The sequence below is a fragment of the uncultured Albimonas sp. genome (assembly GCF_963977235.1).
Taxonomy (GTDB): domain Bacteria; phylum Pseudomonadota; class Alphaproteobacteria; order Rhodobacterales; family Rhodobacteraceae; genus Albimonas.
Window position 1 is genome coordinate 1 of the sequence record NZ_CAXBOD010000013.1, and the last position, 95,591, is coordinate 95,591.

The 95,591-nt window shown below is 71.6% G+C and carries 84 protein-coding genes; 47 read left to right on the forward strand and 37 right to left on the reverse strand.

What is annotated here, in order from left to right:
* Positions 1 to 218 precede the first annotated feature (218 nt).
* The 7 genes from AAC134_RS08905 to AAC134_RS08935 all read left to right on the forward strand — a co-directional run bounded on the left by AAC134_RS08905 (position 219) and on the right by AAC134_RS08935 (position 8,273).
* Positions 219 to 1,649: a circularly permuted type 2 ATP-grasp protein gene (locus tag AAC134_RS08905; protein ID WP_339948729.1), complete on the forward strand. Its 1,431-nt coding sequence runs from the start codon at positions 219 to 221 to the stop codon at positions 1,647 to 1,649.
* 40 nt (positions 1,650 to 1,689) lie between these two features.
* Positions 1,690 to 2,625, forward strand: a complete 936-nt coding sequence (locus AAC134_RS08910) for an alpha-E domain-containing protein (protein WP_339948730.1) — start codon at positions 1,690 to 1,692, stop codon at positions 2,623 to 2,625.
* Between the two features lie 13 nt (positions 2,626 to 2,638).
* Positions 2,639 to 3,487 (forward strand): transglutaminase family protein, encoded by an 849-nt coding sequence (locus tag AAC134_RS08915; protein ID WP_339948731.1) that lies wholly within the window; start codon positions 2,639 to 2,641, stop codon positions 3,485 to 3,487.
* A gap of 305 nt (positions 3,488 to 3,792) precedes the next feature.
* Complete coding sequence (locus tag AAC134_RS08920; protein WP_339948732.1) at positions 3,793 to 5,289, forward strand: TadG family pilus assembly protein; 1,497 nt, start codon at positions 3,793 to 3,795, stop codon at positions 5,287 to 5,289.
* 88 nt (positions 5,290 to 5,377) lie between these two features.
* A complete protein-coding gene (locus tag AAC134_RS08925) occupies positions 5,378 to 6,115 on the forward strand; it encodes a peptidase (protein ID WP_339948733.1) in 738 nt (245 codons plus the stop codon).
* Between the two features lie 320 nt (positions 6,116 to 6,435).
* Positions 6,436 to 6,843 carry a TadE family protein gene (locus AAC134_RS08930; protein WP_339948734.1) on the forward strand — a complete coding sequence of 136 codons (408 nt, stop codon included), beginning with the start codon at positions 6,436 to 6,438 and terminating at the stop codon, positions 6,841 to 6,843.
* 11 nt (positions 6,844 to 6,854) lie between these two features.
* Positions 6,855 to 8,273 (forward strand): pilus assembly protein TadG-related protein, encoded by a 1,419-nt coding sequence (locus AAC134_RS08935; protein ID WP_339948735.1) that lies wholly within the window; start codon positions 6,855 to 6,857, stop codon positions 8,271 to 8,273.
* A gap of 216 nt (positions 8,274 to 8,489) precedes the next feature.
* Here AAC134_RS08935 and AAC134_RS08940 read toward each other — a convergent pair whose 3' ends face one another.
* The 6 genes from AAC134_RS08940 to AAC134_RS08965 form a co-directional block, all read right to left on the reverse strand.
* On the reverse strand, positions 8,490 to 10,409 hold the full coding sequence (locus AAC134_RS08940; protein ID WP_339948736.1) for a transglycosylase SLT domain-containing protein: 1,920 nt from the start codon (positions 10,407 to 10,409) through the stop codon (positions 8,490 to 8,492).
* Between the two features lie 238 nt (positions 10,410 to 10,647).
* A complete protein-coding gene (locus AAC134_RS08945) occupies positions 10,648 to 11,418 on the reverse strand; it encodes an SDR family oxidoreductase (RefSeq protein WP_339948737.1) in 771 nt (256 codons plus the stop codon).
* Between the two features lie 134 nt (positions 11,419 to 11,552).
* A complete protein-coding gene (locus AAC134_RS08950; RefSeq protein WP_339948738.1) occupies positions 11,553 to 12,392 on the reverse strand; it encodes a purine-nucleoside phosphorylase in 840 nt (279 codons plus the stop codon).
* Positions 12,389 to 13,684, reverse strand: coding sequence for an amidohydrolase (locus tag AAC134_RS08955; protein ID WP_339948739.1), 1,296 nt, complete (start codon positions 13,682 to 13,684; stop codon positions 12,389 to 12,391). Before AAC134_RS08955 ends, AAC134_RS08950 begins: the two co-directional genes overlap by 4 nt.
* 199 nt (positions 13,685 to 13,883) lie before the next feature.
* The gene (locus AAC134_RS08960; RefSeq protein ID WP_339948740.1) at positions 13,884 to 14,261 is read right to left on the reverse strand and encodes a hypothetical protein; all 378 of its coding nucleotides are present in this window, start codon (positions 14,259 to 14,261) and stop codon (positions 13,884 to 13,886) included.
* A gap of 205 nt (positions 14,262 to 14,466) precedes the next feature.
* Positions 14,467 to 15,039 (reverse strand): helix-turn-helix domain-containing protein, encoded by a 573-nt coding sequence (locus AAC134_RS08965; protein WP_339948741.1) that lies wholly within the window; start codon positions 15,037 to 15,039, stop codon positions 14,467 to 14,469.
* 70 nt (positions 15,040 to 15,109) lie between these two features.
* Here AAC134_RS08965 and AAC134_RS08970 point away from each other — a divergent pair, with 70 nt between their 5' ends.
* On the forward strand, positions 15,110 to 16,141 hold the full coding sequence (locus AAC134_RS08970; RefSeq protein WP_339948742.1) for an NAD-dependent epimerase/dehydratase family protein: 1,032 nt from the start codon (positions 15,110 to 15,112) through the stop codon (positions 16,139 to 16,141).
* 40 nt (positions 16,142 to 16,181) lie between these two features.
* Here AAC134_RS08970 and miaB read toward each other — a convergent pair whose 3' ends face one another.
* The 7 genes from miaB to speB all read right to left on the reverse strand — a co-directional run bounded on the left by miaB (position 16,182) and on the right by speB (position 22,044).
* Positions 16,182 to 17,486, reverse strand: a complete 1,305-nt coding sequence (gene miaB / locus AAC134_RS08975; protein WP_339948743.1) for a tRNA (N6-isopentenyl adenosine(37)-C2)-methylthiotransferase MiaB — start codon at positions 17,484 to 17,486, stop codon at positions 16,182 to 16,184.
* Between the two features lie 257 nt (positions 17,487 to 17,743).
* The gene (locus tag AAC134_RS08980) at positions 17,744 to 18,160 is read right to left on the reverse strand and encodes a MucR family transcriptional regulator (RefSeq protein WP_339948744.1); all 417 of its coding nucleotides are present in this window, start codon (positions 18,158 to 18,160) and stop codon (positions 17,744 to 17,746) included.
* Between the two features lie 203 nt (positions 18,161 to 18,363).
* Positions 18,364 to 18,900 (reverse strand): GNAT family N-acetyltransferase, encoded by a 537-nt coding sequence (locus AAC134_RS08985; RefSeq protein WP_339948745.1) that lies wholly within the window; start codon positions 18,898 to 18,900, stop codon positions 18,364 to 18,366.
* On the reverse strand, positions 18,897 to 19,625 hold the full coding sequence (tsaB, locus tag AAC134_RS08990) for a tRNA (adenosine(37)-N6)-threonylcarbamoyltransferase complex dimerization subunit type 1 TsaB (RefSeq protein WP_339948746.1): 729 nt from the start codon (positions 19,623 to 19,625) through the stop codon (positions 18,897 to 18,899). The genes AAC134_RS08985 and tsaB overlap by 4 nt, the downstream gene beginning before the upstream one ends.
* 10 nt (positions 19,626 to 19,635) lie before the next feature.
* Positions 19,636 to 20,208 carry a NifU family protein gene (locus tag AAC134_RS08995; protein ID WP_339948747.1) on the reverse strand — a complete coding sequence of 191 codons (573 nt, stop codon included), beginning with the start codon at positions 20,206 to 20,208 and terminating at the stop codon, positions 19,636 to 19,638.
* A 297-nt stretch (positions 20,209 to 20,505) separates the two neighbouring features.
* Positions 20,506 to 20,961 (reverse strand): universal stress protein, encoded by a 456-nt coding sequence (locus AAC134_RS09000; protein ID WP_339948748.1) that lies wholly within the window; start codon positions 20,959 to 20,961, stop codon positions 20,506 to 20,508.
* Positions 20,962 to 21,069: 108 nt separating this feature from the next.
* Positions 21,070 to 22,044, reverse strand: coding sequence for an agmatinase (speB, locus tag AAC134_RS09005; protein ID WP_339948749.1), 975 nt, complete (start codon positions 22,042 to 22,044; stop codon positions 21,070 to 21,072).
* 50 nt (positions 22,045 to 22,094) lie between these two features.
* Here speB and AAC134_RS09010 point away from each other — a divergent pair, with 50 nt between their 5' ends.
* Together AAC134_RS09010 and AAC134_RS09015 are read left to right on the forward strand one after the other, a co-directional pair.
* Complete coding sequence (locus AAC134_RS09010) at positions 22,095 to 22,829, forward strand: GntR family transcriptional regulator (protein WP_339948750.1); 735 nt, start codon at positions 22,095 to 22,097, stop codon at positions 22,827 to 22,829.
* 57 nt (positions 22,830 to 22,886) lie between these two features.
* A complete protein-coding gene (locus AAC134_RS09015; protein ID WP_339948751.1) occupies positions 22,887 to 24,284 on the forward strand; it encodes an aspartate aminotransferase family protein in 1,398 nt (465 codons plus the stop codon).
* 194 nt (positions 24,285 to 24,478) lie between these two features.
* Here the strand turns inward: AAC134_RS09015 and AAC134_RS09020 are convergent, their stop codons facing one another.
* The 6 genes from AAC134_RS09020 to AAC134_RS09045 form a co-directional block, all read right to left on the reverse strand.
* A complete protein-coding gene (locus AAC134_RS09020; protein ID WP_339948752.1) occupies positions 24,479 to 25,429 on the reverse strand; it encodes a LysR family transcriptional regulator in 951 nt (316 codons plus the stop codon).
* Positions 25,426 to 26,400, reverse strand: coding sequence for an ABC transporter ATP-binding protein (locus AAC134_RS09025; RefSeq protein WP_339948753.1), 975 nt, complete (start codon positions 26,398 to 26,400; stop codon positions 25,426 to 25,428). The genes AAC134_RS09020 and AAC134_RS09025 overlap by 4 nt, the downstream gene beginning before the upstream one ends.
* Complete coding sequence (locus AAC134_RS09030; RefSeq protein WP_339948754.1) at positions 26,400 to 27,416, reverse strand: ABC transporter ATP-binding protein; 1,017 nt, start codon at positions 27,414 to 27,416, stop codon at positions 26,400 to 26,402. Before AAC134_RS09030 ends, AAC134_RS09025 begins: the two co-directional genes overlap by 1 nt.
* 5 nt (positions 27,417 to 27,421) lie before the next feature.
* The gene (locus AAC134_RS09035; protein ID WP_339948755.1) at positions 27,422 to 28,324 is read right to left on the reverse strand and encodes an ABC transporter permease; all 903 of its coding nucleotides are present in this window, start codon (positions 28,322 to 28,324) and stop codon (positions 27,422 to 27,424) included.
* Positions 28,325 to 28,334: 10 nt separating this feature from the next.
* Positions 28,335 to 29,345: an ABC transporter permease gene (locus AAC134_RS09040; RefSeq protein ID WP_339948756.1), complete on the reverse strand. Its 1,011-nt coding sequence runs from the start codon at positions 29,343 to 29,345 to the stop codon at positions 28,335 to 28,337.
* Positions 29,346 to 29,606: 261 nt separating this feature from the next.
* The gene (locus tag AAC134_RS09045; RefSeq protein ID WP_339948757.1) at positions 29,607 to 31,205 is read right to left on the reverse strand and encodes an ABC transporter substrate-binding protein; all 1,599 of its coding nucleotides are present in this window, start codon (positions 31,203 to 31,205) and stop codon (positions 29,607 to 29,609) included.
* Positions 31,206 to 31,702: 497 nt separating this feature from the next.
* Between AAC134_RS09045 and AAC134_RS09050 the strand changes: the two genes are divergently transcribed.
* Genes AAC134_RS09050 through AAC134_RS09060 form a run of 3 tightly spaced genes read left to right on the forward strand, consistent with a single transcriptional unit; the run spans position 31,703 to position 35,152 of the window.
* Positions 31,703 to 32,824 carry a DUF917 domain-containing protein gene (locus AAC134_RS09050; protein ID WP_339948758.1) on the forward strand — a complete coding sequence of 374 codons (1,122 nt, stop codon included), beginning with the start codon at positions 31,703 to 31,705 and terminating at the stop codon, positions 32,822 to 32,824.
* Complete coding sequence (locus tag AAC134_RS09055; protein WP_339948759.1) at positions 32,821 to 34,389, forward strand: hydantoinase/oxoprolinase family protein; 1,569 nt, start codon at positions 32,821 to 32,823, stop codon at positions 34,387 to 34,389. The genes AAC134_RS09050 and AAC134_RS09055 overlap by 4 nt, the downstream gene beginning before the upstream one ends.
* Positions 34,390 to 34,441: 52 nt before the next feature.
* Positions 34,442 to 35,152, forward strand: coding sequence for an AroM family protein (locus AAC134_RS09060; protein WP_339948760.1), 711 nt, complete (start codon positions 34,442 to 34,444; stop codon positions 35,150 to 35,152).
* Between the two features lie 171 nt (positions 35,153 to 35,323).
* On the opposite strand, the gene AAC134_RS09065 is transcribed toward AAC134_RS09060, so the two are convergent.
* Together AAC134_RS09065 and AAC134_RS09070 are read right to left on the reverse strand one after the other, a co-directional pair.
* Complete coding sequence (locus AAC134_RS09065) at positions 35,324 to 36,076, reverse strand: SDR family oxidoreductase (RefSeq protein ID WP_339948761.1); 753 nt, start codon at positions 36,074 to 36,076, stop codon at positions 35,324 to 35,326.
* A 79-nt stretch (positions 36,077 to 36,155) separates the two neighbouring features.
* Positions 36,156 to 36,758, reverse strand: coding sequence for a DsbA family protein (locus AAC134_RS09070; RefSeq protein ID WP_339948762.1), 603 nt, complete (start codon positions 36,756 to 36,758; stop codon positions 36,156 to 36,158).
* Between the two features lie 285 nt (positions 36,759 to 37,043).
* Between AAC134_RS09070 and AAC134_RS09075 the strand changes: the two genes are divergently transcribed.
* The 7 genes from AAC134_RS09075 to AAC134_RS09105 all read left to right on the forward strand — a co-directional run bounded on the left by AAC134_RS09075 (position 37,044) and on the right by AAC134_RS09105 (position 44,755).
* Positions 37,044 to 38,789: an NAD(P)/FAD-dependent oxidoreductase gene (locus tag AAC134_RS09075; protein WP_339948763.1), complete on the forward strand. Its 1,746-nt coding sequence runs from the start codon at positions 37,044 to 37,046 to the stop codon at positions 38,787 to 38,789.
* A 253-nt stretch (positions 38,790 to 39,042) separates the two neighbouring features.
* The gene (locus AAC134_RS09080; RefSeq protein ID WP_339948764.1) at positions 39,043 to 40,338 is read left to right on the forward strand and encodes an ABC transporter substrate-binding protein; all 1,296 of its coding nucleotides are present in this window, start codon (positions 39,043 to 39,045) and stop codon (positions 40,336 to 40,338) included.
* 200 nt (positions 40,339 to 40,538) lie between these two features.
* Positions 40,539 to 41,438 carry a branched-chain amino acid ABC transporter permease gene (locus AAC134_RS09085; protein WP_339948765.1) on the forward strand — a complete coding sequence of 300 codons (900 nt, stop codon included), beginning with the start codon at positions 40,539 to 40,541 and terminating at the stop codon, positions 41,436 to 41,438.
* Between the two features lie 2 nt (positions 41,439 to 41,440).
* Positions 41,441 to 42,436, forward strand: a complete 996-nt coding sequence (locus tag AAC134_RS09090; RefSeq protein WP_339948809.1) for a branched-chain amino acid ABC transporter permease — start codon at positions 41,441 to 41,443, stop codon at positions 42,434 to 42,436.
* On the forward strand, positions 42,433 to 43,230 hold the full coding sequence (locus AAC134_RS09095) for an SDR family oxidoreductase (RefSeq protein WP_339948766.1): 798 nt from the start codon (positions 42,433 to 42,435) through the stop codon (positions 43,228 to 43,230). The genes AAC134_RS09090 and AAC134_RS09095 overlap by 4 nt, the downstream gene beginning before the upstream one ends.
* A complete protein-coding gene (locus AAC134_RS09100) occupies positions 43,227 to 44,003 on the forward strand; it encodes an ABC transporter ATP-binding protein (protein WP_339948767.1) in 777 nt (258 codons plus the stop codon). The genes AAC134_RS09095 and AAC134_RS09100 overlap by 4 nt, the downstream gene beginning before the upstream one ends.
* On the forward strand, positions 44,003 to 44,755 hold the full coding sequence (locus tag AAC134_RS09105; protein WP_339948768.1) for an ABC transporter ATP-binding protein: 753 nt from the start codon (positions 44,003 to 44,005) through the stop codon (positions 44,753 to 44,755). Before AAC134_RS09100 ends, AAC134_RS09105 begins: the two co-directional genes overlap by 1 nt.
* Here the strand turns inward: AAC134_RS09105 and AAC134_RS09110 are convergent.
* Positions 44,740 to 45,564, reverse strand: coding sequence for a DeoR/GlpR family DNA-binding transcription regulator (locus AAC134_RS09110; protein ID WP_339948810.1), 825 nt, complete (start codon positions 45,562 to 45,564; stop codon positions 44,740 to 44,742). The genes AAC134_RS09105 and AAC134_RS09110 overlap by 16 nt on opposite strands.
* Positions 45,565 to 45,944: 380 nt before the next feature.
* Between AAC134_RS09110 and AAC134_RS09115 the strand changes: the two genes are divergently transcribed.
* The 11 genes from AAC134_RS09115 to AAC134_RS09165 all read left to right on the forward strand — a co-directional run bounded on the left by AAC134_RS09115 (position 45,945) and on the right by AAC134_RS09165 (position 58,507).
* Entirely contained in the window at positions 45,945 to 47,033 is a 1,089-nt protein-coding gene (locus AAC134_RS09115) for an ABC transporter ATP-binding protein (RefSeq protein ID WP_339948769.1), read from the forward strand.
* 13 nt (positions 47,034 to 47,046) lie between these two features.
* Positions 47,047 to 48,150 carry an ABC transporter ATP-binding protein gene (locus AAC134_RS09120; RefSeq protein WP_339948770.1) on the forward strand — a complete coding sequence of 368 codons (1,104 nt, stop codon included), beginning with the start codon at positions 47,047 to 47,049 and terminating at the stop codon, positions 48,148 to 48,150.
* A complete protein-coding gene (locus AAC134_RS09125) occupies positions 48,150 to 49,025 on the forward strand; it encodes a sugar ABC transporter permease (RefSeq protein ID WP_339948771.1) in 876 nt (291 codons plus the stop codon). The genes AAC134_RS09120 and AAC134_RS09125 overlap by 1 nt, the downstream gene beginning before the upstream one ends.
* On the forward strand, positions 49,022 to 49,831 hold the full coding sequence (locus AAC134_RS09130; protein WP_339948772.1) for a carbohydrate ABC transporter permease: 810 nt from the start codon (positions 49,022 to 49,024) through the stop codon (positions 49,829 to 49,831). Before AAC134_RS09125 ends, AAC134_RS09130 begins: the two co-directional genes overlap by 4 nt.
* A 13-nt stretch (positions 49,832 to 49,844) precedes the next feature.
* Positions 49,845 to 50,117 (forward strand): DUF2160 domain-containing protein, encoded by a 273-nt coding sequence (locus AAC134_RS09135; RefSeq protein WP_339948773.1) that lies wholly within the window; start codon positions 49,845 to 49,847, stop codon positions 50,115 to 50,117.
* An 88-nt stretch (positions 50,118 to 50,205) separates the two neighbouring features.
* Positions 50,206 to 51,924 (forward strand): ABC transporter substrate-binding protein, encoded by a 1,719-nt coding sequence (locus AAC134_RS09140; RefSeq protein WP_339948811.1) that lies wholly within the window; start codon positions 50,206 to 50,208, stop codon positions 51,922 to 51,924.
* 119 nt (positions 51,925 to 52,043) lie between these two features.
* Positions 52,044 to 53,180, forward strand: a complete 1,137-nt coding sequence (locus tag AAC134_RS09145) for an iron-containing alcohol dehydrogenase (protein WP_339948812.1) — start codon at positions 52,044 to 52,046, stop codon at positions 53,178 to 53,180.
* 244 nt (positions 53,181 to 53,424) lie between these two features.
* Positions 53,425 to 54,651, forward strand: coding sequence for a carboxylate--amine ligase (locus AAC134_RS09150; protein ID WP_339948774.1), 1,227 nt, complete (start codon positions 53,425 to 53,427; stop codon positions 54,649 to 54,651).
* 40 nt (positions 54,652 to 54,691) lie between these two features.
* On the forward strand, positions 54,692 to 56,743 hold the full coding sequence (locus AAC134_RS09155; RefSeq protein ID WP_339948775.1) for a hypothetical protein: 2,052 nt from the start codon (positions 54,692 to 54,694) through the stop codon (positions 56,741 to 56,743).
* 382 nt (positions 56,744 to 57,125) lie between these two features.
* On the forward strand, positions 57,126 to 57,890 hold the full coding sequence (locus AAC134_RS09160; RefSeq protein WP_339948776.1) for a hemolysin III family protein: 765 nt from the start codon (positions 57,126 to 57,128) through the stop codon (positions 57,888 to 57,890).
* 107 nt (positions 57,891 to 57,997) lie between these two features.
* A complete protein-coding gene (locus AAC134_RS09165; RefSeq protein ID WP_339948777.1) occupies positions 57,998 to 58,507 on the forward strand; it encodes a CreA family protein in 510 nt (169 codons plus the stop codon).
* A gap of 158 nt (positions 58,508 to 58,665) precedes the next feature.
* Here AAC134_RS09165 and AAC134_RS09170 read toward each other — a convergent pair whose 3' ends face one another.
* Both AAC134_RS09170 and AAC134_RS09175 read right to left on the reverse strand, forming a co-directional pair.
* Complete coding sequence (locus AAC134_RS09170; RefSeq protein WP_339948778.1) at positions 58,666 to 59,481, reverse strand: metallophosphoesterase; 816 nt, start codon at positions 59,479 to 59,481, stop codon at positions 58,666 to 58,668.
* Positions 59,478 to 60,392 (reverse strand): DMT family transporter, encoded by a 915-nt coding sequence (locus tag AAC134_RS09175; protein ID WP_339948779.1) that lies wholly within the window; start codon positions 60,390 to 60,392, stop codon positions 59,478 to 59,480. The genes AAC134_RS09170 and AAC134_RS09175 overlap by 4 nt, the downstream gene beginning before the upstream one ends.
* Before the next feature lie 187 nt (positions 60,393 to 60,579).
* On the opposite strand from AAC134_RS09175, the gene recG reads away from it, so the two are divergent.
* Together recG and AAC134_RS09185 are read left to right on the forward strand one after the other, a co-directional pair.
* Entirely contained in the window at positions 60,580 to 62,670 is a 2,091-nt protein-coding gene (gene recG / locus AAC134_RS09180) for an ATP-dependent DNA helicase RecG (RefSeq protein WP_339948780.1), read from the forward strand.
* A 419-nt stretch (positions 62,671 to 63,089) separates the two neighbouring features.
* Complete coding sequence (locus AAC134_RS09185; RefSeq protein ID WP_339948781.1) at positions 63,090 to 63,236, forward strand: hypothetical protein; 147 nt, start codon at positions 63,090 to 63,092, stop codon at positions 63,234 to 63,236.
* A 224-nt stretch (positions 63,237 to 63,460) separates the two neighbouring features.
* Here the strand turns inward: AAC134_RS09185 and AAC134_RS09190 are convergent, their stop codons facing one another.
* Complete coding sequence (locus AAC134_RS09190) at positions 63,461 to 63,931, reverse strand: iron-sulfur cluster assembly scaffold protein (protein ID WP_339948782.1); 471 nt, start codon at positions 63,929 to 63,931, stop codon at positions 63,461 to 63,463.
* Positions 63,932 to 64,033: 102 nt separating this feature from the next.
* Between AAC134_RS09190 and hisI the strand changes: the two genes are divergently transcribed.
* Both hisI and AAC134_RS09200 read left to right on the forward strand, forming a co-directional pair.
* The gene (gene hisI, locus AAC134_RS09195; protein WP_339948783.1) at positions 64,034 to 64,441 is read left to right on the forward strand and encodes a phosphoribosyl-AMP cyclohydrolase; all 408 of its coding nucleotides are present in this window, start codon (positions 64,034 to 64,036) and stop codon (positions 64,439 to 64,441) included.
* A complete protein-coding gene (locus AAC134_RS09200) occupies positions 64,438 to 65,562 on the forward strand; it encodes an AbrB family transcriptional regulator (protein WP_339948784.1) in 1,125 nt (374 codons plus the stop codon). The genes hisI and AAC134_RS09200 overlap by 4 nt, the downstream gene beginning before the upstream one ends.
* On the opposite strand, the gene gluQRS is transcribed toward AAC134_RS09200, so the two are convergent.
* Entirely contained in the window at positions 65,522 to 66,379 is an 858-nt protein-coding gene (gluQRS, locus tag AAC134_RS09205; protein ID WP_339948785.1) for a tRNA glutamyl-Q(34) synthetase GluQRS, read from the reverse strand. The genes AAC134_RS09200 and gluQRS overlap by 41 nt on opposite strands.
* 383 nt (positions 66,380 to 66,762) lie before the next feature.
* On the opposite strand from gluQRS, the gene AAC134_RS09210 reads away from it, so the two are divergent.
* The 3 genes from AAC134_RS09210 (at position 66,763) to AAC134_RS09220 (ending at position 68,874) form a co-directional block, all read left to right on the forward strand.
* Entirely contained in the window at positions 66,763 to 67,395 is a 633-nt protein-coding gene (locus AAC134_RS09210) for a DNA-3-methyladenine glycosylase 2 family protein (protein ID WP_339948786.1), read from the forward strand.
* On the forward strand, positions 67,395 to 68,051 hold the full coding sequence (locus AAC134_RS09215; protein WP_339948787.1) for a dienelactone hydrolase family protein: 657 nt from the start codon (positions 67,395 to 67,397) through the stop codon (positions 68,049 to 68,051). Before AAC134_RS09210 ends, AAC134_RS09215 begins: the two co-directional genes overlap by 1 nt.
* A 235-nt stretch (positions 68,052 to 68,286) precedes the next feature.
* Positions 68,287 to 68,874: an HNH endonuclease gene (locus AAC134_RS09220; protein ID WP_339948788.1), complete on the forward strand. Its 588-nt coding sequence runs from the start codon at positions 68,287 to 68,289 to the stop codon at positions 68,872 to 68,874.
* A 10-nt stretch (positions 68,875 to 68,884) separates the two neighbouring features.
* Here AAC134_RS09220 and AAC134_RS09225 read toward each other — a convergent pair whose 3' ends face one another.
* The 4 genes from AAC134_RS09225 to AAC134_RS09240 all read right to left on the reverse strand — a co-directional run bounded on the left by AAC134_RS09225 (position 68,885) and on the right by AAC134_RS09240 (position 72,325).
* Positions 68,885 to 69,385: a disulfide bond formation protein B gene (locus AAC134_RS09225; protein WP_339948789.1), complete on the reverse strand. Its 501-nt coding sequence runs from the start codon at positions 69,383 to 69,385 to the stop codon at positions 68,885 to 68,887.
* Positions 69,382 to 69,963 (reverse strand): YqaA family protein, encoded by a 582-nt coding sequence (locus tag AAC134_RS09230; RefSeq protein WP_339948790.1) that lies wholly within the window; start codon positions 69,961 to 69,963, stop codon positions 69,382 to 69,384. The genes AAC134_RS09225 and AAC134_RS09230 overlap by 4 nt, the downstream gene beginning before the upstream one ends.
* A 444-nt stretch (positions 69,964 to 70,407) precedes the next feature.
* On the reverse strand, positions 70,408 to 71,184 hold the full coding sequence (locus AAC134_RS09235) for an RlmE family RNA methyltransferase (RefSeq protein ID WP_339948791.1): 777 nt from the start codon (positions 71,182 to 71,184) through the stop codon (positions 70,408 to 70,410).
* 16 nt (positions 71,185 to 71,200) lie between these two features.
* Positions 71,201 to 72,325 carry a Ppx/GppA phosphatase family protein gene (locus AAC134_RS09240; RefSeq protein WP_339948792.1) on the reverse strand — a complete coding sequence of 375 codons (1,125 nt, stop codon included), beginning with the start codon at positions 72,323 to 72,325 and terminating at the stop codon, positions 71,201 to 71,203.
* A gap of 80 nt (positions 72,326 to 72,405) precedes the next feature.
* Between AAC134_RS09240 and AAC134_RS09245 the strand changes: the two genes are divergently transcribed.
* From AAC134_RS09245 to AAC134_RS09255, 3 genes are all read left to right on the forward strand, one after another.
* Positions 72,406 to 74,277 carry a peptidase M14 gene (locus tag AAC134_RS09245; protein ID WP_339948793.1) on the forward strand — a complete coding sequence of 624 codons (1,872 nt, stop codon included), beginning with the start codon at positions 72,406 to 72,408 and terminating at the stop codon, positions 74,275 to 74,277.
* A gap of 226 nt (positions 74,278 to 74,503) precedes the next feature.
* Positions 74,504 to 76,006 (forward strand): DegQ family serine endoprotease, encoded by a 1,503-nt coding sequence (locus tag AAC134_RS09250; RefSeq protein WP_339948794.1) that lies wholly within the window; start codon positions 74,504 to 74,506, stop codon positions 76,004 to 76,006.
* Between the two features lie 245 nt (positions 76,007 to 76,251).
* Positions 76,252 to 76,740, forward strand: a complete 489-nt coding sequence (locus tag AAC134_RS09255; protein WP_339948795.1) for a DUF6884 domain-containing protein — start codon at positions 76,252 to 76,254, stop codon at positions 76,738 to 76,740.
* 114 nt (positions 76,741 to 76,854) lie between these two features.
* On the opposite strand, the gene AAC134_RS09260 is transcribed toward AAC134_RS09255, so the two are convergent.
* The gene (locus AAC134_RS09260; protein WP_339948796.1) at positions 76,855 to 77,283 is read right to left on the reverse strand and encodes a hypothetical protein; all 429 of its coding nucleotides are present in this window, start codon (positions 77,281 to 77,283) and stop codon (positions 76,855 to 76,857) included.
* Between the two features lie 86 nt (positions 77,284 to 77,369).
* Positions 77,370 to 77,792, reverse strand: a complete 423-nt coding sequence (locus AAC134_RS09265; protein ID WP_339948797.1) for a hypothetical protein — start codon at positions 77,790 to 77,792, stop codon at positions 77,370 to 77,372.
* Between the two features lie 122 nt (positions 77,793 to 77,914).
* Here AAC134_RS09265 and AAC134_RS09270 point away from each other — a divergent pair, with 122 nt between their 5' ends.
* The gene (locus AAC134_RS09270; protein ID WP_339948798.1) at positions 77,915 to 79,024 is read left to right on the forward strand and encodes a hypothetical protein; all 1,110 of its coding nucleotides are present in this window, start codon (positions 77,915 to 77,917) and stop codon (positions 79,022 to 79,024) included.
* Between the two features lie 13 nt (positions 79,025 to 79,037).
* On the opposite strand, the gene accC is transcribed toward AAC134_RS09270, so the two are convergent.
* From accC to AAC134_RS09290, 4 genes are all read right to left on the reverse strand, one after another.
* Positions 79,038 to 80,384, reverse strand: a complete 1,347-nt coding sequence (accC, locus tag AAC134_RS09275) for an acetyl-CoA carboxylase biotin carboxylase subunit (protein ID WP_339948799.1) — start codon at positions 80,382 to 80,384, stop codon at positions 79,038 to 79,040.
* Positions 80,385 to 80,439: 55 nt separating this feature from the next.
* Positions 80,440 to 80,922, reverse strand: coding sequence for an acetyl-CoA carboxylase biotin carboxyl carrier protein (gene accB, locus AAC134_RS09280; protein ID WP_339948800.1), 483 nt, complete (start codon positions 80,920 to 80,922; stop codon positions 80,440 to 80,442).
* A gap of 276 nt (positions 80,923 to 81,198) precedes the next feature.
* On the reverse strand, positions 81,199 to 82,008 hold the full coding sequence (locus AAC134_RS09285) for a DsbA family protein (protein ID WP_339948801.1): 810 nt from the start codon (positions 82,006 to 82,008) through the stop codon (positions 81,199 to 81,201).
* A gap of 102 nt (positions 82,009 to 82,110) precedes the next feature.
* A complete protein-coding gene (locus AAC134_RS09290; RefSeq protein WP_339948802.1) occupies positions 82,111 to 83,514 on the reverse strand; it encodes a M48 family metalloprotease in 1,404 nt (467 codons plus the stop codon).
* Between the two features lie 192 nt (positions 83,515 to 83,706).
* Between AAC134_RS09290 and AAC134_RS09295 the strand changes: the two genes are divergently transcribed.
* On the forward strand, positions 83,707 to 84,846 hold the full coding sequence (locus tag AAC134_RS09295; RefSeq protein WP_339948803.1) for an aminotransferase class I/II-fold pyridoxal phosphate-dependent enzyme: 1,140 nt from the start codon (positions 83,707 to 83,709) through the stop codon (positions 84,844 to 84,846).
* Positions 84,847 to 85,025: 179 nt separating this feature from the next.
* Positions 85,026 to 85,718 (forward strand): VPLPA-CTERM sorting domain-containing protein, encoded by a 693-nt coding sequence (locus AAC134_RS09300; RefSeq protein WP_339948804.1) that lies wholly within the window; start codon positions 85,026 to 85,028, stop codon positions 85,716 to 85,718.
* 464 nt (positions 85,719 to 86,182) lie between these two features.
* Here AAC134_RS09300 and AAC134_RS09305 read toward each other — a convergent pair whose 3' ends face one another.
* Positions 86,183 to 89,548, reverse strand: a complete 3,366-nt coding sequence (locus AAC134_RS09305) for an Rne/Rng family ribonuclease (protein WP_339948805.1) — start codon at positions 89,546 to 89,548, stop codon at positions 86,183 to 86,185.
* A 635-nt stretch (positions 89,549 to 90,183) separates the two neighbouring features.
* Here AAC134_RS09305 and AAC134_RS09310 point away from each other — a divergent pair.
* The 3 genes from AAC134_RS09310 (at position 90,184) to prfB (ending at position 95,421) form a co-directional block, all read left to right on the forward strand.
* Positions 90,184 to 91,386, forward strand: coding sequence for an N-acetylmuramoyl-L-alanine amidase (locus AAC134_RS09310; RefSeq protein ID WP_339948806.1), 1,203 nt, complete (start codon positions 90,184 to 90,186; stop codon positions 91,384 to 91,386).
* Positions 91,387 to 91,537: 151 nt separating this feature from the next.
* Positions 91,538 to 94,150, forward strand: coding sequence for a penicillin-binding protein 1A (locus AAC134_RS09315; RefSeq protein WP_339948807.1), 2,613 nt, complete (start codon positions 91,538 to 91,540; stop codon positions 94,148 to 94,150).
* A gap of 143 nt (positions 94,151 to 94,293) precedes the next feature.
* The gene (prfB, locus tag AAC134_RS09320) at positions 94,294 to 95,421 is read left to right on the forward strand and encodes a peptide chain release factor 2 (protein ID WP_339948808.1); all 1,128 of its coding nucleotides are present in this window, start codon (positions 94,294 to 94,296) and stop codon (positions 95,419 to 95,421) included.
* Positions 95,422 to 95,591: the final 170 nt, after the last annotated feature.

The window sequence follows — 95,591 nt, forward strand, 5'->3', positions numbered from 1 at the left end:
ACGAATGTCGCCGGGGTGGCTGGGCGAAATCGACGCATACCGGCCGGCGGCAGGCGAACTCGCCCGGCAGACGTCGCCCGGACCCAAGCAAGAATCGCGCCGCGCGCAGGACGCGGCCCGCCCCGCTTGCGGCGGCGCGCCGCGTCCTGCGCGCAGCGCGAGGCCCGCCCTTGACCTCGCCGGCGTCCCCGTCTCTGATCGCAATGCACTAACGCCGAATGCAACGAGGCAGGGGACGGACCGTGTTCAACGAGATGTCCGGATCGGACGGCAAACTTCGCGACTCCTACGAGGAGGTGGCGAAATGGCTCGAGGCCACGGGCGTCGAGCTTCTTCATCGCCGCTCGGAAGAGGCCGAGGCGATCTTCCGACGCATCGGCATCACCTTTGCGGTCTATGGCGAGGGCGGCGACCCGGAGCGCCTGATCCCCTTCGACCTGATCCCCCGCGTCTTCGCGGCCGCCGAGTGGCGCCGGCTCGACCGCGGCATCCGCCAGCGGGCCCGGGCGCTGAACGCGTTCCTCTATGACGTCTACCACCGCGGCGAGATCCTGCGCGCCGGCGTGGTCCCCGCGCAGCTGGTCTATCGCAACTCGGCCTTCCTGCCCGAGATGATGGGCGTCGAGCCGCCGGGGAAGGTGTATTCGCACATCGTGGGCATCGACATCGTGCGCACCGGGCCGAAGTCGTTCCAGGTGCTCGAGGACAACTGCCGCACGCCGTCCGGCGTCTCCTACATGCTGGAGAACCGGGAGATCATGATGCGCATGTTCCCCGAGCTGTTCGACGGCGGCCTGGTCGAGCCGGTGGACGACTATCCCGACCAGCTGCGCAAGACGCTCGAGGAGGTCGCGCCGCCGGCCTGCACGGGCGATCCCAACGTGGTGGTGCTGACGCCGGGGCCGCTGAATTCGGCCTATTACGAGCATTCCTTCCTCGCCGACCTGATGGGCGTCGAGCTGGTCGAGCCCCAGGACCTGTTCGTCGACGAGGGCAAGGTGTGGATGCGCACCACCCGCGGCCCGACAAGGGTCGACGTGATCTACCGGCGCATCGACGACGACTATCTCGATCCGCTCAGCTTCCGGCACGACAGCCTGCTGGGCGTGCCGGGGATCTTCGACGCCTATCGCTCGGGCGGGGTGACGCTGTGCTCGGCGCCGGGCGCGGGCGTGGCCGACGACAAGGCGGTCTACACCTTCGTCCCCGACATGATCCGCTTCTACCTCGGCGAGACCCCGATCCTGGAGAACGTGCCCACCTGGCGCTGCGCCGAGCCCGACAGCTGCAAATACGTGCTCGAGCATCTCGACGAGCTGGTGGTCAAGGAGGTGCACGGCTCGGGCGGCTACGGGATGCTGATCGGGCCGATGTCCACCAGGGAGGAGCGCGAGGCCTACGCCAGGCGGATCGAGGGCGATCCTTCCGACTTCATCGCCCAACCGACGCTGGACCTCAGCGCCACGCCGACGCTGGCGCCGGGCGGCGTCTCGCCCCGGCATGTCGACTTCCGCCCCTACTGCCTTGTCGGGCAGCAGATGCGTCTGGTGCCCGGCGGTCTGACCCGGGTGGCCCTGCGCGAGGGCTCCCTGGTGGTCAACTCCTCCCAGGGCGGGGGCGTGAAGGACACCTGGGTGCTGAGCGAATGACGCGCCGGGACCGCCGCGAAACGGGCGAGGAATTGCACGCATGCTGAGCCGGACGGCCGAGAACCTCTACTGGATGTCGCGCTACATCGAGCGCGCCGAATCCGTCGCCCGCCTGATGGAGATGGGCCAGCGCATGGCCATGCTCCCCGGCGCGGGGGAGCGGGACGAGTGGCGCTCGGTCGTCGCCTCCTGCGGGTGCGGGGACCTGTTCGGACCGGGCGAGCGGATCTCGGAGGTGCAGGCGGCGCGCGCGCTGGTGCTCGACCCCGAGAACCCGAACTCGATCCGCTCCTGCCTCGCTCAGGCGCGGGCCAACGCCAAGGCCGTGCGCACCGCGCTGACCCGCGAGATGTGGGAGTCGCTCAACGACGGCTGGCGGCGGCTGGAGTCGGTGGACGACAACGCGGGCTCCCTGCGCCGGGAGCTGCCCGAGCTGCTCGACTGGACCAAGCGGCGCGCGAACCTGCTGCGCGGGGCCGCCCAGACCTCGATGCTGCGCAACGAGGGCTGGGACTTCATGCGCATCGGCGGCTGCGTCGAGCGGGCGGACATGACCCTGCGGCTGCTCGACGTGAAATACTTCGTGCTGCTGCCCGAAACCGACGTGGTGGGCGGCGGACGCGATCATCACCAGTGGACCTCGGTGCTGCACGCGACCTCGGCGACGCGGGCCTTCCACCATGTCTACAAGGGCGACTACGCCCCCTGGCAGATCACCGACTTCCTGTTGCTGAACCGCAAGTTCCCGCGCTCGCTCAGCTACTGCTACCGTCAGATCCTCTCGGGGCTGAACAGCCTCGACCGGGAGTACGAGGCCCGCCACGGCTGCCACGAGACCGCCGCGGCCATGGTCGCGCGGCTCGAGGCGGCGCGCATGGGCGAGGTGTTCCAGCAGGGGCTGCACGAGTTCGTCAGCGACGCGCTGAACGTCAACGCCCGCCTGTCGGGCGAGATCAGCGCCGCCTACCATTTCTGAAGGGAGAGGGCGCATGCGCCTGAGCATCCGTCACAAGACGGTCTACGCCTTCGAGCCCGCGGCCCTGAAGCTGGCGCTTCGCCTGCGGCTGTGGCCCTCCGAGCACGAGGGGCAGAAGACGCTCGCCTGGAAGGTCAGCGTCAACGGCGCGCCGGTGACCCCGCTTCTGACCGACGACTTCGGCGACGCCTGCGGGCAGTGGCACTCGAAGGGCGAGGTGGACGGCGTCGAGATCCTGGCCGAGGGCATGGTCGAGACCGCCGAGACCGCGGGCGTGGTCCGCAATCTCGGTCGCCAGCGCTCCACCGGCGTGTTCCTGCGAGAGACGGCTCTGACCGAACCCGACGACGCGATCTGCGAGCTGGCCGCCGAGGCCGCCGCCTCCTCGGGCGACGACGGCACGCTGGCCGCGCTGCATGCGCTGAGCGCGGCGGTGGGCGGAGCGGTCGAATACCGGCCGGGCGTGACCGGCTCGGACACCACCGCGGCCCGCGCCCTGGCGCTGGGGGCGGGGGTCTGCCAGGACCATGCGCACGTGTTCATCGCCGCCGCCCGCAGCCTGGGCGTGCCGGCGCGTTACGTCTCGGGCTACCTGCTGGCCAACGAAGACTTCGCGGGCGCCGACGAGCGGGGCGAGCTGCACGAGACCCACGCCTGGGCAGAGGCCTTCGTCGAGGGGTTCGGCTGGGTCGGCTTCGACGCCGCCAACCAGGTCTGCCCGACCGAGCGCTACGTGCGCCTGGTCGGCGGGCTGGATTCGCGCGACGCCGCGCCGCTGCGCGGCTCGATCACCGGCCATGTCGAGGAGACGCTGGAGGCCGAGGTGCGAATCACCTCCGCCGAGCAGGCCCAGCAGCAGTGACGCCCGCCCCATCCGGGCCGCAGACCGCGTCCTGAAAGCCTTCGGCAGGGGCCGCCGCCGTCCGCGCGCGCCGATCCGGGCGCGGACGGCGCCAATGACGCCGCGGCGTCGGCCGCCCAATCGGATTGATTTGAAATGAATGTGACGTTAACGTCGACTCAAGCGTAATTTTCGGAAGTCCGGGACGAGGGGTCCCGCAGGGCACGCGGCGTCACAGGAGCGGACCTGACCGTTGGGGAACGGACGGGGCCGACGACGCCGGGCCAGGCGGTCTTCGGGACGGGCGTCCTCTTGGGGTGACGGTCATGCGTGTCACAGGCGTCGTCCGCATTGCGGGCGCAGGTCTCGGCGTATTCGGGACGGGTCGGGGCGGCGACGGGCGGGGATCGCCCTGCGCGACGTGCGGCTGCGGGCGGCTGGCCCGCCAGATCCGCAGGCTGGCGCGCGATCAGCGCGGCGCCGCGAGCGTCTGGGCCCTGTTCTGGACGATGATGATGATGATCGTCTCGGGCTTCACCCTCGATGTGGCCAACGCCTACCGGATCCGCACCCTGCTGCAGGCCACCGCCGACGCCTCGGCGCTGGCCGCGGCGCGACAGCTTCCCGACGGCGACGCGGCGCGCCAGGCCGCGCGAGACCTTTCGCGCATCAACATGCCGGTCGCCGACCATGGCGAGGTCTCGCCGCTGGCGATGATCGAGATCGGCGGCTGGGACGCCGACTCCCAGTCCTTCGTCAGCGGCGATCCGGCCTCGAACGCGGTGCGCGTCACCGCTGCGCGGGGCGCGGGGGCCGGCCTGCCGGTGCCCACGTTCCTCGTCGGACTGGTCGGGCGCGAAGAATGGCACGTGGCCGCCTCCTCGACCGCGCGGGCGCGTTCGGGGGGCTCGGGGCAGCTGACCAACCTCTGTCCCGGGGCTCTGATCCTGAGCGCCGACACCCTGCAGGCGGGCGGCTCGAACGAGCTCAAGGACGGCGTCTGCCTGCACGGGCAGAACGGGGTGCATTTCGGCGGCGGCGACTGGTTCGACCCCGACAGCCGCGTCTCGGCCTTTGACGAGGACACGATCTACATCGGCAGCGTGCGCCACAACTCCGCCACGCGGGCCGAGGTGATCGCGGAAAGCGACCTCGCCCCGGTGATCGTGCCGGAGCTGCCCGCGATGTTCGACACGCTGTGGAGCACGCTGTTCAACAGCTCGATCTCGGCCTACGGCGGGTCCCTGCTGCCCGACTTCATCAAGGATCCCGCCACCGGCATGGCGCGGATCGTGCGGGTGAACCAGTGGTGGTGGACCGTGCAGCCCGGCGACCTGGAGCCCTACACCATCTACATGGTCAACCATGGCATGCAGCTGGCGGGCGGGGTCGACGCGCAGAACGTGGCGATCATCGCCAACGGCCAGATCGGCGTCGGAGGCGGTCCGTCGCTCCTGTTCGACAAGGTCTTCATCTTCGGCGCCGACACGCTGAACTTCTCGGGCGACATCGGCTACGGCAGCCCCGAGACCTGGTGCGAGGCCGGGGTCTACGACGCCTACCTGTTCTCCAAGACCGCGATCTCGCTGGGCGGCTGGGGGTCGTCGTCCTGGGTCTACGGGCTGATGGCGGCCGCCCCCTCCTTCGCGCCGGGCGGCGCGATGAAGAGCGCGGGGGGCCTCTATATCGAGGCGAACCAGACCATCCAGCTGGGCGGCAACATCGACATCACCGGCTGCGGCGCGCCGCTGACCGGCCACTACGACACGGTCACGGTCGAGGAGGGCGCCCCCTCGATCATCGGCGGCACGCTGGTGCAGTAGCGCGCGGCGCCCTGCGACTTCGCGTGACATCGCCCTCTCCGTCGTCTATCGACCGCGCGCGGGCCGGGGACGGCAAGGAGGGCGCGAGATGACCTATTGCGTGGGGCTGCGGCTGGACGCGGGGCTGGTGATGCTGTCCGACACCCGGACCAACGCCGGGCTCGACAACATTTCCCGCTTTGGAAAGATGTTCACCTGGGAGCGGCCGGGCGAGCGGGCCCTGTGCCTGATGACCGCGGGCAACCTCTCGATCACCCAGGGCGTGGTGACCGCGTTGAACGAGGCCTGCGCCCGGGACGAGGCCGGCGAAGAGGTCGAGACGGTCCTCAATTGCGCCAGCATGTTCCGCGCCGCGCAAATGGTCGGCGAGGCGATGGCCGACCAGCAGAAGCGCTATCGCGAGCAGCTCGAGGAATCCGGTGCGCGCTCGGGCGCAACGCTGATCCTGGGGGGGCAGCGTCGGGGCGGCCGGCCGCGTCTGTTCCTGATCTATGACGCGGGCAACTTCATCGAGGCGACCGAGGACACCCCGTTCTTCCAGATCGGCGAGCACAAGTACGGCAAGCCGATCCTCGACCGGGTGATCACGCCCGACACGCCGATCCCCGCGGCGCTGAAGGCGGCGTTCGTGTCGATGGATTCGACCCTGCGCTCGAACCTCTCTGTGGGGATGCCGCTGGATCTGGCGGTGCTGCCCGCCGGGGAGCTGCGATTCTCGGCCCGTCGACGGATGGAGCAGGATGACGTCGAGTTCCAGAAGGTCTCGGGCGCCTGGTCTGATTCCCTGAAGGCCGCGTTCACCAGCGTGCCTGAAATCTCGCTCTGATCCTGCAGTAAGAATGAACGTTGCTTTAACGGCAACTGAACAGGCGGGGCGCGAACGGACATGTGGATACGATAGCCTCGCGACTGTTTCCGAAACGGGTCTGCGCGACGGGTGCGTCAACGATTAACCACGCGAACACTTGCTGACGCCGGGAAATGGCCTAATATGAATGTCGGTAGGTGGCTCAGCTCGGCTTCATGGTGTGTTTCATGAACAGGCGGTGTCCACCGAATCGGTTCGAGGGGGCCGGTCAGTCAGTGCCGTGTCGGCCGTCATCTCCCTCGCCCGAGTAAAGCGTATGCGTTGTCCGGGAGGACATCATGAGTGTGTTCAGGCGTATCCGCGCCCTGTCGCGGAATAACGAGGGGTCGACCACGGTCGAATTCGCCCTCTGGCTGCCGATCTTCTTCATGATCTTCGGCGTCGCCACCGACGCGGCCCTCCTGATGCACAAGCAGACCCAGCTCATCGACATGGCGCGAACCGCTTCGCGGCAGGTTTCGCTCGGCATCGCCACCGAGGCGCAGGCCGAGGCCTTCGTCACCAGCCATTTCGCGCCTGACTCCGCCGGCGCCGCCTCGGTCTCGATCAACGGCGGCTACGTCAACGCCTCGGTCTCGATGCCGTTCAGCGAAGTCGTGATCTTCAGCTTCTTCCTCACAGGCGACAGCTCGCTCTCGGCCTCGATCACCATGGTGGACGAAGCCGCGGCGAGCGCGAGCAGCTGAGGGCCGGCGTCATGATCCCGGCCGCGCTCCCCCTCCTGGCGCGACGCGCCGGACGTCTTGTCGTCTCCGAAGACGGGTCGGCCTCGATCTGGTCGATCTTCTGGATGACGATGATGATGATCGTCTCGGGGTTCACGCTCGACGTCTCCAACGCCTACCGGGTGCGCGCGCTGCTCCAGGCCACCGCCGACGCCTCGGCGCTGGCCGCCGTGCGCGCGCTGCCCGACGCCGAGGCGGCGCGGACGGTGGCGATGGACCTCGCGCAGGTGAACATGCCCGTTTCGGGCAACGGCACGGTGGTGCTGCCGAGCATGGTGCAGATCGGCGCCTGGGACCGCGAGACCAACACGTTCGAGGCGGGCGCGACGCCCTACGACGCGGTCAAGGTGGTCGCGGCGCGCGGCAACGGCGCGGGGCTGGACGTGCCCACCTTCCTGGTCGGGCTGCTGGGCAAGCAGAGCTGGCAGATCGCGGCCTCGTCGACGGCGCGGGTGCGCTCGGGCGTGGGCAGCGGCTCGCAGAGCCTGTGCCCGGGGGCGATCCTGATCTCGACCCAGGACTTCCAGATGGGCGGCAACAACACGCTGACCGACGGGGTCTGCGTGCATGGCGAGGTCTCGGTGCACTTCGGCGGGTCGTCCTACTTCACCGAGGACGTGCGGATTTCCTCCTTCTACCCCGACAACATCACCATCGGCGACGTCGACGGGGACAGCCCCGCGGGCGAGGACGAGGTGGCGGTGAAGGAGCCGGTGCACATCGAGCCGGTGGTGCTGCCGATCCTGAACACGATGTTCGACGACCTGTGGGCGGCGCTCTACACCTCCGGGGTCTCGACCTATTCCGGCGACCTGCTGCCCGAGTTCCTCAAGGACCCGGCGACGGGGACGGCGAATGTGGTGCAGGTGAACCAGTGGTGGTGGACCGTGCAGCCTGGCGACTTCGAGCCCTACACGATCTACATGGTCAACCACGGCATGCAGATGGCCGGCAAGGTCGACGGGCAGAACATCGCGGTGATCGCCAAGGGCCAGATCGGCATGGGCGGCGGGCCGCGCCTGCACTTCAACGACGTGTTCTTCTTCGGCGAGGGACAGCTGAACTTCTCGGGCTCGGCCTCCTACGGGGAGCCGGACCACTACTGCGACGACGGGCAGTTCGACGTCTACATGTTCTCCAAGGACCGGATCTCGCTGGGCGGGTCGAGCCCGCAGGACTGGACCTACGGCTTCCTGGGTGCGGCGCCGCAGTTCCATCCGGGCGGATCGTTCAAGTCGGCGGGCGGGATCTATGTCGAGGCTTCCTCGACCGTGCATATCGGCGGCAACGCGCAGATCGCGGGCTGCGGGACCGAGCTCGAGGCCTATATCCCGATCGTGCACATCAACGACGACCAGACCGTGGTGCTGGGCGGCGCGCTGGTGCAGTGAGACCGGGGCCGTGACGCCGGGGCCATGACGTCGGGGGCGTGAGCCTTGCGGGTCATGCGCCTGGACGGCCGGGCGGCCCTCGCGTCCGCTGCGCGTCCGCATCGCCCCGCCCTGCCGTCCCCTCAACGACATCTGCGTCCCGCGCGTATCGCGCTTTCGATCGCAGACGGCGCCGCGCCGTCCCGAGGGGAGGCGCGGCGCAGGTTCGAGGGCGGCTCAGCGCTTGAGGAGGACCGTCAGCTCCGGCGCCTGGGCGCGGCCGGTGAGGCGGGCCTCGTAGACATGCACCCCTTCCATCACCCGCTGCACGTAGTTGCGGGTCTCGTCGAAGGGGATCGTCTCGATCCAGTCGACCATGTCCATGCGCCCGCCGCGGGGATCGCCGTAGCGCGCGATCCACTGGCGCACCCGGTTCGGCCCGGCGTTGTAGCCGGCTGCGGCCAGCGGCCAGGAGCCGAAGTCGTCGATCAGCCCGGCCAGGTAGTCGGTCCCCAGCCGCGCATTGTAGCGCCAGTCCGAGGTCAGCGAGCCGAGGTCGTAGCCGATGCCCAGCTTGCGCGCGACCTGCTGGGCGGTGCCCGGCATCAGCTGCATCAGACCGCGGGCGCCGGCGTGGGAGACCGCCTCGGGGTTCATCTCGCTTTCCTGGCGCGCGATGGCCAGGGCCAGCGCCGGGGGCACGCGGCCCGAGGCGTCGGCGAGATCGACCACGGGGTAGTAGGGCGTGGGCAGCACGATGCCGCCGTTCGCCGCCATCTTGGCCGCGCGCACGGCGACCTCGGGGCGTTCGAGCTCCAGCGCCAGGTGGGCGATGGCGGCCTTGTCGCGGGGATTGCGCGCCTCGGCCGCCGCGTTGGTCAGCAGCAGGTGGCTGCGGCCCCGCTCGCCCGCCCAGTGCAGCAGCACGCCGGCGCGGACCTGGGTCGACTCGATCGCCGCGGCGTTGCGCCAGTCGGTGGGCGCCTCGACCCCGGCCAGCGAGCGGTCGGCATCGGCGCCGACCCGCTCGGCCGCGAGCTGCCCGTAGAAGCTGGTCTGCCAGCGCGCGCCCTCGAGATAGGCCTTGCGGGAGCCTGAGCTGTCGCCGCGGGCCTCGCGCGCGCGGCCCAGCCAGTACCAGCCCCGGCCGAGGCTGATGGGGGTGTCCACGGTTTCGAGGAAGCGGGCGAAATGCGCCTCGGCGGCGCTGGCGTCGTTCAGACGGCGCAGGGCGATCCAGCCGGCCAGCCACTCGAGCTCATTGTAGTCGTAGCCCACCGAGGGATCGAGGAAGTGCTGGGCCGCCAGCAGATAGGCCTCGCGGTAGCGGCCGTTGCGCTCGTCCTCGCGGACCATGTCGATGCGCTCGTCGGCCCAGGCCTCGGGGCGGCCGAGCGCGGCGGCCGAGGTCGAGCGCTGGCGCATCATCTCCTCGGCGGCTTCGCCCATGCCGTGCTTCTCGCGCCAGCGGAACCGCTCGTAGGCGAGGCCCGCGTCGCCGGCCAGCGCCGAGGGCACCCGCGCGACCAGCGTGTCGACGCCCGGGTCGCCCCGGCGCAGCGAGATGCGCGCGCGGGCCAGCGCCTGGTGGGCGGCGTCGACGCGGGAGAGCATCCGTTCGGCCTCGCCGGTCAGGCCGCGCCACAGCAGCATGTCCAGCCGCTCGACGTGGTAGGGGGCTAGCACGCCGCTCCAGCTTGCCAGCAGGCGGGATTCCTCGTCCGGGGTCAGCGACATCTCTCGCCAGGCGCGCGTGGCGGTGTCGCGCGCCGCCTGGGTCTGCCCGTCCGCGAGCAGGGCCGCGGCCAGCGCTACCGCGCCCGAGCCGGTCAGCGGGTTGTGGCCCGCAAAGAAGGCCGTGACCTCCGAGGCGCGCAGGCCGGGGGGCATCTTCCGCTCGGCCTCGCGGCGGATCATGCCGGCCTGGGGCCAGTCGCCGTTGCGGGCGAGGAAGTCGCGCGCGTCCGAGAAGCCGCCCTCGCCCGCCGACAGCCAGCGCCAGCGGACATAGTCCATGGCGGCGGGGTCGCGGGTCGCCTCGGCATACTGGAAGGCGGCCGCCCACCGGTCGGCGCGCACCGCCTCGGCCACGGGCGTGAAGCGCGCGCCCTCGGACCGGTCGGGGAAGGCCGCCGCGGGAAGCGCGGTGGAGCTCAAGAGCAGCGCCGTCGCCAGGGCAAGCCTGGCAAGTCGGCGGGAACGCCGAAGGGGGATCATTGCAACGCCTTTCGCCTCGGGCCGCCGGTCTGCGCCGGCTGGCCGGTTTCAGACCCGACCATAGCACGCCGCGCGGCCGCCGCGAACGGGGACTTGGCCCCCGTGAGGGCCGCCCGGCGCCTGGCCGGTCACGAATTCGCTGGGTGGGACGGCGTTTTCGCCGATGGAGGCGCGCCGCCTACCAGGCCGGCCCGACCGAGACCCCGCCGTCGACCGTCAGCACCGTGCCGGTCACGAAGCGCGCGGCCGGCGAGAGGAGGAACAGCGCCGCGTCGGCCACCTCCTCGGGCGCGCCCGGTCGCCCGAGCGGCGCGGCGGCGTTCCAGCGCTCGAGCCCCTCGGGCCACTGCTCGGCAAGGCCGGGGCGGTCGATCAGCCCCGGGGCCAGCGCGTTGACCCGGATCGGCGCGAGTTCCAGCGCCGCGGCCTTGACCAGCATTTCGAGCCCCGCCTTCGAGGTCGCGTATGCGGCATGCCCGTGCGCCGTGCGCGTCCCCTCGATCGAGGAGACCAGCAGCGCCGCGCGCCCGGGCCCGGCCCCCTGCTGGCCGGCGAAAGCCGAGAGCAGGGCGCGCGAGGCCGAAAGGTTGATCGCCATCACCCCCTCCCACGCCGCGGCGTCGGAGAGGGGGGCGAGGTCCTGCCGCGCGGCCGCGTGGACCAGCAGGTCGAGCGGCCCGGCCCCGCCGACCAGCGTCGGGATCCGGTCGAGGTCGGCGAGATCGGCGCGCACCGACCGCGCGACATGGCCGGCCTCGCGCAGGCGGGCGGCCAGCGCCTCGGCGGCCGAGGCGTTGGCGTGGGCCTGCAGGATCACCTCGGCCCCGGCCTCGGCCAGTCTCGCGGCGAGCGCCGCGCCCAGCCCCCCCGAGGCGCCGGTGACCAGCGCGCGGCGGCCGCTCAGGTCCAGCAGCCTGGCGACGGGCGGTGCGGAAGGGCGATCGGTCATGGCGGCCTCCTGTCTCGACGGCGAGGGGCGGCGTCCGGGGCCTCGCCGGGACGCGGTTAGGCGGTCCCTGCGACCCCGAGGCGGGGCAGGACCCGGGGCCGGGCGCTCGGAGAGGCGACCCCCGGGACCGGGCCTCAGGGCAGGTCGGGGGCCAGCGCCTCGACCAGGCGGGCGATGCGGGCGCCGGCGTGGGCGGCGTTCTCGAGCACCTCCTCGATCGTGTCGGGCTGCTGCTCGGGCCCGCCGTCGGCGGCGTTGGTGATCGCGCAGAGGCCCAGCGCCTTCATGCCGGCGTGGTTGGCCGCGATCACCTCAAGCACAGTCGACATGCCCACCGCGTCTCCGCCCGAGGCGCGCAGCCAGCGCCGCTCGGCCGAGGTCTCGAGCGAGGGGCCGGTGATGCCGGCATAGACGCCCGCGGGCAGCTCCTCGCCGATCCGCATCGCCACGTCGCGGGCAAGTTCGCGCAGCTCGGGCGCGTAGGCGCGCGACATGTCGGGGAAACGGGGGCCGAGCGCGTCGTCGTTGGACCCGATCAGCGGATTGGCGCCGGTCAGGTTCAGGTGATCCTCGATCAGCATCGGTACGCCGGGCTTCAGCGCCGGGTTCAGCGCGCCGGCGGCGTTGGTCACCACCAGCGACCTCGCCCCCATCGCCGCCATCAGCCAGGCGGGCAGGGCCACGTCCTGCGCGCTCCACCCCTCATAGAGGTGCACGCGCCCCTGCATCAGCACCGCGCGCCGCCCGAACAGGCGCCCGATCACGAAGCGCCCGGCATGGCTGGGCGCGGTCGAGACGGGGAAGCCGGGGATCTCGGCATAGGGGATGAAGCTCGGGTCCTCGACCGCGTCCGCGAGCTGGCCGAGGCCGGAGCCGAGGATCATGGCGATCTCGGGCGCCTCGCCCACGCGGGGGGCGACGGCCGCGAGCGCGGCGGCGAGACGGGGGGCGAGAGCGGGAACCGAAGGGGTCATGCGATCGAGGCCTTGATGGCGGGAACCAGGGCGCGGACCGCGTCGAGGGTGTCGGCCATGTCGAAGACCACCAGCTCGCGGTCGCGCACCCGCCACTCGCCGTCGACGAAGACATGGTGCACGTCGGCGCGCCCGGCGGAGTAGACGGCGTGGGTCATCGGGTCGAACATCGGCACGGCGTGGGGGCGCGAGACGTCGAGCACCTGGAAATCCGCCGCCTTGCCGACCTCGAGCGAGCCGGTCAGCCCGCCGATCCCCAGCGCCCGGGCGCCGTTGATCGTGGCCATCTCCAGCGCCTGGCGGGTGGTCACCGCGTCCGCCCGCCCCGAGGCCGCCTTGTGCAGGGTCGCGGCCAGCCGCAGCGCCAGCCACATGTCGATGTCGTTGCCCGAGATCGCCCCGTCGGTGCCCAGCGTCACGTGGATCCCGCGCTCGAGCATCTCGGGGATGCGCGCGAAGCCCGAGGCGAGCTTGAGGTTCGAGACCGGGTTGTGGGCCACCACCGCCCCGGTGCGCGCGAGGATATCCAGCTCCTCGTCGTCGCAATGCACGCAATGGGCCAGCACGGTGCGCGGATCGAGGATCCCCAGCGCCTCCATGTGGCGGAGGACCGAGGTTCCGTAGCTGTCCCGGATCGTGGCCTGCTCGACCGTCGTCTCGGCCGCGTGGACCGAGAACAGGGCGCCGTGCTCGTCGGCCATGGCCTTGGCGAGCTTCAGGTTTTCCGGCCCTACGGTGTAGGCGCCATGCGGGAATGTCCCGGGCAGCAGGCGGTCGGTCCGGGGGTGCGCCTCGAAGAAGGCGGCGGCGTCGCGGGGGCGGTCCTCTGCGGTCTTGCCGTCCATGCCGGGGAAGTCGAAGAACAGGCCCCCGGTCGAGACGCGCAGCCCCAGTTCGGCGCCCGCGGCGGCCGAGCTTTCGGGATGCCAGAACATGTCCATCACCGAGGTGCAGCCCGAGAGCAGCAGCTCGGCATAGCCCAGGCGCGCCCCGAGGCGGCAGGTCTCGGCGTTGAGGATGGCGCCCTCGGCCTTCCACACGGTCTGCAGCCAGGGCTCGAGGGGCAGGTTCTCGACCAGGCCGCGGAACAGGCAGTCGGCGGCGTGGCAGTGGGTGTTGATCAGGCCCGGCATCACCAGGCCGCCGCGGGCGTCGACCACTTCCTGCGCGCGGTCGGGGACCTCGCCTATCGCCTCGATCCGGCCGCCCGAGACGGCGATGCCGCCCTCGACCACGGTTCCCGCGGGGTCCGCGGTCAGGATCACGGCGTTGCGGACGACAAGGTCGGTCATGGGCCCTCCGGCGGCTTCGGCGGGCGGAGGGTAGGGGGAAACCCCGGCGATGGGAAGGCGGCGGGGGCGGAGAAAGCGGGGCCGGCCGTCCCCTCGCCGCGGGACAGGATCCGCGAGGGGACGGACGGGCCCAGTTGCGGCCGGCCGAGGCGGAGGTGCGGTCGGGGAGGGGGAGGAGCGGGGGGAAAGGGCGCCGCGCTCAGGCGGCCGAGGCGGCGACGGTCGGCAGCGCCGGCGCGGGGCGCGGGGCGGTGGGGAAGGCCGCCAGCTTGCCGTCGGCGGTCAGCAGCGCATGCAGGCCCGGGTCGAGGTCCACCGCCAGGCCGCGCCGGTCGCGGGCGATGGCCACGTGCAGGTCGATGCGGGTCAGCGACCACTCCAGCTCGGCGGCCTGATCCTCGGTCAGGCGGCGGGCGTCCGGGCTCAGGCCGTCGTCGGTCAGGCGCCGCTCGGCGGCGGCGAGGCGCCCGCGCAGGCGGGTCGAGACCGCCAGCGCCAGCCGCTCCAGCGTCTCGGCCGGCAGCGAGGGCAGGGCGTCGGTGCGGGAGGCGTCGAGGGCGGGCTGGATGGCGGTCATGGTTGGCTCCGGTGCGCGAGGGGTGGGTCGCATTCGCTGCACAGTTGATGCCACCTTTACGCATCGGATCCGAGCGCGCGGCCGGTCAGCCCGGACGTTCGAAAGCATCGGCCGGCTATCCGAACGGATAGGAGCGCGGGGCGCGCCGGGGTTCGCTCCGCGACACTCGCGGCGCGGCGGCGCGGGGCAGGGAGGGCGCGGGAAGTCAGTCCTCCTCGCCCTCCGGCTCGCGCAGCAGGCGCTCGGCCACGAAGGCGACCCTGGAGCCGAGGCTCGCGAAATCGCCCGCCGCCATCAGTCCGTCGCAGCAGGCGATCAGCAGGCGGGCGCGGCCCTCGGGCTCGGGCCGGCCGGCGGCGCGCAGGGTCTCGGCGATGCGCGCGATCAGCCAGGCCTCGAGCGCCCGGAAGCTCTCGCCCGAGCGGACCAGCCGGTCCGAGGTCAGCGCCTCGGCGTGGGGGGAGCCCGCCAGCATGGCGTTGGCGACGGCGTATTTGGCGGCCAGCGCCTCGGCGACGCGGGTCTCGGGCGGGCCGGGGCGGGCCAGGGCCGCGTCGACCGCGGTCTTCATCCGCTCGACCAGCGCGGCGATCACGGCGAGGAACATCGCCTCCTTGTCGGGGAAATAGGCGTAGAGCGTGGGCTTGGCGACGCCGGCGCGGCGGGCGATCGCCTCCATCGTGGCGCCGCGCAGCCCGGTTTCCAGGAACAGCGCCTGCGCCGCCTCCAGCATCCGCGCCTCACGCGCGGGGGATCTTTTCATCGGCGCCCGGGGCATGACCTTGCGTCCTTCGAGGCAAACGTTATTTACGATATGCGTTCGTTTCGTTCAATCAACGGAGGGCCTGATGTCCGACACCGTGCTTCTGACCGGGATCACCGGGTTTCTGGGCGGCCACGTGGCGCTCGCGCTGCTTGAAGCGGGATACACGGTGCGCGGCAGCCTGCGCAATCCGGGTCCGAACGGCGAGCGGGCGGCGGCCCTGCGCCGCACGCTGGAGGCGGCGGGCGGGGACGTGTCGCGGCTGCAGACCGTGGAGCTGGACCTCACGCGCGACGCGGGCTGGACCGAGGCCGCGGCCGGCGCGCGCTTCGTCATGCACACCGCCTCGCCCTTCGTGACCTCGATGCCACGGGACCCGCAGGAGCTGATCGGTCCGGCCGTGGCGGGGACCGAGCGGGCGCTGGCCGCTGCAAGGTCGGCCGGCGCCGAGCGCGTGGCGCTGACCTCCTCGACCGTCGCGATCACGGCGGGCCGGGGCGAGGGGCGTCCCGACCGGCTGGGGGCCGAGGAATGGTCGCGCCCCGAGGACGGGCGGCTGAACGCCTACGGCGCCTCGAAGGTCATGGCCGAGCGGCGGGCCTGGGAGATCGCGCAGGCGCCGGGCGCCCCGGCGCTGGCGGTGATCAACCCCGGCTTCATCCTCGGCCCGCTGCTGGATGCGGACCCTGGAACCTCGGGCGCGGTGCTGGCGCGGCTGTTGCGCGGCGACCTGCCGATGGTTCCGCGGCTGATCCTGCACACGGTCGACGTGCGCGACCTGGCGCGCATCCATGTCGCCGCGCTGAGCGACCCGCAGGCGTCCGGCGCCCGTCACCCGGCCGCGTTCTCCCGCCTGTCGCTCGTCGATCTCTGCCGGGCGATGGCCCGGGCCGCCCCCGAGCGCGCCCGCAGGATCCCGAAGCGCGAGGCGCCCGACTGGCTGGTGCGCGCGCTGGCGCTGTTTGACGGGGACATCCGCGCCAACGTCAACGAACTGGGATACGGGCCCGAGCTCGACGCCGCCGCCGGCCGGCGGCTGCTGGGGCGGGCCCCGATCCCGGGCGAGACCTCGGCCGGCGACATGGCCCGCAGCCTGCTTAAGCGCGGGGCGGTCTGAGACGCCGGCCCGCGGGCGCGCGGGCGCGCCGGGTTTGGTTTCAGGCCGCGAGGCGCCCGGAGAGGGAGTTGGGCCCGCTCTCGATCACGTCGACCTCGACCACCTGGCCGGCGGTCGCGGGGTCTGCGAGGAAATGGACGGCGTGCAGCCAGGGGCTCTTGCCAACCATCTGGCCTTCCATCCGGCCGGGCTTCTCGACCAGCACCGGCAGGCGCCGGCCGACCATAGAGCGCTGGAACGCCTTCTGATCGCGCCAGATCACTGCGTTGAGGCGGGCGAGACGCTCATCCTTGACGTCCTCGGGGACCTGCGCGCCGGCGCCGGCCGCCGGCGTGCCGGGACGCGAGGAATACTTGAAGGTGAAGGCCGAGCCGTAGCCCACCGCTTCGGCGAGCGCGAGGGTCTGGACGAAGTCCGCCTCGGTCTCGCCGGGGAAGCCGACGATGAAGTCGCCCGAGAGCGCGATGTCGGGCCGCGCCGCGCGGATCCGCTCGATCAGCGCGAGGTACTCGTCCGCCCGGTGGCGCCGGTTCATCGCCTTGAGCACGCGGTCCGAGCCCGACTGCACCGGCAGATGCAGGTAGGGCATCAGCTTGTCGAGCTCGCCATGGGCCGCGATCAGGTCCTCGCCCATGTCGTTGGGATGCGAGGTCGTGTAGCGCAGCCGCGCGATCCCCTCGATCTCGCAGAGCGCGCGCAGCAGGCGGGCCAGAGTCCAGTCGCGCCCGTCAGGCCCCTCGCCATGGTAGGCGTTGACGTTCTGGCCGAGCAGCGTGATCTCGCGCACGCCCTGGTCGGCGAGCGCCTTCGCCTCGGCCAGCAGGCGGGCGGCGGGGCGGCTGACCTCGGCCCCGCGGGTGTAGGGAACCACGCAGAAGGCGCAGAACTTGTCGCAGCCCTCCTGCACGGTCAGGAACGCGGCGGGGGCGCGCCGGCGGGGGGCGGCCGGCATGTGCAGGAACTTGTCCTCCACCGGGAATTCGGTGTCGACGCCGCCGTTGGCGACCAGCGCGGGCAGGCGGTGATAGGCCTGCGGACCGACGGCGAAATCGACGGCGGGCTGGCGGCGCAGGATCTCCTGACCCTCGGCCTGGGCGACGCAGCCGGCGACGCCGATCTTCAGGTCGGGGCGGGCGTCCTTGAGGGGCTTCAGGCGGCCCAGCTCGGAATAGACCTTCTCGGCCGCCTTCTCGCGGATGTGGCAGGTGTTGAGAAGGATCAGGTCGGCGTCCTCGGCCCGGTCGGTCGCCTCGTAGCCCTCGGCCGCCATGACGCCGTGCATCCGCTCGGAGTCGTAGACGTTCATCTGGCAGCCGTAGGTCTTCACGAACAGCTTCTTGGCCATGGGGGCCTCCGGGCCGGGGTCTGCACGAGGGTCGACCGCGGGCGCGGTCGGCGCCGCCTCCGGCCCGGCGCAGGGTGCGGAAACGGCTCGCGGCGCGCGAGGGACTGCCCTCGCGCGCCGCGACTGCCTTAGCGCCCCCGCCGCGCCCGTGCAACCGGGCGCGGGGCCCGGTCAGCGCCTCCGGGCGCGGGGCCCAGTCAGCGCCTCCGGGCGCAAGGCCCGGCTAGCGCCTTTGGACGCGGGATCGGCTCAGCGCTTCACTTCGCCTTGGGCTTGCGGCCGAGGCCGATCTGCTTGGCCAGCTCCTGGCGCTTGCGCGCATAGGCGGGCGCGACCATCGGGTAGTCGGCCGACAGGCCCCACTTCGCCCGATACTCCTCGGGCGTCATGTCGTAGGCGGTCTTCAGATGCCGCTTGAGCATCTTGAGCTTCTTCCCGTCCTCGAGGCAGACGATGAACTCATCGGTGACCGACTTCTTCACCGGAACCGCAGGAATCAGCTCTTCCTGCGGCTCGGGCTTGTCCTCGGCCAGTTCCGTCAGCTTGGCGAAGACGGACTCGATCACGCTGGTCAGGTCCTGGGGCGAAACCGGATTGTTCGAAACGTGCGACGACACGATATCCGCGGTCAGCGCGAGCAGTTCCGATTTTGCGATGAGCGTGGTGTCCGACATGATACCTCTCATTATGACAGCGACGTGAACCCGAGCGGGTCCCTATTCGTGGCTGTTCCGGCGGCAGGCGAACCGCCCCGAACCAGATAAGAACGTGATCGGGTCTTAAGACTTCACTACTGCCGCGTCAATTCATATCGGGCTGACAAAATCGCGAAACCCGCGCCAATCGCGCGCAGTTCGTCTGACGCGAGTTCCCGCGATTACGAGGTGCGGTCCCCCGATGCCTGGACCTCGTGGCGCCCTGGTCGGAGACGCATCGCCACCGCGTCGATCCGGTTTCCATTGACGTCGCGGTAATAATCGCGCCGACGCCCCACCGCGACCCAACCCAGCGCGGAATAGAGGGCGCGGGCGGGCGCGTTGGTCTGCGCGACTTCGAGGAAGGCCTCCTGCACGCCCGCGGCGGCGACGAGCTCGGCGAAGCGGGCCGTCAGCGCCCGGCCGAGGCCCCGTCGGCGCGCCTCGGGACGGGTCGCCAGCGTCACCAGCTCGGCCTCCGGGCCCGCCACCCGACCCAGCAGCAGCGCATCGGCGTCGAGCAGGGCGAGCGCGCCGGGCACGGCGGCGAATCCGGCGATCTCGGCGGCCGACCAGGCGCGGCCGGGCACCTCGCCGTTGAAGGCCGCGGCATGGATCGCGGACGCCTGCGCGGCGAGCGCGGGGTCGCAGGCCAGTCGTGCGGCGATGTCGGGAAGGGGCGGGGGCGCGGCGCCCTCGGCCGCGACCGGGGCGCTCACCCAGGCGCGCCGTCCAGCAGCGGCGGAGGCGCCTCCGAGGGCGGATCGGCTTCGGGCGGACGGGGGTAGATCGGGGCGGGGCGCTCGGGTCGCGCGCCCGGGGGCAGGGCGGCCAGGATCCGGGCCGCGATGCGGGCCACGTCGACGGGATCGGGCAGGTCGCCCTCGTCGAGCGCGATGACGTCCAGCGCGGTGGCGAGCTCGCCCGCGCCCGGGCCGCGCACGCAGGCGACGGGCGCCTCGGCGAACAGGTCGGGCAGGGCCGCGAGCGAGGCCTGCACCGCCTCGCCCAGCGCCTCGGCCACGGGCTCGCCGGTCTCGTCGACGAGGATCTCGAACAGCTGGGCGTGGCGTTCGTCCCGCCGGGCGGCGGCAAGCGCCAGGACCGGGCCCTCGGCCCCCGCGCGGCCGGCGGCCTGGGCCAGCGCCTGCAGGCGCGGCACGCCGACCGAGGGGCGCCCGATTGCCAGCGCCAGCCCGCGGGCCGCGGACACGCCGATGCGCACGCCGGTGAAGTTGCCCGGGCCCGTGCAGACGCCGATGCCCGACAGCGCGCGGGGCGCCACGCCGGCCTCGGCCAGCACCTCCTGGATCAGGGGGGCGAGCCGTTCGGCCTGGCCCTTGCCCATCGGCTCGGACCGCGAGGCCAGCACGCGCCCGTCGGACACGACCGCGGCCGCGCATTGCGCGGCCGAGGCGTCGAGTCCCAGAATCGGTCCCGTCACGGGGCCGGCGTCAGAACTGGAGGCCGACAGGGCGCACCTCGGTCACCTCGGGGATGTAGTGGCGCAGCAGGTTCTCGATGCCCATCTTCAGCGTCATCGTCGACGAGGGGCAGCCCGCGCAGGCGCCCTGCATGTGCAGGTAAACCACGCCTCGCTCGAACCCGTGGAAGGTGATGTCGCCGCCGTCCTGGGCGACCGCTGGGCGCACCCGGGTGTCGAGCAGCTCCTTGATCTGCACCACGATCTCGCCGTCGGGACCGGTGTGCTCGGCGTGGCCGGTCTGCTGGTCGCCGGCCTCGGCGGTCAGCACCGGGGCGCCGGACTGGAAATGCTCGAGGATCGCGCCGAGGACGCCGGGCTTCAGGTGCGCCCAGTCGCGGCCCTCGGCCTTGGTGACGGTGATGAAGTCGGGGCCCAGGAACACGCCCTCGATCCCCTCGACCGTGAAGATGCGCTCGGCCAGCGGCGAGGCGCCGGCGGCCTCCTTCGCGGGAAAGTCCGCAGAGCCGGCCTGCATCACGGTCTGGCCGGGCAGGAACTTCAGCGTTGCGGGGTTCGGCGTGGATTCGGTCTGGATGAACATGGCGGCCTCCTCATCCCGCCCGATATGGACCCATCGGGCGCGGAAAACAAGAATCGTTCCAAACTTCGGCGGGGCGAAGCGTCGGGCGCCGGGCCTGGCGGCGCGCCGTCGGAGGGCTGTCTCCGCGGCGCGGCTCGGACGCCGCCGTCGCGGCTCTCATACGCCAGCCGCGCGACCGGCGGAAGCCCGCGCGCCCCCGCAACGGGCGCGACGCAGCCAAGCCCGCCCGCAGGGCGCCTGTAGTCCGCTTGTTGAAAGACGCGCGCCGCCTGCCGCCGCGCGATCGCCGGGCGACGCTCAGCAGAGGGCGATCACCTGCTCGCGCGAGAGGGCGCCGGGGACCACCGTCACCGGCACCGACATCGAGCCCGCCATCTTGCCCACCAGGTAGCTGACCAGCGGACCGGGGCCGTTGTCGACGCCCGCGCCCAGGACCAGGACGCCGACCTCGGGGTCCTCCTTGATCTGGGCGAGGACCTGCTCGACCGCCTCGCCCTCGCGGATCACGAACTCGGGGACGATGCCGACATTCTCCTGCACCGGGCCCGCGACCTCGTGAAAGCGCTGCTCGGCCGCCTCGCGGGCTTCGTGGCGCATCAGGTCGCCGACGCCCAGCCAGTGCTGGAACTCCTCGGGGCGGATCACGAACAGCATCTGCAGCCCGCCGCCGGTCTTGTGGGCGCGGCGGGCGGCGAAGCGGATGGCGTTCATGCACTCGGGCGTCTCGTCGACGACCACCAGGAATTTCCGCAAGGGGCAGGCTCCGCAGGGCCGCGGCGGACCGCGGCGGGAGGGCGCAGTCTCGCGCCGATGCCGCCGCGGTTCAAGCGCGGGTTGCGAGGGAGGGCGGGGCCGGCCCCGTCAGGCGGCGGGCCCGCCCGGCCGCTGGGCGTGCAGGCACAGCAGCTGCAGCGCGATGGTGGCGCCGGCGAGCGCGGTGATCTCGCCCACGTCATAGGCGGGCGACACCTCGACCACGTCCATCCCGCGCACGTCCAGCCCCGCCAGCCCGCGCAGCATCGCCAGCGCCTGCCACGAGGCGAGCCCCCCGCAGACCGGCGTGCCGGTGCCCGGCGCGAAGGCGGGGTCGAGGCAGTCGATGTCGAAGGTCAGGTAGACCGGCGCGTCGCCGACCCGGGCGCGGATCGCCGCGACGGTCGCCGCGACCCCCTGCTCATGGCACTTGATCGCGTCCCAGATCTCGATCCCCATCGGGTCGTCGTTGGTGGTGCGGATGCCGACCTGGATCGACTTCGAGGCGTCGATCACCCCCTCGCTGACGCCGCGGGCGAACATGGTGCCGTGGTCGATCCAGTCGGCCGGCGCCTCCCAGGTGTCGGTATGGGCGTCGAACTGCACCATCGCCAGCGGCTGACCCAGCCTGGCGGCCAGCGCCTTCATCGCGGGATAGGTGGTGAAGTGGTCGCCTCCGATCGCCAGAGGCGTGACCCCGGCGGCGAGGATATGGGCCATCGCGGCCTCGATCGCCCCCGGCGCCTCCGTGGGGTGGCCGTGGGGGATAAGCACGTCGCCCCAGTCGATCACGTCGAGCGCCTCGAACGGATCGAAGGACGAGGGCCAGGCCCGGCTCCAGCCCAGTTGCGAGGACGCCGCCCGCACCGCCCGCGGCCCGAAGCGCGTGCCGGGGCGGTTGGTCACCGACTGGTCGTAGGGCACGCCCACCACCGCCACGTCGGCGCCCGCGAGATCGCGCCCGTAGCGCCGCCGGCAGAAGCTCAGCGCGCCCGACCACATCGGCTCGTCATGGGTGACGGCCTTCGCGTCGGGGGCGAGGAACGCGTAGTCGCGGCGATGCGGATCGGGGGTGTCGGTCATCGGGAAGCGCCTCGATTGACAGGGTGTCGATTTGTGATCACATTACCCACATGACCCTCGCAGACGCAACCCGCGGCCAGCGCGCGGAGGCCCCGCCCGAGGCCCAGGACGCCGCCGTCTCCCGCCGTGTGATCACGGACGAGGGCGGCGCCACGGCCCATGAGCGGGTCTACAAGCACCTCCGCCGCCGCATCCTCCACGGAGAGATGGCGCCCGGCGATCACCTGACCCTGCGGGGCGTCGCCGGAGAGCTCGGCGTCTCGATGACCCCGGCGCGCGAGGCGGTGCGCCGGCTTGCGGCCGAGGGGGCGCTTGCGATCTCGGCCTCGGGCCGCGTCTCGGCCCCGGTGCTGACGCCGCAGCGCATTGAAGAACTCGCCTCCATCCGCGCGCTGCTGGAACCCGAGCTCGCCGCCCGCGCCCTGCCGCGCGCCCATTTCAGCCTGATCGAGCGCCTCAAGCGCATGAACGACGAGATCGACCGGCATCTCGCCTCGGGCGACGCGGCAGCCTACGTGCGCGGCAACCTGGAGTTCCACCGCACCCTCTACCTTCGCGCCCATGCGCCCGCGATGCTGGCGCTGGCCGAGACGGTGTGGCTGCAGACCGGCCCCTCGATGCGCGCGCTTTATGCGCGGATCGGCATGGGGCGGGTCGCCGACTATCACGCCAAGGCCATCGCGGCGCTGGCGGCGGGGGACGAGGCGGGCCTGCGCCTCGCGATCCGCGCCGACGTGCGCCAGGGCCTGACCATGCTTTCGAACGAGGGGCTCGACGCGGCCTGAGGCGCGCTCCCTTCGGGGGCGGCAGGCCGGGCGAGGCCCGTGACAGGAACCGGACCGATGAACCAGCAGATCAACCTCCGCTCGACCGCCGACTACCAGGCGATGGACGCCGCCCACCACTGGCACCCGTTCTCCGACATGGCGGACCTGAACCGGAAGGGATCGCGGGTGATCTCGTCCGCGCAGGGGGTGTGGCTGACCGACACCGACGGCAACCGCTTCATCGACGGCATGTCCGGCCTGTGGTGCGTGAACGTCGGCTACGGGCGCGAGGAGATTGTCGAGGCGGTGACCCGCCAGCTGCGCGATCTGCCCTACTACAACACCTTCTTCCAGAGCACCCACCCCGCCGCGGCCGAGTTCGCCGAGGCGCTGGCCCAGGTGGCGCCGCCGCAGATGAACCGGGTGTTCTTCACCAACTCCGGCTCGGAATCGAACGACACCGTGTTCCGGCTGGCGCGGGTCTACTGGGACTGCCTCGGCAAGCCCTCGAAGAAGGTCTTCATCGGGCGGCACAACGGCTACCACGGCTCCACCGCCACGGCGACGTCGATGGGCGGCATGGGGGCGATGCACGGCCAGTCGGGCCTGCCCTTCAACGGGTTTGCCCACATCGACCAGCCCTACTGGTACGGCGAGGGCCGCCCCGAGGGTCTCTCGCCCGAGGAATTCGGCAAGCTCCGCGCCCGCCAGCTGGAACAGAAGATCGACGAACTGGGCGAAGACAACGTCTGCGCCTTCATCGCCGAGCCCATTCAGGGCGCCGGCGGCGTGATCATCCCGCCCGAGACCTACTGGCCCGAGATCGCCCGCATCTGCGCCGAGCGCGAGATCCTGCTGATCACCGACGAGGTGATCTGCGGCTTCGGCCGCACCGGAAGCTGGTGGGGCGCCGAGACCTACGGCGTGACCCCCGACCTGATGCCGATCGCCAAGGGCATGACCTCGGGCTACCAGCCGATGGGCGGGGTCTTCATCTCCGACCGCGTGGCGGGCCCGGTGATGGAGAAGGCCGGCGAGTTCTACCACGGCTACACCTACTCCGGTCATCCCGCCGCCTGCGCCGCGGGGCTGGCCAGCCTGCGCATCCTGCAGGAGGAGAAGCTGGTCGAGCGGGTGCGCGACGTGCTCGCCCCGCAGATGGCGAAGCTCTGGGCCGGCCTCGCCGATCACCCGCTGGTGGGCGAGACCCGCACCAGGGGGTTCCTCGGCGCCATCGAGCTGGTGAAGAACAAGCAGACGGGCGAGCGCTTCGCGGGCGACCTTGGCGTCGGGGGCATGGCGCGCGACCTCTGCGTGGGCAAGCACGGGCTGGTGATGCGCGCGGTGGGCGACACGATGATCGCCTCGCCCCCCTATGTGATGACCGAGGAGGAGCTCGACGAGATGGCCGCCCGCGCGCGCCGCATGCTCGACGACCTCGCCGACAAGCTGACCCGCGAGGGGCATCTCTGAGCGCGCCCGCGGTTCTGGAATAGGAGCGGCCCCGGCGTTTCGCCGGGGCCGTTCGCGTTTGCAGGGCGCGCCCTTGGCCTCCTGCCGGGCGAGAGCGTCAGAGCGCGCGAAGCCCTTGCGCTGCTCGTCCGGTGGCGGGGGGAGGGAGGAGGCCCCGGGCTTGACCCGGGGCCTCGCGCGACCTGGCCGAGAGCTCAGACCTGGGAGCGGGGGCGCGGCGCGGCGGCGAGGCCGGCCTCTTCGAGATGCGCGATCAGCGCGGTCTCGACCGGGGTCATGTGGCGTTCCAGGTCGACCAGCGAAAAGACCTCGACCTGCGGCGCGGGCGCCGCCACAGGGATCCGCCACAGACGAGGACCGTAGCGGGCGGCGTGGCCCTCCGACAGGCAGCCGAGCGCCGCGCCATGCTCGATCAGCTCCACCAGGTCGACGATGCCCGAGGCCGCGGCGATCATCCGCCCCCCGATCCCGTAGCGCACCCGGTAGCGGGTGAGGGCGGAAAGGGCGCCGGCCATGGCGTCCTCCTCGAAGCCCACCACGTCGGAGGCGGCCAGAACCTCCGGGTCGACCTCGTGGCGACGATAGAGGGGGTGGGCCGGCCCGCAGAATATGCCGAAGCGCTGGGGCTCCAGCGGCTGGGCGCGCAAGCGCTGCACCGGGTCGACGCGGGTGCAGAAGCCCACAGAGGCGATGCGCTGCAACAGCCCCTGCGCCACGTCATGGCAGGGCGTCGAGCGGATCGAGAGGGTCACGCCGGGATGCAGGGCGCGGAACGCCTCCAGCACCGGCATGGCGAAATCCATGTCGAGATGGGAGGAGCGGAAGACCACCACCGCCCCCGACAGCGCCCGGCCGCCTTCCTCGCCCACGTCGTTGAGGCGCACCACACCGCCGTAGATCTCCAGCGCCTCGCGGTAGACGGCCTCGCCCGCGCGGGTGACCACGAAGGTCTGGCCGGCGCCGCGCTCCACGAGGCGCAGCTCCAGCCGTTCCTCCAGCCTCCGCAGGGCCGACGAGACCGAGGGTTGCGAGATGTTCAGCCGCTGCGCCGCCCCGGTGATCGAGCGTTCCTGCACGATCACCATGAAGGTGCGCAGCAGGTTCCAGTCGAGCTGAACCGCGAGCCGGTCGAGCGGGAAGCTCATGCGGCCTCCAGATCCTTCGCGAAGTGGCAGGCCGCCACGTGGCGCGGCCCGACGTCCAGCGCCACGGGCCGCTCCACGTCGCAGATCCCCTTGCGGGCCACGGGGCAGCGGGTGTGGAAGGCGCAGCCGGGCGGGGTGTTCACGGGCGAGGGGATGTCGCCGGTCAGCTCCACGTAGTCCACCCGCGGGCCCTTGGCGCGCGGGTTCGCCTCGGGCGCCGGCGCCGCGGCCAGCAGGGCGCGGGTATAGGGATGGCGCGGGTTCTCGAAGACCTCGTCCACGGGCCCCTCCTCGACGATCCGGCCCAGATACATCACCGCGACCCGCTGGCAAAGGAAGCGCACCACCGCGAGGTTGTGGGAGATGAACAGCGAGGTCATCGACGGCCGCGCCGCCTGAAGCTCCTTCAGGAAGGTCAGGATCTGCGCCTGGACCGAGACGTCGAGGGCCGAGGTCGGCTCGTCCAGCACCAGCACCTCGGGGTCCAGCGCCAGCGCGCGGGCGATGCAGGCGCGCTGCTTCTGGCCGCCGGAAAGCTCGTGGGGGAAGCGGTTGAGGAACTGCTCCTGCAGGCCCACGCGGGCCAGCAGCTCGGCGACCCGCTCGCGCAGGGCGCGGCCTCGCAGGGGTGTGTTGAGGATCAGTCCCTCGGCCACCGAGCGCGAAATGGTCATCCGCGGGTTCAGCGAGGCATGCGGGTCCTGGAAGATGATCTGCGCGCGCGAGCGCAGGCGGCGCAGCGTGGCGGCGGAGGCGCCGACGACGTCCTCGTCGCCCACCCGGATCGCGCCCGAGGTCGCCGGGATCAGCCCCAGCGCGGCCTTGCCGATGGTGGATTTTCCGGATCCGCTCTCGCCCACCAGCCCCACCGTCTCGCCGGCCGCGAGCTTCAGGGTGACGCCGTCCACGGCCTTCACGATCTCGCCCGAGGCGAGGGGGAAGTGGATGCGCAGGTCGTCGAGCTCGAGCATCAGGCGGTCTCCGCAAGGGCTTCGGCGCGGCCGGTCCCGCCCGGCAGGTGCAGGCGGCAGGCGGCGCGGTGGCCGGGGGCGAGCTCGGCGAAGGGAACCGGGCCCGCGGTGCAGGCCGGACCCGCATGGGGGCAGCGCGCGGCGAAGCGGCAGCCGGTCGGCGGGTGCAGCAGGTCGGGCAGCGAGCCGGGGATCGAGGCCAGCGCCTCGGCCGGTTTGAAGGGATGCGGCAGCGCCTTCAGCAGGCCTTGGGTGTAGGGGTGCGAGGGCGCCTCGAAGATGCGCTCCACCGGCGCGTCCTCGACGATCTGGCCGGCATACATGACGGCGACGCGCGAGCAGACCTGCGCCACGACGCCCAGGTCGTGGGAGATCATGATCATCGTCAGGCCCATGTCCTCCACCAGCTCGCCCATCAGGCGCAGGATCTGGGCCTGGATGGTGACGTCGAGGGCGGTGGTGGGCTCGTCGGCGATCAGCAGCCGGGGCTTGGCCGCCAGCGCCATGGCGATCAGCACGCGCTGGCGCATGCCGCCCGAAAGCTCGTGGGGATAGGCGCGGAACTGCCGCTCGGGGTTGGGCAGGTGCACCTTCTCCAGCATCGCCAGGGCCACGTCCTTCGCCTCGGCCTTGCGGATCTTGCCCTTGGACTGGGCGCGGATCGCGTCCACCAGCTGCGTGCCCACCCGGAACACCGGGTTGAGGTAGGTCATCGGGTCCTGGAAGATCATCGCGACCTCGGAGCCGCGGAGGCCACGCAGCGCGCGCTCGGGCAGGCCCACCAGCTCCCGGCCCCCAAGCTTGACCGAGCCGGCGGTGATCCGCGCGGGCGGCGAGGGCAGCAGGCCGAAGGCGGCGCGGGTCAGCACGGACTTGCCGCAGCCGGTCTCGCCGACGAGGCCCAGCGCCTCGCCCGGGCGCAGGTCGAGGGTCACGCCGCCGATGGCGTGGTAGGGGCCGTCGAACGTGTCGAAGGCGAGCTCCAGGCCGCGGATCGAAAGAAGCGGGTCGGTCATCGTCTTCACCTCTGCCGCGGGTCGAGCACGTCGCGCAAGCCGTCGCCCATCAGGTTGAACCCCAGCACCGTGAGGTAGATGGCGAGACCGGGGAAAAAGGCGCACCACCACCAGTCGGGCAGATAGGACCTCCCCTGCGCGATCATCGCCCCCCACTCCGGGAACGGCGGCTGCGCGCCCAGCCCGAGGAAGCCCAGCGAGGCCGCCCCCAGGATCGCCATGCCCATGTCCATCGAGGCCTTCACCACGATCGGCGAGAGGCAGTTCGGGAGCACATGCACGAAGAGGATGCGCATTGGCCCCGCGCCCAGCGCGCGGGCGGCGTCGACATAGACCTCGTTGCGCAGCGACAGGGTCTTGGCCTGCACCAGGCGCACATAGCCGGGCCACCACACGAGGCTGAGCGCCACCATCGCGTTCAGGATCCCCGGCCCCAGCGCGCCGACAATGGCGATGGCGAGGATCAGACCGGGGATCGCCAGGAACACGTCGGTGACCCGCATGATCGCCTCGGCCACCCAGCCGCCGGTCATGCCCGCGATCAGGCCCAGCGGCACGCCGATCAGGATGGCGATGCCGGTGACGGTCAGGCCGATCTGCAGCGTGGTGCGGGCGCCGAACAGCACGCGCGAGAAGATGTCGTTGCCCACCTGGTCGGTGCCGAACCAGTGCTCGGCCGAGGGGGGCAGCAGCTTCGCCTCGAAGTTCACCGCGCCGACCGCGTCCTGCGGGAACGGCGCGACCGAGGGGCCGAAGGCGGCGGTGGCCAGGAACAGCGCGACCAGCGCCAGGCCCAGCATGGCGGAGATCGAGCGGGAGTAGGTCGCCGCCATCCTCCGCGTCTCGCGGAAACGCATCGGGCGGCGGGCCGGGGCGACCTGGGCGGGGGAGAGTGCGGCGTCGGACATCCGGGCGACCTCAGATCTGGGCCCGCACGCGCGGATCGAGCGCGGCGTAGAGCAGGTCGATGACCAGGTTGGTCAGCATGAAGGCGGCGCCGAGCGCGAGCGTCACGGCCATGATCGGCTCGAAGTCGGAGGACACCGCCGCCTTGGCGGCGTAGAGGCCGACGCCGGGGAAATCGAACACGCCCTCGACCAGCACCGTGCCGCCCAGCATCCAGCCAAAGCGCAGGCCGATCATCGCGAGCGTCGGCAGGATCGCGTTCTTGAGCGCATAGGCGCCCACGATCCGCCCCGGTCCGATGCCCTGGGCGCGGGCGTTTACGACATAGTCGCGCCCCAGCACCTCGAGCATCTCGGCCCGGTTCACGCGGATGATCGCCGCGAGCGCGGGCAGCGACAGCGCCAGCGCCGGCAGCAGCATGTGCGAGAGCGCCTCGGCGAAGGTGTCGAGGCGCCCGGCCAGCAGCGCGTCCACGGTGTACATCCCCGTGACCGTCGGCGGCACGTCCGCGAACACGCCGAGCCGCCCGCCGAGCGGGAACAGGTCCAGTTCCAGCGCCAGGTACCATTGCAGCATCAGGCCCAGCCAGAACATCGGCAGCGCCACGCCCGAGACCGCGATCAGCCGGATCAGGTGGTCGGAGGCCTTGTTCTGGCGCACCGCCGCCGCGACGCCGAGCGGGATCCCGAAGATCACCGCCAGCGTGATGGCGAACAGCACCAGCTCGACCGTCGCGGGCAGGAACTTGGCCATGTCCTCGGCCACCGGGCGGCCGGTGTAGACCGAGGTGCCCAGATCGCCCGTCAGCAGGTCGGCCACATAGTAGCCAAAGCGCAGCGGCAGCGCCTGGTTGAGGCCGCGCTCCTCGCGGATCCGCTCGACCATCGCCTGGGTGGCGTCGGGGCCGGCGGCGAGGCGCGCGGGGTCGCCGGGCGCGATATTGGCCACGGTGAAGGTCACCACGGCCAGTCCCAGCAGCATCAGCGCCGTCAGCGCCAGGCGCTTGAGGATCAGTCGGCTCATCGGGGCTGGGCTCCGGGACGATCGGGACAGGGGGGCGGCGGGGCCAGGGAGGGGACCCCGCCGCCGGGGGGGAGCGGAGCGGCGCAGGTCCGGGGGGACCGCCGCTCCGCCGCTCGGGCGCGTCTGCCGGGGCGCCATTGCAGGCGCGGCCCGACAGGGCGCCCACTCAGGCGCCGGAGATCAGGGCGCCTGGTCAGGCGCCGGGGATCAGGGCGCCTGGTCAGGCGCCGGGGATCAGGGCGCCTGGACAGGCGCCGGGGATCAGGGCGCCTGGATGTGCAGCGGGTAGAGGTCCACCTCGCCGGTCATGCGGATCGGGCTGTCGGTGTAGCCCTTCACCCAGTCGCGATGCGCGAACGAACGGTTGCGCATCATCCCGAAGACCTCGGGCTGCAGCTCGACGATCCTGGCCTGGATCTGCGCGTAGATCGGCTCGCGCTCGGACCACTCCGACAGCGCGCGGGCTTCCTCGATCATCGCGATCAGCTCCTCGTCCTCGAGGAAGTGCGAGCCGTAGTACTTGCCGTGCGAGGACGGGTGATACTGGATCGCCACCGCATCGGGATCGGTCGAGACCGGGGTCGCGAAGATGCACATCAGGTCGGGCGACTGCGCGGGGTCCGCGGCGCGGGCCACCATGTTGGGCCAGGTGAGCGGCACCATCTCCAGCTCGATGTTCAGCGCCTTGAGGCTGTCGAGCAGGGCGAGACCCATCTGGCGCTGCTGCTCCAGACCCTGGACGTAGACGAACTCCAGCGTGATGCCGCCGTCCGGCCACTGCGATTTCGCCAGGTGTTCCTTGGCCTTCTCGAGGTCCTGGCGCGGGATGCCCTCGACGTCGACATGGCCGCGGATGGCGTCGGTGAAGGGGCTGTCCTGGAGCTTGGCCTGGCCGTTGTAGATCTTGATCAGGCTGTCGTAGTCGAAGGCGTAGGCCACCGCCTTGCGCAGGTTGACGTCCGACATGTGCTCGCCTTGCGTGTTCATCTTGAACCCGAAGGAGGTCAGCGCGGGGGTCGAGGTGATCTCGATCTCGTCGCGCGCGCCGACGGCCTCGAGCTCCTCGGGCGTCAGGTCGGTCACCAGATCCGCCTCGCCCTTCAGAAGGGAGGCCCGCTGGGAGGAGCTCTCGCGGATCAGGCGGTAGATGATCCCGCCCATCGCGTCGTCCTCGTAGGGGAAGCCCTTCCAGTAGTCCGCGTTGCGCTTGAGCCAGTAGGACGTGCCCTGGTCGAACCGCTCGAGCGTGTAGGGGCCGGAGCCCGCCTCGTTCGACGCCAGCCAGGCCTTGCCGAAGTCGCCGTCCACCACGTTGGGCTCGACCTGGGCGGGGTTGACCACGAACCACCAGGGCAGGAACGACAGGAACGGCGCATAGGGCCGGTCCAGCGTGAACTCGACCGTGTGGGCGTCCAGCGCCTTGATGTTCTCAGCCGACAGCACGTCCGAGAGCATCCAGGCGACGCCCTCGTTCATCTCCAGCACGCGCTGGTAGGAATAGACCACCGCCTCGGCGGTCACGGGGTCGCCGTTGTGGAAGGCGGCGTTCTGGGCGAGGTGGAAGGTCCAGGTCAGGCCGTCCTCCGAGGTCTCCCAGCTTTCGGCGAGCCAGGGCTTCACCTGCGGGGGATCGCCCTCGTATTTCACCAGCCCGTCGTAGAGGGCCTGGGTCATCATCCGGATGGCGTAGTCGTAGGACTGGCCGGGATCGACGTGGCTGACCGCCTGCCGGCCCCCGATCACCATCCAGAACTTGCCGTCGACCTTCTCGACCGCCTGCGCGGGCGACACGGCGGCGACGGCGGCGGCGATCGCCAGCGCGGCGGCGGCGGCGCGTCCGCCTCTCAGGGCCTTCCACATAACGGTTCGCATCCTTCCTGTCGGGGGCCCCGGATCCGCGAGCGGGCCTGTGGGCCCCTTGTCCGCGTCCCGGCGCCTCTTGCTGGCGCCCGCTCCGCCCGGGTCGGGGGTCGGAACGCCGGAGAGCTTCGGCGGCCTCATTCAAGGCAGATGCGTGACAGCAGGAAAACTAGCCATTGCTGATGCGCGGTATTCGCCTCGCCTATGAAACAGCGGCTTTGGCGCCCGGATTTCGGGCGCACGGGGGGCGGCGCGCCTGCCGAACAGGCGGACTCGCCGCGCGGCCCCCGGCTGCGCCCCCCGGTTCCGCCCAAATCATAGGCTGAACGCATGACCTGCATCCGCCATCGCTATTTGCGCGGACGGGGGACCGCGGGTCTTTTCGAGGGGCGACGCGCCCCCTTCGCCCCCAGTCCGGCGGCGGCGCCTTGCCGACACCCCGTCGCGGCCGGACGCCGCGCCGACCTCTCGCCGTCGACCCCGGAGGACCCCGCCCGATGAGCACGCTTGCGCGACGCAGCCCCAGCCAGACCCACAGGGCGCTGACGGCCGACGACATGGAGGCGCTGGCCATCGGCGCCTGGATCCTGGGCACCGGCGGCGGCGGCGATCCGTATCACAAGCTGCTCAACATGCGGCAGCTCTATGCCGAGGGCCGCTCGGTCGACCTGATCGACCCGATGGCGCTGCCCGACGACGCGGTGGTCGCGGTGCTCTCGAACATGGGCGCGCCCCTCGTGGGGCAGGAGCGTCTGGCCGACCCCGACTTCGCCGTGAAGCCCCTGCGCATGATGGAGGAGCACCTGGGCCGCAAGTTCGACGCGGTGATGGCGCTCGAGATCGGCGGCGGCAACGGCGTGCATCCGATGATGGTGGCCGCGATGACCGGCTACCCGGTGGTCGACGCCGACACCATGGGCCGCGCCTATCCCGAAGCGCAGATGACCTCGGTCGCCGTGGCGGGCCTGCGCTGCTACCCGCTGACCATGGCCGACATCCGCGACAACGAGATCATCTTTCCGCGCGCCGCCTCCTGGCGGTGGATGGAGCGGATCTCGCGCAAGGCCTGCACGGAAATCGGCTCGGTCGCCTCCACCTGCAAGGCGCCCCGCACCGGCGCCGAGGTCAAGCAGCACGGCATCCTCTACTCGGTCTCCAAGGCCATCGACCTCGGCCGCAAGGTCGCGCAGGCCCGCCGCGCCCACACCGACCCGATCGAGGCGGTGCTGGAAGCGGGCCACGGCAAGCTGCTGTTCACCGGCAAGATCACCGACGTCGAGCGTCGCGCGACCGAGGGGTTTCTGCGCGGCAAGGCCAAGCTCGAGGGGCTGGGTCCCGACGCGGGCTCGGACATGGTCGTGCACTTCCAGAACGAGTTCTCGGTCGCCTTCAAGGGCGACACGCCGGTGGTGATGACCCCCGACCTGATCTGCCTGCTCGACACCGTGTCGGGCGAGGGCATCGGCACCGACGTGATCCGCTTCGGGCAGCGTGTCTCGGTGCTGGCCCTGCCGGCGCCGGAGGTGTTCCTCTCGGAGGCCGGCCTTTCGGCCGTCGGCCCGCGCGCCTTCGGCTTCGACATCGAGTTCAAGTCCGTCTTCGAAGGAGCCTCGGCGTGAGCACCCCCATGAAGCGCATCGGCATCGATGTCGGCGGCACCAACACCGACGCGGCCCTCCTCGAGGGGAACAAGGTGCTGGCGGCGGTGAAGACCTTCACCACCGCCGACGTCACCTCCGGCGTGCGCGCCGCCCTCAAGGAGCTGGTCGCCAAGGCCGGTCCCGCGGCGCAGGGCGTCACGGCGGTGATGATCGGCACCACCCACTACACCAACGCGGTGGTCGAGCGTCGCAACCTCGGGCGCGCCGCCGCGATCCGGGTGTCGCTGCCCGCCTCGGCCTCGCTGAAGCCCTTCTGCGACTGGCCGGCGGATCTCGCGGCCCAGGTGGTCGGCGGCGTGCATCTGGTCCACGGCGGCCACGAATACGACGGCCGCGAGCTGGTGCCGATGGACGAGGCCGAGGTCGCCGCCGCCGCCCGCGCCATCCGCGCCGAGGGCGTGAACGCGGTCGCCATCTCCGCCACCTTCTCCCCCCTCACCGCGGCCTGCGAAGAACGCGCCGCCGAGATCGTGCGGCAGGAGCATCCCGACTGCCACGTCACCCTCTCGTCCGCTTTGGGCCGCATCGGCCTGCTGGAGCGGGAGAACGTGGCGCTGATGAACGCCTCGCTGATCGAGCTGGCGCGCGAGACCACGCAGGCCTTCGTCGACGCGGTGGCGGCCTCGGGGCTGAACGCGCGGCTCTACATCACCCAGAACGACGGCACCGTGGCGCTGGCCGAGGCGGCGCGCGAATACCCGGTGTTCTCCTTCGCCTCGGGCCCGACCAATTCCATGCGCGGCGCGGCCCTGCTGGCGGGGATCGAGAACGCCATGGTCTGCGACGTGGGCGGCACCACCGCCGACATCGGCTGCCTGGTCAACGGCTTCCCGCGCGAGGCCAACAACGTGGTCGAGATCGGGGGGGTCCGGACCCTGTTCCGGATGCCCGACCTGCTGTCGATCGCGGTCGGCGGCGGCACCATCGTCGGCCGGGACCCGATCACGGTCGGCCCCCGCTCGGTCGGCTACCGGCTGGGGCAGGAGGCGATGGTCTTCGGCGGCTCGACCGTCACCGCGACCGACATCGCCGTCGCCTCGGGCCTGCTGGATCTGGGCGACAGGTCGAGGGTGGCGGGGCTCGACCGCGGCTTCGTGAGGGCGGCGCTCGCGAAGATCCACGAGAGCGTGGCCGAGAATGTCGACCGCATGAAGACCGACGCGACCGAGGTCCCGCTGCTGGCGGTGGGCGGCGGCGCGATGCTGATCCCCGACCGCATCCCCGGCATCTCCGAGGTGGTCCACGTCGAGCATTCCAACGTCGCCAACGCGGTGGGCGCGGCCATCGCCCAGATCTCGGGCGAGACCGACCGCATCTACCGCGACGTGGAGCGGGACGAGGCCATCGCGCTCGCCCGCGCCGAGGCGGTCGAGAGCGCGGCCCGCGCCGGCGCCGACCCCGCCACGATCAAGGTGATCGATGTGGAGGACCTGCCGCTCAGCTACCTTCCCGGCAAGGCGATCCGCACCCGCGTGCGCGTGGTCGGCGAGGCCGCCGCCCTCGCGCCGGAGGCCGCGGAATGACGTGTCGCGCCGGAGGCCGCGGAATGACCCCTCTCGCCCCTGAGGCCGCGGCATGACGCCGGCGGCGGACGCCGCCCTCGCCGGCCGCGCTTCGGCGCCGCTGGTCGGCCTGCTGGTGGTGGGCAAGGCGCCGCGCCCGGCGCTGCTGGCCGAGATCGCCCGGGTGACGGGGGAGGCCGAGCTGCGGATGCTCGGCGCCCTCGATCACCTGTCGGACGACGAGGTCCGCGCCCGCCCGCCGCGGGACGACGCCGACACGCTGTTCACCACGCTGCCCGACGGGTCGACCACGCTGGTCTCGAAGGCGGTGGTGACCGAGGGGATGGCGGCGCGGCTCGCCGATCTCTCGGCCATGGGCGCCTCGGCGGCGGTGGTCTGCTGCACCGGCCGGTTCGCGGGGCTGGCGGCGCCGGGGGTGCACTTCGCCTCGGACCTGCTGGCCGGCGCCGTCACCGCCTGCCTGCCCCGGGGCGGCCGGCTGGGCGTGTTCATCCCCTCGCCCGCGCAGGCCGCCAACGCCGTCGCCCGCTGGGCCGCGAGCGGGCTCGAGGCGGTGGCGCTGCCCCTCTCGCCGGACGCGGACGCCGACGCCATCGAGGCCGCCGCCCGCGCCATGCAGGGCGAGGCGCCCGACCTCGTGGCGATGGACTGCATCAGCTACACCCAGGCCGCCCGCGCCCGCGCCGCCGCCATCCACGGCGCCCCGGCGCTGCTGGCGGCCTCGGTCGCCGGGCGCTTCGCCGCCGAGCTCGCCGGCGTCTGAGCCGGCCTGTCTTGCCTCGCCCGCGTCCGAGCCGGCCTGTCTTGCGGCCTCGCGCAAGCGGCGGGCCCAATGCGCCCGGGTCGCCGCCAGGGGCGCGCCCCGGGCTTGACCCGGGGCCTCGGCCGAGCCGCCGCCACCCAGGCCGAGGGGCGGCGGCTCGGGCCGCGGCGCTTACGCCTCGTAGATCATCTTGCGCGTCATTCCCCCGTCGACCGTCAGCACCTGGCCGGTGACGAAACCCGCGTTCGCGAGGTAGAGCACCGCCTCGGCGATGTCCTCGGGCCGGCCGACGCGGCCGGCGGGGTGCTGCTCGCGGTCGGCCTGCGAATGCTCGGGGAAGGGCGCGGTCCCCTCGCCCTGCAGGTGGCCCGTCTCGATCCAGCCCGGCGCCACCGCGTTCACCCGGATCTGTGGCCCCAGGCTGACCGCCAGCGCATGGGTCAGCGCCACGATCCCGCCCTTGGCCGCGGCATAGGGCTCGGTGTCCGCCTCCGACTGGAAGGCCCGCGTCGAGGCCATCGAGACCACCGAGCCGCCGCTCCGCCGCAGCGCCGGGATCGCCGCGCGCACGCACAGGAACACGCTGGTCAGCCCTGCGTCGAGCTGGCGGCGCCATTCCTCGAGGCTCAGCTCCGCCACCGGGATCCGCGGGGCGGAGGCGATGGCGGCGTTGTTGAGCAGCAGGTCCAGCCCGCCGGGCGCCCAGTCGTCGATGCGCGCGAAGGCCGCGCGCACCGCGTCCTCCTGCGCCACGTCGGTCTCGAGCGCCAGAGCCGCGTCGCCGGGGTGACGGGCGGCCATCGCGGCGACCATGGCCGCGTCCTTCTCCAGCGCGGCCACGCGCCAGCCCTCGGCCAGCAGACGCTCGGCGCAGGCGCGGCCGATGCCGCGGCCGGCGCCGGTGATCACGGCGGTTCGGGTCATGGGAGGCTCCTTGCGGCGGGGGTCCTCCCGGAGAAAGGGCGGGGCGGGGGGCGGGTCAAGGGGGGCGGGCCAAGAGGGGTCAGGCCTGCGCCGCCCGCGCCCGCAGCCGGTCTTCGAGCATCCACAGCCGGTCGCCGCCCCAGAACAGCTCCCCCTCGTAGAGGAAACTGGGGACGCCGAACACGCCCAGCTCCTCGGCCTCGGTCACGATGCGGGCCTGTTCGGCGCGGCCGGGACCCTCGGCATAGGTGCGGAAGGCGTCGACGTCGCCGCCAACCGCCGCGATCTCGGCGCAGATGTCGTCCGGGGAATCCACGTCCAGGGCGTGGCGCCAGAACTTCTCGAACACCGCGGCGTGGTAGCCCTCGAAGATCCCGTGGGCCTGCGCGAACAGCATTCCCGCGTTCGACCAGTAGCCGTCGTAGATCCGCCTCGGGCCCTTCAGCGTCAGCCCCTGCAGGTTCGCGTGCCGCCGCGCGTCCATGTAGGCGTAGCGCACCTTGCGCCAGTCATGCGGGCTGCGGTCCTCGACCGAGCCCAGATACTCGGCGATGCGCAGGGTGTAGGGCCGCCACTCCAGCTCCAGGTCCCAGCGGGCCGCCAGCGCCTGCGTGGGGGCCAGCGCGACATAGGCGTAGGGGCTCTTGTAGTCGGTGTAGCAGCGCACGAGGGGGCGGCTCATCGGGCGGCCTCCGCTCGGGCGGGACGCGCGCGTGGTCCGGTCATGTGGTCCTCCCCGGCCCGGCCTCGAGGCGCCCGGGCTCTCGCTGTTGATTGGACGGGAGTCTGACGGCCGCCCGCGGCCATGGCAACGACTTCGTGGCGGCGCGCGACCGCCATCGTAAGCGGGCCTTGCAATCCATGCCCGCCTCAACGGAAACTCCTCCGCGAAAGCCGGCTCCCGGCGCGCCGGGACGCGCGGGGCCGGAACACGTCGCCGAAAAGGCGCGCACCGGAGGAGAACCCAATGACCACACAGACCGGAGGACGCCCCCAATCCCTTGACGCCGTCATCGTCGGCGCGGGATTCGCAGGCCTCTACCAGCTGCATCTGCTGCGCGACCGGCTGGGGCTGAAGGCCCGCGTGCTAGAGACCGGAGACGGCGTCGGCGGCACCTGGTACTGGAACCGCTATCCCGGCGCGCGCTGCGACTCGGAGAGCCACTCCTACCGCTATTTCTTCTCGCGCGAGCTGCACGAGAGCTGGGACTACTCCGAGCGCTATCCGGGCCAGGAGGAGATCCGCGCCTATCTCAACCACGTCGCCGACACGCTGGCGCTGCGCCCCGACATCCAGCTTTCCACCCGCGTGACCGCCGCCGCCTGGGACGAGGCCGCCCGCCGCTGGACCGTGACCACGGAGGCCGGCGAGCGCTTCTCCTGCCGCTGGCTGATCACCGCGGTGGGCTGTCTCAGCTCGGCCAACGTGCCCGCGATTCCGGGGCTCGAGGATTTCAGGGGCGAATGGCATCACACCGGCCGCTGGCCGCATGAGGGCGTGGATTTCGCCGGCAAGCGGGTGGGGCAGGTGGGCACCGGCTCGACCGGGATCCAGGCCGTGCCGGTGATCGCCGAGACGGCGCAGACTCTGACGGTCTTCCAGCGCACCGCCAACTATTCGGTGCCGGCGCGCAACGGCCCGCTGAACGAACAGCGCAAGCAGGAGTGGCGCGACAACTTCGAGGAGGTGCGCAAGCTGGTCCGCTCGACCCCCAACGCGCATCCGTTCCGGATCTCGACCGACAAGGCGATGGATCAGGACGCGGAGACCCGTCGCGCGCGCTATGAAAAGGCCTGGGAGGTCGGCGGCCTGCGCTTCCGCGCGGTGTTCCACGACCTGCTGCTGAGCAAGGCGGCCAACGACACCGCCGCCGAGTTCCTCAAGGGCAAGATCCGCGAGATCGTCAAGGATCCCGAGACGGCCGCGGTCCTCTCGGACATCGATCACCCCTACGCGGCCAAGCGCCCGCCCATCGACACCAACTATTTCGACACGTTCAACAAGGACCATGTCGACGTGGTCGACGTGCGGGCCGATCCCATCAGGCGAATCGTGCCCGAGGGGATCGAGCTCGAATCGGGCAAGGTCCATGAGCTGGACGTGATCGTCTTCGCCACCGGCTTCGACGCGATGACCGGGCCGCTCTTGTCCATCGACTTCCAGGGCGCCGACGGACGCCGTCTGAAGGACGACTGGGCCGCGGGCCCCAAGACCTGGGTTGGCGTGGCGATCCCGGGCTATCCGAACCTGTTCACCGTCACCGGGCCCGGCAGCCCTTCGGTGCTTGCCAACATGATCGTGCCCATCGAGCAGCACGTGGAATGGATCGCCGACTGCATCGAGACGATGGAGCGCGAGGGCGTCGACCGGATCGAGGCGACCCCCGCCGCGGCCGAGGCCTGGATGAGCCACGTCAACGATGCGGCCAACGCCACGCTGCTGCCGCAGGCCGGGCACAGCTGGTATCTGGGCGCCAACGTGCCGGGCAAGCCGCGGGTGTTCATGCCCTACGCGGGCGGCATGGTGCGCTTCCGCCAGATCTGCGACGCGGTCGCCGCGCGGGGCTACGAGGGCTTCGCGATGGGCGCGCCCGCCGATCCCGCCGCGCCTCCGCCCCCGGTGCTGGCCGAGCTGACCGGCCCGGACGCGCCGCCGCTGCCGGGCGCCCCGGCGGGGGCCAAGACCTCGCTGATCGAGGCGCCGGGGGTCTGAGCCCCGCGGACCGGGGGCGCCTGCGCCCGGTCCGGCCTCGCTGCCGCGGTTTCGTCGCCGCGCCGGGAAAAGCCCCGGCGCGGCCGGCTGCGTTGCGCGGGCCGGGGTGCGGCAGGCCGCCGCATGAATCCTTGACGTTCTGTCCGGCGGTTGGTCAGGATGGCGAACGGTTGACCCGCGGACCCGTGTCCGGGGGACGGCCGGCCAGGGCGCGCGCCAACGACGCGCCCGGCGCATGGGAGGAAAACCAGACATGACCCGAACCAACGCCCCGAGTCCGTCACGAGGTCCGTCGCTGCGTCCGTCGCGTCGCCAGGTGCTGGCCGCGGTCGGCGCGGCGACCGCCGTCTCGGCGCTGGGCGCGCCCTTCGTGGCCCGCGGCCAGGGCGCCAAGATCCGCGTCGGCATGCCCACCATCCTGTCGGGCCGCGTGGCGATCCTGGGCACCTCGAGCCGCGACGCCGCGATCCTGGCGGTGAACCAGGCCAACGCCGCCGGCGGCTTCGGCGGCCGCGAGGTCGAGCTGGTGGTCCGCGATTCCCGCGGCCAGCCCGACGAGGCCGCCCGCGTCACCCGCGACCTGGTCAACACCGAGGGCTGCGAGATCATCATCGACGCCGAGGCCTCCTCGGGCGCCTTTGCGGTCCATGAGGTGGTGGGCGAGCTGGGCGTGCTGTGCCTGCACACCTGCTCTGAGACCTCGGCGCTGACCGCCGATCCCAAGCTGCACAAGCCCACCGCCTTCCGCGCCGCCCGCCAGGGCATCCACGACGCGGTCGCGGGGGGCAAGTACGCCGCCGAGATCGCCAAGCGCGACAACCTGATGAAGTGGATGACCTGCTCGCCCGACTACGCCTACGGCCGGGACAACACCTCGCAGTTCGTCGAGTATCTCAAGATCTTCGCCCCCGAGATCGAGGTGGTGAACGAAGCCTGGCCCAAGCTGTTCGAGCCGGATTACACCGCCTATGTCACCCGGGTCCTGCAGGTGCAGCCCGACGCGATCTACTCGGCGCTGTGGGGCGGCGACCTGGTCTCGTTTCTCGAGCAGGCGAACCTTTACCAGATCTTCGCGGGCGGGCTGCAGTGGTTCTCGGGCGGGCTCGCCGATCCGCCGATCGTCAATGCGCTCAAGCAGCTGCCCTCGGGCCTGCATTCGGTGTTCCGCTACGATCCCGACTATCCCGACAGCGAGGCCAACAAGGCCTTCCACCAGGGCTTCACCGAGATCTCGGAGACCGAGCCCACCAACTGGGCCTGGCAGACCTACACCGCCGTGCAGTTCATCGACCAGGCGCTGACGGCCACGGGCGGCAAAACCGACGGCCAGGCGCTGGCCGACGCGGTGAAGGGCGCTTCGGTCGAGAGCCCGTTCACCGAGACGGGCGAGATCACCATGCGCGCGGACGATCACACGATCATCGGCTACCCCGTCGCCTGGGGCCAGTCGCGCCCCGATCCCAAGGGCTTCCAGAACTGGGAGCGCGGCGACTGGGACGAGATCCTGACCCTCGAGCAGGAGTGGAAGAAGCGCCAGGGCTACGCCTGAGCGCCCGCCGCGCGGGCGCGGCGCGCGCGCAACTGCGCAGGCGCGGCGCTTGTGACCCGCGCCCCGGCGCGATGGCCCGGGATCGCGCGCTTGCGCGGCGGTTCGGGGTCCTCGCGCCCGAGGCGGCCCTCTCTTCCGCGCCCGTCCCGGCCGTCCGGCCGGGGCGGGTCCGCTCCTAAGCCCCTCATCGGGAGACGTTCATGGACCTCACGGCGCTGTTCGGCTGCCTCTCCGTGCCCGCCTGCGCGGTCACCCAGGTCTCGACCGGGCTGATCATCGGGATGCTTCTGTTCCTGGTCGCCTCGGGCCTGTCGCTGATCTTCGGGGTGCTGGGGGTGATCAACTTCGCCCACGGCGCCTTCTACATGCTGGGCGCGTATTTCGCGCTGGCCGGCTATCAGCTGACCGGCAACTTCGTGGTGGCGATGGCCGCCGGCGCGGGAGGCATGGCGCTGTTCGGCGCGATCTTCGAGCGGCTGTTCATCTCGCGCATCTACGGGCGCGACGTGCTGATGCAGCTGCTGTTGTGCTACGCCTTCGTGCTGATCCTGGACGACATGGTGAAGATCATCTGGGGCGCCGAGTACCAGATGATGGGCATGCCGCAGAGCTTCGCGCTGCCGCCGATGTTCATCGCCGGCGGGCCGGTGCCGCCCTACTACCTGTTCATGATCTGCGCCTCGGTCACGGTGGGCGCGATCCTGTGGATCGGCATCGCCAAGACCCGCTTCGGCAAGCTGGTGCGCGCGGCCGCCCACAACCCGCAGATGGTCGGCGCGCTGGGGGTGAACACCTCCGTGCTCTACGCCTCGGTCTTCGGCATCGGCTCGCTGCTGGCGGGGCTGGCGGGCGCTTTGGCGGCGCCGGTGCGCACGCTGACGCCGGGCATGGGCCTGTCGATCCTGATCGAGAGCTTCATCGTCACGGTGATCGGAGGCATGGGCTCGATCGTGGGGGCGTTCGTGGCCTCGCTTCTGATCGGGCTGACGCGGTCCTTCGGCTCGATCGGCTTTCCGCTGTTCGTGGACGGAGCGATGTTCGTGATGATGGGCCTCGTGCTGATCCTGCGCCCCTCGGGCCTGTTCGGACGGCAGGTGTGAGCATGGGACCGGGCCTGATCCGCGACCTGGGCGTCGGCCTCGTCGCCCTGGTCGCGCTGCTGCTGATCCCCGGGCTGACCGGATCGGCGGCGCTGAGCGACTTCCTGATCTATGTCGCCGCCTATGGGCTGCTGGCGATGTCGCTGAACCTGCTGACCGGCTACACCGGCCTCGTCAGCTTCGGGCACGCGGCCTATTTCGCCTCCGGCGCCTACTCCTTCGGGCTGCTGATGCAGTCGGGGACGGTCTCGATCCCCGTGGCCTTCGTGCTGGCGGTGGGGTTCTCGGCGCTGACGGCCTTGATCGTCGGCGCGATCTGCGTGCGGCTGAAGGAGATCTACTTCGCCTTCCTCACGCTCGCCTTCCAGATGATGTTCCACTCGATCATCCTGACCTGGGTGTCGCTGACCGGCGGCGACCAGGGGCTGATGGGCGGCATCCCGCGGCCGGCGTTCTGGGGGATCGACCTGACCTCCCCGCGGGCGTTCTACACGTTCTGCATGATCGTCTTCGTGATCTGCATCCTGCTGCTGCGCCAGATCGTCCAGAGCCCCTTCGGCCACACCCTGCGCATGATCCGCGACAACCCCGACCGCGCGGTGTTCCTGGGCGTGAACGCCTACCGGGCCAAGCTGCTGAGCTTCGTTCTGGCGGGCTCGGTCGCCTCGGTCGGGGGGGTGCTGCTGGCGCTGTTCGCGTCCGGCGCCTACCCCGAGTTCGCCTACTGGACCATGTCGGGCCAGGCGATCTTCATGATCATGCTGGGCGGCAGCCGGGTGTTCCTGGGCCCGCTGCTCGGCGCGGTGCTGCTGCAGGGGCTGAACCACTACGTCACCGGCGTGACCGAGCATCACGGTCTGGTGCTGGGCATCGTCATCGTGGTGGCGGTGCTGGGCCTGCGCCGGGGGCTGGCGGACTTCGCCCTCGACTGGCGCGAGGCGCGGCGCGAGCGGGCCGCCGCCGCCCGCCCCGCCGCCCCATCGGGAGGAAACGCATGATGGACATGACCGGCCGCGTCGCGGTCGTCACCGGCGGCGCCAGCGGCATCGGCGCCGCCTGCTGCCAGGCGCTGGCCGAGGCCGGCGCCCGCGTCGCCGTGCTCGACGTGAACCTCGCCGGCGCCGAGATCGTCGCGGCGGGCCTCTCCGGCGAGGGCCACGTCCCCGCCTTCCTCGACGTGCGCGACGCGGACGCCGTGGAGGCGCTGGCGGCCAAGCTCGACGCGGACATGGGCCCCGCCTCGGCCCTGGTGACCTCGGCGGGCGTGCTGCAACTGCCGCAGTCGCCCGAGGATCTGCCGATGTCCGAGTGGGACCGCGTTGTCGCCGTCGACCAGCGCGGCGTCTGGGTCAGCTGCGTCGCCTGGGGGCGGCGCATGGCCCTGCGCGGCACCGGGGCGATCGTCAACATAGCTTCCATCGCCGGGATGCGCGCCCTGCCGCTGCACGCCTATGCGCCGGCCAAGGCCGCAGTGATCTCGATGACCGAGTGCCTGGCGACCGAGTGGGGACGTTCGGGCGTGCGGGTCAACGCGGTCTCGCCGGGCTTCACCCTGACCCCCGCGCTCGCCGAGCGCTTTGAGAACGGCGAGCGCGACCCCGGCCCGATGCAGGGCATGACCCCGATGGGCCGACTGGTGCGGCCCGAGGAGATCGCCTCGGCCGTGACCTTCCTGTGCTCGGACGCGTCCTCGGCGATCAGCGGGGTGACGCTGCCGGTGGACGGCGGCTGGCTCTCGGGCCCGGCCTGGACCACCTACGCGCCGTTTCCGCCGGCGAGGGGGAACGCATGACCCAACCGATGCTCCAGATCCGCGATCTCGCGAAATCCTTCGGCGGGGTCGAGGCGATGCGCGGGGTGACGCTCGACTTTCCCGCAGGCTCTCTGACCGCCATCATCGGGCCGAACGGGGCGGGCAAGACCACCTTCTTCAACCTGATCTCCGGCCACATCCGCCCCGACCGGGGCGAGGTGAAGCTGGACGGCGAGGAGCTTGTCGGCCTGTCGGCCCTCGAGGTCGTGCGCCGGGGCATGACCCGGGCCTTCCAGGTGGCCAGCATCTTCCCCGACATGACCATGGAGCAGAGCCTGGTCGCCGCCGTCACCGCGCAGCGGGGCGAGCTGTTCTCGATGCTGCGCCGCGCCCCCCTGCCGGCGGCGCGGGAGCGGGCGGGCGAGATCATGGACCTGCTGGGCCTGACGCCCCGCGCCGGGGCCGTGTCGCGCAACCTCTCGCACGGCGAGCAGAAGCTGCTCGACATCGGCCTCGCGCTGGCGCTGGAGCCCAAGGTGCTGCTGCTCGACGAACCCACCGCCGGCATGGGCGCCGAGGAACGCTGGCGGATGATCGAGAAGGTCCACGCGCTGTGGGAGGGCTCGGACCTCACGGTGATCTTCATCGAGCATGACATGGACATCGTCTTCCAGATCGCCCAGTCGATCGACGTGCTCAGCTACGGCCAGGTTCTGGCGCAGGGGACGCCCGAGGAGATCAAGCGCAACCAGGCCGTGATCGACGCCTACCTCGGCCAGGATCACCACCACGCCGTGACGGAGGGCGCCTGATGGCCGACGCGGACACCCTGGCCGAGCACGCCCCCGCAACCGCCGCGCCGCTGCTGGAGGTCGAGGGGCTCGACGTCTACTACGGCGCCAGCCAGATCCTGTTCGGACTGGGGCTCGCGGTCGGCGAGGGGCACACGGTCGCCCTGCTGGGGCGCAACGGGGCGGGCAAGTCCACCACCTTCAAGGCGATCGCGGGCATCGCGCCGCCGCGGCGCGGCTCGGTCCGCCTGCGCGGCGCCGAGATGGCCGGCGCCGCGCCCCACCGCATCGCGCGGGCCGGCATCGGCTATGTCCCCGAGGACCGGCAGGTGTTCCCCGAGCATTCGGTCGAGGACAACCTCCTGATCGGCGAGAAGAAGGGCCCCGCCGGCAAGACCGACTGGACGCTGGAGCGGATCTGGGAGGTGTTCCCCCTGCTTGCGGGCATGAAGGGGCGCATGGCCGGCCGCCTTTCGGGCGGCGAGCAGCAGATGCTGACCATCGCCCGCACCCTGATGGGCAACCCCGACCTGGTGCTGCTCGACGAGCCGTCCGAGGGGCTGGCCCCGATCATCGTGGCCGAGATCGGCAAGCTGATCGCCACCCTGCGCGGCATGGGCGTAACCATCCTGATGGCCGAGCAGAACATGCACTTCTGCCTCGCCGTCGCCACCCACGCCGCGGTGATCGACAAGGGCGTGGTGGTCTATCGCGACACCATCGCCGGCCTGCGCGCCAACCGGGAGATCACCGACCGCTACCTCTCGATCTGAGGCGCGAGGGGCGGGCCCCCGTCCTCGGCCGCGGCGGCGGGGGGCGGGCCGTCGGGCCAGGCGACCTCGAGCGGGGTGGACCACTCGCGGCAGCGCTGCGCCAGCGGGCCGGGAAAGGGCAGGTCGGTGAACACCCCCGCCAGGTCGCGCAGCGAGGCGATGCGCACCGGCGCGCTGCGCTGCAGCTTGGTGTGGTCGGCCACCAGCACCGAGCGTCGGGCGAGGCTCACGATCCGCCGGCTGACGCCGACCTCCTGGGGGTCGTAGTCGAGGATGTCGCCGTCCTCGTCCAGCGCCGAGCAGCCGATCACCGCAAGGTCGACCTTGAAGCGCTCGATCGCCTGCAGGGTCATCTCGCCCACCAGCCCGCCGTCGCTGCGCCGCAGGGCGCCGCCGGTCAGCACGATCTCGCAGCTGGGATTGGCGGTCAGGATGTTGGCCACGTTGATGTTGTTGGTCACCACCAGCAGGTTGCGGTGGGCGAGCAGGGCGCGGGCCACCGCCTCGGCGCTGGTGCCGATGCTCAGGAACAGCGAGGCGTCCTCGGGGATCGCGCGGGCGCAGAGCGCGGCGATCGCGCCCTTGGCCTCGCCGTTCAGGGCGCGGCGCTGCTCATAGCCGATGTTGCGCACGCTCGAGGGCAGGATCGCGCCGCCGTGCACCCGGTCGAGGCGGCCGTCGTCGGCGAGTTCGCCCAGGTCGCGCCGGATGGTCTGCACGCTGACGCCCAGCCGCGCGGCCAGGTCCTCGACCAGCACGCGGCCCTCGCGGCGGGCGATCTCGAGAATCTCGTGGCGGCGGATCGACAGGGCGGCCTCCCCGGCAGCGGCGCGCGGCGCTTTCGCAAGGTTTCGTATGGGGCCGAAGCCGCGCTCGATGCAAGCGCAATGCGCGGTTTGAGCGTGAAACGAGCAATGACGCGCTGCAGCATCGGGCGGTTCGGCGCAAAAGCGCGCGTTTGCGAAGAGATGCTTTGACTCCCTTTGGCGCGAGATGCTTTCGTCGGCTCTACCGCGGGACAAGGTCCGGGGCGGGCGCGGAGGGAGGTCCGCGCCCCCCGGCCCCGCGCGCCACGGCGCCTGACAAGGCGCCGCCAACAATGGCGCTCGACAAGGCGCTGCGAACGAAGGCGCCCGGCGCGGCGCCGCGAAAGACCCGGCCCCAGGCCGGGACGGGGAGGGAAGACCGAATGGCGCTGACGCTCGAGGGCGTTTCGAAATCCGTCGCCGGGCGGGTGCATGTCCACCCCACCGACCTGACGCTGGCCCGCGGCACCATGAACGTGCTGCTGGGCCCGACGCTGGCGGGCAAGACCACGCTGATGCGGCTGATGGCCGGGCTCGACGTTCCCACCGAGGGCCGCGTGCTGTGGGAGGGCGAGGACGTCACCGGACGCCGGGTGCAGGACCGGGGCGTGGCCATGGTCTACCAGCAGTTCATCAATTACCCCGCGATGAGCGTGTTCGAGAACATCGCCTCGCCCCTGCGCCTGCAGCGCCGCCCGAAGGACGAGATCGCCCGGCGGGTGGGCGAGGTGGCCGAGATGATGAAGCTGACCCCGATGCTCGGCCGCCGCCCGCTGGAGCTGTCGGGCGGCCAGCAGCAGCGCTGCGCGCTGGCCCGCGCGCTGGTCAAGGACGCGGGCCTGGTGCTGCTGGACGAGCCGCTGGCCAACCTCGACTACAAGCTGCGCGAGGAGCTGCGGATCGAGATCCCGCGGATCTTCGAGGCCTCGGGCGCGATCTTCGTCTACGCCACCACCGAGCCGGAGGAGGCGCTGCTGCTCGGCGGCTCGACCGCCACCCTGTGGGAGGGGCGCGTCACCCAGTTCGGCCCCACGCCCGAGGTCTATCGCCGCCCGCAGGACGCCACCACCGCGCGGGTCTTCTCGGACCCGCCGATGAACTTCCTGCCGGTGGAGAAATCCGGCGACCGGCTGAACTTCGGCGACGGCCAGGCCGCGCCCGCCGCCGGCGCGCTGGCGCGGCTTCCCGACGGGCGCTACCTGGCGGGCTTCCGGCCCAACCACCTCGAGCTGGAGCGGCACGCGGCGGACTCGATGGCCTTCACCACGCATCTGGCGGTGGCCGAGATCACCGGCTCGGAGACCTTCGTCCACCTCGATCACCACGGAGAGCGCTGGGTCGGCCTGGTCCACGGCGTGCGGGAGCTGGAGATCGGCGCTCCGCTGCAGGTCCATCTCGACCCCGCCCATGTCTATGTCTTCGGCGAGGACGGGGCGCTGGTCGCGCCCGCGCCCTACGCGCTGGCGGCCTGAGGGGGAGGGGAGCATGGCCCGCATCACGCTCGACGATCTGGCGCATTCCTACCTGCCCTCGCCCGCCTCCGAGGCCGACTACGCGCTGCGCCCGCTGAACCTCGAGTGGGCGGACGGCGAGGCCTATGCGCTGCTCGGCCCCTCGGGCTGCGGGAAGTCGACGCTGCTCAACATCATCTCCGGCCTGCTGACGCCCTCGCGCGGGCGGATCCTGTTTGGCGACAAGGACGTCACCCACGCCCCCACGGCCGAGCGCAACATCGCCCAGGTGTTCCAGTTCCCCGTGGTCTACGACACCATGACCGTGCGCGAGAACCTGGCCTTTCCGCTGAAGAACCGCGGCATGGACCGCGCCTATGTCGCCCAGCGGGTGCAGACGGTGGCCGGCATGATCGGCATGGAGGCCGAGCTCGACCGCCGCGCCCAGGGGCTGACCGCCGACGCCAAGCAGAAGATCAGCCTCGGCCGGGGAATGGTGCGCGAGGACGTCAACGCGCTGCTGTTCGACGAGCCGCTGACCGTCATCGACCCGCACATGAAGTGGCGCCTGCGCACGCAGCTGAAATCGCTGCACCACGAGTTCCGCCACACGATGATCTACGTCACCCACGACCAGACCGAGGCGCTGACCTTCGCCGACAAGGTGGTGGTGATGCATGAGGGGCAGGTGGTCCAGATCGGCACGCCGCAGGAGCTGTTCGAGCGGCCCGCCCACACCTTCGTGGGCTATTTCATCGGCTCGCCCGGCATGAACCTGGTCCCTGCCAGGGTCGAGGGGGCGGTGGCCCATCTCGACCCGGCTGAGGGCGGCGCGCAGGTGCCGCTGGGCCGCGGCTACGGCGCCCCCGAGGGCCGGGTCGCGATCGGCGTGCGGCCGGAATTCGCCCGCCTGTCCGCCACCGAGGGCCTGCCCGTGAGCATCGAGCGGGTCGAGGACGTGGGCCGGCACCGCATCGTGCGCGCCACCCTGTCCGGGACCCCGATCAGCATCGTCGCGCCCGAGGGCCAGCCGCTGGGCGCCGACATGACCCGGGTGGTCTTCGACCCCGCCCAGATCAACGTCTATCGCGACGACTGGCGCCTCGAGGGCGAGCGCATCGCGGGGGAGGCCGCCTGATGGACAAGACCGTCAACCAACGCGCCTGGTTCCTGGTGCTGCCGGTGCTGGCGCTGGTCGCCTTCTCGGCGGTGATCCCGCTGATGACCGTGGTCAACTACTCGGTCCAGGACACGTTCGGTCAGAACGAGTTCTTCTGGGCGGGGCTGGAGTGGTTCGAGGAGCTGCTCGACAGCGACCGCATGTGGGAGGCGCTGCGGCGCCAGGCGATGTTCTCGGCCATCGTGCTGGCGATCGAGGTGCCGCTGGGCGTGATCGTGGCGCTGAACATGCCCAAGAAGGGGGTGTGGTCCTCGGTCTGCCTGGTGCTGATGAGCCTGCCGCTGCTGATCCCGTGGAACGTGGTCGGCACCATCTGGCAGATTTTTGGAAGGGTCGACATCGGGCTCCTTGGAGCCACGATGGAGAGCCTCGGGATCGACTACAACTACACCCAGGACGTCACTTCGGCCTGGGCCACGGTCATCGTGATGGACGTGTGGCACTGGACCTCGCTGGTGGCGCTGCTGGCCTATGCCGGCCTGCGCTCGATCCCCGACGCCTACTACCAGGCCGCGCGCATCGACCAGGCGAGCCGCTGGAAGGTGTTCCGCTACATCGAGCTGCCCAAGATGCGCGGCGTGCTGATGATCGCGATCCTGCTGCGCTTCATGGACAGCTTCATGATCTACACCGAGCCCTTCGTCGTCACCGGCGGCGGTCCGGGCAACGCCACCACGTTCCTGTCGATCGACCTGGTGAAGATGGCGCTGGGGCAGTTCGACCTCGGGCCCGCGGCGGCGTTCTCGCTGATGTATTTCCTGGTGATCCTGCTGATCTCCTGGGTGTTCTACACCGTGATGACCAACCTCGACAAAGCGGAGGGCCCGAAATGAGGTTCCTGCCCTCCCGCTCCGCCGTCGTGATGATCCTGTATCTGCTGTTCCTGCTGCTGCCGATCTACTGGCTCTTCAACATGAGCCTGAAGACCAACACCGAGATCCTCAACACCCTGTCGCTCTGGCCGCAGTCGCCGACGCTGAGGAACTACGAGGTGATCCTGACGGATCCCTCGTGGTACATGGGCTACGTCAACTCGTTGATCTACGTGGTGATGAATACGGCGATCTCGGTGGCCGTGGCGCTGCCGGCGGCCTACGCCTTCTCCCGCTACAGCTTCATGGGCGACAAGCACCTGTTCTTCTGGCTGCTGACCAACCGCATGGCGCCGCCGGCGGTGTTCGCGCTGCCGTTCTTCCAGCTCTATTCCTCGGTGGGCCTCTTCGACACCCATATCGCGGTGGCGCTGGCCCACTGCCTGTTCAACGTGCCGCTGGCGGTCTGGATCCTCGAGGGTTTCATGCGCGGCGTGCCGCGCGAGATCGACGAGACCGCCTATATCGACGGCTACTCGTTCCCCCGCTTCTTCGTGCGCATCTTCATGCCCCTGATCGCCTCGGGCATCGGGGTCGCGGCCTTCTTCTGCTTCATGTTCTCCTGGGTCGAGCTGCTGCTCTCGCGCACGCTGACCTCGGTCGACGCCAAGCCCATCGCGGCGACGATGACGCGCACGGTTTCCGCCTCGGGGATGGACTGGGGGGTGCTGGCCGCGGCCGGCATCCTGACCATCGTGCCGGGCGCGCTCGTGATCTGGTTCGTGCGCAACTACATCGCCAAGGGCTTCGCCCTCGGCCGGGTTTGAGGGAGGGGTTTCAATGGCCTGGATGGCATGGACCTGGCCCACGGCGGCCTTCTTCGCGGTGATCGCGCTGCTGCTGGTCGTCTTCACGATCCTCGCGCTGCGCTACCCCGAGACGCCGCGCATGGGGGTCCTGCGCATCGAGACGACCCGCGGGGACCGGCTGTTCATCACGCTGCTGGGCTCGGCCTTCGTCAACCTGGCCTGGCTGGGGCTGGCCGACGCCTCGCAATGGTGGGGGCTGGGGCTGAGCCTCGTGTGGGCCGCCGCCGTGTTTCGCTGGGTCTGACAGGGACCCGGCCCGCCACGCGCCGGGGCCCCGCGGGGCCCCGCGCCAACCCATCAAAAAGCTCACCAGGGAGGACAACATGAGCTTGATGCTTAGAACCACCACGGCGCTGGCGCTCGCGCTCGCGCTCGGCGCGGGAGGGCCGGCCTTCGCCGACATGGACGCCGCGAAAGCCTTCCTCGACGCCGAGATCGGCGAGATGTCCACCCTCTCCCGCGAGGAGCAGGAAGCGGAGATGCAGTGGTACGTCGACGCCGCCCAGCCCTTCCAGGGGATGGAGATCAAGGTGGTCTCGGAGACGATCACCACCCACGAGTACGAGTCCAAGGTCCTCGCCCCCGCCTTCAGCCGCATCACCGGCATCCAGGTCACCCATGACCTGATCGGCGAGGGCGACGTGGTCGAGAAGCTGCAGACCCAGATGCAGTCGGGCGAGAACATCTACGACGCCTATGTCAACGACTCCGACCTCATCGGCACCCACTGGCGCTACCAGCAGGCCCGCAGCCTGACCGACTGGATGAAGAACGCGGGCGCGGACGTGACCTCGCCCACGCTCGACCTCGAGGACTTCATCGGCGTCCAGTTCACCACCGCCCCGGACGGAGAGCTCTACCAGCTTCCCGACCAGCAGTTCGCGAACCTCTACTGGTTCCGGTATGACTGGTTCAACGACGAGAAGAACCAGGCCGACTTCAAGGAGAAATACGGCTACGACCTCGGCGTTCCGGTGAACTGGACGGCCTACGAGGACATCGCCGAGTTCTTCACCGGCCGGGACCTCAGCCACCTGGGCGTCGACGGCGAAGTCTTCGGCAACATGGACTACGGCAAGAAGGACCCCAGCCTGGGCTGGCGCTACACCGACGCGTGGCTGTCGATGGCCGGCGTGGGGTCTAAGGGCGAGCCCAACGGCCTGCCGGTGGACGAATGGGGCATCCGGGTGGACGAGAATTCGCGTCCCGTCGGCTCCTGCGTCGCGCGCGGCGGCGCCACCAACGGCCCGGCCGCCGTCTACGCCGTGACCAAGGCGATCGAGTGGCTGCAGAAGTACTCGCCCCCCGCGGCCGCCGGCATGACCTTCTCCGAGGCCGGCCCGATCCCCGCGCAGGGCAACGTCGCCCAGCAGATGTTCTGGTACACCGCCTTCACCGCCGACACCGTGAAGCCGGACCTGCCCGTGATGAACGAGGACGGCACGCCCAAGTGGCGGATGGCCCCCTCGCCCCACGGCGTCTACTGGGAGGAGGGGACCAAGATCGGCTATCAGGACGTGGGCTCCTGGACGCTGATGAAGTCGACCCCCGACGACCGCGCCAAGGCGGCCTGGCTCTACGCCCAGTTCGTCACCTCCAAGACCGTGGACGTGAAGAAGTCCGACGTGGGCCTGACCTTCATCCGCGAGTCGACCATCCAGTCCGACCACTTCTCTGAGCGCGCCGACAAGCTGGGCGGGCTGGTGGAGTTCTACCGCTCCCCCGCCCGGGTCGCCTGGTCGCCGACGGGCACCAACGTTCCCGACTACCCCAAGCTGGCGCAGCTGTGGTGGCAGAACATCGGCGACGCGATGTCCGGCGCGAAGTCGGCGCAGGAGGCGCTGGATGCGCTGTGCGAGGCGCAGGAGAAGGTGATGGCCCGGCTCGAGCGCGCCGGCGTGCAGGGCGACATCGGCCCCAAGCTCAACGAGGAGAAGGACCCTCAGGAGTGGCTGTCGATGGACGGCTCGCCCAAGGCCAAGCTCGAGAACGAGGACGAGGAGCCCAAGACCGTCTCCTACGATGAGCTGATCAAGTCCTGGTCCAACTGAGCGCCGCCGGACGGGGCCGGGGGTTCCCTCTGGCCCCGATCGGATGCGATCCTTCGCGCGGCGCGCCCCCCAGGGGTGCGCCGCGTTCCGTTTCCCCCTCCGGAGCCCCTGCCATGACCCTGCCGCCCTTCGGGTTCGCCGGCCCCGCCGAGATCGTCTTCGGCCGGGGCCGCGCCGCCGCCGAGGCCGCCCCCCGCATCGCCGCGCTGGGCGCCCGCGTGCTGCTGGTCCGCGGCCGCTCGCCCGCCCGCGCCGCCTGGCTGCGCGAGGCGCTGGAGGGGCAGGGCTGCGCGGTCGAGGAAATCGCCGGCGAGGGCGAGCCCGAGCTTGCCGCCGTGACCGCGGCCGCAGAGGCCGCCCGCCGCGCCGAGGTGGTGGTCTCGCTGGGCGGCGGGGCGGTCATCGACCTCGGCAAGGCCGCCGCCGCGCTGGCGACCGCCGACGGCCCGCCGCTGCGCTATCTTGAGGTGGTGGGCGAGGGCCGTCCCCTGCCGGCCGCGCCGCTCCCGTTCGTCGCGATCCCCACCACCGCCGGCGCCGGGGCCGAGGCCACCCGCAACGCCGTCATCGGCGTGCCCGAGCATCGCCGCAAGGTTTCGCTTCGCGACGCGCGGATGCTGCCCCGAATGGCGCTGGTCGACCCCGCGCTGGCGGACGGCTGCCCGTGGGAGGTGACGCTGGCCTCCGGCCTCGACGCCGTGACGCAGGTGATCGAGCCCTGGATCTGCACGCGCGCCACCCCCTTCACCGATGCGCTCTGCGCGCCGGCGATTCCGCGCGGCCTCGCCGCCCTGATGCGCCTGTCGCAGGGCGAGGACCCGGGCGCGCGCGACGAGATCGCCTGGGTGGCGCTCTGCGGCGGCCTGGCGCTGGCGAATTCCGGCCTGGGCGTTGTCCATGGGCTCGCGGGGGTGCTGGGCGGCATGACCGGCGCGGCGCATGGCGCGATCTGCGGGCGGCTCCTGCCCCACGGGCTCGCGCTGAACGCCTCCCGCGCGCAGGGGGAGCCCGCCCGCCGCATCGCCCGCGTCCAGGCCTGGATCGGCGAGGCGCTGGACGCGCCGCCCGAAGCCGCCTGCGCGGAGCTCGACCGCTGGAGCCGCGCGCAGGGCCTGCCGGGGCTGGACGGCATGGGCCTGCGCGCGCAGGACCGCCGCCCCGCGGCGGAGGCCGCGGCCGCCTCCTCCTCGATGAAGGCGAACCCGGTCGCGCTGGACGCCGCGGAACTGGAGGGGATGCTCGCCGCGGCCGCCTGAGCCCGGGTCCAATCGCCCGGTCCGGGCGCCCCGATCCGGGCCTGTGCCGACAGGGGCGGCGTCCTCATATTTTGATCTTTGGCGGGACGCACTACGTCTGCGTCACGATCTGAACCGCACGCCAGCCGCGCCGGGAACAGCCTCCACCGCATCGCCGGGGCGTCCCGACCCTCCACGACGGCCCTCGCGCCGCCCTGGGGGGCGCATCGGCGTGCCGCATGAACGACGACGACGGGAGGGTCCCATGGCCGACTACGACCCCGCGAAGGGTTACATCGCCCTTCTGGGCTGGAGCCTGAATGCGATCGACGCGGTCGATCGCTTCGATCGCCGCTATGTTGTGGTGGCGCCGCCCTGGGCGGAGCCCTACTGCACCGCCAACGACATCCCCTACATCTCCTGGGATTTCGCGCGCCTCAACGAACGCTCCTGGGAGCTGGCGCAGCGTCTGAAGGAGGAGGGCGTCGACGTCGCCATTCCCCTCTTCGAGGAGACGGTGGAATGGGCCGGCGCGATCAACGCCGTGCTGCTGGGCAACCCGCGCCTGCTGGGCCAGGCGATGCTGTTCCGCGACAAGTCGCTGATGAAGCGCCGCGCGCAGCTCGGCGGCATCCGGGTGGGCGTGTTCGAGGAGGCCGATGACCGCGCCGACGTGATCCGCTTCCTCAAGCGCGTGAACCAGACGCTGCTGAAGCTGGACGGCGACCCCAACGACCCGATCCACTTCAAGGCCTTCGACAAGTCCGGCACCGCCGGCCACCGGGTGATCCGCACCCCCGAGGATGTGGACAACATCCCCGACGACGAGTTTCCCGCCCTGCTCGAGAGCCATCTCGACGGCTGGGAGTTCGCGGTCGAGGCCTGGATCAAGGATCGCAAGATCCAGTTCCTCAACATCTCCGAGTATGTGACGCTGGGCTATTCCGTCTTCGTGCCCGCCACGCCGGAGCTGGAGGCCCACCGCGCCCGCATCACCGAGGAGATCGAGAAGCTGATCGAGGCCTTCGACATCGACTTCGGCTTCATCCACCCCGAATACTTCCTGACCGCGGACAACAAGCTCTACTTCGGCGAGGTCGCCTACCGCCCCCCGGGCTTCAACGCGCTGGAGCTGATCGAGCGCGCTTACGGGTTCAGCGGCTACCAGGGCATGGTGGTGATGTTCGATCCCAAGTCCACGCAGGAGGAGATCGACGCCTTCTTCCCCAAGGAGGTGGTCGACGCCAAGGGCCACGCCGGCTGCTTTGGCGTCTATCCCCGCCGCCGCGTGGTCAGCCGGCTGGAGATCCCGCCCGAGACCGCCAACCATCCCTATTTCGAGTATCACCAGCTCGCCGAGCCGATGGAGCAGAAAGTCACCAAGCGCACCGCCTTCGGCACGCACTGGGGGCTGGCCTACTTCTTCGGAGAGGACCCGCACCAGCTGCGCGATCTGCTGAAGGCGCAGGAAGACCTGGACTTTTACGTCTGAGCCGATTGTCGGCGGGCCTCGAAGCAGGCAAGAGGAAGCCATGAACAGTCAGACGCCCAAGGCGGAGGGGTCCTTCGCCCCTGCCGCCGGCTCAGCATCCGCGCCGGACGTGCAGCGGATGGCGGCGACGCTGGACGCGGCCCTGGAGCGGCTGGAGCAGGCCCGCCCCTTCGCCCGGCATCGTCACCGGCCCCCGGTGCTCGCCGTCGTCGGCCGCATGATCGCGGTTCCCGGCGGGCTCGAGGCCCTGCATGAGCGCGCCCCGCGGATGGATTCCGCGGGGCTGTTCCATGGCTCGGACTGGGACAACCCCGGCGCCCTGCTGCCGCAGCTGATCGGCCAGACCCTGGCCGCCGGCGACCCCGCGCTTGTCGCGCTCGAGGTGGCGAGCCTGATGCGCCTGCTGGCCGTGGCCCGCGGCGAGGCCGCCCATCCCGCCGTGCACGCCGACTTTGCGCGCCACTTCCTGACCCAGGCGCTGGCCCTGAACCTGCGCCACTTCTTCGCGGCCCCCTCCGAGGCCGACCGCGAGCTTGCCGGCGCCGACCCCCGCCGGGACGTGTTCCGCTACATCGCCGAGCGCGTGGGTCTCGAGGACGTGCTGGGCCTGCTGGTGGACGAGATCTGGCGGATCCTCGACCAGCGCCCGGTGCAGGTCGGCCCGGTCAAGGAGATGATCACCCAGATCGCGGTGGCCATGACCCGCGAGGACGTGACCTCGGGCGGCGCGCGCACCGGGGCCGAGCGGCTGGTCGCCGCCCTCTTCGGCCCCACCACGCAGTGCCGCGACGATCCCGGCCTGACCGCCTATTTCGAGCGTCTGGGCCATCTCGACGAGGCCGGCCTGATGCACGAGGCCTCGGGCTTCGCGCGGGCGATGCACGACACGGGGCTGGTCTCGGACTACCACGCGGCGTTCCTGCGCTGGATCGTCTGCGACACCGATCTCGATCTGGTGGACGAGACGCTGGGCCTCGGCCCCACGGGGAAGGAGTGCCGGCGCCGCTGGCGCACGCTGGTCAACGAGCTGGTGGCCGCCGCGATCTCCGAGCGCACGCCCCAGGCGGTCCACGGCCTTGCCCTGATGCTCGAGCGGGGGCTGCTGCACATCCCGCCGATGGTGCCCGCCCTGCGCCGTCAGATGACCGCCCGCCTCGCGCCCGCCCCGGCCGAGCGGCTGCGCCTGGCCTATGGCGAGGCGCCCTCGCCCGAGACCCGGGTGCTGGCCGGCGTGCTCGAGGTGCTGGGCCAGCCGTTGGGCGTGGGGCAGGGGGCCAACCCCACCTGCCAGTCGGCACGCGCCATCGCCATGTGGTCGATGAACGACCCCGACTACCTGCTGCACGTGGTCTGCCAGGCCGCAGAGTCCGACACGGTGATGATGCATTTCGAGGGGCGGCCGATCCGCTCGGCCGACCTGCCGGCGGGGCTGGCGGCGAGCGCGCCGCTCGACGCGGACCCGGTCTCGGTGCTGCTGGTCCCCCATCTCGACCGGATCTATGCCGAGATGGGGCGCCTGTGCGCCGACCGCGGCGGCGACCCGCACCAGTGGATCAACCCCGAGTTCCATGGCTGGTGGGTGCCGCGGGAGTGCCTGGTCGCGGTCGACGTGGCCACGGGCCTGTTGTCGGAGTTCGACCGGTTCCTGACCCGGTTCCTGCAGGCCTACGACCCGCGGTTCAACGGCGGGCGTCCGGTGATCCATCCCCAGCCGGCCGGGGTTGCGGCCACCGACAGCGCCGCGCGCTTCGTGGGCTGGCACGCCATCGCCATCCAGCGGGTGTCGGAGGATCAGCACGGCGAGATGCGGGTGTATTTCTACAACCCCAACAACGACAGCGGCCAGGACTGGGGCGGCGGCGTGGTGGTCTCGACCGCCGGCTGCGGCGAGCGCCACGGCGAGGGCTCGCTGCCCGTCGAGCAGTTCGCGGCCCGGCTCTACCTGTTCCACGACGACCCGGTGCCTCCGCCCGGCATCGCCGCTCCGCCGCCTGCCGAGATCCTCGCCCGCATCCGCGCCATGGCTGCCGAGACCTGGGCCGCCGACCGCCAGCCCCCCGACTCCGCTTCCCTCCTCGCGGGCGAAGCCTAGAGCGGAGGCTGCCCCGGCCTTCGGCCCGCCGGCCCTTCCGACCCGGCGGCGCCGGTCGGCCCCGCGCCAGGCTGCGGGGCGGCCCTTGGAGCGGCGGGGCCTGCGTGACGGGACGGCGATATCGCTGGCGGGCGCCGTCCTCGACGACGTCCTCGGCCATCGCCGTCTCAGCCGGACCGTGGATCCCGCGAGGCCCTGCCAGCGGCGTCTCGACGCCCCCCACGCGCATCGCGCGCCATGGCGGCGCCCCCTGCGTCCGTCGGGGCGCCCCGATCTGGGGCGTCGATCCGGCCGAACGCGTGGCGCTCGCCCGGATCGGCGGCGCAGCGACGTTGCGATTTCGCGTTCCGCACCCCATTCTCCGCCCATGACCGGGCCGAGCATGAATCCACCGACTGAGCCGCAGGCGAACCCCTCCCCTGTCGCCGTCTCGGGGGCCGAGCAGGTCCCTGGCGGGACCGCCGTGACGCCCGCGCCGTCCACGCCCGCCTACAGCCGGGCCGAGCAGGTGGCCGACGCCGCCGTGCATTGCGTGGGGGTGGCGCTGGGGCTGATGGCGGTTCCGGTGATGATCGTGCTGGCCGCGCTGCTGGACGGCACCGGGCCGGTGATCGCGGGCGTCTCGGTCTATGCGGCGGGGCTGTTGCTGATGCTGGGCTGCTCGGCGGCCTATCACCTGCTGACGCCGGTCAGGCCCGCCTGGCGGGAGCTGCTGCGCCGCTTCGACCATGCCGCCATCTACCTCAAGATCGCCGCCACGCAGACGCCCTTCGCCGTGCTGATCGGAGGCGCGGGGGCGGCCTGGCTGCTGGGCTCGGTCTGGGTCGCGGCGCTGGGCGGGGCGGCGCTGCGGATCTTCTGGCCGCACGGCTTCCGGCGGCTGGCGGTGCCGTTCTATCTTGCGCTCGGCTGGGCGGGGATGGCGCTGTTCTGGCCCGGCGCGGGGGATGCGGCGCTGGGGCTCGCGACCGTGATCCTGGTGATCGTGGGCGGCCTGCTCTACACGCTCGGCGTGGGTTTCCTGCTGGCCGAGAAGCTGCGCTTCCACAATGCCATCTGGCACGGGTTCGTGCTGGTCGCGACCTTCGTCTTCTACGCCGCCGTTCTGTCCGAGATGGGCCTGCGCGCGGTCGCCGCACCGGTCTGAGGCCGCGCCCGGCCGCGCCGCGCGCCCTTGATGTTGCGCTCCGCGGCACGATCTTGAGGGGGCGCGCCCGTCCGGGCGCCCCGATCGCAGACCGTCACGGAGACCCCATGCCCCGCACCCGCTTCGCCTATGGCGCGACGCTCGCCTGCCTGCTGGCCGCCGCGCTGTCCGCGCCCGCCGCGGCGGAGGAGATCGGCGAGGTCGACACCGCCTTCAAGCTGCTGGGCGCCAACCACAAGATCGTGGTTGAGGCCTTCGACGATCCCAAGGTCGAGGGGGTTTCGTGCTTCCTCAGCCGGGCCAAGACCGGGGGCATCTCCGGCAGCCTGGGCCTGGCCGAGGACACCTCCGACGCCTCGATCGCCTGCCGGCAGGTGGGGCCGATCCGCTTCCTCGAGCCGCTGGACGCGGGCGAGGAGGTGTTCCAGCGCCGCACCTCGATCGTGTTCAAGTCGATCCAGGTGGTGCGCTTCTGGGATCCCGCGCGCTCGACGCTGGTCTACCTGACCTACTCGGACAAGATGATCGACGGCTCGCCCAAGAACGCGATCTCGGCCGTTGCGGTGGGGCCGTGGGGCGAAACCCCCGCCCCCGAGGCGCCCGTCTACGACGACTGACGCCCGCGCGTCCTCCCCCGCCCGCGCCGGGAGATGTCCCCGCCAAGCCCGCCCGCAGGGCGCCTGCAACCCGCCCCTTCAACAAGCGGTCTGCAGGCGCCCTGCGGGCGGGCTTGGCTGCGGGGCGCCGGGGGCGGGCGGGGCGATCGGCGGGCGGGTCAGCCCGCGTGAGGCGTGCCGGAGAAGTCGGCGTTCGGGTCGGCCTCGAACGGGTGCAAGGGGCCGGGCTCGACCGGGATCGTCTTCACGCTCAGGCCCAGCGCGGGCGACCAGTCGTGCAGGCGGATCGCCGGCGCCTCGAGCGCGAAGCCGGGCCAGGCGCCGTCCTGCACCGGAGGTATCTGCACCCCGGTGGCGGGACAGGCCGCGACGAGCGTTCCCGCCCAGTGCCGCTCGGCCGCCGCGTGCACATGGCCGGTGGCGATGCGCAGGACGCCGCGGCCCTGGAAGGTCTCTGCCGCCAGGTCCGCGCCGCGGAACGCGAAGCGATCCATGAACGGCAGACCCATCGGACAGGGCGGGTGATGGGCGAAGACCAGCGCCGGGCGCCCGCGCGACAGCCGCTCTCGCGCCCAGGCCGCGCGCTCGGGGCACAGGCGGCCGGCGGTCTCGCCCTCCTCGATCGTGTCGAGGCCCAGGATGGTCAGGCCGCCCGCCTCCTCGGCGAAATTCAGGAATGGGCCGGCGGGCAGATCGACGCGGGCGCCGAAGGCCGCGCGCATCCGCTCGCGGATATCGTGGTTGCCCGGCAGCAGGCGCAGCGGCGGGCGCAGGTCCGAGAGGATCTCGGCGGCCACCGCGTATTGCGCCTCGCCGCCGCCGTCGACGATGTCGCCGGTGTGCACCACGAGGTCCGGCGCGATCTCGTTGAGCCGCGCCACCGCGCGGGCCAGCCCCTGCGCCATGTCCACGCGGTCCTTCCACAGCGTGCCCGCCGCGGTGATGTGGCTGTCGGTGATCTGGGCGATCCTCATCGCGCGCTCCCTTCGCGCCCGAGGCCCGCGCCGACCCGGCGCTCCCGCCAGAAGGCGTAGAGGCCGGCGGCCACGATCATCGCGGCGCCGATCATGGTCCGGGCGTCGGGGATCTCGCCGAAGACGGCGAAACCCAGGACCAGCGCCCACAGGATGACGGTGTAGCGGAAGGGGGCGGTGAAACCGATCTCCCCCGTGCGCATCGCCACCACGCCCGCGTGGTAGCACACGAAGATCGCCACCGAAGAGGCGAGAATCGCGGTGAGGTGCCACGCCTCCATCGGCGACCAGGGCGAGACCAGCGAGCCGACGGCCCCCGTGGCGCCCACCGTCATCAGGGTGATGAAGGTGATCAGCAGGTGCGGCGTGGCGGGGTCGGTGCGCCGGGTGACGACCTCGCGCACCCCGAAGCACAGCATCCCGCCCACGGCGTAGAGCGCGTCGGGGTCGAAGGCCTGCCCGCCCGGGCGCACGATCAGCATCACCCCGAAGAAGCCCGTCAGGATCGCCAGCCAGCGCCGCCAGCCCACCCGCTCGCCCAGCACCACGCCCGCCAGCGTCAGCAGCAGCGGCAGCACCTGATTGATCGCCGCGACCTCGGCCAGGCGCAGGCGGGTGATGGCCTCGAGGTAGAGGATCGTCGCCCCGATCTCGGCGACCGAGCGCAGGGCGAGCCAGGGCAGGTCCTGCCGGGGCGGGGGGCGCAGGGCTCCGCGGCGGGCGAGCGCCAGCGCCACCGCGGCCGCGGCCAGGACCGAGCGCAGCAGGATCGCCTGGAACATGCCGATGTCGGGCAGCACCAGCTTCATCAGCGCGTCGTTGCAGGCGACGCCCAGCATGGCCAGCGCCATCCACCCCGCCCCCCGCAGGTTGCGGGCGAGACGGTCGTCGGGGGCGAGGGCGAGCGCCATGAGGTCTCCGGTCGGGGCGAGGTTTTCAGCCTCCCTTATCTCCGGGTCCGCCGCCGCGCGGTCAAGCGGCTTGCAAGGCGCCGCGGGGCAGGGAGGCCGCGCCCGGCCGCGAGGTCATGCCCTCCGGGGCGCCCGGCGGGCGCGCGTTCGGCTTTCCTCGGCCCGCGCGGCGCGCCATGTTGCGGCCATGACCCGCGGGCGCCCCGAGATTCTGTTTCCGCTCTTCGCCGAGCTGACCACCCTGGACAAGGTCGGGGAGAAGTCGGCGAAGCTGTTCGAGAAGCTGCACGTCACCCGTCCGCGGGACCTGCTGCTGCACCCGCCCTCGCGGCTGGTGGACCGGCGGATGCGGCCCGACCTGAACGGCGTGCCCGACGGCGAGGTGGCCACGGTGAAGATCACCGTCGCCGAGCACCGCCCCGGCCGCACCCGCGCCGCCCCCCACCGGGTCGTGGTGGAGGACGCCGCCCAGGGGTTCGCCCTGGTCTTCTTCCGTCTCCCCGCCGCGCGGGTCGAGGCGATGCTGCCGCTGGGCGAGACGCGGGTCGTCTCGGGCAAGGTCGAGACCTGGAACCACCTGCGCCAGATGGTGCAGCCCGACCACGTGATGACCGAGGCCGAGGCCGCCGACCTGCCGGAATTCGAGCCGATCTACCCCACCACCGAGGGGCTGACCCAGCACACCCTCTCGAAAGCCGCGCTCTCGGCGCTGGCGCGGGCGCCGGAGCTGCCCGAGTGGATCGAGCCGGGCCTGTTTGCCGCCAAGCTCTGGCCCGGCTGGCGCAACGCGATGGAGGCGCTGCACCGGCCCGTCTCGGACGACGCCCTGCGCCCGCGCAGCCCCGCGCGCGAGCGCATCGCCTACGACGAGCTGCTGGCCCACCAGATGGCGCTGGCCCTGGCGCGCGAGACCCAGCGCAAGGGCAAGGGGCGCCCGACGGTGGGCGACGGCTCGCGGTTGCGGCGGGCGCTGGCCTCGCTGCCGTTCAAGCCGACGGGCGCGCAGGCGCGGGCGATGAAGGAGATCGCGGCCGACATGGCGGCCGAGGCGCGGATGAACCGGCTGCTGCAGGGCGACGTCGGCTCGGGCAAGACGCTGGTGGCGCTGGCCGCGTTGCTGAGCGCGGTCGAGGCCGGCGGGCAGGGGGCGATGATGGCCCCCACCGAGATCCTCGCCCGCCAGCACATGGAGGGGCTCGCCCCCCTGTTCGAGGCCGCGGGCGTCGCCCCGGTGCTGCTGACCGGGCGCGACAAGGGCCCGACGCGGCGCGAGAAGCTGGCCGCCGTCGCCTCGGGCGAGGCCGGGGTGGTGATGGGCACGCATTCGCTGTTCTCGGCCGACGTGGAGTTCGCGGACCTGCGCCTCGCGGTGATCGACGAGCAGCACCGCTTCGGCGTGCGCCAGCGGCTGGAGATCAGCCAGAAGGGCTGGCGGCCCGACATGCTGGTGATGACCGCGACGCCGATCCCGCGCAGCCTGGCGCTGGCGAGTTACGGGGACATGGACGTCTCGGTGCTCGACGAGAAGCCGCCGGGGAGAAAGCCGGTCGAGACGGTGCTGGTCTCCGCAGGCCGGCTGGAGGAGGTGGTGGCGCACCTGAGCCGGGCGGTGGAGGCGGGACGGCAGGCCTACTGGGTCTGTCCGATGGTCGAGGAGAGCCTGACCACCGACCTCACCGCCGCCGAAGCCCGCCACCGCGAGCTGCAGGCCGTGTTCGGCGAGCGGGTGACGCTCGTCCACGGTCAGATGCCCCCTGCCGAGAAGGACGCCGCCATGGCCGACTTCACCCAAGGCCGCGCGCGGGTGCTGGTGGCGACGACGGTGATCGAGGTGGGGGTGAACGTGCCCAACGCTTCGATCATGGTGGTCGAGCATGCCGACCGGTTCGGCCTCGCGCAGCTGCACCAGCTGCGCGGCCGGGTGGGGCGGGGGGAGGCGGCCTCGACCTGCCTGCTGATGTACGAGCCGCCGCTGGGCGAGTCCGCCCAGGCGCGCCTGAAGATCCTGCGCGAGACCGAGGACGGATTCCGCATCGCCGAGGAGGATCTGCGCCTGCGCGGCGCCGGCGACGTGCTGGGCACCCGCCAGTCGGGATTGCCCGATTTCCGGGTCGCCGACCTCGAGATGCACGCCGACCTGATGGCCGCGGCCCAGGACGACGCGCGACTGCTGCTGGCCCGGGACCCCTCGCTGGAGGGGGAGCGGGGCCGGGCGATGCGCACGCTGCTGTGGCTGATGGAGGCCGACGAGGCGCTGCGGCTGCTGAAGGTCGGTTGAGCGCCGCTCCGCCGGTGTGGCCCTGACGCCATGCTCGGGGGGGGGCTTCGCGCGGGGCGGAGGCGGGACATTCCGGGGCGGGCTCGGCGCTTTGCGTCGGGGCCGCCGGGGGGCGCGGCGGGACCGTCTCGCGATGGGGCCGACCGGGCGGCGCCAGTGTTTTTTCTGGATATTCAGCGGTCTGGGGAGAGGCGCGCCGGCGCCCCCGCCCGGTCGGCGTCCCCCACCCGCCCACCCGGACGCCGCCCGGACGGAGGCGCCGGCGCGCGCGGGAGACATTCTGAGGGCGACAAAAACTGTCCGATATCTCCCGATGATCTCTTAATGTTCCGTTATCGTTCTTGACCCGACTCGGGAATCGGAGGAACGTTCAGGCAACACGGAACGGACATGAAACGCCTCGGGATCGGAGCCTCGCCATGAAGACCCTCGCACGTATCGCCGCCTCCGCCGCCCATCGCGCCACGGAGGGGGAGACCTCCGACACCGCGCTCGAGGATGCGCTGGGGCTCGCCGCGCTGAGCCTGATGGTGGCGGCGGGCTTCGCGATCACCGCGCTGGCCTGAGCCGCGCCCTGGAACACCGGCCGGCGCCCGCGCGCCGCGCCTCCATTCGCCTGCGGTCGCGCGCGAAGGTCCCATACGGTCACTGTCGGTCCCCTCGTCCGGCTCCTCCGGCTCTCTGCCTGCCCTGCGCCGGAGGCCGACCTTCGCAAAGCCGCACACCTGCCGCCGCGAGCCTCTCGCGGCGGCTTTTTCCTTTGAACGGGGGACGGCGAGACGCGGCGGGCTCAGCCCCGGGCGGCGTCGGACTCGCCTGCGGCCTGGTCCATCGCCTCCAGCGTCGCCTCCATCGCCAGCAGGATCGAGGCGTGGCGGTGCTTGTAGTCGCGGGCGGGCAGCAGGGCCTCGTAGCCCTCGAAGGGGGCGTCGGGGACCTCGCCGTCGGACTTGAGCATGGCGCGCAGCTGCTCGCGGGCCGTGGCGATCTCCTCGCGGGTGCGCCCCACGGCCTGGGCGCCGAGCACCGCGGCCGAGGCCTGGCCCAGCGCGCAGGCCTTCACGTCCTGGGCGAAGCGGGCGATCCTGCCGTCCTCGAGGTCCAGGTCCACCGTCACCGTCGAGCCGCAGACCGGGGAGCGGCGCTTGACGCTCGCCTGCGGGTCGCTCAGCCGCCCGGCGTGGGGAATCTCGGAGGCCAGCGCCAGGATGCGCCTGGAATAGAGGCCGATCAGGTCCTGCTCTGCACTCGCGTCGGTCATGGCGGTCCTTTCCGGCGCGCGGGGTCTGCGCCTCTGCCCCTAGATAGCGGCCTCGGTCGGAGTGTAAAAGACGCGGGCCCGCACGATAAGGAGACCCTGGTCTTGCCCCTGCCGCTTCCCGAGCCTGTCGACCCCGCCGCCCCCGCGCCGGCCTTCGACCCCGCAACGCTGCGCTGGGACGACAAGGGGCTGATCCCCGCCATCGCCCAGGACGCCGGCGACGGGACGGTGCTGATGGTCGCCTGGATGAACCGAGAGGCGCTGGCCGAGACGCTGGCCACGGGCCAGGTGACCTACTGGTCGCGCTCGCGCGCGCAGTTGTGGCGCAAGGGCGAGACCTCGGGCCACCGTCAGCGGCTGGTCGAGCTGCGGGTGGACTGCGACCGCGATGTGCTGCTGGCGCTGGTCGAGCAGACCGGCCCTGCCTGCCACACCAACCGCCGCTCGTGCTTCTACACCGCCGTGCGGGAGGGCGCCGAGGTCGAGATCCTGGCCCCCGTAGAGGCTTGAGCGCCCCCTGGGACGCCGAGGGCCGCGCCGTCTGGGCCGAGCGGCTGAGCGGGCCGAACCTCAGGCGCCTGGCGCTGGGCCTGGGGATCGGGGCGACGGGCGGGTTCCTGTTTCACCTTGCCGGCGTGCCGCTGGCCTGGATGCTGGGGGCGCTGTTCTTCAACATGTTCGCGACTGTCGCGGGCGCGCCGGCCGACGTGCCGATCTGGCTGCGGATGATCTTCCTCTCGGTCGTGGGTCTGTTCCTGGGCGAGAGCTTCTCGGCCGCCGACGCCGAAAGCCTGTCGAAATGGCCCGCCACGCTGGCGATGGCGGTGCTCTACGTGCCGGTGGGCTGCGCGGTCTGCTATGTGATGTTCCGCTGGCTGTCGCGGCTGGACCGGGCGACCTCGCTGCTGATCTCGATGCCCGGCGGGCTGACCGCGATCGCGATGTTCGCCGGCGAGGCGGGCTCGGACGAGCGACGGGTGGCGCTGTATCACTCGCTGCGGGTGGCGCTGGTGGTGGTGGCCGCGCCGATCGTGGCCTTCGGCTGGCTGGGGCTGAGCGCCCCCGAGCAGGCGCCCGAGCCCCATGGCGGGTTGCTGGAATGGGCGGATCTCGGCGCGCTGGCGGCGCTGGCGCTGCCGCTGATCTGGCTGTTCCGGCGGGTGAAGTTCCCGGTGCCCTACCTGATGGGGCCGCTGATCGCCTCGGCCGCGCTGCGCTTTCCCGGGGTGATCGACGGCGGGCTGCCGGGCTGGATGGTCGAGGCGGCGCTGGTGGTCACCGGCTCGTCGATCGGCACGCGCTTCCGGGGCGTGCCGCTGCGCTTCTTCGCCGAGACGGCGCTGTGGACGCTGCTGGGCACGGTGCTGCTGATGATCGTCTCGGTCGGGTTCGCGGGGTTTGCGGCCTGGGCGCTGAGGATCGACCTGATCGCGGCGCTGCTGGCCTTCGCGCCGGGCGGGGTGGCCGAGATGTCGCTGATCGCGATCTCGATCGACGCGGACCCGGCCTTCGTGGCCACCCATCACCTGACGCGGATCTTCGCGGTGCTGTTCTCGCTGCCGCTGCTCTCGGGCCTGATCCGGCGGCTGATCATGGAAGACCGACGCGCGCGCGGATTTCCAAAGGAGTGAGGCCGGCTTCGCGCAGTTCGTGAATGCCGGCGTCGCGGTCGCGTTTGGCCAGGCGCCGGCCGGCGGCGTCGCGGATCAGCCGGTGGTGGCGGTAGAGCGGCGTGGGCAGGTCCAGAAGCGCCTGCAGCAGGCGGTGGATCGGCGTGGCGGGGAACAGGTCGCGCCCGCGGGTGACATGGGTGACGCCCTGGAAGGCGTCGTCCACGACCACCGCCAGGTGATAGGCCGCGGCGCCGTCCTTGCGGGCCAGGACCACGTCGCCGCAACTGGTCTCAAGCCAGTCTGCGCGGAGGGGCTGCGCCCCGCGCTCGCCCTGCGGGCCTTCCTCGAGCTCGGTGAAGGCGAGCCGCGGGAGCGCCTGCGCGCCGCCCAGCGCCTCGATGGCGGCGGCCATGTCGAGGCGCAGCGCGTGGGGCGCGGCGGGATCCGGCGGATGGCGGCGGCAGGTGCCGGGGTAGACGGGACCGTCGGGCCCGCCCTCCTGCGGGGCGTCGAGCGCGGCGAGGATGTCCTTGCGGGTGCAGGCGCAGGGGTAGAGCAGGCCTCGGGATCGAAGGGTGGCGAGGGCCGCGGCGTAGGTGTCCGCGCGCTCGGACTGGCGCAGGATCGGGGACGGCCAGGCGAGGCCGAGCCAGGCGAGATCGTCCCCGATCGCCTGCTCGAACTCGGGACGGGCGCGGGCACGGTCGAGGTCCTCGATCCGCAGCAGGAAGCGGCCGCGCGCGGCGCGGGCGGCGTCATGGGACAGCATCGCCGAGAAGGCGTGGCCCAGGTGCAGGCGGCCGTTGGGGGAGGGGGCGAAACGCTCTGTGTGCATCGGGCGGGAGGGAAGCCTGTGCGGGCGGGGCGGTCAAGGTGGGACGGAGGCGCCCTGCGGGCGGGCCTGGCCTGTGGCTGGCGGGGCGCCGGGAGGACGGGGCGGCGGAGCCTCCGGCGGAGCTCCTGACTCACCCGGGAACAGGGCCGCGCCTGTCCCCCGAAGCCGTCCGTCGCTTCTGATGCCTGAGCGACTCGCCCGCAGCGGTCAAGGACAAGCCCCCTGCGGGGGTCGCTGCGCGATCCTTGACCGCTGCGGACGAGTCGCTCTTTTCGGCATCAGCGACGGACGGCTCCGGGGAACAGGCGCTTCGCGAGGGGATCCTGGCGGGAGCGCAGGTTGCGGGTTGACGAGAGGCGCGAGGGGAAGGTCCTGTCGGCGGCATGAGCGTGGGACGGATCATCGAAACCGAGGCGTGCGTGGCCGAGGGGGCGGCGTGGCTGGCCGCCCGCGAGCCGCGGTTCGCGCGGGCGCTCGAGATTTGCGGGCCGCCGCCGCTGCGGCGAAGGGGCGACGGGTTCGAGGCGCTGTTGTCGGCCATCGTCTCGCAGCAGGTCTCGGTCGCCTCGGCGGCGGGGATCTGGGCGCGGGTGCAGGCGGCGGGGGCGACCTCAGCCGAGGCGGTGCGCGCGCTCGACGACGAGGGGCTGCGGGCGCTGGGGCTGTCGCGGCCCAAGGTGCGCTATGCCCGCGCGCTGGCGGAGTCGGGGTTCGACTTCGAGGCGCTGAGGGGGATGCCGGACGAGGACGCCATCGCGGCGCTGGACGCGTTGCCGGGAATCGGGCGCTGGACGGCGGAGGTGTATCTTCTGACCTCTCTGGGGCGGGCGGACGTGTTCGCCCCCGGCGACCTGGCGCTTCAGGAGGCCGCGCGCCTGTTGTTCGAGCTGGACAAGCGCCCGGCCGAGAAGGACTTCGCGGTCATGGCGCGCGACTGGTCGCCCTGGCGCGGGGTGGCGGCGCGGGTGCTTTGGGCCTACTACAGGGCGGCCAAGAACAGGGAAGGGATGATCTGATGGCGGCTCTTACGGGACCCTCGCTGCCGGCGAAATCGGGCGAGGCGAAATCGGCGGCGGTGTTCCTGCACGGCTATGGCGCGGACGGGCCGGACCTGCTGGGGCTGGGCGACGTCCTGGCCGACCACCTGCCCGACACCGCCTTCTACGCCCCCAACGCGCCCGAGCGCAGCACGATGAACCCGATGGGCTACCAGTGGTTCCCGATCCCGCGCATGGACGGCTCGACCGAGGCGCAACGGGCGGCCTCGATGGCGGTCTCGATCGGGCTGGTGAACGACTATCTCGACGCGATCCTGGCCGAGACCGGGCTGCCGGCCGACAAGCTGGCGCTGATCGGCTTCAGCCAGGGCACGATGATGTCCCTGCACGTGGCCCCGCGGCGCAAGGAGCAGCTGGGCTGCGTGGTCGGCTTCTCGGGCATGCTGCTCTCGCCCGAGACGCTGGCCTCAGAGATCGTTACGAAGCCCCCGGTGCTGCTCGCCCATGGCGAGGCCGACCCGATGGTGCCCTTCGAGAACATGGAGCTGGCCGCGCGCGGCCTCGCCGAGGCGGGGATCGATGTGCGGGTCCTGCCGTGCCCCAATGTGCAGCATTCGATCTCGCCCGAGGGGCTGGGCGCGGCGCTGCAGATGCTCAAGACCCATATCGCCTGACCCCGGATGCCGCGGGGCGAGGGCGCCAAGCCCTTGTTCCCGCGGACCGATCCGCGACCCCGCCGACGTCGTCAAGTCGTCGCATTGCGCTGGTAGACCTCTGTGTGCGGCGGATGGGCTCCCAGCATCTGGAGTGTTGCGCGACGTCATCCGCCAGATATAGTCCTGTTACCTACCGGGACGGGACGCGTCCCGTCCCGGCGGAACTGGAACGTCGGGACGGGAGACCTGTCGGGTGCGCAACGACCCCTACACCACCCAGTTCGTGCGAAGTCCGGCGCGGCTGAAGGAGCATCCCGCGCTGGTGCTCAACGCCGACTATCGGCCGCTGAGCTACTTCCCGCTGTCGCTCTGGCCCTGGCAGGAGGCGGTGAAGGCCGCCTTCCTCGATCGGGTGACCATCGTGGCCGAATACGACGAGGTGGCGCGCTCGCCCAGCCTCGAGATCCGGCTGCCCTCGGTGGTGGTGCTGCGCGACTACGTGAAGCCGGCGCGGCTCGCGGCCTTCACCCGCTTCAACCTGTTCCTGCGCGACGAGTTCCGCTGCCAGTATTGCGGCGCCAAGGGGGACCTGACCTTCGACCACGTGATCCCGCGCGCCGCGGGCGGGCGGACCACCTGGGAGAACGTCGTCGCCGCCTGCGGGCCGTGCAACCTGCGCAAGGGCTCGCGGTCGCTGCGCGAGGCGGGGATGCGGCTGTTCAAGCCCGCCGGCCGCCCCACCGCCGGCCAGTTGCAGAACGTGGGGCGCAAGTTCCCGCCCAACCACCTGCACGAGACCTGGCTCGATTACCTCTACTGGGACGCCGAGCTGGAGCCCTGAATGCGTCCGATCACGCGCTCCGCCTGAGGGAGGCGATCCACAGGCCGGCGAGGATCAGCGACAGGATCCCGTTCCACGAGGCCATCGACAGGCCCATCAGGCTCCAGGCGACGTCGTCGCAGCGCACCAGCGGGGCGTTGTGGATCGCGGCCAGCAGGTCGTCGGTCGACATGCCCGCGCCGACGGAGGACGAGCACTCGGTCGGGCCCTCCCACCAGCCGCGCTCGACGCCTGTGTGCATAAGGGCGACGCCCGCGCCGAGCAGCATCGCCAGCGCGCCCGCGGCGCGGATCGCGCGCAGCCCGCGCAGCACGGGGACCAGCAGCAGCGCCCCCAGAACGATCGCCAGCGCATGGGGCCAGCGCTGCCAGATGCACATCTCGCACGGCGGCAGGCCGCCGACATGCTGGAACAGGAAGGCGCCCGCCAGCAGACCCGCGGAGCCGGCGGCGGCGAGGCCCGCAAGGTAGGTCTGGACGGTCTCGGGCAGGGGGGCGGCGCGGGCGCTCAAATGGCGTACTTCACGATGGCGAAGCCTCCGATCAGCAGGACGACCGAGACGGTCGCAACCAGCCCCAGCCGCCGGTCGATGAAGTCGCGGATCGGCTCGCCGAAGCGGTAGAGAAGCGCGGCGATGATGAAGAACCGCAGGCCGCGCGCGAGGATCGAGGTCGCCATGAACAGGGCGAAGTTCAAACCCGTGACGCCTGAAAAGATCGTGATGACCTTGTAGGGGAAGGGCGTGACGCCCGCGATCAGCACCGCCCAGAAGCCCTGGTCGTTGTAGGAGCCGGCCAGCGCGTCGAAGGCGCCGTCCTTGTGGTAGAATTCCAGCACCGGGCGGCCGACGCTGTCGAACAGCTCGTGGCCGATATAGTAGCCCAGCGCCCCGCCCATCACCGAGGAGGCCGTGCAGACCGCCGCGATCAGCCAGGCGCGATGGGGGGCGGCGATGATCATCGGGATCATCAGCACGTCCGGCGGGATCGGGAACATCGAGCTCTCGATGAAGCTGACCACGGCCAGCGTCCAGAGCGCATAGGGCGTTTCCGCCTGGCGCAGCACCCAGTTGTAGAGCGGTCTGATCATGGACGGGAGCGTTAGCCATCCCGGCGGGGGCTGTCCACGCGGCGAAGGGGGGTGCGGCGATGGGCGCCGAGAGGAACCGAGAGGAAGAGAGAGGCCGCTTCGGGACTCACCAGGAAACAGGGCCGCGCCTGTTCCCCGGAGCCGTCCGTCGCTTCTGATGCCTGAGCGACTCGCCCCCTCCGGTCAAGGACAAGCCCCCTGCGGGGGTCGCCTGCGGCGATCCCTGACCGGAGGGGACGAGTCGCTCTGATCGGCATCAGCGACGGACGGCTCCGGGAAACAGGCGCTTCGCGAGGGGGTCGGAGGGGAGCCGCCGAGGCCGGGCGTCGGAGGGGCGCCAGCGGGGAATCGGGCGCCTCAGGGACGGCGGGTGCGCCCCGGGCTTGACCCGGGGCCTCGCGGGCGACGCGCGGGGGAAGCGGATGTCGGGAGAGGGGCCTGGCGTCAGCCCAGCGGGCCGGCCTCGGGGTCGTCTTCCTCAGATGCGGTGCGGGGGGCGCCGCGGAAGCCGGTGGCGAGCACATACATCTCGGCCGAATCCTTGCGGCTCGAGGGCGGCTTGATGTGGCGCACCGTCTCGAAGTTCGACTTCAGCATCCCCAGCAGATCCGCCTCGGAGCCGCCCTGCAGGGTCTTGGCCAGGAACGCGCCGCCGGGCTTGAGCACGTCGGTGGCGAACCAGGCCGCGGCCTCGCACAGCGCCATGATCCGCAGGTGATCGGTCGCCCGGTGACCCGAGGCGGAGGCCGCCATGTCCGAGAGGACCGCGTCCGCCGGTCCGCCGAGCGCGGCCTTCACCGCCGCCTCGGCGCCCTCCTCGAGGAAATCCATCTGCAGCAGGTCGCAGCCGGGCAGGGCGTCGACTTCCTGGATGTCCACGCCCAGAACCTGGCCGCGCGGGCGGTTGGGCCGCGCGCCGTCGGCGTTGGTCTTCTTGACCGCCACCTGCAGCCAGCCGCCGGGGGCGCAGCCGAGGTCGACGATGCAGCCGCCGGTCTTGAGGAACGGGTGCTTCTCCTCGATCTCGAGCAGCTTGAAGGCGGCGCGGCCGCGATAGCCCTCGCGCTTGGCGCGCTGCACGTAGGGGTCGTTGAGCTGCCGCTCCAGCCAGCGGGTCGAGGAGAGGCGCCGGCCCTTGGCGGTCTTCACCCGCGTCTTCAGTTCCCGCGCGCCGCGCCCGGAGGGTCCGCCCCCGCCGCCGTCGCTCTTGCCGCCGCTCATGGCCTGGTCCGTCTTATCAGTGCTGCCGGGCCCGCTCGGCCCACATCAGGGAATACAGCATCCCCTCGCGAAGGCCACGGTCCGCGACGCGGATGCGGGGCGCGGGCCATAGCCGCAGGATGGTCTGCAGGATCGCGGCGCCCGCGATCACCAGCTCGGCCCGGTCGGGGCCCACGCCCGGATGCAGGCGCCGGCCCTCGGGGCCCAGATCGATCAGGTGGCGCGCGATGCGCGAGGAGGCCGAGCGCTCGAGCCACATGCCGTCGACCTTGGCCCGGTCGTACTTGGTCAGCCCAAGCCGCAGGGCGCCGATGGTGGTCACCGTCCCCGAGGCGCCGATGATCTGCAGGCCCGGCAGCTTGGCCGCCGCGGCCTCGTCCTCGTAGGGGAGGAAGCCCGCGATATGATCCTCGAAATGGCAGGCCATCAGGGCATAGCGGTCGGCGTCGGATTCCACGTCCGAATAGCGGTCGTGGAGGGTCGCGACGCCGACGGGCGCCGAGATCCAGTCCACGATCCGCTCGCGCGCCGCCCGGCGCAGCTCGGAGCGGTCGGGGCCGCCGCGGCCCGGCGCCAGCGCCAGGATCAGGTCCTGGCGCTCCGCCGGCGCGCAGCCCGCGAGGTCCAGCCAGATCAGCTCGGTCGACCCGCCCCCGATGTCGAAGACCATCAGGCTCTCGGCCTTCTCGTCGAGCAGGGGCGCGCAGCCGGCCAGCGCCAGGCGGGCCTCCTGCTCGGGCGTGATGACCTCCATCTCGAGGCCCGTCTCGCGCCGGACGCGGCGCAGGAAGCCCCGCGCGTTGGTGGCGCGCCGGCAAGCCTCGGTCGCCACGATCCGGCACCGCGAGACGTCGTGGCGGCGGATCTTGGAAGCACAGATGCGCAGGGCGTCGATGGTGCGGGACATCGCGGCGCGCGACAGCTCGCCATGGGTCTCGACCCCCTCGCCCAGGCGCACGTTGCGGCTGAAGGCGTCGATGACCCGGAAGCCGGAGGGATCGGGCTCGGCGATCAGCAGGCGGCAGTTGTTGGTGCCCAGGTCCAGCGCAGCATAACGGGCCGGCGCCTTGCTGCGGGCCCGGGCCGGAACGGTGCTGGCAGGCTCCTGCGCCCGCGACTGCGCGCCCTGCGGCGTCGTCATATCGAAAACCTCCGCGGCGTGTCGCCGCGCTTGTCTACAATGGGTAGCGAAAGAGTCTTCCGACAACAAGGGGATGGCGGATGAGGAGCACGAGAAGCCCGGTCGGTGCAATCCCGAGGGGGCCCGCGGGACCGGCCTCGCAGGGGGGCGGGAGCGTCGAGACGCTGCTGGCGCGCGACTTCGGCCCGGCGATTCCGCTCGATCGGGCGCCCTTCGCGGGGCTCGCCCCCGGCGACCGGATCGAGGCGTGGAGCTTCGCGCCCCCCGCCCTGCGCCGGCAGGCCGAGGCGCGGCTCGCCGCCCGCGGGATCGAGGCGCAGGTGCGCAGCGCCTGGAAGACCGTCGTGCATGCGCTGCTGGAAGGCGAGGGGCCGCGCGAGGGGGAAACCCTCGACCTCCTCTACCCCGTTCTCCCCGACGCCGACCCCGAGCGGTTCCTGCGCGAGCTGCATCCCGCGGCCGAACTCTGGCCCGGGCAGGCGACGCTGCGCCCCGACCCGCTCCCCACGCCGCCGGGCGAGGCGCCGGCGTGCCGCCTGCTGCGGGGCGCGGACGGCCGGGAGACGCGGCTGACGATCCCCGTGCGGGTCCGCGCCGCGCCCCACGGCGGCCGGGCGCTGGCCGCCTGCGGCTGGCTGCGGATCGTGCCGGCGGGCGCCGCGGCCCCCGCTCTCGACGCGCCCTGGGAGGACCCTGTCGAGCGGGCGCTGTTCGCCGCCTTCGACACGCTGGCCGAGACCATCGAGCACCACGGCTGGCGCGGCCCCGGCCCGCATTTCGACCGGCTGGTCCTGCGCCTCGAGGCGCCGCTGCAGGATCTGCCGCTGCCCACGGGCGCCGAATGCCTGAGCCTCGCCGAGGCGCTGCACGAGGAGCTTTATTTCGGCGCGCTGGACCTGCTGCGCGCAGCGGCGGGGCTGCCGGCGGGCGACCGCTCGCTGACGCCGGGCGAGGTGGTCCCCCGGATCGTGCCGGTCGCGGACGACGGGCCGGTGCGGCTCGAGATCACCGTCTCGCCGCCGCCCACGGGCGCCGCGGCCCGGCGGGCCCCCGCAACCGCCCCTGCGCCGGAACTGGAGACGCTCGATCGGCCGATGACGGCCGGCGAGATCGCCGCGGCGCTGGAGGGGTTCGGGGGCGAGGCGCTTGTCGTCCGCTCCCGCCGAGGTCGGCCGGTGCAGGCGCGGGTGCGGGCCGGGCGGGGCCCCGGCGTCGTGGTCACCGGCGGCCAGCACGCCAACGAGCCTACCGGCATCCCCGGCGCCCTGCTGACCGCCCGCGCGCTGGCGGCCGAGGGCATCCCCGTCGCCCTCTGTCCGCTGGAAAACCCCGACGGCCACGCCCTGCACATGCGGCTGCGCGAAACGGCGCCCCGCCACATGCACCATGCGGCCCGCTACACGGCGCTGGGCGCGGACCTCGCCTTCGTGGCGGGCGGCGAGGGCGCGCTGCGCCCGAGGCTGCGCGACGCCGTCGGCGCCGACCTGCACCTGAGCCTGCACGGCTACCCCTCGCACGAGTGGCTGCACCCCTTCACCGGCTACCTCCCCCACGGGTTCGAGAGCTGGTCGCTGCCCCGCGGCTGCTTCCTGATCCTGCGCCGGGACGAGGCCTGGGCCGATCCCGCCCGCGCGGCGCTGGAGGCCGCCGCCGCGGCGCTGGAGGCCGATCCCGAGATCGCAGCCCTGAACCGTCGCCAGCTTGCGACGCTGGAGCGCTACGCGCCCTCGGCCCGGCCGGCGCGGATCGGCTGCGTGCCGGTGGTCGAGGGGCCGCCCTTGCCCTCGCCCCACGGCGCGCCCTTCCCGGTCACCCTGATCGTGGAGACCCCGGACGAGACCGTCGAGGGTCCCCTGTTCCGCCTGCTGACCCGCGCCCAGACGCTGGCCGCGACCGCCGCTGCGCGGGCCTTCCGCGCGGCGCTTGAGCGCGGCGCCTGCCCCGGGGCCTGAGCGGGCCTGCCGCGCGACGGGGCGGACGGGCGCGCCGCCCGCCCCTCTCGGCGCATCGCGCGGATGTGACGGACGGCGCGCCCGAAACGGTTGCGACGTGGCGAATACACCACATCTACGTGCCGATCGAATAATCAGCCCGCGGCCTTGGCCTTCCCTCCGCTAGTCTCGCGCAGGGGCCGGAAGGGCGACCGCCCGCGGCAACCGGTAGCTGGAGGTAGCAGACGTGCCCATCTCATCCCTCTCCGTCCGCGGCCGCCCGATGGCGTCCTCGCTGGCGCTGGCCGCGGCGCTCGCCGCAGCCCTGGTCGCGGCGGGACCCCTGCCGCAGGCGATGGCCCAGCAGGCGGGACCGCAGCCGGCCGGCGCGCCCGCGACCTTCGCCGACCTGGCCGAGACGCTGAGCCCGGCGGTGGTCAACATCGCCACCACCTCCGCGGTCGCCATGCCCGAGCGGCCCGGCGGACCGCAGCTGCCCGAGAACTCGCCCTTCCGCGAGCTGTTCCCCGAGCTGTTCGGCGAGCGCGGCGGCGGCGGCGAGCGGCAGATGCGCCCGCGCCAGTCCCTGGGCTCCGGCTTCGTGATCTCGGCCGACGGCTACGTGGTGACCAACAACCACGTCATCGACGGCGCCGACGAAATCAAGGTGAACTTCACCGACGGCTCCTCGCTGACCGCCGAGCTGGTGGGCACCGATCCCAAGACCGACGTGGCGCTGCTGAAGGTCGACCCCGACCGCGAGCTGCCGCACGTGCCCTTCGCCGACTCGGACGTGACCCGGGTGGGCGACTGGGTGATGGCCATCGGCAACCCGTTCGGTCTCGGCGGCTCGGTCTCGGCGGGCATCATCTCGGCGCGCAACCGCGACATCAACGCCGGGCCCTACGACGACTTCCTGCAGACCGACGCCGCGATCAACCGCGGCAACTCGGGCGGGCCGCTGTTCGACATGTCGGGCGCGGTGGTGGGCATGAACACCGCGATCATCTCGCCGACGGGCGGGTCGATCGGCATCGGCTTCGCGGTGCCGGCCAACATCGTCAAGAACGTCATCGACCAGCTCCAGGAATACGGCTCCACCCGCCGCGGCTGGCTGGGCGTCTCGATCCAGGAGGTGACGCCCGACATCGCCGAGAGCCTCGGGCTCGACAAGGCCGCGGGCGCGCTGGTCGCGCAGGTGGTCGCGGACGGGCCCGCCGAATCCGGCGGCCTGCAGAACGGCGACGTGATCCTGAACTTCGACGGTAAGCCGGTCGACACGATGCGCGACCTGCCCCGCATGGTCGCCGAGACCCAGGCCCACAAGACCGTCGAGGTCGAGGTCTGGCGCAAGGGCGAGGTCGCGACCGTCGAGGTCGAGCTCGGTCTGCTCGAAGAGGACGCGCCGGTGATGAACGCCTCGGCCGACGTCACCCCGCAGGACCAGGCGCCGGGCGCCGAGGCCCTGGGCATGACGCTGGGCGAGATCACCCCCAAGGCGCGGCAGGACTTCGGCCTGGCCGACGACGTCGAGGGCGTGCTGGTCGAGGAGGTCGACGGCGCCTCGAACGCCGCCGAGAAGGGCCTGCGCCCGGGCGACGTGATCGTCGAGGTGGCCCAGGAATCGGTGGCGACTCCTCAGGACGTCGAGGCGCGCGTGCAGTCCGCCCGCGACCAGGGCCGCAAGTCGGTCCTGCTGCTGGTCAGCTCCCGCGGGGACCTGCGATTTGTGGCGGTCACGGTCGACTGAGGCGTCGCGTCGGGCGTCCGAGCCCGAACCCCGAGGAAAATCAACGCGCCGCTCCCGCACGGGGGCGGCGTTTTGCGTTCGGGCTGTGTGCGGGCTGCGTCCGAGCAGGGTCGGCGCCAGGCGGCGCCACACGGCATCTCGCGAAATTGAAATAATCGGTCGCATCGCCGCGGGGGTTGTTCACACTTCGTAAACGTCGAGCTGGCGACCCTTGCGGCAAACCAACCATAATCGGAGGAAACGTGATGATCACGATGGAAGGGCGCCGTGTCGACGTCCTGTATCTGATCTCCGGCGGCGCGCGTCAGCAGCCGCGGCCGGAGCCTGCGGCCGAGCTCTACGACGGGCTGTGGTTCCGCAGCGCCCGCGGGCGGGCGGAGCGGGACGGCGACGCCTGGTTCATCCTCTCGGCGCGCCACGGCCTCCTGCACCCCGAGACCCGCGTCCAGCCCTATGCCGACCGGCTCGAGGGCTGTTCGGCCGTCGCCCGGCGCGCCTGGATCGCGCTGGCGACCGAGCGGATGGAGCGGATGCTGCCCGAGGCCGGGCGCGTGGTGGCGCTGTGCGACCGCGGGCCGCCGCCCGAGCTGCTGCGCTGGCTGCGCGTGCGCTACCCGGAGGTCGAGACGCCGCTTGCCGGCCTCAACATCGCCGCCCAGGTCCTGCACATGGCCCGCGACGCAGACCGTTTCGCGCGGGTCGCGCCCAGGCGCCGGTTCGCGGGCCTCGCCTGACCGCGGCGCGTCTCCCTCCAGTGCTGGAGCATGAAAGAGGGACGCGCCGCCAACGGGCGCAGCAAGGTGGCGTCTGCCTGAGAGGTTGCGCGCCCGGAACCGGTGCGCGGGGACTCAGGCGGATTGGAACGGAGCGAACGGCGGGGCTCCGCCGCCAGCGGCGACGATGCGGTAGCGGCAGTTGAAACGGTGGCGGTCCACCGTCTCGATCCGACCGTCGCGGTGACGGAGCAGAGCGTCTCCTGGCGGGATGCGCTGTGGCGAGCCGCCCTCGGGATCCGCAAGAACCGTCTCCCCGGCCGAGCACAAAGCCTGGATCGGCAGGAATTTCGGCTTCAGGATCGCCTCGCCCAGCAAGCGGAAATGGCTGTCGGCATAGTCCTGCGTCGGCGCTTCGAATGTCTCGCCGTTCTGGCGCTGCAGGCGCAAGCGCTCGTTGCCTTCGTCAAGGACCACCAGCATCGCGGCGTCCTGGACCCAGATCGCCTCGCGATCCCAGTTAATCTCGGCCGCGTCCCGCGGCGGCGGTTCAGTCGTGGTCATGCTCTGTCCTCCATGCAGGACGGAGGGTGACTCGCTATGGTTGATGATTGGTTAACGCATGCACGTAAAGGTTAAGCTTTCTGAGCTCAGGGCGTCAGAGCGTGGAAGGTCAGCAGCAGTGCAAGCTTGTTGCGCGACGTCTCCAGTTGCCGCGACGCCACGAACCGCCGCTCGATGGCAAGGTAATAGTCCAGGATCCGTTCCACTCGCGCCAGCGCCTCGCGTGTCGCCGGGTCCCCCGCTGGACCCAAGTCGCGCAGAGCCATCCGAGATCGACGCTGCGCGCCCAGCGCTCTTAACGCATGGGCCAAGGCCGCCCCCGCCTGCCGCTCCGAGGCCGAGCCTGGCAGAAGGTCCGTCACCTGCACCTCCTCGCCAACCGGCAGTTCGATCCGGATCCAGAACCTCGGGTCGGCCGGGGTCGAGAACTGGGCGGAGAATTCGTCGTCTCGCCGCGAGAGCGCCATCCCTTCGAGGGGGGCGAAGCTAGGGTCGTCGGGCTGCTCCATGCGAGACTCCGTTCATACTGCAGTCATTTAGGTTAATGCTTCAATCTGGGGCACATTCTATCTTGTGACGCGATTCGTCCCAGCCTCTGCCCGCCATCCCGGCGATATTGTTGGAGAGAGCATTGCCCGACCTGAGCCCGCCGGAAATCCGCATCTTCGTCATCGGCCCGATGGGTCCGGAGCCTGACGACCAGGGGCTGCCGCTTGCCCGGCACATCCCCAACATCGTCACCGCCGCGCGCCAGACGATCGCCGCGATCCCGGACCTGCCGCGCTGCAACCTTCTGTGGCCGACGGAGATGCCCGGCGCCGACGTGCCGCGGGACGTTTTCTCGAACATCGCGCATTGCGACCTGGCCATCGCCGACATCTCCAACGCCTCGGCCAACGTGTTCTACGAACTGGCGATCCTTCACGCGATGGGCGTGCCGACGATGCCAGTGACCCGGGGGGGGCGGAACAAGTTCTACCTGGCGCACTCGCTGATCCAGGATGTCGCGGATTTCAGGGTCGAGACGTTGAAGGACGCCTTCGCCGCGCCGGGACAGGATGGCTTGGGGGCGCTGGAGCGGATGATACGTCGTCGCCGAGACACCGCCAGCAACCCAATCAGCACCCATTTCAACGGCATCCACCTGGTCAACGTGGCCGCCGCCACAGGGCTCGCGACAGGGCAGTTCTTCAATTTCCTGCAATACGTGCTGGACCCGGGGAAGGCGTTCCGTCAGCACGCGGGGCGGTTTGAGAAAATCATCGTGGTGCGTCCGGAGCGGGTCGGCACGGTCGAAAGCGAGATCGGCGTGCTGGAGGCGGTGTTCAGAGAGCCGGTCATCGACAAGGAGACCAAGCTGCCGAAGTTGAAGAAGGACGGCAGTCCCGAATTGGCTCTGCCGTCCTTCTGGCAAGACGACAGCCACCATCCGCGGGACGGCTATTTCGTGCGCCACATCGCGGACGTGTTTCTGGATTTCGCGACACCCATCGCCTCGCTGCGGGTATCGAAGCAGTATCTGGAGATGGTCGACTACGTGAAGCGCAGCGCCCTGGATCTGGGGCCCGAGCAGGTCGACCGCGACCTCTACGCCTTCGAGCAGAAGCTGATCGACATCTATTTCCATACCTTGGATGCACTGGCTGCAAGTGAAGCGAATCGGTGCGATCCGACGCGGCTGCTGGTGCTGACCGCGTCGGAGATCATCCGCCGCTATGGGCCGACGGCGCCGGAAAGCTGACGTGGCAGGCGGGTCAGTCGCGGCCGCCGCTCAGCCAGCTTTCCAGCCAGTGGATGTCGTAGGCGCCGGCCTGGACCTCGGGGTCGGCGGCCAGCGCGTCGAACAGCGGCGCGGTGGTGTCGATGCCATCCACGATCATCTCGGCCAGCGCCCGGCGCAGGCGCGCCAGCGCCGCGGGGCGATCCTCGGCGTGCACGATCAGCTTGCCGATCAGGCTGTCGTAATAGGGCGGGATCCGGTAGCCGCGGTAGATGGCGCTGTCCATCCGCACGCCCAGCCCGCCGGGCGCGTGGAAGGCCGTGATCGTGCCCGGCGAGGGCGCGAAGTCGGGCAGGCGCTCGGCGTTCAGGCGGCACTCGATGGCGTGGCCCTCGGGGCGCAGGGTCGCCTGGTCGAAGGTCATCGGGTGGCCGGCCGCGACGCGCAGCTGCTCCTTGACGAGATCCACGCGCCAGACGGCCTCGGTCACCGGGTGCTCGACCTGCAGGCGGGTGTTCATTTCGATGAAATAGAACTCGCCGTTCTCCCACAGGAACTCGATGGTGCCGGCCCCGCGATAGCCCATGCGCGCGATCGCGTCCGCGCAGGTCTCGCCGATGCGCTTGCGGTCGGCGGCGCTCAGCACCGGGGAGGGGCACTCCTCGAACACCTTCTGGTGGCGGCGCTGGAGGGAGCAGTCCCGCTCGCCCAGATGCACCGCGCGGCCCTCGCCGTCGCCGAAGACCTGGATCTCGATGTGCCGCGGCGTGCCGAGGTATTTCTCGAGATAGACCGCATCGTCGCCGAAGGCGGCCCGCGCCTCGGAGCGGGCCGAGGACCAGGCGTTGGGCAGCTCGGAGGCGTCGCGCGCCACCTTCATGCCGCGCCCGCCGCCCCCCGCGCTGGCCTTCACCAGCACCGGGTAGCCGATGTCCCTGGCGACGGCCAGGGCCTCCTCCACGGAGGTCACGGCGCCGTCGGAGCCGGGCACGCAGGGCACGCCCAGCGCCTTCATCGTGTCCTTGGCGGCGATCTTGTCGCCCATCACCCGGATGTGCGCCGCCGACGGGCCGATGAAGGTCAGCCCGTGATCCTCGACGATCTGCACGAAGTTGGCGTTCTCGGACAGGAAGCCGTAGCCGGGGTGGATCGCCTCGGCCCCGGTGATCTCGCAGGCCGAGATGATCGAGGGGATGTTGAGATAGCTCTGCGCGGCGGCCGGGGGGCCGATGCACACGCTCTCGTCGGCGAGGCGCACATGCATGGCGTCTGCGTCGGCGGTGGAATGCACCGCCACCGTCTTGACGCCCATCTCGCGGCAGGCGCGATGGATGCGCAGGGCGATCTCGCCCCGGTTGGCGATCAGGACCTTGTCGAACATCGAAGCGCTCCCGAATAAGGACGAGGAACCGGCGGGGTCTGCCCGCGGTCCGGCGTCACTCGATGATCATCAGGGGGGCGCCGAACTCGACCGGCGTGCCGTCGGAAACCAGGATCCGTTTCACCGTGCCCGCGCGCGGGGAGGGGATCTGGTTCATGGTCTTCATCGCCTCGACGATCAGCAGCGTCTGACCCTCGGAGACCTGGTCCCCCACGCGCACGAAGCTGGGCGCGCCGGGTTCGGCCTGGAGGTAGACGGTGCCCACCATCGGCGAGGCGACGGCGCCCGGGTGGCGGGCGAGGTCGTCGGCGGCGTCCCCCGTCGCCTCTGCCGGCGCGGAGGCCGGGGCAGGCGCGGCGGCGGCCGGGACGGCGACCTGAACAGGGGGGGCGGCCTGAAGCTGGCGGCTGACGCGCACGCTGAGGTGATCGTCCTCGCCATACTCCCGGTCGACCTCGATCTCGGTCAACTCGGTCTCCCGAAGCAGCTCGGCGAGCTGACGGATGAAGGCGATGTCGGCTTCGTGGTGCTTGCTCATGCAGGGTTCGCGCTGTTGCGAGGCCTGACGGAGCGACGCCATTGGTCAGGCGACGCGGGCCCCCGGAGTCGTCGCTGCGGCGTTTACACGTTGATAAGGGTCTTTGCCAAGGGCCGCGTCGTTCGCGGTCCGGGCGGGCGCGGGCGCCCGGGCCTGATGTCGGACCCGCGAGCGCCCCCGCCGGGCGCCCCCCGCCAGCCGGCCCCGCGTGGCGCGGAGGGGCGTGGGGGGGCGTTCGCGAACGATCGGAGGGCGCTGGGCGGCCCGGGCGGGCGCTCAGCCCTGCTTTTCGCGGGCCGCGGCCACCACGTCGCGCATGTGGTCGAGGGGGGCGTAGCCGCGCACCAGCTCGTCGCCGATCACGAAAGTGGGGGTGCCCTGGATCTCGAGCTTCTTGGCCAGGTCGTAGGTCCGCTCGATCTGGTCCTTGATCGCGGGCGACTCGGCCTCGGCCTTCAGAGCCTCGACGTCGAGGCCCACCTCGCCTGCGATCGACCAGACTTGCGCGTCGGTCAGCGCCCCGCGGTGGTCCATCAGCGCATCGTTGAAGGCCATGTAGAGCCGCCCGTCCTGCTGCGAGCGGGACGCCAGCGCCGCCTTGGCCGCGGTCACCGAGGACGGGCCGAGGATCGGGAACTCCTTGACCACATAGCGCAGGCCGGCGTCGGTCTCGACCAGCTTGCGCACGTCGGCGTGGGCCTTCTTGCAGTAGCCGCAGTTGTAGTCGATGAACTCGACCACGGTGACGTCCCCGTCGGGGTTGCCGGCGACATGGGAATAGCCGTCGTCGCGGATCTCGTCGCGGTTCTCCGAGACCATGTCGCGGGCCTGGTCGGCCTCGGCCGCCTCGCGCCGGTCCTCGAGGACCTTCACCGCCTCCATGATCACTTCGGGATGCTCGAGCAGGTAGCGCCGGATCTCGGCGCGCAGCACCGCGCGCCCCTCGGGGTCGAGCTCCATGGCCTCGGACAGGGCGCTCTGCGCCGCGAGGGGGGTCGGGAGGGCGGCAAGCCCCCCCAGGACAAGCGCGGCGGCGGCAAGCAGCCCGGCGGGGCGAGGAAAGGGCTTGGGGGCGGTCGGCGTCATGGTCCTGTCACTCCGTCGAAGGGGCGATCCGGGGGGCCGCGCCGGGCGCGGAGGCGAAGGGGCGCCCATCGAGGGCGGGGGCGGCGTAGCACGGCAGGAGCGTCATTGCTGCATCGCCTTCGTCGCAACGACGATGTCGTCGGCCTGCAGCCAGGGGGGCGAGCCCGCGGGCAGCAGGCCCTTGGCGCGCTCGGCCATGCGGTGGGCGTCGATGGGCTGGTTGATCAGCATCATCCGCTCGGCCGTGGCCAGCGCGGCGCGCCCCTCCTGGCCCGTGCGGGCGTAGGCGTAGGCGAGATCGCGCAGCAGACCGGGGTCGCCGCCCTCGGACTGCTCGGCCCCGTGCTCGAGCGCGGCCAGCGCCTCGCGGTCCGCGGCGGGCGAGCCGACCGAAAGCAGCGCGCGCCCGAGGTAGCCCAGGATCAGCGGCTCGTCGGGGGCCAGCGCCACGGCGCGGCGATAGGGGGCGACCGCCTCGACCCCGCGGCCGCTCTCGAGCAGGATCTGGCCCTTGAGCTCATGGTAATAGGGGTCGTCGGGGCGGAACCCGATCAGCCTCTCGGCCTCGGCCACTGCGGCGTCCGGGTCGGGGGCGCGGTGCAGGGCGACGGCGCGGCGCAGGGTGGCGAACTCCGAATGATCATCGGGGTCGAGCCGGCGCAGCACGGCGGCGGGATTCTCGAGGAACCCCTCCAGCTTCGCCTCCATCCTGTCGACCCAGTAGACAAGCTCGGGATCGGGCGCCCGGCCGCGGGCGGGGGACTCGCCGGCGCGGCGGCGGATGGCCGAGAGGCGCTCGGTCGAGACCGGATGGGTCAGCGCGTAGGGGTCGACGTGGCGGGAGGAGAACACCTCCTGCCCGCGGAACTTCTCCAGCACCGTCTCCATGCCCATCGGGTCGACGCCGGCGCGCTCGAGATAGGTGATGCCGGCCTGGTCGGCGGCCGATTCCTCGCCCCGGCTGAACGACAGCAGCGCCCGCTGGATCGCGGTCTGGGAGCCTGCGCCCAGGCCCACGCCCGCCGCAGCGCCTCCCGCGCCCCCCGCGAGCCCCGCCGCGGCGGCCGCGGCGATGCCCAGCAGCACGCCCGCCATCGCCGGGCCGCGCAGGTTGTTCATGGCGATCTGCCGGCGGGCCAGGTGGCCGCCGGTGATGTGCCCGATCTCGTGGGCGATCACGCCCTGCAGCTGCGCGGGCTCGGCGAAGTCGCGCAACAGGCCGGTCGAGACCACCAGGTTGCGGCCGCCATACACGAAGGCGTTGGGCAGCCGGTCGTCGAAGATCCGGATCTCGATCGAGTCGGGCGCCACGCCGGCCGCCCGGAACAGCGGGTCCGACAGGCGCTTTAGCGTCGCCTCCGTCTCCGCGTCGCGCACGAAGCCTGCGGCGGCGGCGGGCTGGACGAATGCGGCGAGCGTGGCCGCGGCGAAGGCCAGCGCGCGGGCCGCCCGTCCCAGCCGGGACGGCGCGGGCGCGCGGGTGGGGCGGGAGAGGGTCTGGGGCACGTCCGCGGCTCGCCTTCGGTCTCGGCCGCGCATCGGCGGCGCGGCCCGTGATCCTGCGCGGAGCGGGTCGCCCCTCTCCGCCTGCTTGCGCCGCGCCGGTCGGCCGCGCCCGGGGGGACCGGTCGAGGTTGACCGCCTCGGCGGCCGGACCCCACGCTGAAGGCGCGCGCAGGTCATCAGGAGCCGAAAAAGATGAAGAGTTCAAGGAGGAGCGCCGTGGCTCCCTTCATGGTGATGGATATCATGGAGCGCGTGCGCGAAATGGAAGCCGGCGGGCGCGACGTGATCCACATGGAGGTCGGCCAGCCCTCGACCCCTGCGCCCCGCGCCGCGCGCGAGGCGGTGGCCCACGCGATGTCGGGCGAGCCGCTGGGCTACACCGTCGCCCTGGGCCTCCCCGAGCTGCGCGAGGCGATCGCCGACCTCTATCGCCGTCGTCACGGGATCGCGCTGGATCCCTCCCGCGTGATCGTCACCGCCGGCAGCTCTGGCGCCTTCACGCTGGCGTTCCTGTCGCTGTTCGAGGCGGGCGCCCGCGTGGCGCTCGGGGACCCGGGATATCCCAGCTACCGCAACATTCTCTCGGCTCTGGGGATCGAACCGGTGCGAATCGAGACCGGTCCCGAATCGAGATGGCAGCCCCGGCCCGAGGATCTCGGCGAGGCCGACGGGCTGCTGGTGGCGAGCCCGGCGAATCCCTCCGGCACGATGCTCGATCGCGAGGCGCTGGCGGCGCTGGCGCGGGCCTGCTCGGCCCGTGGGGCCGGCTTCATCTCGGACGAGATCTATCACGGGTTGACCTATGCCGGGCCGGCGGTGAGCGCGCTCGAGGTCACCGATGATGTTTTCGTGATCAATTCGTTCTCGAAGTACTGGTCGATGACCGGCTGGCGGATCGGCTGGATGGTCGTGCCTCCGGGGATGGTCCGCACGGTCGAGCGGCTGGCCCAGAATTTCTTCATCTGCGCGCCTCACGTCAGCCAGATCGCCGCGCTCGCCGCGCTGCAAGCTGAAGATGAATGCGAAGCGAACAGAGGGGTTTATGAGGTGAACAGGTCCCTTCTGATGAATGAATTGCCCGGGGCCGGGTTCACCGAGTTCGCCCCCGCCGACGGCGCCTTCTACCTGTACGCCGACGTCACGAACATGACTGACGACAGCCGCGCCTTCTGCGAGCGGATGCTCTGCGAGGCCGGAGTCGCGGCCACGCCCGGCCACGATTTCGATCCAATCCGCGGAAACTCCTTCGTGCGTTTCAGTTTCGCGCGAAGCGAAGCCCATATCGCCGAGGGCGCCCGCCGGTTGAAAACCTGGCTGAAGGGCCGGTCCTGAACCGCATCTGCGCGTTAATGAACAAGATTGCCGGAATGTGAACATCGCTGTTCCCATGCAGGATGAATCGAGGTATGAATGAACTAGAGAGAGATAGGCGGGGTGCCCTGAAAGGGGTGGTCGGGATTTCCGGCAGCCTCCCGGGTCTCGATGGGGAAGCGAGAGCTAGGAGCTACACGATGCGGAGCTTTATTCTTGGGGCAATCGGTGCAGTGGCCCTCGCGGCAGCTGCGCATGCGGCGCCGATTTCATACACGACCGGTGTGGATGCCGGAGCCGAAGGGTTTACAGGCGCCACTCTGAACTTCGGAACGAGCGATGGGTTCACCGTGACCCTGCCGCAGTGGGATCCGACCCTGTTTCCGGGCATGTCGTTGATCAGCGCGACGATCGACTGGGAAGCGACGTTGAACGCGCTCGGCAGCTATGAGGCTGTGACGAACGGTTCCCTTCGTCGCTGGCTCGTCGATGGGTTCATGACCGGCACCGGCCCTTCGTCGCTCTACGTCGAGCTTGATCCGGCGGGCGACCTCAATCCGCCGCCGCCGACTGTGCTTTCGCTGACTGCTGGCGACAGCGGTTCGCTGGCGCCGATCGAAGTGACTGACGATATCCAGCAGATCTTCACGACTGGTCTCGGCGTGTTCACCGGCAACTCGCTGCTGACTTGGGAGTTCGACGGGACGATCTTCAGCTCGCCGAACACCTCCGGCACCATTACCACGACCCCGACGGGTTCGGGCTCGGTTTCGGCGGTCATCACCTATGTCTACGAGCCGACGGCCACGGCCGTCCCGCTGCCTGCAGCTCTGCCGCTGATGGGCGCAAGCCTGGCCGGTCTGGCCTTGGTGGCGCGTCGCCGCAAGTCCTGACGCCTACGTTACGCTCTGCTGAAAGCGCCGCCTCGGTTTGAGGCGGCGCTTTTCGTTTGTGACGACAGCGTATAGGCAACGACCGTCGCGTGCAGGACCGACGTTGCTTCATCGGCGCCCGGCGCAAGAGGGTCCTGCAGACCTCCCGCGCCAATCCTGGCGAAGACAAAAATCCCGAGAGCTGGCGCGTCGGCAGCCTGGCGCAGGCTCCGCCGACGACACTCCCATGACCCGACTGAATCGCGTGCTGTGCTGGATCGCCATGGTTTGACAGCGGTCCAGGTCAGCGGCCGGTCGCTTCCGTGGCACCCGTGACGGCTCACCTCGCCGGTGCATATCCTGCCGCAGGCTGGGGCGCCGCATGGCGCTGGCAGGCCGCTCCGACGCCAGAGGGTCGCCAACAGAAAAGAGGCGCCCGGGAAGGCGCCCCCTCTGGAACCAGTCGACCCCAGCCCCGGGAAGAGTCAGCGCTTGAGCGCCCACCATCCCCGTCTCTTGGGCTGGGTCGCCGCCTCGGATGTCTCCTTGGCCGTCTCTTTGGCGGGCGTCTGCGCGACTGGCTCGGCCTCGGTTGCGACGGGCGCCGAAGCGGGCTCATCGACAACAGCGTTCGGCTCTTTGGCTTCCGCCTCGAGGGAGGCCTCGACCTCGGGCGCCACCTCCGCGCTCCCGACGTCCGGCTGCGAAGCTTTCGCGTCCTGCGGCGGCTCGTTGGCAGGGGCTGCGTGCGTCGCCGCCTCCTCGCTCGAGGCTTCGGGCTCTGCGGCCGTCGCCTCGGGCGCCTCGGACTTCTTCGGCTTGCGGCGGCGGCGGGTGCGCTTGGGCTCGGGGATCTCGATCGGCGCATCCGACTCCGTCAGGGTCGCCGGCGAGACCGGGGCCGAGACGGCGGCGTCCTCCTGCGGGGCGTCCTTGTCCGGGGACGCCTCCTTCTCGGCCGAGGCGGGCGCGTCGTCGGACCCGGGCTCGCCGTCCTCGCCGCGCTTCCGGCGGCGACCGCCGCGGCGGCCGCGGCGACGGCGGGAGCCGTCCTCGTCGGACTTGTCGTCGCTCGCCTCGGGACGGGCCTCCTCGGCCTGCGCCTCGGCCCGGGCGACGGGCGCGGGGACCTCCTCCTCGACCGGGGTCTCGACGACCTCGGCCTCCTCGACCTCCTCCAGGTCCGGCGCGTCCATCATCGAGACGGGCAGGGGGGCCTGAAGGGGCAGGCGGCTGGCGGTCTTGATCCGCTCGACGTGGAACTCGGGCGAGAACAGCGACGGGTCGCCCTCGATCCGGATCACCACGCCGTGGCGGGCTTCGATGCCCGAGAGGTGGTCGCGCTTGTCGTTGAGCAGGTAGCTCGCCGTGCCCATGGGCGCGCGCACCGAAAGCTCCGGCGCGCGGCCGCGGGCGGCCTCGCCCTCAAGCTGGCGCAGGATGGTGAGCGACAGCGAGCTGTCGGCCCGCACCACGCCGGTCCCGTGGCAGTGAGCGCAGGGAGCCGTCGTCGCCTCGAGCACGCCGGGGCGCAGGCGCTGGCGCGACATCTCCATCAGGCCGAAAGCCGAGATCCGGCCGACCTGGATGCGCGCCCGGTCGATCTTCAGCTTGTCCTTCATCCGCTTCTCGACGGACCGGTTGTTGCGCGGGTCCTCCATGTCGATGAAGTCGATGACGATCAGGCCGGCGAGGTCGCGCAGGCGCAGCTGGCGGGCGATCTCGTCGGCCGCCTCCAGGTTGGTCTTCAGGGCGGTGTCCTCGATGGACCCCTCCTTGGTCGACTTGCCGGAGTTGATATCGATGGCCACCAGCGCCTCGGTCACGCCGATGACGATGTAGCCGCCCGACTTCAGCTGCACGGTGGGGTTGAACATCGAGTTCAACTCCTGCTCCACCCCGTGCTTGGCGAACAGCGGCTGCGAGTCCGTGTTGCGGACCACGTTGCGCGCGTGGCCGGGCATCAGCATGGACATGTAGTCCTTGGCTTCCTTGTAGCCCTCGTCCCCGTCCACGCAGATCTGGTCGATGCCCTGCGCATACAGATCCCGGATCGCGCGCTTGATCAGCGAGCCTTCCTCGTAGATCAGCGTCGGCGCGACCGAGCGCAGGGTCGTCTCGCGGATCCGCTCCCACTGGCGCAGCAGGTACTCGTAGTCGCGCTCGATCTCCTGGGCGGTGCGCTTGGCGCCGGCCGTGCGGATGATCAGGCCCATGCCGCGCGGCACCTCGATGTCGCCGGCGATGTCCTTGAGCTTCTTGCGGTCGGCCGCGTTGGTGATCTTGCGCGAGATGCCGCCGCCGCGCGCGGTGTTGGGCATCAGCACGCAATAGCGTCCGGCGAGGCTGAGGTAGGTGGTCAGCGCGGCGCCCTTGTTGCCGCGCTCTTCCTTGACGACCTGGACCAGGAGGATCTGGCGAACCTTGATCACTTCCTGGATCTTGTAGCGGCGCTGGAAGATGCGGCGGGCGGAGATGCCCTCGCCGAGATCGTCGCCGTCCTCGCTCCGCGCATCGGCGGCGGAGTCGGCGTCCTCGTCGTCCGAAGAGTCGTCCACCACAGGAGCGGGGTCGGCCTTGGCCTCGGCCGGCGCGTCGTCGGCCTTGGAGCGGCGCGAGCGGCGCGAGCGGCCGCCGCGGCGCGAACGCCGGCGGCGCTTGTCGCCCGAGGCTTCGTCGCCCGAAGCGTCATCGTTCGAGGAGTCGTCGCCCGAGGAATCGTCGTCGTCCTCGGAGTCGTCGTCCGACGTCCGGGAGGTTTCGGCCGGGGCCGTGGTGTCCTCGGCCGGCGCCTCTGCGACGGCGTCGGGGGCGGCGGCGGTCTCGACCGCAGCGTCAACCGCGGGGGAGTCGGCCGGCGTCTCGGCGGCGACGGTCGTCTCTTCCGCGCGGGCCTCTGCCTGGGGCTCCTGCGCCGGAGCCTCCGCCGGCGCCTCTGCGACGGGCGCGGGCTCGGCCGAGATCTCCGCGACCGGCGGTTCCTCCGCGGGCGTCTCGGGGGCAGGCGTCTCGGGGGCAGACGTCTCGGCGGTCTCCGCCGGGGTCTCGGTCGTCCCGGGAGCGGCGGCCTCGGCCGGCGCCTCGGAAGTCGGAGCCTCGGACGGCGTCGGAGCGGCGGCCTCGTCCTCGGGACGGCGCACGGGGGGGACGTAATCCTCCTCGACGCGCTCGTCGTCGTCGTCGCCCGCGCCGGCGGCCTCGGCCATCACGCGGGGCGAACCGTCGTCGTCGTCCTCAGGCTTTTCGGAGTTGTCCGAGGACTCCTCCGGCGTGCCGGAGGCGTCGGCCGTCCGGGCGTCGTCCTCGCCCGACGCGTCGTCGTCATCCTCGCCCTCGGAGACGGTCTCGGGGCGCTCGGCCTCGTAGTCGTCGTCCTCGTCGGCGGATTCGCCGACCAGGCGGGAATCGTCCCGATCGTCGGAGTCGTCGTCCCCGCCGTCGTCGTCCGACTCGTCCTCGTCGTCATCGCCGGCGGCGTCGCGGGACTTCGCTTCGGCGCGGGCGGCCGCGGCGGCCTGGCGGGCGGCGCGGCGATCCTCGTCGGCGGCGGCGCGGCGACGCGCCTCCTCCTCCTCCTCGGCCATCAGCGCTTCGCGATCGGCCTTGGGGATCTGGTAGTAGTCGGGGTGAATCTCGGAGAAGGCGAGGAAGCCGTGCCGGTTCCCCCCATACTCCACGAACGCGGCCTGGAGCGAGGGCTCCACCCGGGTCACTTTCGCGAGGTAGATATTGCCGGCGATCTGCTTCTTCGAGATCGTCTCGAAGTCGAAATCTTCTACCTTGTTGCCGTCTGCGACGACGACCCGGGTCTCCTCCGGGTGCGTCGCGTCAATGAGCATCTTCTTCGCCATGGTCTCCCACGCCGGAACGAGGCCTCCTGCGCCGCCCGGCCTTGCGGGGGCGGACGCAGCAGGGGCGCGCCGGTCTCGATACGGGCGATCCCGGGTCCGCCGGTCAGGCCCGCGCGCGGAACGAACGGCGCCGAGGCGCGTCTTCCGTCTTCGCAGGTCCGGCAGGGCTGGGGCATCGCGGTCTGGTCTCCAAGATCACGCCGTCGGTCGTCTTCGCGGCGCGGTCGCATCGGGGGGCCGTCGTCCGGTTGGGGATCCCGGCCCGAGTTCGGTGACGCGCCGTCGCCGGCTGTCCTCAGGGGGCGGACATGCGCCGCATCCTCCTGGGGTCCGGAAATTCGCCGGGGCGTCGTCCGAAAAACCTGTTCGTTCATCGGGCAGCGGCGCCCGAGGGCCTGTCGCACGGTGGCGTCGGCGGCCCGGGTCTTCCGCAGCCTGAGCAATATAGACGGCGGGCGGTCGTCTTGACAATCGGAAAGCCCCGGGGCGGCATGGCAAGGGGGCGTGCCGGCAGAGGGGGGCGCGTCGCCGTCGCGAAAGACCCCTGAAAGTCGCGCAAGTTTATGATCTGGATGCGGTTTCCATATCCGTCTGTGAGCGGGCGCCGTGGCGGCGCCCGCCGCCGGCTGGCGACTGTGTGCGCAAGCGCCGCGGCGCTGATCGCCGCATTCGCCATCACTCCGGGCACGGCGCCTGCCTCGGAGGCGCCCGAGATCGTTCCCGCCGCCCCCCTGATCCTGGGCCTGCGCCATGCGCAGGGGCGCACCCGCGTCGCGCTGCGCCTGCCTCGCGCGAGCGGGTTCGAGGTCTTCGCCTTGCAGGACCCTCCGCGCCTCGTGGTCAGCTTCGACGGCCCCGCCTGGGAGGGCGCGCCCCCCGCGCCGCCGCCCGGCGGTCTGGTGACGCGCGTGCGCGCGGGGCTCGCGGCCGACGGGCGGGCGCGGCTGGTGCTGGATCTCGCCCGGCCCGCGCGCCTGGCCGAGGCGGTGCAGTTCCCCGATCCCGGCCGTCCCGACGGGCCGACCATCCTGCGGCTGGAGCTCGCCTACGCCTCGCCCGATCGCTTCGCCGCGGCCGCCGGCTGGCCGGAGGGGCTGGGGCCGCTCGCGCCTGCGCCGCCGCCCGCCGATCCGCGGCCGCTGGTGATGCTCGACCCCGGCCACGGCGGCATGGACCCCGGCGCGATCCGGGGCGAGGCGGTCGAGAAGGCGCTGGTGATGACCTTCGCCCGCGATCTCGCCAAGGCGCTCGAGGCGACCGGCCGCTGGCGCGTCGCCTTCACCCGCGAGGACGACCGCTATCTGGGGCTGGCCGAGCGGGTCTCCCGGGCCGAGGCCGCCGGCGCCGCCGCCCTCCTGTCGCTGCATGCCAACACCGTGGCGCGCGGCGACGCCGTGGGCGCCTCGATCTTCACGCTCTCGGCCGGGCCCTCGGACGCCGAGACCGCGGCGCTGGCCGATTCGGAGAACCGGGCCGACGTGGCGCCGGGCGACGACCGGGCGGTGGAGCCCGACGCCGCCCTGCGCGCGGTGCACGAGATCGGCATGCGGCGGGCGCTTCAGGCCTCGCGCGCGATGGGCGAGGCGCTGGCCGGGTCGCTCGGCGCGTCGACGCCGATGCTGCGCGGGCGGGCGCACAGCCACGCGGGGTTCCGGGTGCTGAAATCCTCGCGCGTGCCCGCCGCGCTGATCGAGCTGGGGTTCCTCTCGAACGCGCAGGACCTTGCCCGGATGCGCGACCCCGCCTGGCGCGGCCGGGCGGCAGGCGCGCTTGTCGAGGGGCTCGACGCCTGGGCGGGGGCGCAGGCGGCGCAGCCCTTCGCAGCCCTCGCCCGCTGAGCGCCCCAGTTCGCCCCGATTGCGCCAAACCCGTCGCAGGATCGTCCGCTGCGCCGCCACGACGCCCTGTCGTCGCCCTCGCTCGGTCACTATGTTCCGCGAGTCCTGTCGCATCGAGTCGACCGGGGCGGATCAAGGAACGGGATCGGGCATGACGCGCTTTCTGGCATGGGTGTTCAGCATCATCTCCATCGGGGCCATCTTCGGACTGGGCGCGATGGCGGTCATGGTCTGGCACTATGGAAACGATCTGCCGTCCCACGAGAGTCTCGAGAACTACCAGCCCGCCACCCTGAGCCGCGTCTACGACCGCGACGGCCGGGTGATGGCCGAATACCTGACCGAGCGACGGATCTTCGCGCCCATCGACGAGATCCCCGACCTGGTCAAGAACGCCTTCATCGCCGCCGAGGACCGCAATTTCTACGACCACCACGGCTTTGACGCGATGGGCATCGTGGGCGCCGTGGCCGACTACGCCCGCGGCGGCCGGCTGCGCGGTGCCTCGACCATCACCCAGCAGGTGATGAAGAACTTCCTGCTGACCAACGAGCGCAGCTTCGACCGCAAGTTCAAGGAGATCATCCTCGCCACCCGCATGGAGCAGGTGCTGACGAAGGACGAGATCCTCGAGCTCTACCTCAACGAGATCTACCTCGGCGCGCGCGCCTACGGCGTCGCGGCGGCCGCGGCCAACTATTTCGGCAAGTCGCTGGCGCACCTGAGCGTGGCCGAGGCGGCCTACCTCGCCGCCCTGCCCAAGGCCCCCTCCAACCTGCACCCCGTCGACGACCGCGAGATCGCGCTCGAGCGGCGCGGCTATGTGCTCGGCCAGATGCTGCGCGCCGGCTTCATCGACCAGGCCCAGCATGACGCCGCGATGCTGGATCCGCTGAACACGATCCTCGACGGCTCGATGGAGCCCGAGATCCAGACGGTGCCGCCGCGGGACTACTTCTCCGAGGAGATCCGCCGCCAGCTGGTCGAGCGGCTGGGCCAGGACGAGGTCGAGGGCGGCGGCCTGACCGTGCGCGCCACCCTCGATCCCAAGCTGCAGCGCGTGGGCGCGGACGCCCTGCGCGCGCGCCTGGTCGACTGGGACAAGGAGCGTCAGGGCTGGCGCGGCCCGATCGCGCGCATCGATCCCGCGAAGCTGACCACCGAGGACGACTGGCGCCGGGCCCTGTGGCGCGAGCGGGCGCCCGCCGACATCCCCGGCTGGTTCCCCGCCGTGGTGCTCGAGGTGGGCGACACGACCGCGCGCATCGGCGTGCAGGGCGTCCCCGAGGACGAGGACGGCCACTATGTCGGCATCGCCGACGCCGGCTGGGCCAAGCCCGAGCTGGAAGGCGGCGGCGTCGGCCGCGCCCCGCGCGCGCCCGCCGACATCTATTCGGTGGGCGACGTGATCATGGTCGCGGCCGAGAACGCCGAGGGCGCCGAGATCACCGACGTCTGGGACCAGGACCTGCTGGCCGTGCTCGACAACTGGTCGTTGCGCCAGATCCCCGAGATCGAGGGCGCGTTCATGGCCATGGACCCGACCACGGGCCGGGTGCTGGCGATGCAGGGCGGCTTCAGCTTCGAGACCTCGGTGTTCAACCGCGCCACCCAGGCGCGGCGTCAGCCTGGCTCGTCGTTCAAGCCCTTCGTCTATGCCGCCGCGCTCGACAACGGCTACACGCCCAGCTCGGTCATTCTCGACGCGCCGATCGTCATCGACACCGGCGCGGAGGAGATGTGGCGGCCCGAGAACTCTTCGCGCAAGTTCTACGGCCCCTCGCCGATGCGGGTGGGCATCGAGCAGTCGCGCAACGTGATGACGGTTCGCCTGGCGCAGGAGATCGGCATGGACCGCGTCGCCGAATATGCCGAGCGCTTCAACGTCTACAAAAACATGCCCCACCACCTGAGCTACGCGCTGGGCGCGGGCGAGACCACGCTCTACCAGATGGTCGGCGCCTACGGGATGTTCGCCAACGGCGGCTGGAGGATCGAGCCGACGCTGGTCGACCGCGTGCAGGACCGCTATGGCGAGACCCTGTTCAAGCAGGACAACCGCGCCTGCTACGACTGCGTCGACGTGTGGGAGGCCGGGCTGAAGGAGCCGGTGCCCACCCCCGACAAGCAGCTGATCATGGATCCGGTGACGGCCTTCCAGCTGACCTCGATGATGCGCGGCACGGTCGAGCGGGGCACGGCCACGACGCTCGCTTCGCTGGGCATGCCGATGGCGGCCAAGACCGGCACCACCAACGACGCCCGCGACGCCTGGCTGATCGCCTTCACCCCCAACATGGTGGCGGGCTGCTACATCGGCTACGACAATCCCCGGCCGATGGGCCGCGGCGCCTATGGCGCGACCATGTGCGGGCCGGTGATCAAGGCCTTCATGGAACAGGCGATGAAGGACCGTCCGCATCTCGATTTCCACGTGCCGCAGGGCGCGGTGATGGCCAAGATCGACCGCAGCTCGGGCCGCCGTCTGCCCGACGACGCCTCGGGCGCGGGCGTGGTGGTCGAGGCCTTCCATCCGGGCGAGGAGCCCCAGGTCGGCGAATACTCGGGCGGCCGGGTCATCGACGGCGGCTTCGTGGCCTACAAGGGCGGCGACCTGCCGATGTCGCTCGACGCCAGCGCCGACACCGGCGGCGCCTATGGCGGCGGGGCCGCGCCGTCGGGCGGCGACGCTTCGGGCGGGGGCGGACGCCCTGCGCCGCCGAAGCCTGCGGCGGGGGGCTTCGGCTCCGGCGGGCTCTACTGAGCGGCTGCGCCGCGCCCTTGCGGACGGTCGCAGGCGCGCCGCTCTCTTGAGCCGCGCGCCTGCGCGGTCTAAATCCCCCCGAATGCGCGCGCTCCCGCCCGGCGGGGGCCTCCGCGCGCCGTCAGGACGAGGAGCATGTTCCCATGCGCGCGGAAACCCAGGGCGTCGTCGCCGAGATCGAGAAATCGCTGGACCTGCTGCGCAAGCGCCTGGGCTGGGAAACGGCCGAGCATCGGCTGGAGGAGCTGAACGCCCGGGTCGAGGACCCCACCCTGTGGGACGACCCCGCCAACGCCCAGAAGGTGATGCGCGACCGCCAGACGCTGGCCGACGCGCTCGACCGGACCAAGGGCGTGGCGCAGGAGCTGGCCGACAACATCGAGCTGATCGAGCTGGGCGAGATGGAAGACGACGCCGAGGTCATCGGCGAGGCCGAGGCCGCGCTCTCCGAGCTGCGCGACCGCGCTGCGGCCGCCGAGATCGAGGCGCTGCTGGACGGCGAGGCCGACGGCTCGGACACCTTCCTCGAGATCAACGCCGGCGCGGGCGGCACCGAGAGCTGCGACTGGGCCCAGATGCTGGCGCGCATGTACACCCGCTGGGCCGAGGCGCACGGCTACAAGGTCGAGCTGATGAGCGAGAGCGCGGGCGAGGAGGCCGGCATCAAGTCCGCCTCCTACAAGATCACCGGCTCGAACGCCTATGGCTGGCTGAAGTCGGAATCGGGGGTGCACCGGCTGGTGCGCATCTCGCCCTTCGACAATGCGGCGCGGCGGCAGACCTCGTTCAGCTCGGTCTGGGTCTATCCGGTGGTCGACGACTCGATCGAGATCGACATCAAGCCCAACGAGATCCGCATCGACACCTACCGCTCGTCCGGCGCCGGCGGGCAGCACGTGAACACCACCGACTCGGCGGTGCGCATCACCCACCTGCCGACCAACATCGTGGTCACCAGCTCGGAAAAATCCCAGCACCAGAACCGGGCCAACGCCATGGCCGCGCTGAAGTCGAAGCTCTACGAGATGGAGCTGCGCCGGCGCAACGAGGCGATCCAGGAGGCCCACGACGCCAAGGGCGAGATCGGCTGGGGCAACCAGATCCGCTCCTACGTCCTGCAGCCCTACCAGATGGTCAAGGACCTGCGCACCAACGTCGAGACCTCGGACACCGGCGGCGTGCTGGACGGGGACCTCGACAAGTTCATGGCCGCGGCGCTCGCGCTCGAGGTCACCGGCAAGTCTCGCGCCGAGGCGATGGCCGAGGAGTGACAGCGGGCTGACGGCGAGCAGGCGCGGCCGCGACGGGGGATCAGGGGTCCGGTCCCGCGGAGGCTGACGATCGGAACGGTTCGCGACGGCGGGCGGGGCGGAAGCGCCCCGTCCGCCGTTTCGCTTTCCGGGCGCCGCGCCGGCCCGGCGCGCCTCCTGCCCACCCGCCC

Coding starts and splice junctions, on each gene's coding strand:
- AAC134_RS08905 (WP_339948729.1), top strand. CDS start 219: ATGCAACGAGGCAGGGGACGGACCGTGTTCAACGAGATGTCCGGATCG.
- AAC134_RS08910 (WP_339948730.1), top strand. CDS start 1,690: ATGCTGAGCCGGACGGCCGAGAACCTCTACTGGATGTCGCGCTACATC.
- AAC134_RS08915 (WP_339948731.1), top strand. CDS start 2,639: ATGCGCCTGAGCATCCGTCACAAGACGGTCTACGCCTTCGAGCCCGCG.
- AAC134_RS08920 (WP_339948732.1), top strand. CDS start 3,793: ATGCGTGTCACAGGCGTCGTCCGCATTGCGGGCGCAGGTCTCGGCGTA.
- AAC134_RS08925 (WP_339948733.1), top strand. CDS start 5,378: ATGACCTATTGCGTGGGGCTGCGGCTGGACGCGGGGCTGGTGATGCTG.
- AAC134_RS08930 (WP_339948734.1), top strand. CDS start 6,436: ATGAGTGTGTTCAGGCGTATCCGCGCCCTGTCGCGGAATAACGAGGGG.
- AAC134_RS08935 (WP_339948735.1), top strand. CDS start 6,855: ATGATCCCGGCCGCGCTCCCCCTCCTGGCGCGACGCGCCGGACGTCTT.
- AAC134_RS08945 (WP_339948737.1), bottom strand. CDS start 11,418: ATGACCGATCGCCCTTCCGCACCGCCCGTCGCCAGGCTGCTGGACCTG.
- AAC134_RS08950 (WP_339948738.1), bottom strand. CDS start 12,392: ATGACCCCTTCGGTTCCCGCTCTCGCCCCCCGTCTCGCCGCCGCGCTC.
- AAC134_RS08955 (WP_339948739.1), bottom strand. CDS start 13,684: ATGACCGACCTTGTCGTCCGCAACGCCGTGATCCTGACCGCGGACCCC.
- AAC134_RS08960 (WP_339948740.1), bottom strand. CDS start 14,261: ATGACCGCCATCCAGCCCGCCCTCGACGCCTCCCGCACCGACGCCCTG.
- AAC134_RS08965 (WP_339948741.1), bottom strand. CDS start 15,039: ATGCCCCGGGCGCCGATGAAAAGATCCCCCGCGCGTGAGGCGCGGATG.
- AAC134_RS08970 (WP_339948742.1), top strand. CDS start 15,110: ATGTCCGACACCGTGCTTCTGACCGGGATCACCGGGTTTCTGGGCGGC.
- miaB (WP_339948743.1), bottom strand. CDS start 17,486: ATGGCCAAGAAGCTGTTCGTGAAGACCTACGGCTGCCAGATGAACGTC.
- AAC134_RS08980 (WP_339948744.1), bottom strand. CDS start 18,160: ATGTCGGACACCACGCTCATCGCAAAATCGGAACTGCTCGCGCTGACC.
- AAC134_RS08995 (WP_339948747.1), bottom strand. CDS start 20,208: ATGTTCATCCAGACCGAATCCACGCCGAACCCCGCAACGCTGAAGTTC.
- speB (WP_339948749.1), bottom strand. CDS start 22,044: ATGACCGACACCCCCGATCCGCATCGCCGCGACTACGCGTTCCTCGCC.
- AAC134_RS09010 (WP_339948750.1), top strand. CDS start 22,095: ATGACCCTCGCAGACGCAACCCGCGGCCAGCGCGCGGAGGCCCCGCCC.
- AAC134_RS09015 (WP_339948751.1), top strand. CDS start 22,887: ATGAACCAGCAGATCAACCTCCGCTCGACCGCCGACTACCAGGCGATG.
- AAC134_RS09020 (WP_339948752.1), bottom strand. CDS start 25,429: ATGAGCTTCCCGCTCGACCGGCTCGCGGTTCAGCTCGACTGGAACCTG.
- AAC134_RS09025 (WP_339948753.1), bottom strand. CDS start 26,400: ATGCTCGAGCTCGACGACCTGCGCATCCACTTCCCCCTCGCCTCGGGC.
- AAC134_RS09030 (WP_339948754.1), bottom strand. CDS start 27,416: ATGACCGACCCGCTTCTTTCGATCCGCGGCCTGGAGCTCGCCTTCGAC.
- AAC134_RS09035 (WP_339948755.1), bottom strand. CDS start 28,324: ATGTCCGACGCCGCACTCTCCCCCGCCCAGGTCGCCCCGGCCCGCCGC.
- AAC134_RS09040 (WP_339948756.1), bottom strand. CDS start 29,345: ATGAGCCGACTGATCCTCAAGCGCCTGGCGCTGACGGCGCTGATGCTG.
- AAC134_RS09045 (WP_339948757.1), bottom strand. CDS start 31,205: ATGTGGAAGGCCCTGAGAGGCGGACGCGCCGCCGCCGCCGCGCTGGCG.
- AAC134_RS09050 (WP_339948758.1), top strand. CDS start 31,703: ATGAGCACGCTTGCGCGACGCAGCCCCAGCCAGACCCACAGGGCGCTG.
- AAC134_RS09060 (WP_339948760.1), top strand. CDS start 34,442: ATGACGCCGGCGGCGGACGCCGCCCTCGCCGGCCGCGCTTCGGCGCCG.
- AAC134_RS09065 (WP_339948761.1), bottom strand. CDS start 36,076: ATGACCCGAACCGCCGTGATCACCGGCGCCGGCCGCGGCATCGGCCGC.
- AAC134_RS09070 (WP_339948762.1), bottom strand. CDS start 36,758: ATGAGCCGCCCCCTCGTGCGCTGCTACACCGACTACAAGAGCCCCTAC.
- AAC134_RS09075 (WP_339948763.1), top strand. CDS start 37,044: ATGACCACACAGACCGGAGGACGCCCCCAATCCCTTGACGCCGTCATC.
- AAC134_RS09080 (WP_339948764.1), top strand. CDS start 39,043: ATGACCCGAACCAACGCCCCGAGTCCGTCACGAGGTCCGTCGCTGCGT.
- AAC134_RS09085 (WP_339948765.1), top strand. CDS start 40,539: ATGGACCTCACGGCGCTGTTCGGCTGCCTCTCCGTGCCCGCCTGCGCG.
- AAC134_RS09090 (WP_339948809.1), top strand. CDS start 41,441: ATGGGACCGGGCCTGATCCGCGACCTGGGCGTCGGCCTCGTCGCCCTG.
- AAC134_RS09095 (WP_339948766.1), top strand. CDS start 42,433: ATGATGGACATGACCGGCCGCGTCGCGGTCGTCACCGGCGGCGCCAGC.
- AAC134_RS09100 (WP_339948767.1), top strand. CDS start 43,227: ATGACCCAACCGATGCTCCAGATCCGCGATCTCGCGAAATCCTTCGGC.
- AAC134_RS09105 (WP_339948768.1), top strand. CDS start 44,003: ATGGCCGACGCGGACACCCTGGCCGAGCACGCCCCCGCAACCGCCGCG.
- AAC134_RS09115 (WP_339948769.1), top strand. CDS start 45,945: ATGGCGCTGACGCTCGAGGGCGTTTCGAAATCCGTCGCCGGGCGGGTG.
- AAC134_RS09120 (WP_339948770.1), top strand. CDS start 47,047: ATGGCCCGCATCACGCTCGACGATCTGGCGCATTCCTACCTGCCCTCG.
- AAC134_RS09125 (WP_339948771.1), top strand. CDS start 48,150: ATGGACAAGACCGTCAACCAACGCGCCTGGTTCCTGGTGCTGCCGGTG.
- AAC134_RS09130 (WP_339948772.1), top strand. CDS start 49,022: ATGAGGTTCCTGCCCTCCCGCTCCGCCGTCGTGATGATCCTGTATCTG.
- AAC134_RS09135 (WP_339948773.1), top strand. CDS start 49,845: ATGGCCTGGATGGCATGGACCTGGCCCACGGCGGCCTTCTTCGCGGTG.
- AAC134_RS09140 (WP_339948811.1), top strand. CDS start 50,206: ATGCTTAGAACCACCACGGCGCTGGCGCTCGCGCTCGCGCTCGGCGCG.
- AAC134_RS09150 (WP_339948774.1), top strand. CDS start 53,425: ATGGCCGACTACGACCCCGCGAAGGGTTACATCGCCCTTCTGGGCTGG.
- AAC134_RS09155 (WP_339948775.1), top strand. CDS start 54,692: ATGAACAGTCAGACGCCCAAGGCGGAGGGGTCCTTCGCCCCTGCCGCC.
- AAC134_RS09160 (WP_339948776.1), top strand. CDS start 57,126: ATGAATCCACCGACTGAGCCGCAGGCGAACCCCTCCCCTGTCGCCGTC.
- AAC134_RS09165 (WP_339948777.1), top strand. CDS start 57,998: ATGCCCCGCACCCGCTTCGCCTATGGCGCGACGCTCGCCTGCCTGCTG.
- AAC134_RS09170 (WP_339948778.1), bottom strand. CDS start 59,481: ATGAGGATCGCCCAGATCACCGACAGCCACATCACCGCGGCGGGCACG.
- AAC134_RS09175 (WP_339948779.1), bottom strand. CDS start 60,392: ATGGCGCTCGCCCTCGCCCCCGACGACCGTCTCGCCCGCAACCTGCGG.
- recG (WP_339948780.1), top strand. CDS start 60,580: ATGACCCGCGGGCGCCCCGAGATTCTGTTTCCGCTCTTCGCCGAGCTG.
- AAC134_RS09185 (WP_339948781.1), top strand. CDS start 63,090: ATGAAGACCCTCGCACGTATCGCCGCCTCCGCCGCCCATCGCGCCACG.
- AAC134_RS09190 (WP_339948782.1), bottom strand. CDS start 63,931: ATGACCGACGCGAGTGCAGAGCAGGACCTGATCGGCCTCTATTCCAGG.
- gluQRS (WP_339948785.1), bottom strand. CDS start 66,379: ATGCACACAGAGCGTTTCGCCCCCTCCCCCAACGGCCGCCTGCACCTG.
- AAC134_RS09210 (WP_339948786.1), top strand. CDS start 66,763: ATGAGCGTGGGACGGATCATCGAAACCGAGGCGTGCGTGGCCGAGGGG.
- AAC134_RS09215 (WP_339948787.1), top strand. CDS start 67,395: ATGGCGGCTCTTACGGGACCCTCGCTGCCGGCGAAATCGGGCGAGGCG.
- AAC134_RS09230 (WP_339948790.1), bottom strand. CDS start 69,963: ATGATCAGACCGCTCTACAACTGGGTGCTGCGCCAGGCGGAAACGCCC.
- AAC134_RS09235 (WP_339948791.1), bottom strand. CDS start 71,184: ATGAGCGGCGGCAAGAGCGACGGCGGCGGGGGCGGACCCTCCGGGCGC.
- AAC134_RS09240 (WP_339948792.1), bottom strand. CDS start 72,325: ATGACGACGCCGCAGGGCGCGCAGTCGCGGGCGCAGGAGCCTGCCAGC.
- AAC134_RS09245 (WP_339948793.1), top strand. CDS start 72,406: ATGAGGAGCACGAGAAGCCCGGTCGGTGCAATCCCGAGGGGGCCCGCG.
- AAC134_RS09255 (WP_339948795.1), top strand. CDS start 76,252: ATGATCACGATGGAAGGGCGCCGTGTCGACGTCCTGTATCTGATCTCC.
- AAC134_RS09260 (WP_339948796.1), bottom strand. CDS start 77,283: ATGACCACGACTGAACCGCCGCCGCGGGACGCGGCCGAGATTAACTGG.
- AAC134_RS09265 (WP_339948797.1), bottom strand. CDS start 77,792: ATGGAGCAGCCCGACGACCCTAGCTTCGCCCCCCTCGAAGGGATGGCG.
- accC (WP_339948799.1), bottom strand. CDS start 80,384: ATGTTCGACAAGGTCCTGATCGCCAACCGGGGCGAGATCGCCCTGCGC.
- accB (WP_339948800.1), bottom strand. CDS start 80,922: ATGAGCAAGCACCACGAAGCCGACATCGCCTTCATCCGTCAGCTCGCC.
- AAC134_RS09285 (WP_339948801.1), bottom strand. CDS start 82,008: ATGACGCCGACCGCCCCCAAGCCCTTTCCTCGCCCCGCCGGGCTGCTT.
- AAC134_RS09295 (WP_339948803.1), top strand. CDS start 83,707: ATGAAGAGTTCAAGGAGGAGCGCCGTGGCTCCCTTCATGGTGATGGAT.
- AAC134_RS09300 (WP_339948804.1), top strand. CDS start 85,026: ATGCGGAGCTTTATTCTTGGGGCAATCGGTGCAGTGGCCCTCGCGGCA.
- AAC134_RS09305 (WP_339948805.1), bottom strand. CDS start 89,548: ATGGCGAAGAAGATGCTCATTGACGCGACGCACCCGGAGGAGACCCGG.
- AAC134_RS09315 (WP_339948807.1), top strand. CDS start 91,538: ATGACGCGCTTTCTGGCATGGGTGTTCAGCATCATCTCCATCGGGGCC.
- prfB (WP_339948808.1), top strand. CDS start 94,294: ATGCGCGCGGAAACCCAGGGCGTCGTCGCCGAGATCGAGAAATCGCTG.